This is a genomic window from Streptomyces sp. TOM-9 (assembly GCF_056858595.1).
This window is the reverse complement of the sequence record NZ_JBXEQB010000001.1, coordinates 5,472,306-5,582,139: the sequence shown is the minus strand read 5'-3', so window position 1 is coordinate 5,582,139 and position 109,834 is coordinate 5,472,306. Positions and strand designations below refer to the sequence as shown.

Sequence of the window (109,834 nt, the reverse complement as noted above, 5' to 3'; positions counted from 1 at the left end):
GCCGAGCAGGCCGCCGAGGAGGCACTCCCCGGCTCGAAGATCAACTCACTGCCGCTGCTCGCGGCCGTCGAGTACGAGATCGTCTCGGGCGGACCCGCCGCCGACGACGCTTCCGGCGCGGACGCCGTCGAGCCCGCCCGCATCGCCGCCGCCGTGGACCGCGCCCTGGAGCTGTCCGGCTGGTACGACCCCGGCGACCCGGAGGCTGCGGGGTTCCGCAACCACCTGGCGCTGATGCTGATGCGCGCGGGCCGCTGGGAGGAGGCGCTGCGCGTCTTCCGCGACATCGGCGTGCACGCCACCAGCTTCCCCTGGGCCCACCTGGGCGCGGACCCCCGCCAGGAGTTCCTGGACTTCCGCACCGGGGTGCGGATGCAGGTCGCCACCCGCACGCCGTTCTTCGGCACCCCGCCCGCGGTCCCCGTACCGGCCGGCACCCCCGACTGGGCGCCGCGTGCCCTGGCGGTGGCCTCCGCACCGCTCACCGCCGTCGCGCAGGCGGCACTGCTGTGCCGGACCGGGCTGCGGCTGGCCCCGGCGGGAGCGGGCTTCACCCATGTCGAGCTGACCGGGCAAGGCAGTCTGGCGGGCGCGGTCGACCTGTTCACGGCGGGCGAGAAGTGGCCCGCGGTCGTCCTGCAGCGCTCGGGCGACCGGTACGGGATCACGCTGTACGCCAGGGGCAGGAAGGTCGCCGCGCACGAGTGGGCACCGGGGGCGCCCGTACCCTCCCTGGACGCCGCCGGCGCCACGGCCGCCGCCTTCGCCGCGGCCTACGGCGTCCACGACGCACGGCCCCTCACGGCGCTGCTGCGCGCCATGGACGCCCCGGGGCGGCGGCTCGCGGACACGGTGGCGGCACTGGGACTGCCGGTGCTGCCGGAGGGCTTCGGGGAGCGTCCGGCCGCGCTCGACGGGGTGCCCGGCGCCCGGGTGCTCGCCCCGCGCGGTTTCCTCTCCGGGGTCAGGGACACCCTCACCACCGAGACGGGCGCGATGCCGCTCCCCCCGCGGGGCACGCCGGTGCGCCTCCCCGCCCGCTGGTGGGCGATGCGCGCGCTCTACCTGCTGCTGCTCGTCCCGGCCGCCTGCTTCTCCTGGTGGGGCGCCTTCCACGACCGCCTCCGCCCGGTCCCGCTGGTGCTGACGTCCCTGGGCTCGGGCTACGTCCTCACTCAGGTGGTCGCGGCACTGCGGCGCCGCAGATGAACGCACCGGCCGGCGGCGGCCCGGTGCGCGGCGGCGCCGCCCCTCAGGCGCGCGGCAGCGGCAGGGTACGCATGTTGCGGGCCTCGCGGCTGCGCGCGGCCAGCAGCTCGTCCGCCGGGTAGCCGACCTCCTCCAGGGTCAGCCCGTGCGGCCGCACCACGTTGACCGCGGAGTGCCGGACCCGTCCCGCCAGGACCTCCCCGGGGAAACCGGCCGGCCGGTGGCCGTCGCCGACCAGCAGCATCGACCCGACCAGGGCGCGCACCATGTTGTGGCAGAAGGCGTCCGCCCGTACGGTCGCCACTGCCAGCCCGGAGGCCTCCCGCTCCCAGTGCAGTTCCAGGAGGGTGCGGATGGTCGTCGCGCCCTCCCGCTTCTTGCAGTAGGCCGCGAAGTCGTGCTCGCCGAGGAGCTTGCGCGCCGCCTCGTTCATCAGGTCGACGTCCACCGGCCGGTCGTGCCACAGCACGTGCCCCCGCAGCAGGGGGTCGACCCCGCCCTGGTGGTCGCCGACCCGGTAGGCGTAGCGGCGCCAGATCGCGGAGAAGCGCGCGTTGAAGCCGGCCGGGGCCTGCGAGACCTTCCACACCCGTACGTCCCAGGGCAGCCGTCCCGCCAGCCGGCGCAGCAGCTTGCCGCCCTCCGCCGCCCAGACGTCCTCCGGCAGGTCGACGTGCGCGACCTGCCCACGGGCGTGCACACCCGCGTCCGTACGCCCGGCGACGGTCAGCTCGACCGGCTCGGGCAGCCGCAGCACCGTCCGCAGGGCCGACTCCAGCTCCCCCTGCACGGTCCGCCGGTTGCGCTGCTTCGCCCAGCCGGAGAACTCGGCCCCGTCGTACGCCAGGTCCAGCCGCACCCGGACGTACCCGGGCTCCACCTCATCGCTCGCCACACTCACCCGCAGATCCTCTCAAACACGCGGACGGGCCCGCCCCCAGAGATCTGGGTGCGGGCCCGTCCGGTCAGGACGTCAGGCGTCCTTGGACTCCTCGGCCGGAGCCTCGGTGGCCTCGGCCTTGTCCTCGACCTCGGCCGGAGCCTCGGTCTTGGCCTCGGCCTCCTTGACCGCGCGCTTGGTCGCGGCCTCCGCCTCACCCGTGGCCTGCTGGGCCACGGTCAGCGCCTCCACCAGCTCGATGACGGCCATCGGCGCGTTGTCGCCGCGGCGGTTACCGATCTTGGTGATGCGGGTGTAACCACCCGGGCGGTTCTCGTACCGCGGGGCGATCTCGGTGAAGAGCGTGTGGACGATGCCCTTGTCCGTGATCGTCTGCAGTACCAGGCGACGGTTGTGGATGTCGCCCTTCTTCGCCTTGGTGATCAGGCGCTCCGCGACCGGACGCAGACGGCGCGCCTTGGCCTCGGTGGTGGTGATGCGACCGTGCTCGAACAGCGACTTCGCGAGGTTCGCGAGAAGCAGACGCTCGTGCGCGGCGCTGCCGCCCAGACGGGCACCCTTGGCGGGCTTCGGCATGGTGTTTCTCCTCAATCTCTGCACCGGCCGTGTCAGGTACCGGTGTCAGGCCCCCCAGGCGGACGCCTGGGGGCAGTCAGATCAGTACTGCTCGGTCTCCACGAAACCGGCGTCGACGTCGTCGTCCGCACCGAAGGTGTCGGCGGCGGAGGTCGGGTCGAATCCGGGCGGGCTGTCCTTCAGGGCCAGGCCCATGCCGGCCAGCTTCGCCTTGACCTCGTCGATCGACTTCGCACCGAAGTTGCGGATGTCGAGCAGGTCGGCCTCGGAGCGCGCCACGAGTTCACCCACGGAGTGGATGCCCTCACGCTTGAGGCAGTTGTAGGAACGGACGGTGAGCTCGAGCTCCTCGATCGGCAGCGCGAGGTCCGCCGCCAGGGCGGCGTCCGTGGGGGACGGGCCCATGTCGATGCCCTCGGCGTCGACGTTGAGCTCGCGGGCGAGCCCGAACAGCTCGACCAGGGTCTTGCCGGCCGAGGCCATCGCGTCGCGGGGACGCATGGCCTGCTTGGTCTCGACGTCGACGATCAGCTTGTCGAAGTCGGTGCGCTGCTCGACACGGGTCGCCTCGACCTTGTAGGTGACCTTGAGCACCGGGCTGTAGATGGAGTCGACCGGGATGCGGCCGATCTCCTGGCCCTGCTGCTTGTTCTGGACGGCCGAGACGTAGCCGCGACCGCGCTCGACGGTCAGCTCCATCTCCAGCTTGCCCTTGCCGTTCAGGCTGGCCAGGACGAGGTCGGGGTTGTGCACCTCGACACCGGCCGGGGGCGCGATGTCGGCGGCGGTGACCACACCCGGGCCCTGCTTGCGCAGGTACATCACGACGGGCTCGTCGTGCTCCGAGGAGACGACGAGCTGCTTGATGTTGAGGATGAGGTCGGTGACGTCCTCCTTGACACCCGGCACGGTGGTGAACTCGTGCAGGACGCCGTCGACCCGGATCGAGGTGACGGCGGCACCCGGGATCGAGGAGAGGAGCGTACGGCGGAGCGAGTTGCCGAGGGTGTAGCCGAAGCCCGGCTCCAGCGGCTCGATCACGAACCGGGAACGGAACTCGTCGACGACCTCTTCGGCCAACGAAGGGCGCTGAGCGATCAGCATGGGGTGATGCCTCCAGTCTTCGGCACCCACTATTTGATGCCGAGGCTTCAAGGGTACGGGCGGCGCGGCGCCAGGAGCACCGCACCGCCCGGGACCGTGAGCGCTGCTACTTCGAGTAGAGCTCGACGATCAACTGCTCCTGCACCTGGGTGTCGATGACCGGGCGCTCGGGCAGGTTGTGCACGAGGATCCGCAGACGCGAGGGGATCGCCTCCAGCCAGGCCGGGACGGTCCTCTCGCCGGCCTCCCCCTGGGCCACCGCGAAGGGCGTCAGGTTACGGGAGGACTCGCGGACCTCGACGATGTCGTTCGCGACGACACGGGCCGACGGGATGTCGGTCTTGACGCCGTTCACGAGGAAGTGGCCGTGACGGACCAGCTGCCGCGCATGATCACGCGACTTGGCGAAGCCCGCCCGGTAGACCACGTTGTCCAGCCGGGACTCCAGGATGCGGAGCAGGTTCTCACCGGTCTTGCCGGACCTGCGGTTCGCCTCCACGTAGTACCCGCGGAACTGCTTCTCAAGGACACCGTAGATGCGCGCGCACTTCTGCTTCTCGCGCATCTGCAACAGGTACTCGCTGTCCTTGGTGCGCCCGCGTCCATGCTCACCCGGGGGGTAAGGACGGATCTCGATCGGGCACTTCGCGCTCTCGCACTTGCTCCCCTTGAGGAAGAGCTTCTGCTTCTCCCGACGGCAACGCTTGCAGTCGGCCCCGGTGTAACGCGCCATTCCTGTTTGTCTCCTACCTGCTCAGCGGATTGCTGATCAGACGCGCCGGCGCTTCGGCGGGCGGCATCCGTTGTGCGGGGTCGGAGTGACGTCCTGGATCGAGCCGACCTCGAGGCCGGTGGCCTGGAGGGAGCGGATCGCGGTCTCACGGCCGGAGCCGGGGCCCTTGACGAACACATCGACCTTGCGCATGCCGTGCTCCTGCGCGCGACGCGCGGCCGACTCGGCGGCCATCTGCGCGGCGAACGGGGTCGACTTGCGCGAGCCCTTGAAGCCGACGTGGCCGGCAGAGGCCCAGGAGATCACGTTGCCGGACGGGTCCGTGATCGAAACGATGGTGTTGTTGAACGTGCTCTTGATGTGGGCGTGCCCATGAGCGACGTTCTTCTTCTCCTTGCGGCGCACCTTCTTGGCGCCGGCCTGACGGCCCTTCGGAGGCATATGTGGTTACTCCCGGTGGAGGTGGTCGGTCCTACAGCGAAGACCGCTGACGAGCGTCCGCTGAGGACTACTTCTTGCCCGGCTTCTTCTTGCCGGCGATGGCGCGACGCGGGCCCTTGCGGGTGCGGGCGTTGGTGTGGGTCCGCTGGCCGTGGACCGGCAGGCCGCGACGGTGGCGCAGGCCCTGGTAGCAGCCGATCTCGACCTTGCGACGGATGTCCGCCTGGATCTCGCGACGGAGGTCACCCTCGGTCTTGATGTTGGCGTCCACGTACTCGCGGATCTTGACCAGGTCCTCTTCGTCCAGGTCGCGGACCCGGGTGTCCGGGTTCACGCCGGTGGCGGCGAGGGTCTCCTTGGCCAGGGTGCGGCCGATGCCGAAGACGTAGGTGAGGGCGACCTCCACACGCTTCTCGCGCGGGATGTCGACACCTGAAACGCGTGCCATTCAATGGCTCCTGTTGGTGTCCGGGGGTCTTCCACAGCGCCGTTCCTGACCGCCGTACCAGGTACGGATCAGGTCTCCGGCCCCCGCCGGAGGTGCCGTCAGCCGGAGCGTTCCGGCCGGACGGGCGCTGCGTATGTACATGTGTTTCGCGTCGCGCGAAGAACTGCGAGGTGCAGGTCGGCGTGCGTCAGCCCTGGCGCTGCTTGTGGCGCAGGTTGTCGCAGATGACCATGACCCGGCCGTGACGGCGGATCACCTTGCACTTGTCGCAGATCTTCTTGACGCTCGGCTTGACCTTCATGGGATGTCAGGTTCTCCGGGTCTTGAGATCTACTTGTAGCGGTAGACGATCCGTCCGCGCGTGAGGTCGTAAGGGGACAACTCCACAACGACCCGGTCATCGGGAAGGATGCGGATGTAGTGCATGCGCATCTTGCCACTGATGTGCGCGAGGACCTTGTGACCGTTCTGCAGCTCCACCTTGAACATAGCGTTCGGCAGAGACTCGATCACGGTGCCCTCGATTTCGATGGCGCCTTGCTTCTTGGCCATGTCCTGCTTTCGGGATCGGCTACCTTGGTCGGCTTTTGGCATGCCTGAAGGCATACGCGGGCCGACGTGACAGTCTACGTCAGCCGATCTGGAAAGACGAATCCGGGGTGTATGCCCGCGAAAGATGATCGGTAAGCGCGGCGGACGGGGCGCTCAGGCGAGCGGGTCCGGCGCGGCCGTGATCCCGTACTCCGCCAGCTTGGCCTTGCCGCCGTCGCGGGCGGTCAGGACCAGCGGGCCCTCCTCGGTGAGCGCGACGGAGTGCTCCCAGTGCGAGGACCAGGTGCCGTCGTCGGTCTTGACCGTCCACTCGTCCTCGAGGACGTGGGTGAGGGGGGTGCCGAGGCTGACCATCGGCTCGATGGCCAGGCACATGCCGGGCACCAGGCGGGGGCCCTTGCCGCGCTTGCGGGACACGTAGTTCAGCAGGTGGGGGTCCATGTGCATCTGCGAACCGATGCCGTGGCCGCCGTACTCCTCGATGATCCCGTACTTGCCGCCGCCGGGCTTCGGCTGCCGGCGGATGTACGTCTCGATGGCACGGGAGATGTCGACCAGCCGGTCGCCCTTGCGGAAGGCGGCGATGCCGGCCCACATGGACTCCTCGGTCACCCGGCTGAGCTCCACCAGTTCCGGAGCGTGGCCGCTGCCCACGAACGCCGTGTAGGCGGCGTCGCCGTGCCAGCCGTCGACGATCGCGCCGCAGTCGATCGAGATGACGTCGCCGTCCTTCAGGACGGTCGCGGTGTCCGGGATGCCGTGGACGACGACGTCGTTCACGGAGGTGCAGATCGTGGCGGGGAAACCGCCGTACCCCAGGAAGTTCGGCTTGGCCCCGTGGTCGGCGAGGACCTTGCGGGCCACGTCGTCCAGGTCCTTGGTGGTGGCCCCCGGGACGGCCGCCTCACGGGTGGCCTCGTGGATCGCGGCGACGACCAGGCCGGCCGCGCGCATCTTCGCGATCTGCTCGGGGCTCTTGATCTCCACCATCGGTCCTGGCCTTCCTTCGTCCCACCGGATACCTCAACGGTACGGCCGCGGGGTCCTGGGGGACACCGCGGCCGTACCGGTCACGCATGTGCTCAGGCGGCGCTGTCGCCCGAGTCCTTCTTGTCGTGCAGCGCGTCCATCGCCCGCTTGGTCACCTCGGCGACCTTGCCCAGGGCCGAGATGGTGCGCACCAGGCCCTGCTGCTTGTAGTAGTCGATGATCGGCTCGGTCTTGCTGTGGTACTCCTCCAGCCGGACCCGCACCTTCTCCTCGGTGTCGTCCGACCGCTGGTACAGCTCGCCGCCGCACTCGTCGCAGACGCCGGCATCGGCCGGAGGGTTGTACACCACGTGGAAGACGTGGCTGCCGTTCTTGCGGCACAGCCGGCGACCGGCGATGCGCTTGACGACCTCCTCCTCGGGGACCTCGAGGTCCAGCACCGCGTCCAGCGCTATCCCGGCCTCGGCGAGGATCTTGTCGAGCGCCTGCGCCTGGCCCACGTTCCGCGGGAAGCCGTCGAGCAGGAAGCCGTTCCCGGCGTCCGGCTGCAGCATGCGGTCCTTGGCCATGCCGATGGTGATCTCGTCGGGTACCAGCCGGCCGGCGTCCATGTACTCCTGGGCCTTGCGGCCCAGCTCCGTGCCCTGGCTGATGTTCGCCCGGAAGAGGTCGCCCGTGGAGATGTGCGGGATCGACAGGTTCCTGGCAAGGTACGCAGCCTGCGTACCCTTGCCGGCCCCGGGGGGCCCGACGAGGACGATGCGCATCAGCGGAGGAACCCTTCGTAGTTACGCTGCTGAAGCTGGCTCTCGATCTGCTTCACGGTCTCCAGGCCGACACCCACGATGATCAGGATGCTCGTCCCGCCGAACGGGAAGTTCTGGTTCGCGTTGAACAGCACCAGCGCCACGGTGGGCACCAAGGCGATCAGACCCAGGTACATCGCGCCCGGCCACGTGATGCGGTTGAGCACGTAGCTGAGGTACTCCGCGGTGGGACGACCAGCCCGGATGCCCGGGATGAACCCACCATACTTCTTCATGTTGTCCGCGACTTCTTCGGGGTTGAACGAGATGGCCACGTAGAAGAAGGCAAAGAAGACAATCAGCAGGAAGTACGCGGTGATGTAGATCGGGTGATCACCCTTGACCAGGTTGTCCCTGACCCAGTTTGCCCAGGTAGACGTGGATCCACTGAACTGGACGACCAGTGACGGGATGTACAGGAGCGATGACGCGAAGATGACGGGAATCACACCCGCCTGGTTCACCTTCAGCGGGATGTAGGTGGACGTTCCTCCGTACGAACGACGGCCGATCATGCGCTTCGCGTACTGCACGGGGATGCGGCGCTGCGCCTGCTCGACGAAGACGACGAGGGCGACCATCGCCAGACCCACCATGATGACCGCGCCGAACTCGACCCAGCCGTCCGCGATCTTCCCGGACTTCTTGATCGCCCAGAGGGCGCCGGGGAAGCCGGCCGCGATCGACAGGAACATCAGGATCGACATGCCGTTGCCGATGCCGCGGTCGGTGATGAGCTCGCCCAGCCACATGATGAGGGCGGTACCCGCGGTCATCGTGATGACCATCGTGATCGTGGTGAAGATCGACTGGTCGGGGACGATGTTGAAGCGGTCGGGGCACTGCTGGAAGAGGCTGCCGGAGCGGGCGGTGGCCACCAGGCCGGTGCCCTGCAGGATCGCCAGCGCCACGGTGAGGTAGCGCGTGTACTGGGTGATCTTGGTCTGGCCGGCCTGGCCCTCCTTCTTGAGGGCTTCCAGGCGCGGGATGACCACGGTGAGCAGCTGCAGGATGATGCTCGCGGTGATGTACGGCATGATGCCGAGCGCGAAGATCGTGAGTTGCAGAAGCGCGCCGCCGCTGAAGAGGTTCACCAGGCCGAAGAGGCCCTGGTTCCCGCCGACCGCCTTGATGCAGGAGTTGACCACCTGGTAGTCGACCCCAGGGATCGGGATGTGCGCTCCCAGCCGGAACAGCATCATGATGCCCAGCGTGAACAGCAGCTTCTTGCGCAGGTCGGGCGTCCTGAACGCCCGGGCGAACGCGGTGAGCACGGTGCCTCCTGCGCCCCCCGCTTCTTCGGCGGGAGGTGACGGTGTTGAAAGCTACGAATGGTCGAACTGCAAAACGTTGGGGGTTGCCTGACCCGCGTCAGCGCACAGGCTCCGCAAGACTAGCCCGGCCCACCTTACCGGCGAGCGTCCGTCCCCGGAATGACCAACCGGGGATGCCCCGCACGAAAGTGCGGAACATCCCCGGCTGGATGTGGCATCACTCTCAGACGAGCTCGGTGACCGAGCCGCCCGCAGCGGTGATCTTCTCCTTGGCGGAGCCGGAGACCGCGTCGACGGTCACCTGCAGCGCCACGGAGATCTCGCCGGTGCCCAGCACCTTGACGAGCTGGTTCTTCCGCACGGCACCCTTGGCGACCAGGTCGGCCACCGTGACCTCGCCACCCTCGGGGTAGAGCGCGGTCAGCTTGTCCAGGTTCACGACCTGGAACTCGGTGCGGAACGGGTTCTTGAAGCCCTTGAGCTTCGGCAGACGCATGTGGAGGGGCATCTGCCCACCCTCGAAGCGTGCCGGAACCTGGTAGCGGGCCTTCGTGCCCTTGGTGCCACGACCCGCCGTCTTGCCCTTGGACGCCTCACCACGACCCACACGGGTCTTGGCGGTCTTGGCACCGGGGGCCGGACGGAGGTTGTGGACCTTCAGCGGGTTCGACGTGTTGTCGGTGCCCATGTCAGTCAACCTCCTCGACCGTGACGAGGTGGCGGACGGTCTGGACCATGCCGCGGATCTCCGGGCGGTCCTCCTTGACCACAACGTCGTTCAGCCGCTTCAGGCCGAGCGAACGCAGGGTGTCACGGTGGTTCTGCTTGCTGCCGATGTACGACTTGACCTGCGTGACCTTGAGGCGAGCCATTACGCACCCACCCCAGCACGCGCCCGGAGCAGAGCCGCGGGAGCCACGTCCTCGAGGGGCAGGCCACGACGGGCGGCGATCTCCTCGGGGCGCTGCAGGCCCTGAAGAGCGGCCACCGTGGCGTGCACGATGTTGATCGCGTTGTCGGAGCCGAGCGACTTCGACAGGACGTCGTGGATGCCGGCGCACTCCAGAACGGCGCGCACCGGACCACCGGCGATCACACCCGTACCGGGGGAAGCAGGCTTGAGCAGGACGACGCCCGCGGCCTTCTCGCCCTGGATGGGGTGGGGGATGGTGCCCTGGATACGGGGGACCTTGAAGAAGTGCTTCTTGGCCTCCTCAACACCCTTGGCGATGGCGGCCGGCACCTCCTTGGCCTTGCCGTAACCGACACCCACGGTGCCGTCACCGTCGCCCACCACGACCAGCGCGGTGAAGCTGAAGCGACGACCACCCTTCACAACCTTGGCGACGCGGTTGATCGCGACAACGCGCTCAACGTACGCGGTCTTCTCGGCGGCAGCTGCGCCGCCGTCACGGCCCTTCCGGTCCCGCCGCTCGCCGCCACCGGCACCGCCACCGCGGCGCTGGGGTCCAGCCATTGGATTACCTCTCTCTGTTTCCGCTAGCTACGGAACCGGCTCAGAAACCGAGCCCGGCTTCGCGGGCGGCGTCGGCAAGGGCGGCAATGCGCCCGGCGTACCGGTTGCCACCACGGTCGAACACGACGGTCTCGACACCGGCCGCCTTGGCGCGCTCGGCGACCAGCTGGCCGACCTTCTTGGCCTGCTCGGTCTTGTCACCCTCGACGCCTCGGATGGAGGTGTCCAGGTGCGACGCCGAGGCCACGGTGTGGCCCTTGAGGTCGTCGATGACCTGTGCCGTGATACCGCGGTTGGAGCGGGTCACGACCAGGCGCGGACGCGCCTCGGTGCCCGAGATCCGCTTGCGGACGCGGATGTGGCGGCGCTTCTTGGCGGCGCCCTTGTAAGCATCGCCCTTGGCGATCTTCACACCGTATGCCATGGCTTACTTACCAGCCTTTCCGACCTTGCGGCGGATGACTTCGCCCTCGTACTTGACGCCCTTGGCCTTGTACGGGTCGGGCTTCCGCAGCTTGCGGATGTTCGCGGCGACCTCGCCGACCTTCTGCTTGTCGATGCCCTCGACCGAGAACTTGGTGGGGTTCTCGACCTTGAAGGAGATGCCCTCGGGGGCCTCGACGACGATCGGGTGGCTGTAGCCCAGGGCGAACTCCAGGCTGGAGCCCTTCGCCTGGACGCGGTAACCGACACCGCTGATCTCGAGCTTCTTCACGTAGCCCGCGGTCACGCCGGTGATCATGTTCGCCACCAGCGTGCGCGACAGGCCGTGCAGGGCCTTGTTCAGACGCTCGTCGTTCGGACGCGACACCTGCAGGGTGCCGTCCTCGCCCTTGACGATCTCGATCGGCGCGGCAACGGTGTGGGTCAGGGAACCCTTGGGGCCCTTCACCGAGACCGTCCGGCCATCGATGGTGACGTCCACGCCGGCGGGAACCGGGATGGGCAGCCGTCCAATACGCGACATGGCTATACCTCCGTTTCCCGACTACCAGACGTAGGCGAGGACTTCCCCACCCACGCCCTTCTTGTTTGCCTGCTTGTCGGTGAGGAGCCCGTGGGAGGTGGAGATGATCGCCACGCCCAGGCCGCCGAGCACCTTCGGCAGGTTGGTGGACTTTGCGTAGACCCGCAGACCGGGCTTGCTGATGCGCTTGATGCCGGCGATCGAGCGCTCGCGGTTCGGACCGAACTTCAGCTCGAGAACGAGGTTCTTGCCGACCTCGGCGTCCTCGACCTTCCAGCCGGTGATGTAACCCTCCTGCTGGAGGATCTCCGCGATGTGCGACTTGATCTTGCTGAACGGCATGGTGACCTCGTCGTGGTACGCGGAGTTCGCGTTCCGCAGACGCGTCAGCATGTCTGCGATCGGGTCAGTCATGGTCATGTGATGGCCTTAGGCCTCTCTCGCCGGGGTTTCCTATATGCGCCATCCCTCTCCCCCATCAGACTGGGGACGGGTGCGGCGCGGGGACCTACGGCGTAGTAAGACGGTCATGGGCGGCGGGCGCCCAACCCTTCTACCTTACGGTATGCAGGGCTGGGCTCCCGCCACTCATCTGCTTACCGAGAGCCCCTGGTGGTTACCAGGAGCTCTTGGTCACGCCCGGCAGCTCACCGCGGTGCGCCATCTCACGAAGGCACACGCGGCACAGGCCGAACTTGCGGTACACGGAGTGCGGACGGCCACAACGCTGGCAGCGCGTGTAGCCACGCACGCCGAACTTGGGCTTGCGGGCGGCCTTCGCGATAAGAGCCTTCTTCGCCACGGCTCACGCCTCCTTGAACGGGAAGCCGAGGTGACGGAGGAGCGCGCGGCCCTCAGCGTCGTTGGTCGCCGTGGTCACCACGGTGATGTCCATACCCCGGGTGCGGTCGATCTTGTCCTGGTCGATCTCGTGGAACATGACCTGCTCCGTGAGACCGAAGGTGTAGTTGCCTCGGCCGTCGAACTGCTTCGGCGACAGACCGCGGAAGTCGCGGATGCGCGGGAGCGCGAGCGACAGCAGACGGTCCAGGAACTCCCACATGCGGTCACCGCGGAGGGTGACGTGGGCGCCGATGGGCTGACCCTCACGCAGCTTGAACTGCGCGATGGACTTCCGGGCCTTGGTGACGGCCGGCTTCTGGCCGGTGATCGTGGTGAGGTCGCGGATCGCGCCCTCGATCAGCTTGGAGTCGCGGGCGGCGTCGCCCACACCCATGTTGACCACGATCTTGGTGAGACCGGGGATCTGCATGACGTTCTCGTACTGGAACTCGTCACGCATCTTGCCCGCGATCTCCTCGCGGTAGCGCGCCTTCAGACGAGGCGAAGTGGTGGCAGTCATCAGATGTCCTCACCCGTCCGCTTGGCAACGCGGATCTTGTTGCCCTCGTCGTCGAAGCGGTAGCCGACGCGGGTCACGACCTTCTTGCCGTCCTTCTCCACGACCAGCTGGACGTTGGAGACGTGGACGGGGGCCTCCGTCGTGATGATGCCGCCGGTCTTCGAACCACGGGCGGTCTGGCCGGCCTTGGTGTGCTTCTTGACCCGGTTGACACCCTCGACCAGGACGCGGTCCTCAGCCGGGTAGGCCGCGATGACCTTGCCCTGCTTGCCCTTGTCCTTACCGGTGATGACCTGGACCAGGTCGCCCTTCTTGATCTTCATCGGTTACAGCACCTCCGGCGCGAGCGAGATGATCTTCATGAACTTCTTCTCGCGCAGCTCCCGGCCCACGGGGCCGAAGATACGGGTGCCGCGGGGGTCACCGTCGTTCTTGAGGATGACGGCCGCGTTCTCGTCGAAGCGGATGTACGAACCGTCGGGACGGCGGCGCTCCTTGACGGTGCGCACGACGACCGCCTTGACGACGTCGCCCTTCTTCACGTTGCCACCGGGGATCGCGTCCTTGACGGTGGCGACGATGACGTCACCGATTCCTGCGTAGCGGCGACCGGAGCCACCGAGGACACGGATGCAAAGGATCTCCTTCGCGCCCGTGTTGTCGGCGACACGCAGTCGCGACTCCTGCTGGATCACGTCTTTCTCCTGATCGTCTGCCGGTTCCCTCCGGGGCGGGCCCGGAGAGCCTGGCGGAACCGTCCTGCGGGGAACCCCCCGCAGGAATTACGTGCCGGCCGGCCGAGCGGTACTACTTGGCCTTCTCGAGGATCTCGACGACGCGCCAGCGCTTGCTCGCGGACAGCGGCCGGGTCTCCATGAGGAGGACACGGTCGCCGACGCCCGCGGCGTTCTGCTCGTCGTGCGCCTTGAGCTTGTTGGTACGGCGGATGACCTTGCCGTACAGGGCGTGCTTCACACGGTCCTCGACGGCGACCACGACGGTCTTGTCCATCTTGTCGCTGACCACGAGACCCTCACGGGTCTTGCGGTCACCGCGCTGCTCGCTGCTCTCAGTCACATTCTTCTCGCTCATCAGGCGTTCTCCACCGTCTCGATGCCGAGCTCACGCTCACGCATGAGGGTGTAGATCCGGGCGATGTCCTTGCGGACGACCTTCAGCCGGGAGTTGTTCTCGAGCTGTCCGGTGGCCGCCTGGAAGCGGAGGTTGAACAGCTCCTCCTTGGCCTCACGCAGCTTGCCGACGAGCTCCTCGTCGCCCAGCTGACGCAGCTCGGTCGCCTTGGTACCGGCCGCCATTACAGCTCACCTGCCTCGCGCCGGACGATCCGGCACTTCATCGGAAGCTTGTGGGCGGCTCGGGTGAGCGCCTCACGCGCAACCTTCTCGTTCGGGAAGGACAGCTCGAACATCACCCGACCGGGCTTGACGTTCGCGATCCACCACTCCGGGGAACCCTTACCGGAACCCATGCGGGTTTCGGCCGGCTTCTTCGTGAGCGGACGGTCCGGGTAGATGTTGATCCAGACCTTGCCACCACGGCGGATGTGACGGGTGATGGCGATACGAGCGGACTCGATCTGCCGGTTCGTCACGTACGCGGGGGTGACGGCCTGGATGCCGTACTCACCGAACGCCAGCTCGGTGCCACCCTTGGCCATGCCATCACGCTTCGGGTGGTGCTGCTTACGGTGCTTGACCCGACGGGGGATCAGCATGGGGGTCAGGCCTCCGTTCCGGTGGTCTCCGCAGCCGGAGCCTCAGCGGTGGTCGCCTCGGCCTTGGGGGCCTGGGCGTCACCCTGGGGACGACGGCCACGGCCGCCGCGCTCGCCACCGCGGCGCTGCGGACGGTCGTTGCCACCGCCACGGGCCGGGCGGTTGCCGGCGCGGGCGGCAGCGTTCTCTGCGCGGACCTCGGCGATGTTCTTGACGTCGCCCTTGTAGATCCACACCTTCACACCGATGCGGCCGAAGGTCGTACGGGCCTCGAAGAAGCCGTAGTCGACGTTGGCGCGCAGCGTGTGCAGCGGAACGCGGCCCTCGCGGTAGAACTCCGAGCGGGACATCTCGGCGCCGCCGAGACGGCCACCGCACTGGATCTTGATGCCCTTGGCGCCGGCCTTCATCGTGCTCTGCATGCTCTTGCGCATGGCACGACGGAAGGAGACGCGGGAGGACAGCTGCTCGGCGACGGCCTGGGCCACCAGCTGAGCGTCCGTCTCCGGGTTCTTGACCTCGAGGATGTTCAGCTGGACCTGCTTGCCGGTCAGCTTCTCCAGGTCGCCGCGGATGCGGTCGGCCTCCGCGCCGCGACGGCCGATGACGATGCCCGGCCGGGCGGTGTGGATGTCGACGCGGACGCGGTCACGGGTGCGCTCGATCTCCACCTTGGAGATGCCGGCCCGCTCCATGCCCTGCGTCATCATCCGGCGGATGGCGACGTCTTCCTTGACGTAGTCCTTGTACAGCTTGTCGGCGTACCACCGGGACTTGAAGTCCGTGGTGATGCCGAGCCGGAACCCGTGCGGGTTAACCTTCTGGCCCATTACCGGGTTCCTTCCTTGCTGCTGACGACCACGGTGATGTGGCTGGTCCGCTTGCGGATCCGGTAGGCACGACCCTGGGCACGCGGACGGAACCGCTTCAGGGTCGGGCCCTCGTCGACGTACGCCTCGCTGATGTACAGCGACTCGGCGTCGGTGTGGTCGTAGTTGTGCGCGGCGTTGGCAATGGCGCTGTCGAGCACCTTGCCCACCGGCACGCTCGCGGCCTGCGGGGCGAAACGCAGGACCGCCTGAGCCTCCGTGGCGCTCATGCCACGGATGAGGTCCACCACGCGGCGGGCCTTCATGGGCGTGACGCGGATGTACCGCGCCTGGGCCCTGGCTTCCATGGTTGTCCCTTCGGTGTCTGTCATGGTCTTCGCTCTCCGCAGATCAGCGACGACGCGACTTGCGGTCGTCCTTCTCGTGGCCGCGGAAGGTGCGGGTCGGCGCGAACTCGCCGAGCTTGTGGCCGACCATCGACTCGGTGACAAACACCGGGACGTGCTTACGGCCGTCGTGCACCGCGATCGTGTGGCCCAGCATCGCCGGGATGATCATCGAGCGGCGGGACCAGGTCTTGATGACGTTGTGGGTACCGGCCTCGTTCTGAACGTCCACCTTCTTGATCAGGTGGTCGTCGACGAAGGGCCCCTTCTTGAGACTGCGCGGCATCTAAACCCGCTCCTAGCGCTTCTTGTTCGTCTTGCGGCGGCGGACGATGTACTTGCTGCTGGCCTTCTTCGGCGAGCGAGTACGACCCTCCTTCTGACCCCACGGGCTGACCGGGTGGCGACCACCGGAGGTCTTGCCCTCACCACCACCGTGCGGGTGGTCGACGGGGTTCATGGCCACACCGCGGACGGTCGGGCGGACGCCCTTCCAGCGCATACGGCCGGCCTTGCCCCAGTTGATGTTCGACTGCTCGGCGTTGCCGACCTCGCCGATGGTGGCGCGGCAGCGGGCGTCGACCAGGCGGACTTCACCGGACGGCATGCGGAGGGTGGCCATGGAGCCCTCCCTCGCCAGCAACTGGACGGAGGCACCGGCGCTGCGCGCCAGCTTCGCGCCGCCGCCGGGCCGGAGCTCGATGGCGTGGATGGTCGTACCCACCGGGATGTGACGCAGCGGGAGGTTGTTGCCGGGCTTGATGTCGGCGCCGGCGCCGTTCTCGATGCGGTCACCCTGGTTCAGCTTGGCCGGGGCCAGGATGTAGCGCTTCTCGCCGTCCGCGTAGTGCAGCAGCGCGATGCGCGCGGTGCGGTTGGGGTCGTACTCGATGTGCGCGACCTTGGCCGGCACGCCGTCCTTGTCGTGACGACGGAAGTCGATCACGCGGTAGGCGCGCTTGTGGCCACCACCCTGGTGGCGAACGGTCACACGACCGGTGTTGTTACGGCCGCCCTTGCTGTGCAGGGGGCGGACCAGCGACTTCTCCGGCGTGGACCGCGTGATCTCGACGAAGTCGGCGACGCTGGAGCCACGACGGCCCGGGGTCGTCGGCTTGTACTTGCGGATACCCATTTCTCAGTCCTCGGAAGATTCCGGACTTCTGAACGTTCCGGTCCCCGTTAGGAGACCGGGCCGCCGAAGATGTCGATGCGGTCGCCCTCAGCGAGGGTCACGATGGCGCGCTTGGTGTCCTTGCGCTTGCCGAAACCGGTCTTGGTGCGCTTGCGCTTGCCCTGACGGTTGATCGTGTTGACCCCGGTGACCTTGACCTGGAAGACCGCCTCGACGGCCTGCTTGATCTGGGTCTTGTTGGCACGCGGGTCGACGACGAACGTGTACTTGTTCTCGTCCAGCAGCGCGTAGCTCTTCTCGGAGACCACCGGCTTGACCAGGATGTCACGGTGGTCCGTGAAGGTCCGGCTGGTGATCGCGGTCTGCTCGGCCATCAGGCGTCGCTCCCTTCGGTCTCGGCGGCGCCGTTACCGATGAAGCGGTCGAAGGCGGCCTTGGTGAAGACCACGTCGTCGGAGACGAGCACGTCGTACGTGTTCAGCTGGCCGGCCTCCAGGATGTGCACCTGGGGCAGGTTGCGGGCGGACAGCCACGCGGCCTCTTCGGCGCGGTCGGCGACGAGCAGCACGTTCTTGCGGTCGCTGATCTTGCCCAGCAGCGTCTTGGCGGCCTTCGTCGACGGGGACTCGCCCTCGATGACGCCGGTCACGACGTGGATGCGGTTGTGACGCGCCCGGTCGGTGAGGGCACCGCGCAGGGCGGCGGCCTTCATCTTCTTCGGGGTCCGCTGCGAGTAGTCACGCGGCACGGGACCGTGCACGACGCCACCACCGGCGAACTGCGGGGCGCGGGTCGAACCCTGACGGGCGCGGCCGGTGCCCTTCTGGCGGTACGGCTTCTTGCCGCCACCGCGGACCTCGCCACGCGTCTTGACCTTGTGCGTGCCCTGACGGGCGGCGGCCAGCTGCGCCACGACGACCTGGTGGATCAGCGGGATGCTGACCTTCGCGTCGAAGATCTCGCCCGGGAGCTCAACGGTCCCGGCCTTGTCGCCCGCGGGCGACAGAATGTCAATGGTGCTCATATCCTCAGGCCCCCTTGGCCGCGGTGCGGACCAGGACGAGGCCGCCGTTCGGGCCGGGAACCGCGCCCTTGATGAGCAGCAGGCCCTTCTCCGCGTCAACGGCGTGGACGGTCAGGTTCTGGGTGGTGACCCGCTCGTTGCCCATGCGGCCCGCCATGCGCAGACCCTTGAACACACGGCCCGGGGTGGCGCAGCCACCGATGGAGCCGGGAGAGCGGTGCTTGCGCTGGGTGCCGTGTCCGGCGCCGAGGCCCTTGAAGTTGTGACGCTTCATGACACCGGCGAAGCCCTTGCCCTTGCTCTTGCCGGTGACGTCCACCTTCACGCCCGCCTCGAAGACCTCCGCGGTGATCTCCTGGCCGAGGGTGTACTCGGCCGCGTCGGAGGTACGGAGCTCCACCAGGTGGCGGCGGGGGGTCACGTCGGCCTTGGCGAAGTGGCCCTTGAGGGGCTTGTTCACCTTGCGCGGGTCGATCTCGCCGAAGGCGATCTGGACCGACTCGTAACCGTCGACGTCGTTCGTACGGACCTGGGTCACGACGTTCGGGCCGGCCTTGACCACGGTCACCGGGACGACACGGTTGTTCTCGTCCCAGACCTGGGTCATGCCGAGCTTCTCGCCCAGGATGCCCTTGATCTGCTTAGCCATCTGTTCCGCGCCTCTCAGAGCTTGATCTCGATGTCGACGCCGGCCGGAAGGTCCAGGCGCATCAACGAGTCAACGGTCTTGGGCGTCGGGTCGAGGATGTCGATCAGGCGCTTGTGCGTGCGCATCTCGAAGTGCTCGCGCGAGTCCTTGTACTTGTGCGGCGACTTGATGACGCAGTACACGTTCTTCTCAGTGGGCAGCGGCACCGGGCCCGCGACCTGCGCACCAGTACGCGTCACCGTCTCGACGATCTTCTTCGCCGAGGAGTCGATGACCTCGTGGTCGTAGGCCTTGAGCCGGATGCGGATCTTCTGTCCCGCCATGGCTACTTCGTAGTCCTGTCTGCTAGTCAGCGCTCTGGAACTCGGTGGTTCGACCGTCTTCTCCGACCCACGCGGTCGGGCGTGTCGCTTCCCTTCCCTTAAATCACCGCATGGCGGAGACCCTCAGGGAGGGGATACGTGGGAGAAGACACCCACCGAGTACCTGGTGAGCACCCCGCTGACGCTTCCCGGAAGATTCCCGTACGTCCGCCACCCCGCCTGGGGCGGAGAGTGACGACGAGTACTGTGGGACTCGCTTCCGGTCCTCCCGACGGGAGGCGCGCAGCATCGGCACTCGACCGAGCAACCCGGCTAGTCTGCCATACCGGACGCCTCGGACGCCAATCGGGGCGCAGTACCTTACCCCCCGCCGCCGCTCCCCCAAACCCGGGTCACAGTCCGGATGTGTACACCAGCAGCCGCGGGGTGCCGGCCGGGGCGTCGACGGGCACGCCGGGGGTGGCGTTGGCCAGCAGCCAGGAGGCGAGGAAGGACGTGGAGACGTCCCCGTACGTGTCCTTGTAGAGCGCCGCCACCCCCGTGACGTGCGGTGCGGCCATCGAGGTGCCGCTCATGCGGACCAGGCCGCCGCCCATGGCCGCGGAGGTGATCCCCGTCCCCGGGGCACTGATGTCCACACAGCCACCCCAGTTGCTGAAGGACGCCCTGCGGTCCGACTCGTCGATCGCGGCGACGGTGAACGCGCCGGGCGCCGCGGCCGGGGAGACCTGGCAGGCGTCCCCGTCGGAGTTGCCGGCGGCGACGACCGGGAAGACCCCCGCGGCCGCCAGGCCCTCCACCGCACGGTCGGCCGTCTCGCTGCGGGCGCCACCGGTCGACAGGTTGGCGACCGCGGGCTTCACCGCGTGGGCGGCCACCCAGTTCATCCCGGCGACCACCGTGGCCACCGAGCCACGGCCGTCGCAGCCCAGCACCCGTACCGAGACCAGCTTCGTCGCCCGGGCGACGCCGGTGGTGGCACCGCCGACCGTCCCGGCGACGTGCGTGCCGTGGCCGTTGCAGTCGGTGCCGTCCCGGCCGTCCCCCACCGCGTCGAAGCCGGGCACCGCCCGTCCCCCGAACTCGGCGTGCCCGAAGTCGATGCCGGTGTCGATGATGTACGAGGTGACCTCGGCTCCGGTCGCCCGCACGCTGAAGGCGCCGCCGTCGTGGGCCCGGTTGCCGATCCGCGCCAGGCCCCAGGACGCCTCGGCGGCGGCCGAGGCCACCTGCGTCGCCGGCTTCGGTGCCGCGACCTCGGCGTCCTGCTCCACGGCCTCCACCCCGGGCACCGCGCGCAGCAGGGAGACCTGGCCGTCGGTCAGCCGGGCGGCGAAGCCCACCAGCGCGCTGGTGAACGTGAACATCGGCTGCGCCTCGACGCTGCGCAGCACCGAGCCCGGGTCCGTACCCGGCCGCAGCATCACCAGGTACTGCCCGGTGATGCCGCCCTGCGCGGCCATCCGCAGCGGGGCCCCGGGCGGCTCCGGCGTCGCGGCGGCCCCGCCGAGGGCGGGCAGGACGGCCGTCAGGACGGCGGCGACGACCACTGCCCGGCGCTGGGACAGGCGCATGGCGGGGCTCCTCGTGGGACTCGTACGGGTGTGCACCGAACGTCACAAGTCGTAACACCGAGTGGTCACCCGCTGCTCGCGCAGCGTGCCAATCGGGCGATCGGGTGAGCGGGCGCCCTGATGACGTACACGCGTCGCCCGAGTGGCGCACGCCGCGGCGGTGCCCGGCAACCTCCCGGGCGGAACGGCCCTCTAGCGTGGCGTGAAGATCGCCCCCACCCGCCGCCGCTTCCTCGCCGCGTTCGGCTCCGGCTCCGCGGCCCTCGCCCTGGGCGGCTGCTCCCGGTCCGGGGGCCCGGCCACCGGTCCGGCGCCCGCCCCCCTGGCGTTCCGCGCCCCGGCGGGCGGGGCGCGGCTGTTCCAGGTGCTGGCGCACCCCGACGACGAGCTGTACTTCATGAACCCCGACACCGTGCAGGCCGTCGAGGCGGGCGTCCCCGTGGTGTCGGTGTACGTCACCGCGGGCGAGGCGCACGGGGTCAACCACCCACCGGGACAGCCGCGTCCGGCCCCCGACAAGGCCGCCTACTCCGCCGCCCGTCACCAGGGCCTGCGGCAGGCGTACGCGGCGATGCTGGGCGCCGACATCTTCACGCCCTGGCGGCGCGGCACCACGCGGCTGGCCCATGGCATGACCGCCGAGGTCGACACGCTGCGCGTGGGCGACCGGGAGGCGGTGCTGGTCTTCCTCAACCTCGCCATGCACGGCACGACCGACAGGGTCGGGCTGCCGCAACTGTGGCAGCTGCCCGGCATGACCCTGCCGACCTTCACCTCGGCGGGCTCACCGAACGCCGCCAGGGACACCTACACCCACGAGGTCCTGGTGGACGTGCTCGCCGGACTGCTGCGGCACCACCGGCCGACCCTCGTCCACACCCTCGACCCCGACCCGGACATGGAGGCCAACGCGGCCACCCGGCGACGGGACGTCGAGCAACTCGGCTACAGCGACCACTGGGACCACACCGCGACCGCGCTGTTCGCCTGGAAGGCGATCGCCCGCTACGCCGAGGGCGTCGCCCGCAGCGAAGGCATCGCGCCCGCCTTCCTGACCACGGCCTACCGCGGCTACTACAACCACCACTGGCCCTACAACCTCCCGCCCGCGCTGCTGCGCCGGAAGGCCGGCTACCTCGCCCCGTACGGAGGCGCCCCCGACTGGCCCTGCGGCGACCCCTCCGGCTGCGGCGACTACCAGGTCGGCATGGGCAGACCGCTCGCCAACCGCAAGGGCTGGGTGCGCAGCACCCACTACCGCCACCCCGGCGCCCGCCTCGTACCGGGGACCGACGCGCAGGGGCGGCTGGTCGCCCACGGCGTGCTCGGCACACGCGCGGTGCGCTGGCGGGAGACCGCCCCCGGCAGCGGGCGCTGGGGGCCGCCGCGGGACCTGGGCGGCGGACCGCTCGCCCCTGCGCTGAGCGTCGTCACCGACCCGGCCGGCGGCGGACCCCTGCTGTTCGCGCTGCGGTTCGCCGCCCTGGACAGCGACCGGGCGGCCAACACCCGTGACGTCGTGGTGCTCGCGGAGGGCCGTGACTGGGAGGGGCTGGGCTCGCCCGAGGACGACCCGGACCGGGGGCGCAGGATCGGCGTACCCGTCGCGGTGGCCGCGCCGGACCGGCGGGTGCACCTGTTCGTGCGCAACGCGGCCAAGGGCCTGAGCACCCGCGTACGGGAGCCTGACGGCACGTGGACCGGCTGGCAGGACCTGGGCGGCGGCCCGGTGCAGGACGGGCTGAGCGCGGTCGTGGACCGCGACGGGAGGGTGCACGTGTTCGCCGCCGGGCGGACCGCCGTGCACCACTGGTCCCAGGACGCGCCGGGCGGGCCGCTCCTCTGCCGTGCGCTGACCGCGCTGCCGGGCCCCGCCGATCCCCCGGCGGCCGCGGCGGAGCCCGACGGCTCCCTGTCCCTGGTCTACCGCCTGCCCGCGAGCGACGGACTCCTCGTCCACCGGCTCGGCGTGGTCCGGGCGGCGCTCGGGCCCGGCCGGCCGCGGCTCTTCGACGGTTACGGCCCCCTCGCCCAGGCCCACGGGCTGCTTGCCGGACGCGCCGCCGACGGCGCGGTCCACGTCGCCGGCCTCGCGCACCCGGTCGGCGCGCTGCGCCGGGGCGCCCCCGGGTACGGCTTCCCGGCCCTGCACACCCGCCCCGGGGCCCGGCCCGCCGTCGTGGGGTTCGGGACGGACGCCACGCCCTGGATCTGGCGGCCGGAGCTGCGCACCCCGGTCTAGCCCGCCGGCCCCCGGGTCCCGGGCCCCGGGTCCCGGGCCCCCGAACCCGGAAACGCCGAGGGCCCCGGCCCACCGCGTGAACGGTGGGCCGGGGCCCTCGTACAGCTCGCCTACGGCAAGCGGCAGATCGCCGGGATCCTTACTTCAGGATCTTGGTGACCTGGCCGGCGCCGACGGTCCGGCCACCCTCGCGGATGGCGAACTTCAGGCCCTCCTCCATGGCGATCGGCTGGATCAGCGCGACCGTCATGGCGGTGTTGTCGCCCGGCATGACCATCTCGGTGCCCTCGGGGAGGGTCACGACGCCGGTCACGTCCGTGGTACGGAAGTAGAACTGCGGGCGGTAGTTGTTGAAGAACGGGGTGTGACGACCACCCTCGTCCTTCGACAGGATGTAGGCCTGGGCCTCGAAGTCGGTGTGCGGCGTGACCGTACCCGGCTTGATGATGACCTGGCCGCGCTCGACGTCCTCGCGCTTGATGCCGCGGAGCAGCAGACCGACGTTCTCACCGGCCTGGCCCTCGTCGAGCAGCTTGCGGAACATCTCGATGCCGGTGACCGTGGTGGTGGTCTTCTCGGTCTTGATGCCGATGATGTCGACGGTCTCGTTGACCTTGAGGATGCCGCGCTCGATACGACCGGTGACGACGGTGCCACGACCGGTGATCGTGAAGACGTCCTCGATCGGCATCAGGAACGGCTTGTCGACGTCGCGCTCGGGGGTGGGGACGGCCTCGTCCACGGCCTTCATCAGGCCGAGGAGCTTCTCGCCCCACTCCTTGTCGCCCTCCAGCGCCTTCAGCGCGGAGACGCGGACGACCGGCAGGTCGTCGCCCGGGAACTCGTACTCGGAGAGCAGCTCACGGACCTCGAGCTCGACGAGCTCCAGGATCTCCTCGTCGTCCACCATGTCGGCCTTGTTCAGGGCGACGACGATGTACGGAACGCCGACCTGGCGGGCCAGGAGCACGTGCTCCTTGGTCTGCGGCATCGGACCGTCGGTGGCGGCGACCACGAGGATGGCGCCGTCCATCTGCGCGGCACCGGTGATCATGTTCTTGATGTAGTCCGCGTGACCCGGGCAGTCGACGTGCGCGTAGTGACGCGCGTCCGTCTGGTACTCGACGTGCGCGATGGAGATGGTGATACCGCGCTGCCGCTCCTCCGGCGCCTTGTCGATCTGGTCGAACGGCGTGAAGGGGTTCAGGTCCGGGTACGCGTCGTGCAGCACCTTGGTGATCGCAGCGGTAAGAGTGGTCTTACCGTGGTCGATGTGACCGATGGTGCCGATGTTGACGTGCGGCTTAGTCCGCTCGAACTTCGCCTTCGCCACTGGGGTCCTCCTGTGGAGTTGCTGTACGCCTTACTTCATCGGCGCCAGGGTGATCTTTGCTGGGTTACGGGCGGCCGGGGCATCCGACGCTCCCCTTGCGGTTCGCGGCGGAATGCCCCCAAGCCTCCCGGTCAAGCCTAGTGCGGGAACAACTGCTGGGTTACTCGCCCTTGGCCTTCGCGATGATCTCCTCGGCGACGTTCTTGGGAACCTCGGCGTAGGAGTCGAACTGCATCGAGTAGCTCGCGCGACCCGACGTCTTGCTGCGGAGGTCGCCGACGTAGCCGAACATCTCCGACAGCGGTACCAGGCCCTTGACGACCCGGGCACCACTGCGCTCCTCCATGGCCTGGATCTGGCCACGGCGGGAGTTGAGGTCGCCGATGACGTCGCCCATGGACTCCTCGGGCGTGGTGACCTCGACGGCCATCATCGGCTCGAGGAGGACGGGGCTCGCCTTGCGGGCGCCCTCCTTGAAGGCCTGCGAACCGGCGATCTTGAACGCCAGCTCGGAGGAGTCGACCTCGTGGTAGCCACCGTCGAGAAGGGTGACGCGGACGCCGACCATCTCGTAGCCGGCCAGGATGCCGAACTTCATGGCCTCCTGGGCACCGGAGTCCACCGACGGGATGTACTCGCGGGGGATGCGGCCACCGGTGACCTTGTTGACGAACTCGTAGGAGGCGTCTCCGCCCTCCAGCGGCTCCAGCGAGATCTGCACCTTCGCGAACTGGCCGGTACCGCCGGTCTGCTTCTTGTGCGTGTAGTCGATCCGCTCGACCGCCTTGCGGATGGTCTCGCGGTAGGCGACCTGGGGCTTGCCCACGTTCGCCTCGACCTTGAACTCGCGCTTCATGCGGTCGACCAGCACCTCGAGGTGCAGTTCGCCCATGCCGCCGATGATCGTCTGGCCGGTCTCCTCGTCCGAGTGGACCTGGAAGGAGGGGTCCTCCTCCGAGAGACGCTGGATGGCGACACCCAGCTTCTCCTGGTCGCCCTTGGACTTGGGCTCGATCGCGACCTGGATGACCGGAGCCGGGAAGTCCATGGACTCCAGGATCACCGGGTTCTTGTCGTCGGACAGCGTCTCACCGGTGGTGGTCTGCTTCAGGCCCATGACGGCGACGATGTCGCCGGCGCCCACCGAGTCGATCTCCTCACGCTTGTTCGCGTGCATGCGGTAGATCTTGCCGATGCGCTCCTTCTTGCCCTTGACGGAGTTCAGCACGGAACTGCCGGACTCCAGGCGGCCCGAGTACACCCGGACGAAGGTGAGCTTGCCGAGGTGCGGGTCGCTCATGATCTTGAACGCGAGACCGGAGAAGGGCTCGTCGTCCGAGGGCTTGCGCTTGATGATCTGCTCGGCGTCGCCGACGGCGTGGCCCTCGATGGCCTCGACGTCCAGCGGCGACGGCAGGTAACGCACGACCGCGTCGAGCAGGGGCTGGACGCCCTTGTTCTTGAACGCGGTTCCACAGAACACCGGGGTGACGGTGACGGAGCCCGCGCCGCCCTTGGAGGCGAGGGTGATGCGGCGGATGGCCGCCATCAGCTGCTCCTGGCTGGGCTCGGTGCCCTCCAGGTACAGCTCCATCATCTCTTCGTCGTTCTCGGCGACGGCCTCGAGCAGCTTGCCGCGCCACTCGTCGGCGGCCTCGGTGTGGGTGTCCGGGATGTCGACGACGTCGTACATCTCGCCCTTGGTGGCCTCGGCGGACCACACGAGGGCCTTCATCTGGACGAGGTCGACCACGCCCTTGAAGTCGGCCTCGGCACCGATCGGCAGCTGCATGACCAGCGGAACCGCACCGAGGCGGTCCACGATCATGTCGACGCAGCGGTGGAACTCGGCGCCGGTGCGGTCGAGCTTGTTGACGAAGCAGATACGCGGCACACCGTAGCGGTCCGCCTGACGCCAGACGGTCTCGGACTGCGGCTCGACACCGGCGACACCGTCGAACACCGTCACGGCACCGTCGAGCACGCGCAGCGAGCGCTCCACCTCGACGGTGAAGTCGACGTGACCCGGGGTGTCGATGATGTTGATGGTGTGGTCGACGTTCTCCAGCGGCCAGTGGCAGGTCGTCGCGGCCGACGTGATCGTGATGCCGCGCTCCTGCTCCTGCTCCATCCAGTCCATGGTGGCAGCGCCGTCGTGGACTTCGCCGATCTTGTACGAGACACCGGTGTAGAACAGGATCCGCTCGGTGGTCGTCGTCTTGCCCGCGTCGATGTGGGCCATGATCCCGATGTTGCGGACCCTGGCCAGGTCAAGTGAAGTGGTAGCCATAAGGCTTCAGTCTTCTCTCGGTTCTCTCGATGGGGGCGCGGACTACCAGCGGTAGTGCGCGAAGGCCTTGTTGGACTCGGCCATCTTGTGGGTGTCCTCGCGACGCTTCACCGCGGCGCCCAGACCGTTGCTGGCGTCCATCAGCTCGTTCATCAGACGCTCGGTCATGGTCTTCTCGCGGCGGGCGCGGGAGTAACCCACCAGCCAGCGCAGCGCCAGGGTGTTGGCGCGGCCGGGGCGGACCTCGATCGGCACCTGGTAGGTCGCGCCACCGACACGGCGGGACTTGACCTCGAGGGAGGGCTTGACGTTCTCCAGGGCGCGCTTGAGCGTGATGACCGGGTCCTGCCCGGTCTTCTCGCGCAGGCCCTCGAGGGCGCCGTACACGATGCGCTCGGCGGTGGAGCGCTTGCCGTGCAGCAGGATCTTGTTGACGAGCGACGTCACCAGAGGAGAACCGTAGACCGGGTCGATGATGACCGGGCGCTTCGGGGCGGGGCCCTTACGAGGCATTCTTACTTCTCCTTCTTGGCGCCGTAGCGGCTGCGGGCCTGCTTGCGGTTCTTGACACCCTGGGTGTCGAGCGAGCCGCGGATGATCTTGTAGCGAACACCCGGCAGGTCCTTCACACGGCCACCACGCACGAGCACGATGGAGTGCTCCTGCAGGTTGTGACCCTCACCCGGGATGTAAGCGGTGACCTCGATGCCGCTGGTCAGTCGCACACGCGCGACCTTGCGCAGGGCAGAGTTCGGCTTCTTCGGGGTGGTCGTGTAGACGCGCGTGCAGACGCCGCGGCGCTGAGGGGAACCCTTCAGTGCGGGCGTCTTGTTCTTCTCGACCTTGTCCTGCCGGCCCTTTCGGACCAGCTGCTGGATCGTAGGCACCGTTTCTCCGGTTTCTGTGTGCCGACTCGATACTTCTAACCTGGGGCTTCAGCGGCTCACGCCGACCCACGCGGTCGGGTGTGTCGCGCACCTCATACGATTTCCGTCGAAGCGAAACTGCGTATTTGTCGGTGTATCGGCCTCGGTGTCCCGTACGGACAAGTGCACGCACGAGAACCCGGGCACACCCCAGGCACAAGGTCAGAGCGTACCCAGCGCCCAGCCTTCGGTCAAAACATATGGTCTCGGCCGATGCCGCACCCTCCCGCCGGGCCCCCGCGGGGGGCTCGCGAGAACGCACTCAGCCGTGACTGACCGCCACTACCACCATAACGACGATCGCCGTGATCGCGACCGTGAACGCGGTCAGAAGGTATCCCATCACCAGTCCGCACACCGCGAGCGCGTCGCCCCGCTCGCCCGTGCGCCGGATCTCCCGGCGCGCCATGTGCCCCAGCACCACGGCCGGTATCCCGGGGATCACCAGTCCGAACATGCCCACCGCACCGCAGACCAGTGAGGCGACCGCCTTGGCGTTGACCGGCGGCGGGGGCGCGGGGAGCCGGCGTGGACGCGGGATGTCCGCGGTGAGCCCGTACAGCTCCTGGTACGTCACCGCCTGGTAGGCCAGCCCGACCCGGTCCTCGAACTCCGGCTGGGTCAACCGCCCTTCGGTGAACGCAACCTTGAGCACGTCCACCGTACGCTCGCGATCATCGTTCGCAGCCCGCATCGCTCCATTATGCCCGGAAAACCACGTTCCCAGGGCGCCCCGTCACACGGTCGGCCGGTCCGTGCCGCCCCTCCCCCCGCCCGTACCGCCCCGGAAGGCCCCACAGGGCCCTCCAAGGCGGCACAAAGCCGCTGGGCGGCCACCCCCAGGGGATGGCCGCCCAGCGGCTTCGAGCGGACGACTCAGCCGTTGTACGGGCCGTAGTCGTAGTCCTCCAGCGGGACGGCCTGGCCGGAGCCGGTGCCGAACGGGCTGTAGTCGATGTCGTCGTAGCCGACGGCCGAGTACATCGCGGCCTTGGCCTCCTCGGTCGGCTCGACCCGGATGTTGCGGTAGCGGGACAGACCCGTACCGGCCGGGATGAGCTTACCGATGATGACGTTCTCCTTGAGGCCCAGCAGCGAGTCGGACTTGGCGTGGATCGCCGCGTCGGTGAGGACTCGGGTCGTCTCCTGGAAGGAGGCGGCCGACAGCCAGGACTCGGTGGCCAGCGAGGCCTTGGTGATACCCATCAGCTGCGGACGGCCGGAGGCCGGGTGGCCACCCTCCGCCACGACCCGACGGTTCTCGGTCTCGAAGCGGCCGCGCTCGACCAGCTCGCCCGGCAGCAGCTCCGCGTCGCCGGACTCGATGATCGTCACCCGGCGGAGCATCTGCCGGATGATGATCTCGATGTGCTTGTCGTGGATCGACACACCCTGCGAGTTGTAGACCTTCTGGACTTCCCCGACCAGGTGGACCTGGACGGCCCGCTGACCCAGGATGCGCAGCACGTCGTGCGGGTTGGTGGCACCCACGGTCAGCTTCTCGCCGACCTCGACGTGGTCGCCCTCGCCCACCAGCAGCCGGGCACGCTTGGAGATCGGGTAGGCGATCTCCTCGGCACCGTCGTCCGGGGTGATGACGATCTTCTTGGTCTTCTCGGTCTCCTCGATCCGGATGCGGCCCGCCGCCTCCGAGATCGGGGCGACACCCTTGGGGGTACGCGCCTCGAAGAGCTCGACGACACGCGGCAGACCCTGCGTGATGTCGTCACCGGCCACACCACCGGTGTGGAAGGTACGCATCGTCAGCTGGGTGCCGGGCTCGCCGATGGACTGGGCGGCGATGATGCCGACCGCCTCACCGATGTCCACCAGCTTGCCGGTCGCGAGCGAACGGCCGTAGCACATCGCGCAGGTGCCCACCGCGGACTCGCAGGTCAGGACCGAGCGGGTCTTGACCTCCTCGACGCCGTTGTGGATGAGCTGCTCGATGAGCACGTCGCCCAGGTCGGTGCCGGCGGTGGCCAGCACCTTGCCGTCCACCACGACGTCCTCGGCGAGGCAGCGCGCGTACACGCTGGTCTCGACGTCGTCCGTCTTGCGCAGCGAACCGTCCTCGGAGCGCTCGGCGATCGCCAGCTTGAGGCCGCGCTCGGTGCCGCAGTCCTCCTCGCGGATGATGACGTCCTGGGAGACGTCGACCAGACGACGGGTCAGGTAACCGGAGTCGGCGGTACGCAGAGCGGTGTCCGCGAGACCCTTACGGGCACCGTGGGTGGAGATGAAGTACTCCAGCACGGTGAGACCCTCGCGGAACGACGCCTTGATCGGCCGCGGGATGGTCTCGTTCTTCGCGTTGGACACCAGGCCACGCATACCCGCGATCTGACGCATCTGCATCATGTTTCCGCGGGCACCCGAGTCGACCATCATGAAGATCGGGTTGGTCTTCGGGAAGTTCGCGTTCATCGCCTCGGCGACCTCGTTGGTCGCCTTGGTCCAGATCGCGATGAGCTCCTGCGTGCGCTCGTCCTTGGTGATCAGACCGCGCTCGTACTGCTTCTGGACCTTCTCGTCCTGAGCCTCGTAGCCCGCGATGATGGCCTTCTTGGCCTCGGGCACGACGACGTCGGAGATGGCCACGGTGACACCGGAACGGGTCGCCCAGTGGAAACCGGACGCCTTCAGGTTGTCGAGCGTCGCCGCCACGATGACCTTCGGGTAGCGCTCGGCGAGGTCGTTGACGATCTCGGAGAGCTGCTTCTTGCCCACCGGGTAGTCCACGAACGGGTAGTCCTCGGGCAGCAGCTCGTTGAAGAGCGCACGGCCCAGGGTCGTGTTCAGCCGGAAGGAGTCGCCCAGCTGCCAGGGCTCCTCGCCCTCGACGTCCGCCGGCGGGGTCCAGCCACGCGGCGGGACGGTGCCGATCGGGAACCGGATGTCGATCCGCGACTGGAGCGAGAGCTCGCGCGCGTCGAAGGCCATGATCGCCTCGGCGGTCGAGCCGAACGCCCGGCCCTCACCCCGGAGCTCGCGCTCCTCCGCGTCCGTGGTGAGGAAGAACAGACCCAGGACCATGTCCTGCGTCGGCATCGTCACCGGACGGCCGTCGGCGGGCTTGAGGATGTTGTTCGAGGACAGCATCAGGATGCGGGCCTCGGCCTGCGCCTCCGCGGACAGCGGCAGGTGCACGGCCATCTGGTCGCCGTCGAAGTCCGCGTTGAACGCGGTGCAGACGAGCGGGTGGATCTGGATGGCCTTGCCCTCGACCAGCTGCGGCTCGAAGGCCTGGATGCCGAGGCGGTGCAGGGTCGGCGCACGGTTCAGCAGCACCGGGTGCTCGGCGATGACCTCTTCGAGCACGTCGTACACGACCGTGCGGCCGCGCTCGACCATGCGCTTGGCCGACTTGATGTTCTGCGCGTGGTTCAGGTCCACCAGGCGCTTCATCACGAACGGCTTGAAGAGCTCCAGCGCCATGGCCTTGGGCAGACCGCACTGGTGCAGCTTGAGCTGCGGGCCGACGACGATGACCGAACGGGCCGAGTAGTCGACGCGCTTGCCGAGCAGGTTCTGACGGAACCGGCCCTGCTTGCCCTTGAGCATGTCGGACAGCGACTTCAGCGGACGGTTGCCGGGGCCCGTGACCGGGCGACCACGACGGCCGTTGTCGAAGAGCGCGTCGACGGCCTCCTGGAGCATGCGCTTCTCGTTGTTCACGATGATCTCGGGGGCACCGAGGTCGAGGAGGCGCTTGAGGCGGTTGTTGCGGTTGATGACGCGGCGGTACAGGTCGTTCAGGTCGGAGGTCGCGAAGCGGCCACCGTCCAGCTGCACCATCGGACGCAGGTCCGGCGGGATCACCGGGACGCAGTCCAGCACCATGCCCTGGGGCTTGTTGGTGGTCTGCAGGAAGGCGGAGACGACCTTGAGGCGCTTGAGCGCACGGGTCTTCTTCTGGCCCTTGCCGGTACGGATGATCTCGCGGAGCTTGGCGGCCTCCTCGTCCAGGTCGAAGGACTCCAGGCGCTTCTGCAGCGCCGCGGCACCCATCGAACCCTGGAAGTAGGTGCCGAAGCGCTCCCGCAGCTCGCGGTAGAGCAGCTCGTCACCCTCCAGGTCCTGGACCTTGAGGTTCTTGAAGCGGGACCACACCTCGTCGAGCCGGTCCAGCTCGCGCTGGGCACGGTCGCGCAGCTGCTTCATCTCCCGCTCGGCGCCCTCGCGCACCTTGCGGCGCACGTCGGACTTGGCGCCCTCGGCCTCCAGCTCGCCGAGGTCGGCCTCGAGCTTCTTCTGCCGGGACTCGATGTCGGAGTCACGGCGCTGCTCGATCTGCTGACGCTCGACGGAGACCTGGGCCTCCAGCGAGGGCAGGTCGCGGGTACGACGCTCGTCGTCCACCCACGTGATCATGTAGGCGGCGAAGTAGATGACCTTCTCGAGGTCCTTCGGGGCGAGGTCGAGCAGGTAGCCCAGCCGCGACGGAACGCCCTTGAAGTACCAGATGTGGGTCACGGGGGCGGCCAGCTCGATGTGGCCCATCCGCTCACGACGCACCTTGGCGCGAGTGACCTCGACGCCGCAGCGCTCACAGATGATGCCCTTGAAGCGGACACGCTTGTACTTGCCGCAGTAGCACTCCCAGTCCCGGGTGGGGCCGAAGATCTTCTCGCAGAAGAGTCCGTCCTTCTCGGGCTTCAGGGTGCGGTAGTTGATGGTCTCAGGCTTCTTGACCTCGCCATGGGACCACTGTCGGATGTCGTCCGCGGTCGCAAGGCCGATCCGCAGCTCGTCGAAGAAGTTGACGTCGAGCACTTTGTCGTCAATCCCTCTTTCGGGGTCGAAAGTCAAACATGTCTGAACGGTCCGGGGGAGGCGGGGAGCTGCTCACGGCAGCTCCCCGGCCGGCCCGTCAGACCTCTTCGACGCTGCTCGGCTCGCGCCGGGACAGGTCGATACCGAGCTCCTCCGCCGCGCGGAAGACGTCCTCGTCCGTGTCGCGCATCTCGATGGACATGCCGTCCGAGGACAGCACCTCCACGTTGAGGCAGAGCGACTGCATTTCCTTGATGAGCACCTTGAAGGACTCGGGAATGCCCGGCTCGGGGATGTTCTCGCCCTTGACGATCGCCTCGTAGACCTTCACGCGGCCCAGGACGTCGTCGGACTTGATGGTGAGGAGTTCCTGCAGCGCGTAGGCCGCGCCGTACGCCTCAAGGGCCCACACCTCCATCTCACCGAAGCGCTGACCACCGAACTGCGCCTTACCACCCAGCGGCTGCTGGGTGATCATCGAGTACGGACCGGTGGAACGGGCGTGCAGCTTGTCGTCCACCAGGTGGTGCAGCTTGAGGATGTACATGTAGCCGACCGAGATCGGGTCCGGGAACGGCTCGCCGGAGCGACCGTCGTAGAGCCGGGCCTTGCCGGAGGGCAGCACCAGGCGCTGGCCGTCGCGGTTCGGGATCGTGGCCTCGAAGAGACCTGCGATCTCGTCCTCGCGGGCACCGTCGAACACCGGGGTGGCGACGTTGGTGCCGGCCTCCACCTGGTCGGCGCCGATCGCCGTGAGGCGCTGCGCCCACTCGTCGCCGATGCCGGAGACGTCCCAGCCCTGGGCGGCGAGCCAGCCGAGGTGGATCTCCAGGACCTGTCCCGGGTTCATCCGGGACGGGACACCCAGAGGGTTGAGGATGATGTCGACCGCGGTGCCGTCCTCCAGGAACGGCATGTCCTCGATCGGCAGGATCTTGGAGATGACGCCCTTGTTGCCGTGGCGGCCGGCGAGCTTGTCACCGTCGGTGATCTTGCGCTTCTGTGCCACGTAGACGCGGACCAGCTGGTTCACGCCGGGCGGCAGCTCGTCGCCCTCCTCGCGGTCGAAGACGCGCACGCCGATGACCTTGCCGGTCTCGCCGTGCGGCACCTTCAGCGAGGTGTCACGGACCTCACGGGCCTTCTCGCCGAAGATCGCGCGCAGCAGGCGCTCCTCCGGGGTCAGCTCGGTCTCGCCCTTCGGGGTGACCTTGCCGACCAGGATGTCGCCGGCGACGACCTCGGCACCGATGCGGATGATGCCGCGCTCGTCGAGGTCGGCCAGGACCTCCTCGGAGACGTTCGGGATGTCCCGGGTGATCTCCTCGGGGCCGAGCTTGGTGTCACGGGCGTCGACCTCGTGCTCCTCGATGTGGATCGAGGAGAGGACGTCGTCCTGCACCAGACGCTGGCTGAGGATGATCGCGTCCTCGTAGTTGTGGCCCTCCCACGGCATGAACGCCACCAGGAGGTTCTTGCCCAGCGCCATCTCACCGCGCTCGGTGGACGGGCCGTCGGCGAGCACCTGGCCGGCGATCACGCGGGCGCCCTCGTCCACGACGACCTTCTGGTTGAAGGACGTGCCCTGGTTCGAGCGGGAGAACTTGGCGACCCGGTAGGTGTTGTAGGTGCCGTCGTCGTTGGCGACGGTGACGTAGTCCGCGGAGACCTCCTGGACCACACCGTCCTTGTCGGCCTTGATGACGTCACCGGCGTCGACCGCACAGCGGTACTCCATGCCGGTGCCGACCAGCGGGGCCTGCGCCTTGAGCAGCGGCACGGCCTGGCGCATCATGTTCGATCCCATGAGCGCGCGGTTGGCGTCATCGTGCTCGAGGAACGGGATCATGGCGGTCGCGACCGACACCATCTGGCGCGGCGAGACGTCCATGTAGTCCACGTCCTCACCGGGGACGTAGTCGATCTCGCCACCACGGCGGCGCACCAGGACGCGCGACTCCGCGAAGCGGTTGTCGTCGGTCAGCGGGGCGTTCGCCTGGGCGATGACGAAGCGGTCCTCCTCGTCGGCCGTGAGGAAGTTGACCTCGTCGGTGACGACACCGTTCTCGTCGACCTTGCGGTACGGGGTCTCCACGAAACCGAACGCGTTGACCCGGCCGTAGGAGGCCAGCGAGCCGATCAGACCGATGTTCGGGCCTTCGGGGGTCTCGATCGGGCACATGCGTCCGTAGTGGGACGGGTGCACGTCACGGACCTCGAAGCCGGCCCGCTCACGGGACAGACCACCGGGGCCCAGCGCGGACAGACGGCGCTTGTGGGTCAGGCCCGACAGCGGGTTCGTCTGGTCCATGAACTGGGACAGCTGGCTGGTGCCGAAGAACTCCTTGATGGAGGCGACGACCGGCCGGATGTTGATCAGGGTCTGCGGCGTGATCGCCTCGACGTCCTGGGTGGTCATCCGCTCGCGGACGACGCGCTCCATACGGGCCAGACCCGTGCGGACCTGGTTCTGGATGAGCTCGCCGACGTTGCGCAGACGACGGTTGCCGAAGTGGTCGATGTCGTCGACCTCGACGACCACGGAGGAACCGTTGTCGCCGGTGGTCTCGGTCTCGCCCGCGTGCAGCTTGACCAGGTACTTGATCGCCGAGATGACGTCCTCGACGGTCAGCACGCCGGCGTCGAGCGGCGCGTCGGCACCCAGCTTCTTGTTGATCTTGTAGCGGCCGACCTTGGCCAGGTCGTAGCGCTTGGGGTTGAAGTAGAGGTTCTCCAGCAGCGTCTGCGCGGCCTCACGGGTCGGCGGCTCGCCCGGACGCAGCTTGCGGTAGATGTCCAGCAGCGCGTCGTCCTGGCCCTGGGTGTGGTCCTTCTCCAGGGTGGCGCGCATGGACTCGTACTCGCCGAACTCCTCGAGGATCTGCTCGGTGGTCCAGCCGAGCGCCTTCAGGAGGACGGTCACGGACTGCTTGCGCTTGCGGTCGATGCGGACACCGACCATGTCGCGCTTGTCGATCTCCATCTCCAGCCAGGCACCACGGGAGGGGATGACCTTGGCGGAGTAGATGTCCTTGTCGGACGTCTTGTCGATCTGGCTGTCGAAGTAGACACCCGGCGAGCGCACCAGCTGGGACACCACGACACGCTCGGTGCCGTTGATGACGAAGGTGCCCTTGTTGGTCATGAGCGGGAAGTCGCCCATGAAGACCGTCTGGGACTTGATCTCGCCGGTCTCGTTGTTGGTGAACTCGGCCGTGACGAAGAGCGGGGCAGCGTACGTGAAGTCGCGCTCCTTGCACTCGTCGATCGAGTTCTTCGGAGGCTCGAAACGGTGGTCGCGGAAGGTCAGCGACATCGACCCGGAGAAGTCCTCGATCGGCGAGATCTCCTCGAAGATCTCCTCCAGACCGGACTTGGTGGGGACGTCCTGGCCACTGTCCAGGGCCGCCTCGACGCGAGCCTTCCAGGCGGCGTTGCCGAGGAGCCAGTCAAAGCTCTCGGTCTGCAGCGCGAGGAGGTTCGGGACCTCGAGGGGCTCCTTGATCTTCGCGAAAGAGATGCGCAGCGGGGCGGTGCTTGCGCCGTTGTTCGAATTGGCAGTCGAGGCGTTGCGCGAGGCGGCCAAGAGGGGGTCCTTCCGAGGGCTCGGACTCACTACGCGCGTACCGGCTTCCGCCCCCGGGCGCAGACAAGGAGGCCCTGGTCAGGACGGTTCCTCATGTGTGCTCAGGCTTGGGCTTGCCCCTGGTGACGGGCCAGGCGGCAGCTAACAGGCAGCGCAAAGGGTCAGTGTAGCCACTTGGCACACTGATGTCCAGTGCAGAGTTTCGGAGACCGGTACTGCACCAATCTCGTCCTCCGGAGGGGTCGGTAGGAGCCCCTTGTTGTGAGCCGTCATGCCCTCTTTCACGCTTGCCACGCTAGGCATTCCCGCATCGCCTTCGTTCCATGCCTCGGTCCATGGCCGATGTGACGACGCGTCCTGAGAATCGCGCGCTGCGTGCGGTTCGTCAAGGCCTCCGCCCCGCGGAGATCGTCACAGCTCGAGGAAGCCGACGGTCCCGGAACAGTGATGATCACCCTACCCGGGTCGGTCGCCGGACCGGGTGACGCACCACGCAAACGACCGAGGGCGGCCACCCGAAAGGGTGGCCGCCCCGCGGCTGATCAGCCCCCCGGAAGGGGCAGGGATCACTTGACCTCGACGGACGCGCCCGCGGCCTTGAGGGACTCGGCGGCCTTCTCGGCGGCCTCCTTGTTGACCTTCTCGAGGACCGGCTTCGGGGTGCCGTCGACGAGGTCCTTGGCCTCCTTCAGACCCAGGGAGGTCAGCTCGCGCACGACCTTGATGACCTGGATCTTCTTCTCGCCGGCGCCGGTGAGGATGACGTCGAACTCGTCCTTCTCCTCGACGGCCTCGGCGGGGGCACCGGGGACACCGGCGGCCACGGCGGCGACCGGGGCGGCGGCGGTGACGTCGAACTTGTCCTCGAAGGCCTTCACGAACTCGGAGAGCTCGATGAGGGTCATCTCCTCGAACTGCGCGAGCAGGTCGTCCTGGCTGAGCTTCGCCATGATGGCGGTCCTTCCACTAATTCGGCAGGTGCCGGATGTACATGTCGGCGGGCGTACGGGCCCGCTAGAGCACGGGAGTGACTACTCCGCGTCCTCGGCGGGAGCCGGCGTACCGGCACCGCCCTGCTCGACCTTCTCGCGCAGCGCTTCCACGGTGCGGACGAGCTTCGAAGGCAGGGCCTGGAAGACAGCAGCGGCCTGGCCCTGCTTTGCCTTCATGGCACCCGCCAGCTTGGCGAGCAGCACCTCGCGGGACTCGAGGTCCGCGAGCTTCTTGATCTCATCGGCGGACAGCGGCTTGCCGTCAAGCACACCGCCCTTGATGATGAGGTTCGGGTTCTCCTTGGCGAAGTCACGGAGACCCTTCGCCGACTCCACCGGGTCACCGGTGACGAAGGCGACCGCCGTCGGACCCGCGAACAGGTCGTCCAGAGCGGTGATCCCGGCCTCGTTGGCCGCGATCTTGGTCAGCGTGTTCTTCACCACGGCGTACTGGGCGTTCTCACCGAGCGAACGGCGCAGCGTCTTGAGCTGCGCCACGGTGAGACCGCGGTACTCGGTCAGCACGGCGGCGTTGGAGCTGCGGAACTTGTCCGTCAGCTCGGCAACCGAACCGGCCTTGTCGGGCCTCGCCATAGAGCCTCGGCCTCCTTCCGGGTGATTCGGACCGCACGGGAAGGGGCCGGGCAAAACAAACGCCCCGGCGCAGGCGCACGGGGCGTGACTCGACCGGAATCGCGAGGAGCGTTCCCGGGAGTGCATCCACTGTCACCTGCGCGGGCCGTCCGCATCAGCGGATCCTTCGGCTGCCGCACCCTCACGGGCACGCCAGCAACCAGCGGTCTTTGGCTTCCCGTGAAGGGTACGCGAATGGATCCGTGCCAGGCAAATCCGGTGTCGGGGCAGGTCAGCCTGTGAGGCCGGAGCCTCCGGTCAGGCCGGAGGCCTTCATGTCCCCGAGCATCCCGAAGAGGTCGACGGTGTCCTTCGCCGGCGGCGCCTGGACGCCCACCGCGGTGCCGTAGTCGGAGTAGGAGGCGTTCATGCGGAGCGTGCCCTCGGGCGTCCTCACGCCCACGACCATCTTCACCGGGTAGTGGTCCTGGTTGACCCAGATCTCGGTGTCGTAGCCCTTGATGCCCGCCTTCTCGGCGTTGGCGACCAGGGCCTTGCGCTCCTTCTCGGACAGGACGCCGGTGGCCTTGTTGGCGTCCACCATCTCCGCGAAGGTCAGCGTGCCCTTGTAGTGGTCCGCCTGGACGCCGCCGACCTTCTCCGCGCCGACGTGCTTCAGGCTGGGCGACTGGAGCAGCAGGGCGAGCTGCTCGGCCGGGTCCTGGTTCATGTTGTCCAGGCCGCCGGTCATCTGCTTCTGCAGCTCTTCGCTGCCGCTCACCTCGGCCGCGGCCTTCAGGTCCAGCTTCATCCAGCGCTTGCCGTCCATCTCGGCGGCCTGCTTCGCCCCCATGTCCATGTACATGGCCTGGTCCAGCATGATCATGCGGATCCGGGAGGGGGCGTCCGGGTCGGCGGCGGTGAAGGCCGAGCCCTCCATGGTGACGTCCATGACCGCCGGGTCCCACCCCTGCACTCCGGCGATCCGCATCGTGCCGCCGCCCTGCGCGCCGGCCGGCAGGGTGAGCGTCATGCGCACCTTGGCGGACTTCGCCTCCGAGGTCTTCTCGAAGGCGGCCTGGATGGCCTTGGCGATCTCGCCCTGCCCCTGGACCGCCCCGTGGGGCGCTTCGGCCTTCTTGCGCTTCTTGCCGCCCCCGTCGCCGTCGTCGCAGCCCGCGAGCCCGACCACGACGGCCACGGCCGCCAGACCGACGCCCAGACGCTTCGCTGCCGACAAGCTCATGAAATCCCCACCCCATACCGTCCGTCGTCCCCGGGTCCCCGTGGAACCGCTTGCCACGGTAACGCACGGCGCCGACACGGTCGTACGGAAAAACCGGCCCCGCACCTCCGGAGAGGCGCGGGGCCGGTTCACAACTGCACGGGCCCAGGGGCCCGACCCGGTCAGACGGAGGCCGGGTCCTCCTCGACGAGGAGGTTACGGGTGCGGTTCGGGTCGACCGGGATGCCGGGGCCCACCGAGGTGCTGATGGCGGCCTTCTTGATGTAGCGACCCTTGGCGGCGGACGGCTTCAGACGGAGGATCTCGTCCAGGGCCGCGCCGTAGTTCTCGACCAGCTGCTGCTCACCGAACGAGGTCTTGCCGATGATGAAGTGCAGGTTCGAGTGCTTGTCGACGCGGAACTCGATCTTGCCGCCCTTGATCTCGGTGACGGCCTTGGCCACGTCGGGGGTGACGGTGCCGGTCTTCGGGTTCGGCATCAGACCACGGGGGCCGAGGACGCGGCCGAGGCGGCCGACCTTGCCCATGAGGTCCGGGGTGGCGACGACGGCGTCGAAGTCCAGGCGGCCCTTGGCGACCTCGTCGATGAGCTCGTCGGCGCCGACGATGTCGGCGCCCGCGGCACGCGCGGCCTCGGCACGGTCACCGGTCGCGAAGACCAGGACCCGGGCGGTCTTACCGGTGCCGTGCGGAAGGTTCACGGTGCCACGGACCATCTGGTCGGCCTTGCGCGGGTCGACGCCCAGACGGAAGGCCACCTCGACGGTGCCGTCGTACTTGCTGGTGGAGGTGTCCTTGGCGAGACGGACGGCCTCGAGGGGCGCGTACAGACGCTCCCGGTCGATCTTGGCGTCCGCAGCGCGGAGAGACTTGCTGCGCTTGCTCACTACTGCTCCTGTGTGTCCTGAGGAGTCGTGGTGCGGGCCGAGCAGGCCCTGCCACGGAACTGCTGGTGGTGTGGTCAGCCCTCGACCGTGATGCCCATGGAACGCGCGGTGCCGGCGATGATCTTCTCGGCGGCGTCCAGGTCGTTCGCGTTGAGGTCGGGCAGCTTGGTCGTGGCGATCTCGCGGACCTGGTCACGCGTAAGCTTCGCGACCTTGGTCTTGTGCGGCTCGCCGGAGCCCTTCTCCACACCCGCGGCCTTGAGGATCATGCGGGAAGCCGGCGGGGTCTTGGTGATGAAGGTGAAGGAACGGTCCTCGTAGACCGTGATCTCCACCGGGATCACCCAGCCACGCTGCGACTCGGTGGCCGCGTTGTAGGCCTTGCAGAACTCCATGATGTTGACGCCGTGCTGACCCAGCGCCGGGCCCACCGGCGGGGCCGGGTTGGCCGCGCCGGCGTTGATCTGGAGCTTGATAAGCCCCGTGACCTTCTTCTTCTTGGGAGGCATGTGCTCTCTCCGGGTCCTAGTGAGAGTTTTCCTGCCTGCGAGCAGGCATACCGCACCACGATAGCGGGTATCGTGCCGAGCCCTGAAACCGAGCAGGTCAGAGACGACCCGGCGGCACCCCCGAGGACCCCGGAAACCGCCTGGAGCGGCCGTCTGCGCGACGCTCCCCCGCCACCATGGTCGACCGCCCCCGCCGTACGCGGAAGAGCCCCCGCCCGGCGGGTGACCGCGGGCGGGGGCTCTTCCGGTGTTACGGGCTGCTAGTTCTTCTGGATCTGGTCGAAGCTGAGCTCGACCGGGGTCTCGCGGCCGAAGATCTCGACGAGGCCCTTGACCTTCTTCGAGTCCGGGTTGATCTCGTTGATCGTGGCCTGCAGCGTCGCGAACGGGCCGTCGGTGACCGTGACCGAGTCGCCGACCTCGAAGTCCAGCACCTGGACCTCGACCTTGCGCTTCGTAACGGCACCGCCCTCGCCGCCCTCCGCGGCAGCGGCCTGCTCCTCGGCCTCCGGGGCCAGCATCTTGGTGACCTCGTCCAGCGTCAGCGGGTACGGGTCGTAGGCGTTGCCGACGAAGCCGGTGACGCCGGGGGTGTTGCGGACGACGCCCCAGGACTCGTTCGTCAGGTCCATGCGCACCAGCACGTAGCCGGGCAGCTTGTTCTGGCGGACGGTGCGGCGGTCGCCGTTCTTGATCTGGACGACCTCTTCCTGGGGCACCTCGGCCTGGTAGATGTAGTCCTCGACGTTCAGCGAGACGGCGCGCTGCTCCAGGTTGGACTTCACGCGGTTCTCGTAGCCGGCGTAGGTGTGGATGACGTACCACTCGCCGGGGAGGGCGCGCAGCTCCTCGCGGAACGAGGCGGCCGGGTCCACCGGGGCCTGCTCCTCCGCGGCTTCCTCTTCCGTGGCCTCGTCCTCGTCGACGACCTGGACGGCAGCCTGCTCGGCGGGCTCGCCGGCGGCCTCGTCTGCAGCCTCCGCCTGGTCGATGTCGCCGTCGGCGGCCTCGACGATGTCAAGCGCGGTGTCGTCGCCCTCGACGGTCTCGTCGGCGTCGTACAGGTTCGGGTCAGACACGGTCGCTGCTTCTTCCTTCACGATGTGGAACAGGCGGTCGGGCGCCGCGGGCGCCCTCCGCGGGAGGAATCACCCGAAGACGTACGAGACGCCCTTGTTGAATCCCCAGTCAATCACGGTAACGAGCGCGATGATGACCACAACGAAGACAATCACCACGCTGGTGTAGGTGATGAGCTCGCTGCGCGTGGGCCAGACGACCTTGCGGAGCTCCGCGACGATCTGGCGGTAGAAGAGCGCGAGGCGCGCGAGGGGCCCCTTCTTGCCGCGCTTGCCGCCGCGGCGGGGCTTCTTGGAGCCGGCGTCCGTGGATTCACCGTCGGGACGACCACTTTCAGGCGTCGCGGTGGAGCCCAGGGCTTCCGTCACTCGTCCTCACCTGAATCCGGGTCGTTTGCCGAAACAATCCTCAAAGCGTCTGCCTGCTTGTAGCAGGGCCGGAGGGACTCGAACCCCCAACCGCTGGTTTTGGAGACCAGTGCTCTACCAATTGAGCTACGACCCTTTGAGTGCCCCCCAACGTACCGCATCCGAGCGGCTGCACGATGTGTGCAGCCAAGATCAGCTCGCGGGGGCCATCGACGGATGAGTGTACGTGTTCGCGGGCCGGGCGTCGAATGCGTCGCGTGTCCGGGCGCGGTTCGGCGCGGTTGCGCGCGGTTCCGACCGGAACGTGAACTCGTGTGCTCCGGTACCCCCGGGTCTGCGACGATGCAGGCATGACCGCTGCAACTGAACGACGCGTGTCGGCCCGCATCGGGTCGATCTCCGAGTCCGCGACGCTCGCCGTGGACGCGAAGGCCAAGGCCCTCAAGGCCGCCGGGCGACCGGTCATCGGCTTCGGAGCCGGCGAGCCCGACTTCCCGACGCCCGACTACATCGTCGAGGCGGCCGTGGAGGCGTGCCGCAATCCGAAGTACCACCGCTACACCCCGGCCGGCGGCCTGCCGGAGCTGAAGGCCGCGATCGCCGCCAAGACGCTGCGCGACTCCGGCTACGAGGTCGACCCCTCCCAGATCCTGGTCACCAACGGCGGCAAGCAGGCCATCTACGAGGCCTTCGCCGCGATCCTCGACCCGGGTGACGAGGTCATCGTCCCGGCGCCGTACTGGACGACCTACCCCGAGTCGATCCGGCTGGCCGGCGGTGTCCCGGTGGAGGTGGTCGCCGACGAGACGACCGGCTACCGGGTTTCCGTCGAGCAGTTGGAGGCCGCCCGCACGGAGAAGACCAAGGTCGTGCTCTTCGTGTCGCCGTCCAACCCGACCGGCGCCGTCTACACCGAGGCCGAGACCGAGGCGATCGGCCGCTGGGCCGTCGAGCACGGCCTGTGGGTGCTGACCGACGAGATCTACGAGCACCTGGTCTACGGGGGCGCCTCCGCGGTCTCGCTGCCCGCGCTCTTCCCCGAGCTGCGCGACAAGTGCGTCGTCGTCAACGGCGTGGCCAAGACCTACGCCATGACCGGCTGGCGCGTGGGGTGGATCATCGGCCCCACGGACGTCGTCAAGGCCGCCACCAACCTGCAGTCGCACGCCACCTCGAACGTGAGCAACGTCGCGCAGGTCGCCGCCCTGGCCGCCGTCTCCGGTGACCTGGTGGCCGTGGGCGAGATGCGCAAGGCCTTCGACCGCCGCCGCCAGACCATCGTGCGGATGCTCAACGAGATCCCCGGTGTCGTCTGCCCCGAGCCGGAGGGCGCGTTCTACGCGTACCCGTCGGTCAAGGCGCTGCTCGGCAAGGAGATCCGCGGCAGGCGGCCGCAGAGCTCGGTGGAGCTGTCCGAGCTGATCCTGGAGGAGGCCGAGGTCGCCGTGGTCCCGGGCGAGGCCTTCGGCACCCCCGGCTACCTGCGCCTGTCGTACGCGCTCGGTGACGAGGACCTCGTCGAGGGCGTCTCCCGGCTGCAGAAGCTGCTGGGCGAGGCCAAGGCCTGAGCGAACCGCCCCTTGGGCCCCCGGACCGGCCGGTCCGGGGGCCCGCGTGTGTGTGCGGGCAAGCGCTCGTTCGGGGAAAGCGGCCGAAAGAGGTACCGGCACCCCCCGCCGGTACGGCAGGATCTGTGGATGGCACGCGATGTATCCCTCCTCCCCAAGGCGCACCTCCACCTGCACTTCACCGGCTCGATGCGGCCCGCGACCCTGCTGGAGCTCGCCGACAAGTACGGGGTGCACCTGCCCGAGGCGCTGACCTCGGGCGAGCCGCCCAGTCTGCGCGCGACCGACGAGCGCGGGTGGTTCCGCTTCCAGCGCCTGTACGACATCGCGCGTTCCGTGCTCCGCTCCCCCGACGACATCCGCCGTCTGGTGCGCGAGGCCGCCGAGGAGGACGCCCGCGACGGATCGGGGTGGCTGGAGATACAGGTCGACCCCACCTCGTACGCGCCGCGCCTGGGCGGGCTGATCCCGGCCCTGGAGATCATCCTGGACGCCGTGGAGACCGCCTCCCGGGACACGGGCGTGGGCATGGCCGTCCTCGTCGCCGCCAACCGCACCAAGCACCCGCTGGACGCCCGCACGCTGGCCCGGCTCGCGGTGCGCTACACGGACCGCGGGGTCGTCGGCTTCGGGCTCTCCAACGACGAGCGCCGGGGTCTGGCCAGGGACTTCGACCGCGCCTTCGCCATCGCCAGGGAGGGCGGCCTGCTGGCGGCCCCGCACGGCGGCGAGCTGGCGGGCGCGGGCAGCGTCCGCGACTGCCTGGACGACCTGCACGCCAGCCGCATCGGGCACGGCGTGCGGGCGGCGGAGGACCCGCGGCTGATGGCGAAGCTCGCCGAACGCGGCGTGACCTGCGAGGTCTGCCCCGCGTCCAATGTCGCGCTGGGGGTCTACGAGCAGCCCGAGCAGGTGCCGCTGCGCACCCTCTTCGACGCCGGGGTGCCGATGGCACTGGGCGCCGACGACCCGCTGCTGTTCGGCTCCCGGCTCGCCGCGCAGTACGAACTGGCCCGGGACGCACACGGCTTCACCGACGAGGAGCTGGCCGAACTGGCCCGCCAGTCGGTGCGCGGTTCCGCGGCGCCGGAGGGCGTGCGGACCAAGCTCCTGGCGGGGATCGACGACTGGCTCAGCGACTGATCCCGGCCAGGACGGTGCGAGCGACGGCGACCGCGAAGTCGTCCAGCGGCTGCTCGTCCACGGGTTCGCCCAGGTAGCGGTTGAGGAAGCCGCGCTGGAAGCACGCGCCGAGCAGCAGCGCGGCGGCCGCCTCGGGGTCGGCGTCGGCCCGGATGCGCCCGCTGTCGCGCTCCGCGCGCAGGTAGCGGGCGAGCTCCCGCAGCGGCACGTGCGGCCCGGAGCCCATGGGGCGCAGTGCGTCACGGTGCCGTGCCAGCAGCGCGGGCTCGGCGAAGAGCGAGGCGGCGATCGGCACGCTGGACTCGTAGAAGAGGACCGCGGTGCGCGCGATGTCGGTGAGGCAGCTCTCGACGCTGCGGTCGCCCGGGTCGGCGGTGAGCTCGGCCATGAGCGGCCCGAGCCGTGGCGCCCGCTCCTTGAGCACCTGGACGAACAGCTCCTCCTTGCTGCTGAAGTGCTTGTAGAGCGCGGCCTCCGAGCAGCCGGCCGCCTTCGCGATCTCCTTGGTGGTCGTGCGGGCGAGGCCGATGGTGCGCATCAGGCGCTCGGCGGCGTCCAGGATCCGCGTCCGGGTGGGTGTTGACTCGGGGGTGAGCATGCACTCACCCTAAAGGTGAGTGAGTACTCACCCACCAGGGAGGGAACGATGGACGTCACGGTGTTCGGCGCGACCGGGGGCATCGGCCGGCAGATCGTGCGCCAGGCGCTGGCCGCGGGGCACCGCGTCACCGCGGTGGTGCGCGACCCGACAAGGCTGCCCGTGACCGGATCCGGTCTGGAGGTCGTCACGGCGTCGCTGACCGACCCGGAGCCGCTGCGCGCGGCCGTCGCCGGGCGGGACGCGGTGCTCTCCGGTCTCGGGCCGCGCCGGCGCAAGGACGCGGGGATCGCCACCGAGGTCACCCGCCCGGTCCTGCGGGCCATGGAGGCGGAGGGCGTGCGCCGGTTCGTGGCGGTCAGCGCGGCCCCGCTGGGCCCGGTGCCGCAGGACGAGACGCTGCTCGGCCGGATCATCGCACCCGTCGTCTCGGGGCTGTTGCGGCCCGTCTACGACGACCTGCGGGCGATGGAGGAGGAGATGCGCCGCAGCGCCACCGACTGGACCGCCGTACGGCCTCCGAAGCTCAGCGACAAGCCACTGACCGGGGTCTACCGGACCGCGCTCAACGCCAATCTGCGCGGCGGCCTCACCATCGGCCGCGCCGACGTGGCGCACGCGATGCTCGCGGTGGTCGACGACGCGGCGACGCTGAAGCAGGCGGTCGGGGTGGCGTACTAGTACCAGGGGCGCCCCGCGGCGTGCTACAGGCTGACGCCGACCGTCACCGGCTCGTTGACCAGGGTGATCCCGAAGGCCGTGTGGACGCCCTCGACGACCTCGCGGGCCAGCGCGAGCAGGTCGGCGGTCGTGGCCCCGCCCCGGTTGGTGAGGGCGAGGGTGTGCTTGGTGGAGATCCGCGCGGGGCCGGTGCCGTAGCCCTTGGCGAAGCCCGCCCTGTCGATCAGCCAGGCGGCGGAGGTCTTGATGCGGCCGTCGCCCGCGGGGTAGGCGGGGGGCGTGACGTCCGGGCCGAGGCGGTCGTGGACACGGGCCAGGAAGTCCGTGTGACCGGCCTCGGTGAGGACCGGGTTGGTGAAGAAGGAGCCCGCCGACCAGGTGTCGTGGTCCTCCGGGTCCAGCACCATGCCCTTGCCCGAGCGCAGCTTCAGCACCGTCTCGCGGGCGGTGGCCAGGGGCACCCGGTCGCCCGTCCCGACGCCGAGGGCGCGGGCCGTCTCCGCGTACTTCAGCGGGCCGGACATGCCGCCTGCGTCCTCCAGGGCGAAGCGCACGCGCAGCACGACGTGGCGCGCGGGGTCCGCCTTGAAACGGCTGTGCCGGTAGGAGAAGGCGCACGCGGCGTTGTCCAGGACGACCGTCTCACCTGTGGTGCGGTCGTACGCGACCACCTCGGTGATCGTGCTGGCGACCTCCTGACCGTACGCGCCCACGTTCTGGATGGGCGTGGCCCCGGCGGAGCCCGGGATGCCGGCCAGGCACTCGACGCCCGCCAGGCCCGCCTCCACGGTGCGGGCGACGGCGTCCGTCCAGACCTCGCCCGCCGCGAGCTCCAGTTCGGTGCCGCTGAGTTCGAAGCCGCTGGTGGCGATGCGCAGCGCGGTGCCCGCGAAGCCCTCGTCGCCGATCACCAGGTTGCTGCCGCCGCCGATGACCAGCAGCGGCGTCCCGGCCGCGTCCGCCTCCCGGACGACCTCGACGACCTCGGCGTCCGTGGTCGCCGTCACCAGGCGGGTCGCGGGGCCACCGAGGCGGAAGGTGGTCAGGGGCGCGAGCGGGGCGTCGTTGAGTACGTGCACGGCATTCAGGTTACGGGGCGGGCGGCTCCGCCAGGGATGCCGCCCGCCCCGTACGGATCAGAGCGCCTCGAGGACCGTCGCGTTGGCGAGGCCGCCCGCCTCGCACATGGTCTGCAGCGCGTAGCGCGCGCCACGGGCCCGCATGGCGTGGACGAGGGTGGTCATCAGCCGGGTGCCGCTGGCGCCGAGCGGGTGGCCCAGCGCGATGGCGCCACCGTTGACGTTGACCTTGGCCGGATCGGCGCCGGTCTCCTGCAGCCAGGCGAGGACGACGCTGGCGAAGGCCTCGTTGACCTCGAACAGGTCGACGTCCGCCAGGTCCAGCCCGGCGCGGCGCAGCACCCGCTCGGTGGCCGGGATGACCCCGGTCAGCATCAGCAGGGGGTCGGAGCCGGTGACCGCGAAGCTGTGCAGCCGGGCGAGCGGGCGCAGTCCCAGGCGCTCCGCGGTCTCGCTGCTGGTGATCAGCACGGCGGAGGCCCCGTCGTTGACCGGGCTGCTGTTGCCGGCCGTGACCGACCAGTCGATCTGCGGGAAGCGCTCGGCGTAGCCGGGGTCGGCGAAGGCGGGACGCAGCCCGGCGAGGATCTCCGGGGTGGTCGCGGGACGGACGGACTCGTCCGTGGTGAGTCCGGCCAGCGGCGCGACCTCGGCGTCGAAGGCGCCGGCCGACCAGGCGGCGGCGGCCTTGCGGTGCGACTCGGCGGCGAAGGCGTCCATCGCCTCCCGGCCCAGCGACCACTTGGCGGCGATCAGCTCCGCGCTGACGCCCTGCGGCACGAGTCCGCCCGGGAACCGCTCGGCGACGCCGGGGCCGAACGGGTCCGCACCGGGCGGCACGTTGGACCACATGGGCACCCGGCTCATCGACTCCACGCCGCAGGCCACGACGACGTCGTAGGCGCCGGCGATGACGCCCTGCGCGGCGAAGTGCACGGCCTGCTGGGAGGAGCCGCACTGCCGGTCGACCGTGGTGGCCGGGACGGAGTCGGGGAAGCCCGCCGACAGCCAGGCCCAGCGGGTGGTGTTCATGGCCTGCTCGCCGACCTGGTCCACGGTGCCGCCGATGACGTCGTCGACCAGCACCGGGTCGATCCCGCTGCGGCCGACGAGCTCCTTGAGGGTGTGGGCGAGCAGTTCCACCGGGTGCGTCCCGGCGAGCGCCCCGCCCGGCTTGCCCTTGCCGATGGGGGTGCGGACGGCTTCGACGATGACGGCGTCGCGCATGACGTTCTCGCCTCCTGAGGGTGCGGTGCGTAGTTAGTTTGATTTTCCAACGATCGCGTGAGGACGAGGGTAGGACGAGAGGGTTTGACATCACAACCTTCCGTGTGAGACTGGCCCGGTGAGCCCGACCACACCTGTGCCCCCACTGCCGGGGCGCCCCTGCTCGGCAGCCGCGGCGTTGTACGTCGTCGGCGAGAAGTGGGCGCTGCTCGCGGTCCGCGAGATCCTCTACGGCAACCGGCGCTTCGACGCCATCGCCCGCAACACGGGCGCTCCGCGCGACCGCCTCACCGCGCGGCTGCGCGCCCTGGAGGAGGCCGGCATCGTCGAGCGGCGCGCCTACAGCGAGCGGCCGCCCCGGTACGAGTACCACCTGACGGAGGCGGGGCGTGACCTCGCGCCGGTCATCCGGTCCCTGGTGGCGTGGGGCGACAAGTGGGCGGTGGACGAGCCGCCGGTCGTGCTCCGGCACCGGGACGACCATCCGGTGGACCCTGTCGAGTACTGCCGCGCGTGCGGCGAGGAGGTCCACGACCGCGACCTGGCGCTCGACATCCGCAGCGAGGGGTGGACGCCCGCGGGGCGGACGGGGTCCGGGTAGACCGGAGCGCGCGTCACCACCGGGCCGGCCGGTGGTGACGCGCGCCGGACGGGGCGTCAGGGCGTCGCGTCGACCAGGGACTTGGGCGGGGCGGGGACCGGCTCGGGGGCCTTAGCGGCGCGTCGGCCCGGGATGAGGAGGGCCGCGAGCGCTCCGACCGCGACGGCGGCCGCGCCCACCCAGAGGGCGGGGGTGAGGCCGTCGACGAACCGCGCCGCAGACTCGTAGCCGCCCTGGGCGGAGAAGACCGCCGCGAGGGTGGCGACGCCGAGGGCCCCGCCGACCTCGCGGAGGGCGTTGTTGGCGCCCGAGGCGATGCCCTGCTCCTCGGGCCGGACGCTGCCCATGACGATGTTGGCGCTCGGGGCGAAGTACATCGCCATCCCGATGCCGCTCACGATCAGCGCCGGCACCTGCGCCGCGTACGACACGCCCGGCTCGATCACCACGGCGAACCAGCCGAGGCCCACCGCCTGCAGGGCGAGTCCGGCGGCGACGACCGGGCGGCCGCCGATGCGGTCGGAGAGGAAGCCCGCGATGGGCGCGACGATCATCGGCATGCCCGTCCAGGGCAGCATGCGCAGCCCCGCCTCGGTCGGGGAGTAGCCCGCGACGCCCTGGAGGAACTGGCTGAGCAGGAAGATCGAGCCGAACATGCCGAGGAACATCAGCAGGCTGGCCGTGTTGACGGCGGCGAAGGCGCGGCTGCGGAAGAGCCGCATCGGCAGGATCGGGTTGCGGGCGCGGATGCCGTGCCGGACGAAGAGGGCCATCAGCACACCGCCGCCGACGAGTCCGCCGAGGACCGGGCCGCTGGTCCAGCCGTCGGCGTTGCCGCGGACGAGGGCGTAGACGATGCCGAACAGACCCGCGCTGGCGAGCACCGTGCCGGTCACGTCGAGCCGGGGGTCGGGACCACGGCTCTCGGCGAGCCGCAGCCGGGCGAGGGGCAGGAGGAGCACGCCGATCGGGACGTTCAGCCAGAAGATCCACTGCCAGGAGATGTGTTCGGTGAGCGAGCCGCCGATGAGCGGTCCGGCGGCGACCGCGAGACCGTTCACCGCGCCCCAGACGCCGAACACCATGCCGCGCCGCTCGGGCGGCACGGTGGCCGAGAGCAGGGTGAGGGTCAGCGGCATGAGGATCGCGGCGCCGACGCCCTGGACGGCGCGGGCGGCGATGAGTTCGCCCATGCCGGGGGCGAGGGCCGCTGCGGCGGAGGCCGCGGAGAAGACGCCGAGGCCCACCAGGAACATGCGCCGGCGGCCGAAGCGGTCGCCCAGGGCGGCGCCGAACATCAGGAGGACGGCGAAGGTGAGCGTGTAGGCGCTCACCGTCCACTCCAGGTCCTCCAGGGCGCCGCCCAGGTCCGCGCGGATGGAGGGCAGCGCCGTGGTGACGACCAGGTTGTCGAGCGCCGCCATGAATCCGGCGACGCTGGTGATGACGAGTGCCCAGACGACGCTGCCGCGCCGGCCCTCCGTCGGTTGCTGTGCCATGAACTCCCCCAGCTGATTAGTAATCGATCAATAACTTTCATGGACATGGGTGGGCCCCACGGCAGGCCGACGCGACCCGTCAGCCCTTCCCCGGGAAGCGGTCGGCGTAGAGGTCCTCGATCCCCGCCCAGCCGCGCTCGTGCTGTGGGACACCGAGCGCCACCAGTACGTTCACGAGCATCCCCGTGCCGAAGAACTCCGCCGCTTCGCGGTCGCCCACCCCCGTACGTGCCCTGACGAAGTCCCACAGGCCCAGCCAGCCGCGCCGGCAGGCCTCGCGGATCTCCTCGTCGTCGACGGCGGCCACGTACATCTGCAACTGCATCCGCAGGACGTCGCCGTCCCCGATGAGCTCCTGGTACGAGCCGCACATCGCCTCGAACGCCTCCTCCCCCTCCAGCCCCTCGGCCGCCTTCTCGAAGTGCGCCTCGATCGTCTCGACGCACCGCGCCGCGACGGCCATGAACAGCGCCTTCTTGTTCGGGAAGAGCCGGAAGAGGTACGGCTGCGACACACCCATGCGCTTGGCGATGACGCCGGTCGAGGTGCCGTTGTAGCCACCCGTGCCGAACTCCGTCATCGCCGCGCGGATCGCCGCCTCGCGGCGCTCCTCCGCGCTCATCCGCATGCCGTCGCCTGCCATGCCAAGTAAGTTATCAGTCAATAACAAGCGTGGGCAAGAGGAAGGCGGCGGGACGCCCCGCCGCCTTCTCCTCACGGCTACGCCAGCCGGACCACCGCGCGCGACATGCCCAGCACCTTCTGCCCGGCGCTGAGGGCCGTCACGTCCACCCGGACCGTGCGCTCGTCGTCGTCCAGCTTGGCCGCGACCTTGGCGCTGACCTCGATCAGCGCGCCCGTGCCGTCGTTCGGCACCACGACCGGCTTGGTGAAGCGGACCCCATACTCCACGACCGCGCCCGGGTCGCCCGCCCAGTCCGTCACCACGCGGATCGCCGAGGCCATGGTGAACATGCCGTGCGCGATGACGTCCGGCAGTCCGACCTCCGTGGCGAACTTCTCGTTCCAGTGGATCGGGTTGAAGTCACCGGAGGCGCCCGCGTACTGCACGAGTGTGGCGCGGTTCACGGGGAAGGACCGCGCCGGCAGCTCGGTGCCGACCTCGACCTCGTCGTAGGAGATCTTCGCCGTCATCGGTTCACTCACCCTCCGGCGCGCGCGCCACCAGTTTCATGAGCGCCGTCACCACGTGCTCGCCGCTCTCGTCGTGGACCTCGCCGCGGACGTCGATGACGTCGTTGCCCGCGAGCGACTTGATGGCCTCGATGGTGACCGTCACCGACAGGCGGTCACCGGCCCGCACGGGGCGGGTGTAGCTGAACTTCTGGTCGCCGTGCACCACCCGGCCGTAGTCCAGTCCCAGCTCCGGGTCGAGGACGACCTGCCCCGAGGCCTTGTACGTGATCACGAACGGGAAGGTCGGCGGCGCGATCACGTCCGGGTGGCCCAGGGCCTTGGCCGCGTCGGGGTCGGTGTAGACCGGGTTCGGGTCGCCGACGGCCTCGGCGAACTCGCGGATCTTCTCCCGGCCCACCTCGTAGGGAGCGGTGGGCGGATACGTCCGCCCCACGAAGGACTGGTCCAGCGCCATCGGCACCTCCTGGAGCTGTGGTCTGCGCGTCGGCGGGTCCGCCAACGCCAAGAGGCCGCCCCCGTGACAGGGGCGGCCTCTTCGGTCTTACGGCCTGGGTCAGCGCGTCTCGCGGTGCGCGGTGTGCGCGTTGCAGCGCGGGCAGTGCTTCTTCATCTCAAGACGGTCCGGGTCGTTGCGCCGGTTCTTCTTGGTGATGTAGTTCCGCTCCTTGCACTCCACGCAGGCCAGCGTGATCTTCGGGCGGACGTCGGTGGCGGCCACGTGAGTGCTCCTTGACGAACGGCAATAAGGTTTGAACACGGAAAGAGTAGCCGATTGAAGGACCGATCCCACAATCGGCTACGCGGGGTAGCGGCGACCGGACTTGAACCGGTGACACAGCGATTATGAGCCGCTTGCTCTACCGACTGAGCTACGCCGCTTCGATGAAAAGATCACCCGCCGGGTGGCGGGTCATCCGATCACCAGAGCCCCAATACGGAATCGAACCGTAGACCTTCTCCTTACCATGGAGACGCTCTGCCGACTGAGCTATTGGGGCGAGCGAGGAAGACATTACACGGTCCGCCGCCGAAGGTGAAATCCGTATCTTGCGGGCAGTCGCCGGACCACCTCCCACCTCCGCCGCCCCAGCCGCTCGGCCCCATACGTCACTTGACGTCACCAGTACGACTATTCGCTCTTCCCGGACGGACCGGGCACCGCGCCCTAGGCTCGGAACCGCGTGATCTTGCCTCCGGCCCCGAGGAGCGCGATGACCGACAGCCAGCCGCAGCAGCCCACCGACCCGCCGCTGGGCGAAACCGCCCCAGCCCCCGCCCTCCTGCTCTGCGGTGCCCGCCTCGCCGACGGCCGCACCGTCGACGTGCGCCTGGCCGGAGCGCGCATCGAGGCCGTCGGCACCGCCGGCAGCCTCCACGAGGGCACCCGTGTCGACCTCGGCGGCTACCTCCTGCTGCCCGCCCCCGCCGAACCGCACGCCCACCTCGACACCGCCCTGACCGCCGGCTCCGCCGGACCGCCCTCGTACGACGCCGAGGACGTGCAGCGGCGGGTCACCGAGGGCGCCCTCCACCAGCTCGGCCACGGCGCGACCGCGGTCCGCACGCACATCCGCATCGGCGACGTACAGGGGCTGCGCGCCCTGGAGGCGGCGCTGCAGGCCCGGCGCGCCCTGCGCGGCCTGGTCGACGTGCGGACCGTGGCCGTGCCCCGGGTGCTCACCGGGCCCGCCGGCGCGGACGGCCTCGCGGTGCTCCGCGACGCCCTCAAGATGGGCGCCGACGTGGTGGGCGGCTGCCCCGACCTCGACCCCGACCCGGGCGGGTACGCGGAGGCCGTGCTCGCCGTGGCCGCCGAGTTCGGCCTCCCCGTCGACCTGCACACCGACGCCGCCGACCCGGCCCGGCTCTCCCGGCTCGCCGCGATGGCGGGAGGACTGCGCCCCGGCGTCGCCCTCGGCCCCTGCGGCGGCCTGGCCCGGCTCCCGTACGACACGACCGTCCGCCTGGCGGGGCAGCTCGCCGCCGCCGGGGTCTCGCTGACCGCCCTCCCGCAGGGCGGCTGCGGTGCCCTCGAGTCGCTGCGCCGCGGCGGCACCGCGCCGGTGCGGACCCTGCGGGCGGCCGGCGTCCGGATCGCCGCGGGCAGCGGCGCGCTGCGCGACCTGACCAACCCCGTCGGCCGCGGCGACCCCCTGGAGGCCGCCTTCCTGCTCGCCTCCCACGGCGAGTGCGCCCCCGGGGAGGCCTACGAGGCGGTGAGCCGGGACGCCCGCGCCGTCATGGGGCTGCCCGAGGTGCGGGTGGAGGCGGGCTTCCCCGCCGAGCTGCTCGCGGTACGGGCCGACCGGCTGGAGAGCGCGCTCTCGCTCGCGTACAGCCGGATCGTCATCCACCGGGGGCGGGTCGTCTCCCGGACCAGCGCGGTACGCGAGTACACCGACACCCTGGCGCTCGACCTGCCGCGTCAGTCGAGGAGCCGACGTGACCCGGCATGAACGGCGCGCCGGGCGTAGCGTCGGTGGCATGCGCACTGTGATCGCTGGTGGACATGGACAGATCGCGCTGCGGCTGGAGCGGCTGCTCGCCGCGCGCGAGGACGAGGTGGCGGGCATCATCCGCACGCCGGAACAGGCCGATGACCTGCGCGAGGCCGGCGCCGAGCCGATCGTGCTCGACCTGGAGTCGGCATCGGTGGACGAGGTGGCCCAGGCGCTGGCCGGGGCCGGCGCGGTCGTCTTCGCGGCGGGCGCGGGGCCGGGCAGCGGCGCCGCCCGCAAGGAGACCGTCGACCGGGACGCCGCCGTGCTGCTGGCCGACGCGGCGGAACGCGCGGGCGTACGCCGTTATCTGATGGTCTCCGCCATGGGGGCCGACGCCGGGTCCCGCCCCGGCACCGACGAGGTCTTCACCGCCTACCTGCGCGCCAAGGGCGCCGCCGACACCGAGGTGCGCCGTCGCGCCGCCCTGGACTGGACGATCGTCCGCCCCGGCCATCTGACCGACGACCCGGGCACGGGGCGGGTCCGGCTCGCCGCTTCCACCGGGCGCGGTTCGGTGACCCGTGACGACGTCGCGGCGGTTCTGGCGGAGTTGCTCGACACGCCCTCGACGGCGGGGCTCACCCTGGAACTGATCGAGGGTCACACCCCGGTGTCGGTCGCGGTGAAGGACGTCGCCGGCAACTGAACCGCACCCCGGGCGGCCTGGTGGGCCTTGGCGCCGGGCTCCGGGCTCCGGGCTCCGGACTCCGGACTCCGGGCGCATCCGCGGGATGCCGATGCGCCGTTGGGCGAGGGGCTTGGTGAAGCCCTCGTACGGGAAGGCCTCGTCGAAGCCGATCTCCCGGGTGGCCTTGAGGTCACAGCAGTACCCCGGGCCGCGAATTCCACGGGGCGCGGGATGCGGGCGCGGGCGGGGGGGTAGAGGGGGGACGGCCGAGATGCGATCAGTCCGGCTCTGGGCTGCACTTGATCGTATCGGGACGGCCAGCACCATCCCCTGACGTCACGGAGAGACCATGCCGATGAAGCCCCCGGCACCCCCGTTCACCCGCGAGACCGCGATCGAGAAGGTCCGCCTCGCGGAGGATGCCTGGAACAGCCGCGACCCCGAGAAGGTGTCCCTCGCCTACACACCTGACAGCCGGTGGCGCAACCGCGGCGAGTTCGTCAACGGGCGGGAGGAGATCGTCGCGTTCCTCACCCGCAAGTGGACCAGGGAGCAGGAGTACCGGCTCATCAAGGAGCTCTGGGCCTTCGACGGCAACCGCATCGCGGTCCGCTTCGCCTACGAGTGCCACGACGACTCCGGCAACTGGTACCGCTCGTACGGCAACGAGAACTGGGAGTTCGACGACGAGGGCCTGATGCGCGTACGGCTGGCCAGCATCAACGACACCCCGATCGCCGAGTCGGAGCGCGCGTACCACTGGCCGCTCGGACGGCGCCCCGACGATCATCCCGGTCTGTCCGACCTCGGGTTCTGAGCGGCCCGCGCCTGCCGCCGCAGCTCCACGCGGGCCGCGGGCAACCGGCCGGGGCCGGTGCGCCAGTACGGGTGCCAGAACAGCCGGCAGGAGAGCCAGAGCAGGCGTCGTCGCAGGACCGCCGCATGGGCGGGCTCCGCGGCGAGTTGCGCGTAGGTGCGGTGCCATTCGCGCTGCGCCTGCACCAGGTCGGGCGGGAACACGGTGTTGGCCATGCACAGGATTCAATCATGTGTTCGATTTTCTGCGCACGCCTCACACGTCACTCGTAGGGGTGAGCTTGCCGCGGCGCCCGCGCCGGACGTCCGGTGACCCCGGGGCTCCCTTGCGCTCCGGGGCCACCGGGCAGGTGCACCCCCGGTACGGGGGCCCGGCCTACAGGTGCAGGACGACCAGCGCCCCCACGCCGCCCAGGGCCAGCGCGACGGCGGCATCGGCCCAGCCGCCCCTCCCCCAGCGGAAGTACCGGTCCAGCGCGAGCCGCCCGGGGCCGATGGCGGCGATGCCGAGGGCGACGACGGTGATGGCCAGGTTGTACTCGATGCCGCCCTGCTCGTCCCACAGCCCGCGGGCGCCGGTCACCGTGACCATGGCGTTGATCATCACGCCGATCAGCGCCGCCGCGGCGAGCGGGGTGAACAGCCCCAGCGCCAGGCCCACGCCGCCCAGGAACTCCGAGGCCCCGCCGATGGCGGCGAAGACCTTCCCCGGCGAGTAGCCCATCATCTCGAAGCTCTTGCCGGTGCTGGTGAGCCCCTGGCCGCCGAACCATCCGAAGAGCTTCTGGAGCCCGTGCCCCGCCATCAGGACACCGAAGGTGAGCCGGATCAGCAGCAGGCCGCAGTCACCGGCGGTCACCCGCGGCGGCGCCTGTACGGCGTCCTCGGCCTGCGGCTGGACGCGCAATCGCTCGGCTATGTGATGCATGGGGAAACCTCTTGTCAGTGCAGTCACTGCGGATCACACAGGCATCCCTCCTCCCTCAGGAGGTACGCGACAGCTGTGTGCCACGTTCAACCACTTTCCCCTCTTTCGTACATCTCATCCCGAAATACCGGAAGTGCCGGGTGGTACCGATGCCCACCGGTGGCCGGCGGTGGCCTCGCGTCGTTCAGAGCCGCAGGCGCGGCGCCTCGTCGTCCGGGGTGTCCGGACTCGCGAAGTGGAAGGGGACCGAGAGGACGGAGGCCAGGGCCCGGCCCGCCCGGTCGGCGGCGACCGCCGAGGGGTGACGCAGGCCCGGGCCCCTCTCCTCGCCCAGGTACCGCACCGCGGTGCCCCGGTAGATCGTGGCCAGGTGGTGCTCGCCCGCGGGATCGGCGGTGAGCGCCAGCAGCTCCACGAACCAGTCGTGCACGGTGTCGCCGTCCCACACCGCCTCGATCGCGGCGACGCGGCCGGGGAAGCCGGCGGCGCGGGCGTGCAGGGATTCCGTGTCGAGGGGGCTGTCGGGGGTGCGCGCGATCCGGTCGCCGTGGTGGTCGTAGCGTTCGCCCACCACGATCTGGGCCTCGTGGAGCCCGAGGCCACGGGCCCGGCCGGCCTCGAAGACGACGCGTACCGCGCGGATCAGGCTGTCCTGCAGGACGTACCCGTCCACCTGTTCCCGGACCCCGGCCGGCAGCGTCTCCCACCATTCGGACGCGGTCGTGCCTGCCATTCCCGGCTCCCCTCTCCCCTGCGGCCCGCGTGACGGGGCCGGCCGGACGCCACCGTACGGTGCGGTCGCAACCGGCCGCGCCCCGAGCGAAGTTGCGCGGCCGTGCAACCCTCCGCGCGCATTCGGGAGTACCTACGAATGGACGTCCAAGCGGCGGCCACCGCATCCGGTGGCCACGCAGGCCGGCGCGCGGGCCCACCGCGCCGGCCGTCAAGGACCGCCCGGCGCGGTGCCGGGTGGCGGCTTCGAAGGAGAAATGCTCCGTGGCTCTCAGTTTTGCCAGGAAGGCAGGCGTGGCGGCCGCCACGGCGGTCGCGATCGGCGCGATGTCGCTCGGCGCCTCCGCCATGGCGGCGCCATCGGCCCCGTCGGCCCCGTCCGTCCCGGCCACGCACCGCGCCGGCGCTCCCGCCGCCGTGGCCGCCAAGGCGGTCGCCGCGCCCGTGAAGCAGGCGCCCAAGGTCGTCACGCAGCTGATCGGCAAGGGCCGGGTGGACGGCAAGCGCTGGTCGGTGGCCCTGGAGTTCCACCGGACGCTGCCGGAGGGCTACGACCTTCCGACGTCCCCCGACGGCACCACCGCCCCCGGCACGGCGCTGCTGTGCCAGCGCATGTACATCGACGGGGTCCGCATCGACCACCAGGGCGGCCCCTGGTCCGACTGCCAGCCCGTCACCGGCGCCCACGACCCCGCCGGCAGCGGCGGCATGGGCCTGTGGGGCTTCCAGGACAAGGGCACCAGCGGCTCCCGCCTCATGGTCGCCAACCCCGAGGCCGCCATCGCGTACGGCGTCGTCGTCCTCACCGACGGCACCCGTCTGAAGGCTCCCACGGTCACCGTCCCCGGCACCGACTACCGTGCCTGGGCCGTCGCCATACCCGACGGCAGGACGATCGCCGCCGTCGACCAGTACGACAGCCACCACCACCGCCTCAGCCACGACACCTACTGGCGCTGATCCCAGGAAGAAGGACGGGCACCTCCTGCCGTGCAGCCACGTGACCACCGAGCCGAGGGCAGCGGACCGGACGCGGAGTTCACCCGGTTCGTCGCCGCCCGCTGGCGCGCCCTGACGCACACCGCGTACCTGCTCACCGGGGACTTCCACGAAGCGGAAGACCTGGTGCAGTCGACGCTGGCCAAGGTGTACCCGCACTGGGGGCGGTTGCGGCCCGAGCACGCGGAGCACTACGTGCGGCGGGCGCTGGTCAACACCAACCGCAGCCGGCACCGCCGCCGCAGGATCGCCCACCTCCTCCTCCCGTCGCTGCCCGACACCCGCCCCGCCCCCGAGGACGGGGCGGGTGTCGGGGGCGTGGACGGGTACGACGCCCTGGCCCGCCTGCTCGCCGGACTGCCCGAGCGGCAGCGGGCGGTCGTCGTGCTGCGCTACTGCGAGGACCTGTCGGCGGAGGAAGTGGCGGACGTCCTCGGGTGCTCGGTCGGCACCGTGAAGAGCCAGGCCTCCCGGGCCCTGGACAAACTGCGCAACCGGGCGACCCTCGCCCGTCTTCACCCGTCCAGCCGCCCCGCAGAGGCACGATGACTCCCGACCACGACCGCCGCCCCGCCCAAGAGGACTGGCTGCGCGACGCCTTCGCCCGGTCGCGCGACGCCTACCCCGCCTCCCAGGCCCCCGTCGACCGGATCCTCGCCACCGCGCGGGCGCGCAGGAAGCGCCACCGCGCGGCGGTCGCCGTCGGCGCCGTGGCCGGTGCCGCCTGCGTCCTCGCCGTCGCCGTGGCGGTCTCGATCCAGGGGGCCCGCCCCTCCGCCGGCCCCGCGGACCGTTCCTCCCCGGCGGCGAGCCCGACCGCCACCGCGACGTCCGGCCCCGTCACCGTCCGGGTGGCCGGCGGCACGACCGGCGGCGCCCCCTGGTCGGTCGCGCTGGAGTTCCACCGGACGCTGCCGGAGGGCTACCGCCTCCCCACCCTCCCCGACGGCACCACCGCCCCCGGCACGGCGCTGCTGTGCCAGCGCATGTACATCGGCGGCATCCGCATCGACCACCAGGGCGGCCCCTGGTCCGACTGCCAGCCCGTCACCGGCGCCCACGACCCCGCCGGCAGCGGCGGCACCGGCCTGTGGGGCCTGCACGACAAGGGCACCACCGGCTCCCGCCTCATGGTCGCCAACCCCGAGGCCGCCATCGCGTACGGCATCGTCAACCTCACCGACGGCACCCGCCTCAAGGCCACCACCGTCACCGTCCCCGGCACCGACTACCGCGCCTGGGCCGTCGCCATCCCCGACGGCAGGACCATCGCCACCGTCGACCAGTACGACACCCACCACCACCGCCTCAGCCGCGACACCGACTGGCGCTGACCCCTGGAAAAGGGGCCCGTCGCACGGCCGGTGTCACATACCGCCCCGCCGCCCTGTCGTCATGGACGAAGAGCACACCGACCACGGAAGGTGGGGGTTCCTCGTCATGGGTGTCGAGCGGTCGCAGCAGGCCGAAGGCCACGTCCGTACCGACCAGCCGGCCCGGTACCCGGCACGACGGCGCACGAAGCTCGGCGTCGCAGCCGTCGTCGTGCTGGTCGTCGGCGCCCACCTGGGCCTGGGCGGGCTGCTGCTGACGTCCGGCCCCTGGAAGCACTGGGCCGTCGGCGCCCTCGTGGCCGTCGTCCTGGCCAAGACCGTCTTCCTGCTCCTACGCCGCGGTAGAAACCGTGGACACCGAGGTCCAGGGCGTACAACCAAGCGCGTTCCTCATCGGTCCTGATCGTCGGCGGTGCCGCCATGCCGCCGAGGACCGGAAGCGAAGGAACGCATGAACCGACCCAGAAGCGCCACGGTCGCCACGGCCGCCACCGTCGTGCTCGCCACAGCGGGCGGCCTGCTCACCGCGGCCACGCCCGCTTCCGCCGCCGTGACCTGCACCTCGCCGGTCTTCAAGCGGACGTTCTACGCGAACACCACGTTCTCCGGGACCCCCAGGCACACGGACTGCGACTCGGCGATCGACCAGAACTGGGGCACCGGCGCGCCCTACAAGGGCCTGCCCGTCAACAACTTCGGCGTCCGCTGGTCCACCACGCGCGACTTCGGTTCGGGTGGGCCGTTCACGTTCACCGCTTCCTCCCGCGACGGCATCCGCGTCTACCTCGACGGCGTCCGCAAGGTCGACCTGTGGAAGAACGTGTCGTCCACCGTGCGCAGGACCGCCAACGTCACCGTCCCCTCCGGCAAGCACACCCTGCGCGTCGACTTCGTCAACTGGACGGGCGCGGCCAACGTCACCTTCGGCTACACCCCCCGCACGTCGGCGACGGTCGACAAGGTCAAGCCCCTCGTCCCGGCCGGGACCACCGTCGCCTACAGCGCGACCACCGCGTCCACGAAGGTCGGCTGGGCCAAGAACAAGGAGATGGACCTCGCCGGGTACCGCGTGTACCGCCGGTTGAAGGGCGCCTCCTACCCCTCGAAGCCGATCGCCACGACGACCTCCACCTCGTACACCGACACGACCGTCCCGAAGGACGGCAACGTCTACTACTACGAGGTCCGCGCCTACGACAGGGCCGGGAACACCTCGTCGGGCACCGCCGACCTCGGCATCACGACCGTCGACAGGGCCGCCCCCGCCGCCCCGAAGGGCGTCGAGGAGAACTGGGCCATGGGCTACCCCAGCACGATCACCCTGTACTGGGACAGCAACTCCGAGCCCGACCTGGCCGGCTACCGCGTCTACCGCTCGACGTCCCTGCCGGTCGCCCTCACCCCGGAGAACCGGGTGACCGGCGACGCCTTGTCGCATGGCGGCTACACGGGGCCGCTGCCGCAGACCGGCGACATCCACTACTACGTGGTCACCGCCGTCGACACGCACGGCAACGAGTCGGCGGCCTCCCGATCGGCGATGTACTACACCCGCGACCTGACGGGTCCGGTCGACACCGCACTCAACGCGCGCGGCCGGGAGGACGAGGCAGGCGTCACGCTGACCTGGGACCCCTCCGAGCGGACCAGCGACGACTTCGCGGGCTACACGATCATCCGGTACGCCCAGCCGCGCGGTACCGGGGGCCCGCGGGAGGTCGTCGGCACGGGGGTCCGGGGCACCACGTTCACCGACGCGGCGCCGCCGCCCGGCGCCACCTACTACTACGGGGTGGTCGCGGTCGACCACGCGGGCAACGGAGGCACCGCGTCCCAGGAGGTCGTCGTCACCGTCTCCGGGAACACGACGGCTCCCGCCCCGGTCACCGGCCTGACCGCCGACCCCAAGGAGAACGGCGTCACCCTCACCTGGGACGCCGACACCGCACCGGGCCTCGACCACTACCGCGTGCTGCGCGGCACGTTCGCCGACGGGCGGTGGACGTACGCCCCGCTGATCGACCCCTGGACCCTGCGGCCGCGGGAGATCAAGGCGACGACCTTCCACGACCGGGCGGCGGCCGACGGCCAACGGATCGGCTACGCGGTCGTCTCCGTCGACCAATACGGCAACCAGCTCACCCCCGACACCGGCGCGACCGTCACCGAGGTCACCGAACTCGACCTCCGCCCCACCGCCCCACCGGCGACCGGCGCCCCGATCCACCTGAACAGCACCGAGACCGGCTCCCTCCACTGGTTCCTCACCGACGGAAAGAACGCCAACGGCAGCCCGGTGACCGCCTTCACCGTGAGCCGATGGAACCGCGAGAGCGGGACCTTCGACGCGCTCGCCACGGAGCCCAAGGGCAACTCGACCGACTGGTACTGGTCCGACCGCGCCCAGCCCGCCGCCACCACGATCTACTACCGCGTCACGGTCCTCTACGCGGACGGCACGGAATCGGGCGCGTCCGAGATCGCCGCCCTGAGCTACTGACCCGGCCCGCGCCGGCGGCGACAGCCGGCAAGGGGACCGGAAGGTGAGTTTCCGGTCCCCTTCCACCGAGTCGTCGTCCGCCGGTGCGGGAGCCCGCGCTGCGAAAATCCGGCGTCGGCGAGCTCACCTCGTGCCACGGCCCACGAGCGGCTCCAGGCGCCAGCCGAAGCCCACCCCGGCCATCGGCGATTCGGTGCGGCACGTCACCGCTACCTCCAGCGGGAAGCGGGGGCGGGGTCCGACCAGGGGCTCAACCCCGGGCCGGACTTCCACGACTGGTACATGCAGTGGCTGATGAACCCCGGCGGCACAGTGGGCTCTTGAGCCCTGCGCTACGGCTCGATGTCAAAGGGGCCGGTAGCCCAGGTACCCATGATGATCTCCTCGCACGGCTACGCCGGGAGCTTCGCACTGGCCACTGACAATGCGACCACGACGGCGAACCAGGCTCCCGCAGCATGCCCCACAGCCGCAGGTCGGCCCCGGACTCCCGCCTGCGCCCCGTCCGCAAAACGCTGGCAGAGGGTGCGCGCGAACGGGACGGAGGGGGATCGTGGCCCGCATCCGCCGGCGCAAACAAAACAGCCCCCGCGCTGCGTTTCCGCAGCTCAGGGGCTGTGTTTCCACTGTGGCGGCGCCAGGATTCGAACCTGGGTAGGCTAAGCCGACGGATTTACAGACTCCCGGCGATCGGGCACCGAAACGGGCCCTGACCTGCGGCTTGGCTCGTTGCACTGCCGTGCATCGTGGTCCCCGTCCATGCGTCGTCCAGATCTTCGCCCCGGAGACCAAAGAACGACCAACGACCTTACCCGCCGACCCCTTCGTCCCGAAGCACCGCGAGGACCCGCAGTACCTGCGCTTGATTGCTCTCTGAACTGCGTGGACTGTCCAGGAACGCTCATGGGCGCCCATCTGAGTACGCGGCCGTTGTGGCGCAGATAGACACTCAGTAGTTCCGCGCACTATGGAAGATTCACAGTCCGGGCGCAGCCGGGGCCGACGGTGTAGTACTGATCCGTCAGCCCCAGCCCGCCAAACTAGGAGCTGACCCGATCGATGGTCTCGACTCGTGCGGCGCGGATACGGAGAACCACTACGGATTCGCCCGCGTCGCCGATTCCGAAGAAGTCGATGAAGTCTCCGACCGTGCGGTACTCCGCAGCCTCGACTTCGCGGCGTGAGCTGGAGAACTCAGCGTTGATCACGTATTTGTTCATGGAGATCATCCCCTCGAACGCCTCGGGTCGTTAGCGGGCGCGACGGTGTTCTGGTTGCGCACCTGCCCGTTCGCACCGCGAACGCGCAGCTCGCCGCCGCCGTCGTTGGCAAGGATCTCCTTAGCCCGCGCTACTGCTTCGGCCTGAGTGGGCAAGACTGCGCTTGCCCTCTCGCTGCCGGGCTTCGTCACCGCCCAGGCGTCCCCGTGCTTCGACACGTCCCGGATGTTGGGCTCTCCTGACATGACACATCCACTTCCGAAGCCGAGACGCCCAGGCAGCCATCTTGGAGGTTCCAAGAGTTGGCGATAGGGTCCGAGGGCGCGACCAACGCACAAGGCCCCATGCCGTACGTCCAACTTCAAGTTGGGCCCCGGCTGGGGCCTGCTTGTTTCTGGCAGACAACAGTGAAGCACTTCAGACAGTCCGTCAGCAACATTGGGCCACAACATCTGCCTTGCCGGGCCAGTCCCACCACTACATCTTGTGTGTGGGGCACGGCGACAACAGGATACCGGCCACCACGGACACCGCTGCAGGCCTTCTAACCAGACAGGGAGTCAACCTGCCGTAGCCGTGGCGCCCTCACCTTGCGGAGAGTTGAGCAAACGAGCAGGTCACCAGCGCCGGCCACTCGGTAGCTCGTGGCCGTCGCGGGGAGCAACGCGCCGAGTCAGATGCGACCCACGCTGGTCTGGCCGCACCCACCCGACTCCTTGGACGTTGCTCGGGCCCCTGCCGGCACTTTGCCAGCGTTGGTGCGGGTGGGGACTACAGGCGCGACTCGGACAATCGCGTGGGTGCACTTGCGGATCAAGTCGTTCCGCGTATCCGAGGGGCCGGGTTACCCCAGAATGTGCGAGTGCACACCTTCCCCAGAGCAGAGCCGGATGAAAGTCCAGACCGTCCACGTGCCACCCCCTGGGAGTCCTACCGGTCCTGGCTCCTTCCGGAATGGCAATCTCTCCTTGCTTCGAATTGCAATGAACGCAAAATGCAAGAATTCCTCGAACTGCACCCATGCCTACTTCCGGGAGCGGCGGAAGGGATCGGTCGCGGCGGCCATCACGGGCCGTCGTTCTGCTCCGTAATCCGACAACCTCCTCTACGGGGATTGGGTCCGCAACGCGTGCCTGACTTCATGTGGGTCAGACGGGATACGGGCGCTATTCGGCCGATCTGTGTAGAGATCGAGAGTCCGCATAAATCCTGGTTTAACAAGGAGTCGAGGACGCCAACAGCCGAATTGACCCAAGCGATAGACCAGTTGACCGAATGGAAGGTTTGGTTCAGCTCTCCCGAAAACCGGATAATCTTCGGCAAGACTTATGCGCCACAGTATTCTCACCGCCCGATTGAACCGCAATTTGTTCTAGTTTACGGGCGTAACGATGAGTTTCGCGCACAAACTTCGAAACATGTCGCGCCAGAATACCTACGCTTGAAGCGGGATCATATGCCCCGCAAGGACGAGCATTTTTTCACCTACGACCAGCTGACGCCGGCGCCCGGTGCGGAGGACTACGCAACAATCACGCACAAGGCCTACGAATGGGTCTTGAATTCAGTTCCGCCGACATTTAGCACGGGCCATCACATGTCCGAGCTGAGTGGGATAATCGGCGACCCATCGAACGCGATCAACAACGCTGCCTTAGTGTCCCCCGAACGTAAATCTTACTTGCTTGAACGCTGGAAGTACTGGCGAAGTGTGGAACTGTCCAAGGAGGCACACATGTACAGGCTCGGACGAGAGTAGGTCACATCAATTCCGCACCGGGTGGGGACTCGGCCCTGAGGAGTGTACTTACACGTCAAATTCTGGATATGCAGCCCTCACGGCACTGTCGAACTCGATTATATAGTTGCGGCAAATTTTCGCTGCGATTTCCGTGACCGCTTGATCCAAGAGCACCTTGCGACCGTTTGTCTGCAAACGCAGGACGCGATGGAAGCCATCTCGCAACTTTATGAGTTGGGGAATCTTTGATGTCTGCAGTGATGTGAGGCTTCCGCCACCGTGGACGATACTGTTGCGCAGTTCCACCAGTAGCTTGAAATCTTGGGCGAACTTCGATCCGGACACACCGATCCCGAATGTTTGGCTCATCCACTTGTACCTTGAGTCCCACGAACGGTAGATAGAGTCCTGGACCTCTTTGTACAAAGTTTTACTGACTTCATTATTTAGAGATCCGGAGAGGTCGAATAGCTTTTTGATCGTTCTGTCAACGTGAGCCTCAGCCAGGGTGACGAAGGCTACTACGCGATTCCCGTCCTCAGGATCAGCCGAGACAGGGGCAGATACCAATGAAGCAATCCGAAGGATCGCTTCTTCCCCGGACGTTGAGAGCAGCCACGTATTCAAAATCGCTCCCCCCATTCATAAGCCTCCCGCAAGAGTGAGTTCTCCGACACGACGGATTTGACAACTGACTCACTGAGGCCGCCCATGCGACCTTCAGAGGCTAGTACCCCGGCTTTTCTTCCCATGGCGGCTGCGATGCCGGATTGTGAAACCGGAGTGGCATATCGGAGCAGTTCGAGAACGTGTTCCTCTTTCAGGTCGCGGAAGGTTGCAGCAGCCCAAGCGGCCTGCGCGCGTACGGCCTCATGGCGATCGTTAAGTTGTCGCTGGACCCATCGTTGGACATGACGAAATGCCGATGTGTCAACTTCTGTCAATTCGCTCACGGTATGTAGTAGCCATAGGCGAGCCCACGGACTCAACCTACCTGATTCCGTGAGGGACTTGACTAGTCCCCAATTCTCGCTCTCCTCTCCCGGCCTCTGCGACCTTGCCAAGATGTATTTGCAGACGCGTTCGAGGCGCACCGGCTCTCGAAAAACCAGACTGGTGAATACCTTGTTGGGAATTCTCTTCTCGTCATCCTGAAGTACTGAAATCGCCAACGGCAGCATGCGGCGCAAAGACGATTCAACCAGCATTTCAATATCCGGATTAGCCTCCGCCTGCCTAGTCTCTCCCAGCCAGTTAGAGATAACTCGGCGCATCGAAGCCTTAAGTGTTTCGGCATCGCTTGGAAGTATCTCTACCAGTGAGACGTCACCGTACCTGTCTCCACCGACGACATGAAAAAAGGTCATGCGCTCTCGCTCGCTGTCAAAGTACCTCTTTTGCAGCTCCCTCTGCGATTCTGCCTTCTGTTTAAAAGTGGAAGAGCGTACCGCACGGGTTTTTTCGTAGGAGAGGATTAGGCCGAGGTTTCTCGCGAACTCCGCTGCGTATTCGATGGTCTCGTTAGCTCTCTCCCAGCTTTCCACGCGAATAAAGAAATCGTCCGCATACCTAGATACTTGCAGGCTTTGACGCATGAGTTGCCGCTGGACGATGCTCAGATATAGATCCGCGAGAGTGTCGCTAGCTGACGTCAGCTGCGGGAGTCCTCTGTTGTTCGGTGAACACTCGCCCAGGAATTCCTTAATACTCTGGGCGACTTCGACGTTTAGCGTTCGTGCTACGAGTTCCTGACGCAGTCTCTCGTGGTCAATAAATTCGTAGCAGGCGGCAATGTCGACCTCGACAATGTAGTCAGTGGGAGACTCTTCGGCGAATGATTCGTGCTTGACCCAGGCGTCGCCGCCCCGGCTACTCGGCTCCATGTCGCCTTCGACGCCGGCGACGAGTGCGTGATAGATGACCCGAGATGGGAGGGAGGTGAGGATTATCGGACGCTGGCCGAATTTACTCTTCGGCATTGTCATGATTTCCTTCGGGATGTGCATCCCTCCGGTGAAATTTGCCTGAACCCACTTGATGACAGGGCCTTTAGCATCTGCCAGGCACCGATCTGAGATCAGGGCGGGCAGTCTGTCGAGTGGGGTTGTTAGGCAGAAATCAGTGGCCGACCCTAGGTCAAGTGACTGCATGATCTTCGACGGAACCAGCACTATGCCCCTCCCTGGGTTTAACAAGATCTCGTTGACATTGTGCCTGCCCCAATGAGCTGATGGCGGTGCTTTGTGTCTCTGGAGCCGGTCGGGTACCTAGCCCGGGAATCGACAGCCTCACCGTTTCGGAAGCTGAAACAGAGGGGGCGAGACAGCGAGGACTGGTACGAGACAGCCCATCCTTGCTGTTTCTACAGGTCAAAGCACTTGCGGGACAGAGTGACGTTCCTGATGCAGTGCAGACGTGACGTCCCTACGAAGGCAGGAAACCAGGCTTCGCGCGGCCCAGGTCTTGTAGGAGCGTCAGGTACTCCTGGGCGGCTGGCTCGGTGCTGTAGCGGTTGCGGACGACGGCAGCGAGTTCGCGGCTGACCATGATGAGGGACGGGACGGATTGGCGCTCGCCCTTCAGGGCTGCCTCACCATAGGTGACTGCCTGCTCGAGGTCGCCCTCCCGTGCGGCCGCGACTCCGAGGGTCACTTTGGCCTCGGCGTTGCGCATCGGGGAGCGCTCCGTGCCGTCGAAGTCCGTGCCAGTGCGGATCACCTCGGTGGCGAGGGTGCGGGCCAACTTGTCCTCGCCCACCAGGCGGTAGCAATCCATGGCGTAGAAGTCGAACTTGTACGGGTCCACCACGAAGTGGTGGTCCAGGTTGTCCGGGTGCGGGAGCCCTTCGAGCAGGCGGCGCCCGCGGTCAAGGGCGACCTCGGTCTGCCGGCGGTCCCCGAGCCGGGCCCATGCCTTGGCCTCCTGGGCGGCGAGCTGCACTGCTACGCCGTGGCTCCCCGCCGCCTCTGTTCCAGCCCGGGCAGATGCGATGACCCCGTGGTAGTCGCCGGTCGTCAGCGCAAACCACGCCTTCATCTCGTGGGCCCAACCGCCGATCTCGGCATGGTCGGCTTCCTGAGCGATCTGGAGCGCGGCCCGCCGCGTGGCTTCGGCGCCGTGCCGGTTGCCGCTGTCGTACTCGACGCAGCCCACGAGCAGGGCGAGCCAACCGGAAAGGGCCAGCACCTCGCGGTGCTGGGCGAGGGTGAGGTTCTGCCGGGTCAGGTCCACCACGCGGCGGAGCCACTGCCTGCCCTCGATGAGCAGCTGCTCGCTCGGCATGAACGGGTACTCCGAGCACAGGCGGTCGGCCGTGATCCGCAAAGCGTCAAGGGTCGCGTTGTCCACGTCGGACTTGGCCAGCCTGCCGACGATCTCCAATGTCTCCATGCCGCTCGCCGCCGCGATCTCCGCGTTCCCGTCCCGCCGCGCCGGCGCGGGGAAGATGGCGTGGGTCACCGTGCCAAAGGTGGCCGCGATGATCGGCTGGTAGAAGTCGTCCGGCATGCCCTGGCCGGACTCCCAGCGCTTCCACTGCCGCACCATACTGTCGTCGCTCGGCAGCTCCGACGGCGCGTGGGCCCGCATCGCCCGCACGACGTCCCGCTGTGACCAGTCACGCGCCGCCCGCTCGGCAGCGATGCGCCGAGCCCACGAAGGCTTCTCGTCAGTCATTCGCCCTCCCTCGGGTACCTACGGAGAGTCTGTCGGGATCCGCCCAGGGACAGGCAAGAGGACACCGAGGTGACAACCGGGCGGCCTCTCTGTCCCCCTGGTGACCTCCCCCTTGTCACTCTTACGAACCACTCCGCCGCGGGCATGGTGTGGGCCAGATCAGCCGCTGGCCGATCCCGCCCGCTTCTCCAGCGCCGCCACCCGTGCGGCCAACGCCCGAATCTCGGAGTGGATTCCCTTGATCTCTTCCCGAAGGTCGTTCTTAGCCGACCGCTCCTCCTCGGTGGCCACGAAGTACCCGATGTTCCCCGCCGAGAAGATCAGTCCCTCGGCGGCGAGGATGCCGAGCCCGTTGCGGAGCGTCTGGCCGGCCACGCCGAACTCGGCCGCCAACTCCCTTGTCCCGGGCAGCTGCTCGCCCGGCTTGTACTTGCCTTCCGGCCCGATCTGCTCGCGGAGCGCGTTCGCGACCCGCACTGGCTTGGACCTGGGGTCGTTCGCGGGAAGGGTCATGCTCCCGAGGGTAGCGGTGCCCAACCTCCGTCCACGAAAGTCGTCATGGACCTTGCGCACTAGCGCGCGCTAGTGCACGCTGAGTCTGCGCGGTCGTCTCCCGGCCAACGAATGCCGACCGCTGCTCATCGCTCCATGCCCTTCTACCGACCAGGAGTGGCGATGCGAACCTTCATCGCAGATCAGGAAGCCTTAACGGCAATCGAGTTCACGGAACTGGCCCTCGGCTTCGACCGGGAGCTGTTCGTCGGTGTCCCGGGTGAGACGCCGGAAGAGCGCGCGGCCCGCGAGGCGGTCGCCCACGAAGCGCTCAACGAGATGCGCGAGCGCGGCGAGCACGACGAGGTGGCCGCGTGGGACGCCCTTTACGCCGAAGCGCTCATGAGCACGTTGCCCCTCCTCCGGACCGCGGACCGCGTTCACCGCGCCTTCCGGAAGGGAGACGCGGCATGACCACCGCCACGGAGGCCGGACGTCCGACTGTCCCGCCACTGAGCCGCCCCGAGAGGGCACTGCTCGCCGCTGTCGCCGTGCTGGGCGTGGGAGTCGGCGGGCTGGGACTGGCGTCGTCGTTCGACACGGTGTCGGCGGCCGCCGCGCGCTGGGGCTTCGCCACCCCGCAGATCCTTCCCATCGGCATCGACATCGCGATCCCGGTCTTCACCGCCGTGAACCTGCTGCTCATCCGGATGGACATGCCGCTGGGCTGGGTTCGCTTCGTGCCTTGGGGCCTCACCGCCGTGACCTGCTGGCTCAACATCACGGCCGGGCACTCCCTGTCGGCCAAGGTCGCCCACGGCACGATGCCGCTCCTGTGGGTCGTCCTGTCCGAGGTCGCCGCGCACGTCTACGCCTCTCGCATCGGCGCGGTGACCGGCCGCCGCATGGAGAAGATCCGCCGCTCCCGCTGGCTGCTCGCCCCGCTGTCGACTTTCGCCCTGTGGCGTCGGATGACGCTGTGGGAGGTCACCTCGTACGGGGACGCCCTGGCCCGCGAGCGCGACCGGCAGCTGGCCCGCGCGGACCTGCGTCAGCGGCACGGCCGCCGGTGGCGGAGCAAGACCCCGCGCCGCGAGCGCGTCCTGCTCAGGCTCGGGGAGCTCGCCCCCGCCAGCGAGAACGTGCCGCCGGTGCTTCCCGCTAAGCCCAAGGACGCACCCGCGCCGAGGCCGCGCAAGCGGACAACGGGGAAGCCGGGCAAAGCGCACAGGCCGGTCCGTACGGCGGCCGACCTGCTCGCCGAGGCACGGCAGCTCACCGCCGACTGGACGGACGACGCCATCAACGCCGAGGCGATCCGGACGGCGCTCCACTGCTCGGCAGCCAACTCCCGAATCTTGCGGGACTCACTGCTGGACGAGCGCGCCGCCGGAACGGCCGCACCTCTGCACCTGGTGAACAGCGTTGCGAGCGCGGGAGGTCGAGCCTGATGCGGGCGCCGATCGTCGGGGCCGAGCTGTTCGTCATGGTGATGGACGCAGCCGGGTGGATATGCCAGTGCGCCGGCGAGTGCGGCAACGACCACAAGCGGACCGGGGGCGAGTGCCGGATGCCGGACAAGGCCCGGGGCCGACTGCTCGCCGCCCCCGAACACCCCATGCCCGACCGCGAGGCGGTCACCGCGACCGCGGAGCAACTGCGCGCGTGGTGCCAGGGCTGCTGGCGCAACCTCACCACGGCCGCCGCCCGGACCCGGGCGCACGCGGCGGCTGAAGCTCAGGACTCGCTCTTCTGAACATGCCTGGCGGGGCCCGGTCCCACCGACCAAAGCAGAGGCCGGACCCCGCCGTAGGCCCTCCCGATGGAAGGAAGATCAGTGAAGCACGAAGAGACCCGTGAATCGGGGCGTCGTACGGGGGTGACTCCGGACCTGTCCGGCCCTGTACCGGGCGCCGGTGGCGAGGTAGTCGAGTTGGACAAGGCGCGAGCCGCACGGGGGGAGTCGGGCGACTCCGGGCCGATTCCGTCGGCCGACCAGTCGGGCGACTCCGCCCCGCCGCAGTCGGCCGACTCCGGCGCCGACGAATCGGGCGACTGGCGACGCGCGTTAGTGGACCACCCCGACCCCTCCGGCCCCGGACTGCTGGAGCGCATGCAGGGTGCGAGGCGCCTCCCGGTACTGCCGTCGTGGCTCCGGTCGGCCCCGGCGTTCGCGGAGGCGGCGCGGTGGGTCATCGGGCACGTCTTCCACACAGTCGCCTTCCACGCTGTCCGAGCGCCGCTCTACGGGGCCCGCCTCGCCCTCCGGGCGCCGCGTGGGGTCGTCAACGCGCTGGCCGCGACCGGACGCTGGGCGGCGGATCTCGAAGGCGAGCCGCTGCGACAGGCGGCCGCCCGCCGTGAGAACGCCGAGGAGTACCTGAAGCTCTCCCGTCAGCGGGACCGCCGGGTGCGGCTGCGCGCCGTCCTCACTCTGCTGGGTGCCCTGGGCTGCCTCATCCTCGCTCTCTACCTGGCTCTCGGGGCCTCCCAGAGTGTGCAGTTGGCCGCCGCCGTACTGGCCGTCTGGGGCTTCGGCATCCTCGGGGCGCCGGCCGACAAGCCGCTCTCCTCCCGGGCCGTCATCAAGACCGAGGTCCAGAAGCTCACCGGAGACATCGTGGTCATGGCCATGGCGTCCATCGGCATCGGCCAGATCGCCACCGCCGTGGCCAAGGGGCTGGACGGCATCAAGTTCGTGGCACCGATCACCCGCGAGGGACCCGGCTGGCGAGCGGACATCGACCTTCCGCTGGGCGTGACCGTCGCCGACGTGGTGGACCGCCGCTCGCGCCTCGCGTCCGGCCTGCGGCGACCGCTCGGGTGTGTCTGGCCCGACGCCGACCCCAACGAGCACGAGGGACGCCTCGTCCTGTGGGTAGGCGACCGCGACCTGTCGAAGACGGGCATCGTGCCGTGGCCGCTGACCAAGGGCGGGCAGCACGACATCTTCCGCGCCATCCCCTTCGGCCAGGACCCGCGCGGGCGGAGCAAGGCCGTCCCGATGATCCAGCACAACGTCCTGGTCGGCTCCCTGCCCGGCCAGGGCAAGACCAGCGCCGTTCGCGTGCTGGCCTGCGGCGCCGCCCTGGACCCGACGGTGGAACTGTGGATCCACGAGAACAAGGGCACCGGCGACCTGGACTCCCTCGAATGCGTCTCGCACCGGTTCGTCTCCGGCATCGATGACGAGTCGATCCGCTACGCCGCCGACTCGCTGAAGCTACTCCGTGCCGAGGTTATGCGGCGTGCCGCCGCCATCAAGAAGCTCCCCCGCGACCTGTGCCCGGATAAGCGCGTCACCCGGCAGATCGCCGACAAGCGCTCACTCAAGCTGTGGCCTCTCCTCGGGATCTTCGATGAGTGCCAGAACCTGTTCGCCCACCCCAAGTACGGCAAGCAGGCCGGCGAGGACGCCGAGTTCATCATCAAGCTCGGCCGCGCCTTGGGCGTGATCCTCATCCTGGCCACACAGCGGCCGGACAAGGACTCGCTCCCCACCGGGATCAGCGGAAACGTCTCCATCCGGTTCTGCCTCAAGGTCGCCGGACAGGTCGAGAACGACATGATCCTCGGCACCTCGGCCTACAAGAACGGCATCCGGGCCACCATCTTCCGCCCCGAGATCGACGCCGGTAACGGCTACCTCGCCGGCGCCGGACCCACGCCGACCGTCGTCCGCGTGGCCTACCTGGACGACCCCGCGGCCACCCGCATCGGCGAGCGCGCCCGCAAGCTCCGCGAGGCACTGGGCACCCTGTCCGGGCACGCCCTCGGGGAGGAGGCCGAGGCGGCCAAGGGCCCGTCCTACGACCTGCTCGCCGACATCCTCGCCGTCGTCCCCGAGAGCGAAGAGCGCGTGTGGAACGAGCGCGTCGCCGCCCGCCTCGCCGAACTGCGCCCCGAGGTCTACAGCGGCTGGAAGGGCGAGAACGTCACCACCGCGCTCAAGCCGCACGGGGTCGCCACACGCGACGTGGCCGGGACGACGGACGACGGAACACGCACCACCCGGCGCGGCATCGTCCGCGACCACGTCCGCACGGCACTCACGGAACGTAATGAAAACACGGGCGCCGCTTGACCGTCGGCGCCCGCTACCGGTAGCGGGGTCACCTGCTACCGGTAGCACCACCGCTAGCGACCCGCACCCACGCTCACCAGGGATCTAGCGCGTAGCGAACGGCCTGCGCAAACACCGGAAACCGGCTCTGAGAGGCCCCGATGACCCTCATACCCGCTGCTATCGCCTGCCTGCTGCTCATCACTCTTGGTTACGGCTTTACCTGTGCCGCGTCGCCGTTCGGCCGCTGCCGGAAGTGCCAAGGGTTCGGCTTCGAGATGAGCCGCGACCGCAAGGGACGGCTCAAGCGCGGCAAGGACTGCCGCCGCTGCAAGGGCACCGGCCACCGCATCCGCACCGGCCGCTGGCTCTACAACCGAGCCGCCCGCCTCTACCGCGAGGGTCAGCGCTGACCCTCGCCCGATCTCAGGAAGGAGTGCCGCCATGGCCGTGACGATCTCCCTCGCCCTGCTCTTCGGGACCCTGCTCGCCGTCCTGCTGCGCACGGGCGCCATCAAGGCCGGATCCGGCTTCGTCGCCGTGATGTTCGGCTTCTACCTCGCGTCCACCGGCGCGTCCGGACCCGTCAACGAGCTGTCCGCCGCAGCCGTCCACGCCCTCAACGGCCTCTTCTGAGGCCGGAACGGAGCACGCCACCATGACCGAGTACCCGACCACCGAACCGCCGCCGCGCGCCGCGCTCGCCGAGGCCGCGCGCAAGGCCGCTCCCGCCGTCGCCACCTCCACCGTGCTCATCCTGGCCCGGATCTGGAACGCCAACGGAGCCGAGCACAGCACCGGCAACGCCGCACTCATGGTCGTCCTGGCAGTCGGCGCCGCCGCTGCCGGATGCTTCACCGCCGCCGGACGCAACGGCGACCCCACCGCCACGGCAATGGCGTTCACCGCGGCCGGCGCCCTCGGCTTCGCCGGGGTCTCCGCCTACGCGGACGGCCTCGCGCTGCCTCTGCTGCTGTGGGCCGTCGCCACCGTGCTGGCCTACGTCCTGGCCGCCCGCCACTGGCGCACCGACCGGCGCGAGCAGGTGGCCCACGAGCGGGACATGACCGCGCGCCGCGAGGACCACCGGCACACCGAGGCCGTGGAGGTCATCCGCGCCCGTGCGCAGGTGGAAACGGCGCGCGTCCAGATCGAGGTCGCCCGCGAGGCCACCGCCTACGCCGCCGCCCTGGCCGAGGCCGTCACCGCCCGCGCGGCACTCCCCGGCTTCGACCCCTCCGCCCTGGCCTACGTGCCGCAGCTCCCGGTCACCGCGCAGCCGAGGAAGGACTGACCGATGAGCCTGACGTTCACCGATCTCTTCTGCGGCGCCGGGGGTTCGTCCACGGGTCTGGTGGCCGCCGGATACACACTGCGCCTGGCCGCGAACCACTCGCGGGTGGCCGTGGAGAGCCACGCCGCCAATCACCCGGACGCCGAGCACCTGTGCGTGGACATCAACCACTACGACATGCGGCGCCTGCCGCGCGGCTGCGACGTGCTGTGGGCCTCGCCGATCTGCCAGGAGTCCAGCCCCGCCGGCGGGCGCAAGCGCGGCGCCAAGGGGCAGATGGCCCTGGAGCTGGAGGAGTTCGGGCCGGTCGAGAGCGGAACGTGGGAACGCACCCGGGCGACCGCGTACGACGTCATCCGTGCCACCGAGATCCACCGCTATGCGGCTGTCCTGTGCGAGAACGTCGTGGAGTTCGCCGTGGACTGGGAGCTGTTCGACTGGTGGCGCACCGGCATGCACCACCTCGGCTACCGCTCCCAGGTGATCTCGGTATCCTCCGCCCACATCGGTGGGCCGGACAACGCGCACGCGCCCCAGTGGCGGGACCGCATCTACATCGTCTTCACCCGCACCGGCATCCCCGCCCCGGACCTCACCCCGCGCCCGGCCGCGTGCTGCACCGAGTGCGGCGAGCAGGTCGCCGCGGTGCAGTCATGGCGCAACGGCCGTCGCATCGGCAAGTACAAGCAGCAGTACGACTACCGGTGCCCCAACAGCCGGTGCCGTCATGCCCTGGTGGAGCCCTACGTCCGTCCCGCTGCCGAGGCGATCGACTGGAGCGACCCGGGCACGCGCATCGGCGACCGCCGCCGTCCGCTGGCCGCGTCCACTATGGCCCGCATCCGCGCAGGACTCGCCGCCTACCCCGCACACCGCACCATCCTGACCGTCAACCACAGCGGCCACGACGGACGGGCGTTCCCCGCCGACGGCGCGCCGCTTCCCACCCGCACCATCAAGATCGGCGATGGGCTCTTGGTCCCGGCTGGCGGGACGTGGAACCAGGACGCGACGGCGACCACGGAGCCGATGCTGACCCGTATGGCCAACCCCAAGGGCTACGAGGCCCTGGTGACCACGCCGCTGATCTACGAGTACCGCAACCACTCCACGATGGAGCCGGTCACCCGGCCCCTGGCGACCGTCACCGCACAGGGCAACCACCACGCCCTGGTGATCCCCTATCGCAACGGGAACCTCCCCAAGCCGACCGCCGAGCCGCTGCACACCGTCAGCACACACGACTCGGCCGCCCTGGTCGGGCCCGCGCTGGCGGTTGAGGACTGCTGGTTCCGCATGCTCCAGCCCCGGGAGCAGCTGCTCGCGCAGCGCTTCCCCGCTGACTACATCGTCCACGGCACGAAGGGCGAACAGACCATGCAGGCGGGCAACGCCGTCTCCTGCAACGTCGCCCAGTGGATCGGCGAACGCCTCGCCGTTGCCATGGACCGCACCGCGGCCCACGCCGCCTAGCTTCGCCCCGGGGTGGGCGTCTCCCGGCCAAGGAATGCCGCCCACCCCGGGTCTCCAGCCCGTTCGAGACAGAACAGGAGACCACAAGCATGACGTATCCGACCCCTGCCGCGCTGCTGGCCGCCGCCCTGGCGGCAGCGGAACGCGGGTGGCACGTCTTCCCTCTCGCGCCCGGCGCCAAGCAGCCGGCCATCCGCGCGTGGGAGGAACGCGCGACCACCGACCCCGGGCGCATCGCCCGCTGCTGGGCCACCGGCCCCTACAACCTCGGGATCGCCACCGGACCGGCCCGGCTGCTCGTCGTGGACCTCGACATCCCCAAGTGCGACGGCGACACCCCGCCGCCGTCCTGGAACCTGCCGGGCGTCAACGACGGTGCGGACGTGCTCGCCGACCTCTGCGAGCGACACGGCAAGCCGTTCCCGTTCGACACCCGCACCGTCCGAACCGCAAGCGGGGGAACCCACCTGTACTTCGCGGCCCCCGAGGCACCGGAGCTGCGTAACAGCGCCGGGAAGCTGGGCTGGAAGGTGGACACACGCGCGGCCGGCGGATACGTCGTCGGGCCCGGCAGCGTCGTCAACGGGCAGGACTACGCCGTGATCCACGAGGCGGCCGCCGCCCCGCTGCCCGGCTGGCTCGCCCAGCTACTCGCGCCCGCCCCGCTGCCGCCACAGACCCCGGTCACGGTCCCGCTCGCCACCGACCGGCGCGGGGCCTACCTCCGTTCCGCCGTGACCACCGAACTGGACAAGGTGACCGGCGCGGCACCTGGCACCCGCAACACCGCGCTCTACCGGGCCGCCGTCGCGCTCGGGCAGTTGGTGGCGGGGGGAGAGCTGCCCTCGGAGCAGGTGGCCGCGTGGCTCTCGGAGGCCGCCGCCCGAGCGGGACAGACCGAGAAGGAGGCGCGGAACACCATTGCGTCCGGTCTGCGGGCCGGCGCCAACCGTCCCCGGACGGTGGCGGCATGAGCACCGAACCGACTCCGATCACTCCGCCGCACCTGTACTCGGTACGACGCGATCCCGCTCCGGAGCTGCCGCCCCCGCCCGCCAAGCCGCGCACCGCGTGGACGGCCGATCAGCTCATGGCCGCGGAATTCCCCGAGCCCAAATGGGCCGTGCCCGGGATCCTCTCCGAGGGCGTGAACCTGCTCGCCGGACCGCCCAAGGTCGGCAAGTCCTGGCTCTCCCTCGGGCTGGCCCTCTCTGTGGCAGCAGGCGGCAAGGCATTCGACAGCGTGCCCGTGGACGGCGGACCGGTGCTCTACCTCGCCCTGGAGGACACCCCGCGCCGTCTCCAGACCCGCATGGGCAAGCTGCTCGGTGGGCAGCCCGCACCGGCCGCTCTGACCCTGGTGACCGAGTGCCCGCCGCTGCCGCAGGGCGGCGCCGCCGCCATCGCCGCATGGCTGGACAGGAACACGCACGCGCGGATGGTCGTCATCGACGTGTTCGCCAAGATGCGCGGTGCCTCCCCGATCGGAGCCTCCGCGTACGACGCCGATTACGCCGCCGTCGGCCACGCGAAACGCCTCGCGGACCACTACGGGGTCGCCGTCGTCCTGGTCCACCACGTCCGCAAGGCCAGCTCGGACGACTTCCTCACCGAGGTATCCGGCACCAACGGCCTCGCCGGCGCCGCCGACGCCACGCTGGTGCTGAAGCGGGCCCGTGGCCAGGCCGACGGCATCCTGCACGTGACCGGCCGCGACGTGGAGGAAGCCGAATACGCCCTCGCCTTCCACCAGGGCTCCGGCGCCTGGCAACTGCTCGACGGCCCGGCGACCGACCACCTCATCGGAGATACCCGCGCCACGGTCCTCCGCTACGTGCGGGCACATCCTGGCACGCGACCGAAGGAACTGTCCGAGGCCACGGGCATCGACATCGGCCTGGCCCGGAAGACCTGCGCCCGCATGGTGGACGACTCCCAGCTGACACGCGACGCCAGCGGCGCCTACTTCGCTCCGGGTGCCTCCAGAACAGGGGAGGGCCAGGCATGAGGCGTCCCGCCCGTCCTTCTGTCCCGGGCGCCGAGCCCACCAGCACAAACCGCCGGGACTGGGCGTCGGCCGCCCTGTCCTGCTCGTCCTGCCTCGCACACGACCGGGAGGGAGTCCGATGACCTCGCCGACCCGTCGCCGTCGTCCGGCTGACGAACTGCTGCCGCTGACCGTGGTGCTGGAGGAGATCGGCATCACCCGGGCCACTTGGTACCGCTGGCGCAACCGCGGCTACGGCCCCGAGGTGCGGCGCCTGCCCAACGGGCACCTACGCGTACGCCGCAGCGCTCTGGACGCCTTCCTGGAAGAGCTGGAGGTCGCATGACCGAGTGGAGCTACACCGTGCGGATCTGGAGCATCCGCAAGCGTCCGTACCGCAAGCCGTTCCAGCTCCGCTGGCAGGTGGGGACACGTCCGCACTCCGAATCCTTCCTGACCGCCGGACTGGCGGAGAGCCGGCGGGCACAGCTCATCACCGCAAGCCGTGCGGGCGAGCCGTTCGACGTGGACAGTGGTCTGCCCAAGTCGATGGTCCAGAAGGAGCGGGACGTTTCCTGGTATCAGCACGCCAGGAACTACGTCGAGATGAAGTGGGACCACTCCCCCGCGAGCACGCGCCGGAACCTCGCCGAAGCGATGGCGACCCTCACGCTCACTCTCGTGAAGGACACGAAAGGCATGCCGGACCACAGGACCATCCGTCGCGTGCTCTACACCTGGGCTTTCAACGTGAAGCGCTGGCAGGAAGAGCCACCCGCCGAAGTGAAGGCAGCGCTGGCGTGGGTGGAGCGCAAATCCGTCCCAACCTCCGCCCTGTCGGACCGGATGCTCGTGCGCCAGGCCCTGGACGCCTGCGCGCGGCGGCTGGACGGCAAGCCCGCCTCCGGTTCGGTGATCGCGCGAAAGCGAGCCATTTTCCACCAAGCCCTCGGCCTGGCTGTCGACGCCGAGTTGCTCGCGGAGAACCCCCTTCATGCGGTCCGTTGGAAGGCCCCGGAGAGGGTGGAGGAAGAGATCGATCCCGAGTGCGTCCCCGACCCCCGCCAGGCTGCGGAACTCCTGGCCGCAGTGAGGAAACAGGGCGCCCGTGGACGCCACCTGGAAGCGTTCTTCGGGTGCATTTACTACGCCGCTTCGCGGCCCGGCGAGACGGTCGGGCTCCGACTCGGCGACTGCGACCTGCCGCGCCGGGGCTGGGGCATGGTCCGCCTCCGGGAGAGCCGCGCCCGCTCCGGTACGGCCTGGACGGATTCCGGGGAGGCTCACGACCAGCGAGGGCTCAAGCACCGGTCCCGGAAAGCCGTGCGCTACGTGCCGATCCCTCCGGAGCTGGTGGCACTGCTGCGCTGGCACGTGACGGCGCACGGCGCGGGGCCGGACGGTCGGCTCTTCCGTACAGCACGCGGCGGCATGGTGCAGGAGAGCGGCTACGGCGAGGTCTGGGCGCGCGCCCGCGCGGAAGCCCTGTCCCCTACCGAGCAGGAGACGAAGCTTGCCAAACGCCCCTACGACCTCCGCCACGCCGCTGTTTCCACCTGGCTCAGCTCGGGCGTAGAGCCGCAGCTGGTGGCGGAGCGCGCCGGCCACAGCGTCGCCGTGCTCTTCCGGGTGTACGCGAAGTTCCTGAAGGGCGGGGACGAAGCCGCGAACGCGAAGATCTCCGCTCGTCTGGCGCAACGTAGGCAGGGACATGCTCTCTGAACCTCTGCACAGGCCCCCACCATGGCGATTCGACTCGCCCTCATAGGCGCCCCGAACGAATCAAGCTAGCAGTTCGCATCATGACATCGGATCTCGCATAGAAATCGGCTGGGCCGCAGCGATGGATTCGCTACGTCCCAGCCGATTGCGTCGACACAAGCCTTTTGCGGCGTTACAGCTGGTCCAACAGTCGGGAAATTACGGCGCGGGCAGTGCCAGCGATGAGGCCACCCAAGACAATACGGATCAGGTTCAGGCGCTCATGGTTGAGTCGCTTGCGAGGCATCGTTCCTCCAATGGATGCGATCGGCGGGTGTGGCAGCCGGTTCGCTCTCCACGTTCGAGCGGGAACGCGGTCCAACTCTCGGTCGCGACGAGTTCGTCGCGAGCACAGCCATCACAGCTGTTCAGGCCCGTTCGCCGGACGGGGTGCGGGAGGATAGTGCGATGAGTCGCGACAACGGGGACGGCCCGATCAGACGCCCGCGGCCACTCCAACGGGCCCAAGTGGGGTCCGGACCGCTGCGGGATCTGAAGGATCTGCTGTACGAGGCCTACCTAGCGGCCGGCGCACCAACACTCGACGAGATCGCCGCCGACGTGGCTGCAGATGACCGACTGGCAGGGGCGCCGAGCCGCGACACTGTCCGACGTTGCTTGAGCGCGCCGGAGGTGCCAGCCCACCAGGCGGACGTCGTTGCCGTAGCAGCAGTACTAGCGCGCAGGGCCTCATGGAATGAAGAAGACCTAACCTCCCGCGCAAGAGCTTTTTGGGTGCAGGCCCGAATGGCCGATCCGCTCGGTCAGCCGATCAGCGGGTTGGTCGATCCCCTTGCCTTGGAGGTACACCGGGCGATCGACATCAGCCTCAGCGATTCGAGGCTGACGAGACGAGAGGGATCCGATCAGAGGCTTCCGCTGCTACCTGCCTACGTAGAGCGGGAGCACGACAGGCAGCTGCGTCGGAAGGTCGCCCAGGCTGCGGCTGGCGTCAGCGGGATGGCAGTGTTGGTGGGAGGGTCCTCAACCGGGAAGACCCGCGCTTGCTGGGAAGCCGTGCGGACCTTGCCAGAGCACTGGCGACTGTGGCATCCGATTGCCCCGGGTCGGGCCGAAGCGGCTCTCACAGAAATTGAGGGGGTCGGGCCGCGAACGGTAATTTGGCTGAACGAAACTCAGCACTACCTACTAACCCCCGCAACCGCTCTGGGCGAGCGCGTCGCGGCCCATCTGCGCGCGTTATTGCAAGACCCCACCCGCACGCCTGTCCTGATATTGGGAACGATTTGGCCCGAGTACTGGGCTATTCTCACCACCCAAACAGCACCCACACCGGATGGCGTCGACCCTCATGCGCAGGCCAGAGCCCTGTTGACCGGCACGAATATCGTAGTGCCGAACAAATTCAGCAGTCACGAAATAATGGAGCTGCACCTCAAAGCTGATGATGACCCTCGACTGGCGTACGCAGCCGAGCATGCCGAAGAGGGTCAAATCACTCAATACCTCGCAGGGGCACCCGCGCTTCTCGATCGGTACCGCACCGCTCCCGCCGGAGCCCGAGCCGTCATCGAAGCCGCGATGGACGCCCGCTCATGCGGCCACAGCCTCGCGCTCCACCACGCTCTACTGGAGGCCGCAGCGGAGGGTTACCTGACCGACGCTGAATGGGACAGCCAGACAGAGGACTGGTTCGAGCAGGCCTTGGCCTACTGCGCCACCCCGGTACACGGCGCACGCGGCCCTCTTACGCGGATCCGCCCTCGGCGCGGCGCCTCTGGACAAAGTCCGCCTAGCTACCGTCTGGCTGACTACCTGGAGCAGCACGGGCGCAAGAACCGCAGCATCGCTAAGGCACCCCCCGCCCTCTGGGAGGCGCTGGTCGAGCACGCCACTCGATCCGACCTAATCGACATCGCTCAAACCGCGGGCGAGGGGGGGCTGATACCGCCAGCGCTTCGGCTATACACCGCTGCCTTCGAATCCGGGCAGCATGACGGCCTAAGGTCGGCGGGCACCATGCTTCGCAACGCAAGCCGTATTGAGGAAGCGATCACCTGGTATCAGCGCGCCAGCGAGACGGGGGACACCAGCGCACTGGGCCTTGCAGTCACTCTGTTTCACGACATGGGCAGGACAGAGGAAGCGTTGGCCTGGCTTCACACACGCATCCATGCTGGCGACCCCGCAGCACCAGGCTGGCTTGCCCAAATGCTGCGCACTGCCGGCCGCACCGATGAAGCGCTCGCCTGGTACCGGCGAGCCGCAGAGGCTGGCGACACAAGCGCTCGCGCCCTGGCAACACTCATGCTCCGTGACCTCGGCCGATCTTCGGAGGCCGCCCGATGGGAAAACAGCGGCTGGAGACAATCCACATAACGGGATGCGTGATCGCGCGTGACGAGTCTTCGGCGCGCAGCGGGACCACCAGCAATCCACGGTCCCAGCTGGCGCGGACGGCCTCTTGGCTCACGGCAGGGATTCAGGGCTCCTGTCGTCGAGACCGACGCCCAGTTCGTGCTCCACATCACGGTACGTGCCCCCACACATGCCTGACAGCTCCGACCCGGCCCGAGTCCCGTCCACGCCTCGTCCACACGCGCTGGTAAAGAGCGTGTGGGAGCGGGACGGAGCGAGACAGCAGCCCGCCGCCACCGGAGCCAACAAAACAGCCCCTGCTCTGCGTTTCCGCAGCTCAGGGGCTGTTTTTCCACTGTGGCGGCGCCAGGATTCGAACCTGGGTAGGCTAAGCCGACGGATTTACAGTCCGCTCCCATTGGCCACTCGGGCACACCGCCTGGGAAGTGTCTCCGCGGGCCGCTTGTGTGCGGTCCCCGTGGCGACGTCGTAAACAATACCCGATGCGCGGGGGTGCTTCGCCACCCTATTGATCAGCGCTTCGGGCGGGTCCGGTGGCTAGGCTTGCGGGGGCGGCCCGGAGGCGGGTCGCGGACCTGACGGATCAGAGCCAAGGAGCCAACAGAAGATGGCCGACTCCAGTTTCGACATCGTCTCGAAGGTCGAGCGGCAGGAGGTCGACAACGCCCTCAACCAGGCCGCCAAGGAGATCTCGCAGCGCTACGACTTCAAGAACGTCGGCGCGTCGATCTCGTGGTCCGGGGACAAGATCCTGATGCAGGCCAACTCCGAGGAGCGGGTCAAGGCCATCCTGGACGTCTTCGAGACCAAGCTGGTCAAACGGGGGATCTCGCTGAAGTCGCTGGACGCGGGCGAGCCCCAGCTGTCCGGCAAGGAGTACAAGATCTTCGCGACCATCGAGGAAGGCATCTCGCAGGAGAACGCCAAGAAGGTCGCCAAGATCATCCGCGATGAGGGGCCCAAGGGCATCAAGGCGCAGGTCCAGGGCGAGGAGCTGCGCGTGACGTCCAAGAGCCGGGACGACCTGCAGGCCGTCATCGCGCTGCTGAAGGGCAAGGACCTCGACTTCGCGCTGCAGTTCGTGAACTACCGCTGAGCGAGGTCTTGCCGGGGCCCCGGCCGGGAGGAGGCGGCCGGGGCCTTTGCCACGCGCACGACGGGGCGCATTCGGAGGGTGCCGCCCGGGAAGCCGCCGCAGGTGCGTAATGTCTTCCTGTTAGGTCTCCCCGGGACCGCCCCGCCCGTCGACGGCGGACCCGGGGCAGCGTCTCGAGGATGGAGCCGGGCATGCAAAGCCGCACCGCTTTGGTCGAGGACCTGATGAGCCGCTTCCCGCACGTCCCCCGTGAGGCGGTCATCAAGGAGGACCTACTGCGCGGCGGGATCGCGTTCGACGAGTCCGCGCTCAGCGGCAACGAGGACGGCGACGTCAAGCCGAAGTCGTACTTCATCTTCTCCTTCGACCACCGCACCCTCCCCGAGCTGGGCGCCGCCGCGCTGAAGCGGCCGCCGGAGGAGATCGTGCTCACCGGCGGGCCGTACGACCTGCGCCGCACGGTGGTGTCGGTGCGGGTGAACCCGGCCTCGCCGTACCGCGTGCGGGCGGGCGGGCGCGGTGTGCTCGGCCTCTACCTCGACGGGGTGCGCATCGCGGACGTCGGCCTGCCGCCGATGCCGGCGTACTACCGGCACACCCTGGAGAACGGCAAGTCGGTGATGGAGGTCGCGCCGACGATCCAGTGGGGCTACCTGATCTACCTGACGGTCTTCCGCGTGTGCCAGTACTTCGGCGCCAAGGAGGAGTGCCAGTACTGCGACATCAACCACAACTGGCGCCAGCACAAGGCGGCCGGACGCCCCTACACGGGCGTGAAGCCGGTCGAGGAGGTGCTGGAGGCGCTGGAGATCATCGACAAGTACGACGAGACGAAGTCCTCCACCGCTTACACCCTCACCGGCGGGGCGATCACCTCCAAGGTCGCCGGGCGCGACGAGGCGGACTTCTACGGCCACTACGCGAAGGCCATCGAGGAGCGCTTCCCCGGCCGCTGGATCGGCAAGGTCGTCGCGCAGGCGCTGCCCAAGGAGGACGTGCAGCGCTTCAAGGACTACGGCGTGCAGATCTACCACCCCAACTACGAGGTGTGGGACCGCCGTCTGTTCGAGCTGTACTGCCCGGGCAAGGAGCGTTACGTCGGCCGGGACGAGTGGCACCGCCGCATCCTGGACTCGGCGGAGATCTTCGGCCCGCGCAACGTGATCCCCAACTTCGTCGCGGGCGTGGAGATGGCCGAGCCGTTCGGCTTCGGCAGCGTCGGCGAGGCGATCGACTCCACGGCGGAGGGCCTGCGCTTCTTCATGTCGCGGGGCATCACGCCGCGCTTCACCACCTGGTGCCCGGAGCCGACGACCCCGCTGGGCAAGGCGAACCCGGAGGGCGCGCCGCTGGAGTACCACATCCGCCTGCTGGACGTGTACCGCGCGACGCTGGAGGAGTACGGGCTGAGCTCGCCGCCCGGGTACGGCCCGGCCGGCCCCGGCAACGCGGTGTTCTCGGTGAGCTCGTTCATGGACAGCCTGCCGGCGTCGGCGCCGGTCGGAGTGAGCTGAGTGCCGACCCTGCTGATCGTGCATCACACGCCGTCGCCGAACCTGCAGGCGATGTTCGAGGCGGTGGTCGCCGGCGCGACCACCGACGAGATCGAGGGCGTGGACGTCGTGCGGCGGGCCGCCCTCGCGGCGACCGCCTCCGACGTGCTCGCGGCGGACGGCTACCTGCTGGGCACGACGGCGAACCTCGGCTACATGTCGGGGGCGCTCAAGCACTTCTTCGACCAGGTCTACTACCCGTGCCTGGACGGCACGCGCGGCCGCCCGTTCGGCTACTACGTACACGGCGGCAACGACGTGACGGGGACGGTGCGGGGGATCCGGTCGATCACCACGGGCCTGGGCTGGGAGCAGGCGGCGGCCGAGGTGACGGTCACCGGGGAGCCGTCCAAGGCCGATCTGCAGGCCTGCTGGGAGCTGGGCGCGACCCTGGCCGCCGGGTTGGCGGACTGACCGCGCGGGCCCGGCGCCGACGTGCCGGGCCCATGCCCCCGTCCTACCGTGGAGGTGGAGAGAGGGGGCAGCACCGATGGCACCCCGGGTCCCGGACGACGCGACCCTGACCGCCCTGCGCTCCGGCTTCGCGGGCGAGGTCGTCGCACCGGGCGACCCGTCGTACGACGAGAGCCGCACGCTCTTCAACGCGATGATCGACCGCAGGCCGTCCGTGATCGCCCTGTGCGAGACGGTGGAGGACGTCGCCGCGGCGATCCGCTTCGGACGGGAGCGCGGGCTGGAGGTCGCCGTCCGCGGCGGCGGGCACAGTGTCGCCGGGAACGCCCTGACGGACGGTGGCATCGTCGTCGACCTGCGGCGCATGCACGCGGTCGTGGTCGATCCGGGGGCGCGCACGGCGCGGGTCGGCGGGGGCGCCACGATGAGCCACCTGGACCGGGCGACGCAGCCGTACGACCTGGTCACCACCGGGGGCCGGGTGTCCACCACGGGCGTGGGCGGCTTCACCCTCGGGGGCGGATCGGGGTGGCTGGAGCGCGCGTTCGGGCTGGCCTGCGACAACCTGGTGGAAGTCGAGCTGATGACGGCGGACGGCACCATGGTGCGGGCCGCCGAGGACGAGAACCCGGAGTTGTTCTGGGCGCTGCACGGGGGCGGCGGCAACTTCGGCGTCGCCACCTCGCTCACGCTGCGGCTGCACCCGCTGCCCGCGGTCACCATGGCCCTGTTGCTGTGGCCGCCGGACGCCGGCCCCGAGGTGCTGCGCGCCTACCGCACCCTGCTGGCGTCGGCACCGGACGAGATGGGCGGGGGCCTGCTCTTCCTGACCGGGCCTGCGGAGGAGTTCGTGCCGGAGCACCTGGTGGGCGCGCTCACCTGCGCCGTCCTGGTGACGTACGCGGGCACCGGGGACGCGGCGCGCGAGGTGCTGGAGCCGCTGCTCGCGCTCGGCCCGCAGGGCCGGCTGGTGAGGGAGCTGCCGTACGCGGACCTGCAGTCCATGTTCGACGACCCGCCGGGCTACCGGAACTACTGGTCGGCGGAGTACCTGGACGACTTCCCCGACGAGGCCGTGGACCGCTTCTGCGCCCGGGCCCGGGACATGGTGGTCCCCTCCCCCTCCCCCAGCACGTGCTGTTCCCCGTGGGCGGCGCCGTGGCGCGTCCTCCGGCCGACTACCCGCTGCCCTGGCGCCGGGCGCCGTGGGTCGTGCACCCGTTCGGCCTGTGGGCGGACCCGGCGGACGACGAGCGGGCCCGGCGGTGGGCGCACGGCATCCGCGCCGACGTGCGGCAGTGGTCCTGCGGGGCGGTCTACCTCAACTTCATCGGCGACGAGGGCGAGGGCCGCGTGATCGCCGGGTTCGGCGCACACAACCTGGGGCGGCTGGCCCGGGTGAAGAGGGAGTACGACCCGCAGAACGTCTTCCGGCTCAACCACAACATCGAGCCGGACTGACCCCGGCGGCGGGGGGGGGGGGGGGGGGGGGGGGGGGGCGGGGGGCGGCGGCTCAGCGTGTGGCGTACGGGGCGTCGACGGGGACGATCTCGCGGCCGAGCGGCAGCAGGGAGATCGGCACCATCTTGAAGTTCGCGATGCCGAACGGGATGCCGATGATCGTCAGGCAGAAGCCGATGCCCGCGAGCACGTGGCCGATGGCGAGCCAGATCCCCGCGAAGATCAGCCAGATGATGTTCCCGAGCAGTGACCCGACGCCCGCGTCGCGGCGTTCCACCGTGGTGCGGCCGAAGGGCCACAGCACGTAGTTGGCGATCCTCAGGGACGCGATCCCCCAGGGGATGGTGATGATGAAGATGAACATCAGCAGGCCCAGCAGGGCGTAGCCGATGGCCATCCACAGGCCCCAGATGATCAGCCACACGACGTTCAGGACGATGTTGACCGCCTTCATTGCCCAAGCCTCCCATGCGTCCGGGGGCCCCGCCCGTCAGGAGGACGGGAGCCGCCGCTCCGTCAGCCGTCCTCCCCCACAGGGCCCGTACCCGCGGGCGGGCCGGACCGCACGTGGGCGTCAGCGGCGGTGGCCGGCCATCTCCTCGAGGCGGGCGATGCGCTCGCCCATCGGGGGGTGGGTCGAGAAGAGCTTGGACACGTCGCCGGGGCGGAACGGGTTGGCGATCATGAGGTGGCTGGTGGTCTCCAGCCGGGGTTCGGGCGGCAGCGGGGCGCGCTTGGTGCCCGTCTCCAGCTTGCGCAACGCCGAGGCGAGGGCGAGCGGGTCGCCGGTGAGGCGGGCGCCGGAGGCGTCGGCCTCGTACTCGCGGGAGCGGCTGACGGCGAGCTGGATGAGGGAGGCGGCGACCGGCCCGAGGATCATCATCAGGAGCAGGCCGAGCAGGCCCGGGCCCTCGTCGTCGTCGGAGCGGCCGATGGGGATCAGCCAGGCGAAGTTGACGAGGAACATCACCACCGAGGCCAGGGCACCGGCGACGGACGAGATGAGGATGTCGCGGTTGTACACGTGGCTCAGCTCGTGGCCGATGACGCCGCGCAGCTCGCGCTCGTCGAGGAGGCGCAGGATGCCCTCGGTGCAGCACACGGCGGCGTTGCGCGGGTTGCGGCCGGTGGCGAAGGCGTTGGGGGCCTCGGTCGGGGAGATGTAGAGCCGCGGCATGGGCTGCCGGGCGGAGGTGGAGAGTTCACGCACCATGCGGTACAGCGCCGGTGCCTCGAACTCGCTGACCGGGCGGGCGCGCATGGAGCGCAAGGCGATCTTGTCGCTGTTCCAGTAGGCGTAGGCGTTGGTCCCGAGGGCTACGACGAGTGCGACGATCAGTCCCGTACGGCCGAAGAAGCTGCCGATGACCAGGATGAGAGCCGACATTCCGCCCAGGAGCGCGGCGGTCTTCAGGCCGTTGTGCCGGCGGTGCACGGTACACCCTCCAAGGTGTGCATCGGGAGGACCTTCTCTCCTCGTCCAAGGAGAACCTCCCGTAGGGGCCAACGCCACCGGAGGGGCGTTAGTTCCCTTGTGCACCTTCTTCCGGGTGCTCAGAGCAGGGTGTCGGAGGCGAAGCGGAGGATGAGCTGGGGAGCGCCGGACAGCACGATCCCTACGACGGCGGTGAGCGCGATGGCGGCGCCGAGCGGGCGCGGCGTGCCGGCCGGGCGGGCGGTGACGGCCGGTTCCGTCCCGGGCTTCGCGAAGAGCAGCACCGTCCACCGAAGGTAGTAGACGAGTGCGATGACGACGTTGACGGCCATGACGGCGGCCAGCCAGCCGAGGTCCGCGTCGACGGCCGAGGAGAAGACGGCGACCTTGGCGAACAGGCCGATGACACCGGGCGGCAGGCCGGCCAGGCAGAGCAGGAAGAAGGCCATGGCCAGTGCGGCGAGCGGGTGGCTGCCGTGGAGGCCGCGGTAGTCGGTGAGGCGGTTGCGCGGCGCGGTGCGGGCGACGAGCGCGGCCACGCCGAAGGCGCCGAGGTTCACCGCGCCGTACATCAGCGCGTACGCGAGGGTGGTGCCGACCTGGCGGTCGGGGTCGGTGTACGCCGCGGCGGCGATCGGGACCAGCAGGTAGCCCGCCTGGCCGATCGACGACCAGGCCAGCAGGCGGACCGCGCTGCGCGGGCGGTCGGGGCGCTGCACCAGGGCGGCGACGTTGCCGACGGTCATGGTGAGGGCGGCCAGGACGGCGACGGCGGGGCCCCAGACGTGCGCGTACGGCCGGAAGGCGACGACGGTGACGAGGATGAGGCCGGCGAACCCGGCGGCCTTGCCGACGACCGACAGGTAGCCGGCGACCGGGAGCGGGGCGCCGGTGTAGGTGTCGGGCACCCAGAAGTGGAAGGGCGCGACGGCGAGCTTGAAGGCGAAGCCGACGACGGTGAGGGCGGCGCCGGCGGCGGCGAGGGTGTCCAGGCGGGGGTCGACGCCCTGCAGTCCCTTGGCCATGGCCTCCAGGTGGAGGGTGCCGGTGGCGGCGTAGACGAAGCTGACGCCCAGCAGGGTGACGGCGGTCGCGGCGACCGAGGACAGGAAGAACTTCAGGGCCGCCTCGCTCGAGAGCCGGTCGCCGCGGCGCAGTCCGACCAGGGCGAACGACGGGAGGGTGGTGACCTCCAGGGCGATCACGAGGGTCGCCAGGTCGCGGGAGGCGGGCAGCAGCGCGGCCCCGGAGGCCGAGGAGAGCAGCAGGAACCAGAACTCGCCGGCCGGCAGCTCGTCGAGGGTGTGCACCGACAGGAGGGCCGCGACGAGCGCTCCCGCCAGGACCAGCAACTGCACCACGAGGGTGAAGTGGTCGGCGACGTAGGAGCAGTCGGCCGGGCTGCCGACGAGGCAGAAGGTGGTGCGGTCGCCGTCGAGCAGCGGCAGGAGGCTCAGTCCGGCCAGCACGAGGCCGGCGAGGGTGATCCCCACCAGCGGCTGCTTGCGGCCGTCGGGCAGGAAGAGGTCGGCGACCAGCACGATGAGCGCGGCCGCCGCCACGATGGCGGGCGGGGCGATCGCGGCCCAGTCGACCGACTGGACGACGGAGGTGGCGAGGGTGCTCATCAGCTGCCTCCGAGCAGGGTGCGCACGGCCGGGTCGGTGAGGCCGAGCAGGGCGGCGGGCCAGAGGCCCGCGAGGACGGTCAGGACGACCAGCGGGGTCCAGGCCGCGAACTCGTAGCCCCGGACGTCGGCGAGGGCCGGCGCGGCGTGGACGGTGTCGCGTTCGCCCATGCAGACGCGGCGCACGACGAGGAGGAGGTACGCGGCGGTGAGCAGGGTGCCGAAGGCCGCGACCGCGGTGAAGACGAGGTAGGCGCCGCGGTCCAGGCCCGGGGCGGGCTTGAAGGAGCCGAACATCGCGAGCATCTCGCCCCAGAAGCCGGCCAGGCCCGGCAGGCCGAGGGAGGCGACGGCGGCGAAGGCCAGCAGGCCGCCCATGCGGGGGGCCTTGCCGTACAGCGCGGCGCCGGTCTGCCCGGCGAGGCCGTCGAGGTCGGTGGTGCCGTAGCGGTCCTTGAGGGCGCCGACCAGGAAGAAGAGCAGGCCGGTGATGAGTCCGTGCGCGATGTTGGCGAAGAGCGCGCCGTTGACGCCGGTGGTGGTCAGGCTGGCGATGCCGAGCAGCACGAAGCCCATGTGGCCGACGGAGCTGTACGCGATGAGGCGCTTGAGGTCGCCGCCGGCGCCGCGGCGGGCCAGGGCCAGGCAGGCCAGCGACCCGTAGACGATGCCGACGACCCCGAAGGCGGCCAGGTAGGGCGCGAAGGTCTGCATGCCCTCGGGGGCGATGGGCAGCAGGATCCGCACGAAGCCGTACGTGCCCATCTTGAGCAGGACGCCGGCCAGGAGCACCGAGCCGACCGTGGGGGCGGCGGTGTGGGCGTCGGGGAGCCAGCTGTGCAGCGGCCACATCGGGGTCTTGACGGCGAGGCCGAGTCCGATGGCGAGGACGGCGACCAGTTGCGTGGAGTGACTGAGAGCCGCTCCGGGGCCACTGTCGGTGGCGAGTGCCACCATGTCGAATGTGCCCGCCTTCAGCCCGATGAGGAGCAGGCCGAGCAGCATGATCACGGAGCCGAGCAGTGTGTAGAGGATGAAGCGCAGGGCGGACTTCTCCCGGTTCTCGCCGCCCCAGCGGGCGATGAGGAAGTACATCGGGATGAGGACCGTCTCGAAGGCGAGGAAGAAGAGCAGCAGGTCGAGCACGGCGAAGGTGGCGAGCGTGCCCGTCTCCAGGAGGAGCAGGAGCGCCACGAAGGCCTTCGGGGAAGGGCCCGCGGGCATCTTGAAGTAGCTGTAGAGCGCGCAGAGGAAGGTCAGCAGCGCGCTCAGGACGAAGAGGGGGAGGCTGATGCCGTCGATGCCGAGGTGGATGCGGATGCCGAGGGCCGGGATCCAGCTGATGTCGGTGCTCGCCTGCATCGTCGCGGGGTGGTCGTGGTCGAAGCCCACGACGAGGACGATGCTCAGGGCGAGGACGAGACCGGTGACGGTGACGCCGTGGCGCAGCACGGCCTGGTCGGGGTCCTTCCCCCGCAGACCGGGCGGGGGCGGCAGCAGGGCCGCCGCGGCACCGAGCAGCGGCAGGACGACGGCGGCCGCGAGGACGTACTGGAGGACGGTGTCGTTCACGGCTCACGCTCCGACGGCGACGAGGACGGCGAGGATCACGGAGCCGGCCAGCAGCACGCTGATATAGGTCTGCACGTTGCCCGTCTGGGTGCGGCGCACGAGCGCGCCGAGCAGCCGGGGCAGTCCGCCCGCGCCGCGGACGTACGTCTCGACGACCTCGCGGTCGAGGAAGCGGACGAGGCCGGAGGCGGCGAGCACGGGGCGGACGAAGAGCGCCGCGTACAGGGCGTCGAGGCGGAAGCCGTGCGAGGCGGGCTCGAAGAGCGGGCCGAGCAGCAGGCGTCCGGGGTCGCCGGGGTCCCGGGCGGCGGCGACGTCGCCGTAGACCTGTTCGTGGGTCTGCGAGGCGGCGGCCTCGGTGAGCGCCGGCTCCTCGTCGGCCGCCGCGGGGACCAGGGCCCCCATGGGCGCGCCGCGGCGGGTCGCGGTGGCCTGCCAGGCGCCGTAGGTCGCCAGGATGCCGACGACGGCGAGGCCGACGCCGAGGATCGAGGTGACCAGGGTCGGGGCGAGCTCGTTGCCGTCGAGCCAGGCGGGGAGGTCGAAGAACGTCGGCACGAGGGAGACGGCACCGAAGGCGAGGGTGGGAATCGCCAGCACCCACAGCACGGCGGTCATGACGGCCGGTTCCTTGCCGTGGGCCTGGGGGGCCGCGGCGCCCTGGCCGCGGAAGGCGAGGAGGAACAGGCGCGTGGCGTAGCCCGCGGTGAGCACGGCGGTGACCAGCCCGGCGACCAGGACGAGCCAGCCGATTGCCGACGGGACGCCCTCGGCGTGGCCGGAGGCGGCGTGCTCGGCCGCCCGCAGCACCGACTCCTTGGAGAAGAAGCCGGAGAAGGGCGGGATCGCGGCCAGGGCGGCCAGCGCGATGCCCATGGTCCACATGGCGTCGGGGACGCGCTTGCCGAGGTCGCCCATGCGGGACATCGCGGCCAGCGAGTTGGTGCCGGCGGCGTGGATGACGACGCCGGCGGCGAGGAAGAGGAGGGCCTTGAAGGCACCGTGCGAGACCAGGTGGAACACGGCGGCGCTGCGGTCGCCGACGGCGAGGGCGGCGGCCATGTAGCCGAGCTGGCCGATCGTCGAGTAGGCGAGCACGCGTTTGATGTCGTCCTGGGCGAGCGCGGCCAGACCGGAGCCGATCATGGTGACGGCGGCCAGCACGCCGAGCACCGCGAGGGTGACGGTGGAGGCCTCGAAGACCGGCAGCAGCCGGGCGACGAGGTAGATGCCGGCCGCGACCATCGTGGCGGCGTGGATCAGCGCGGACACCGGGGTGGGGCCGGCCATCGCGTCGGGCAGCCAGGTGTGCAGCGGGAACTGCGCCGACTTGCCTGCGACGCCGGCGAGCAGCAGCAGGCCGACGACGGTCGGGTGCGTGATCCCGCCGTGGGTGGCCGCCGTGAGGATGCCGTTGATCCGGAACGTCCCGGCGTCGGCGGCGAGCGCGAAGACGCCGATCAGGAAGGGGACGTCGCCGAGCTTGGTGACCAGGAAGGCCTTGAGCGAGGCGGCCCGGGCGACCTCGGTCTCCCAGTAGTGGCCGACCAGGAAGTACGAGCAGATGCCCATGACCTCCCAGCCGACCAGCAGCACCATCAGGTCGCCGGTGTAGACGACCAGGAACATGGCGGCGGTGAAGAGGGAGACCAGGGCGGAGTAGGAGGCGTAGCGCGGGTCGTGGCGCAGGTAGGCCGTGGAGTACAGCTGCACGCAGGTGGCGACCAGGCCGACGAGGACGGCGATGAGGACCGCGAAGCCGTCGAGGTGCAGGGCGAGGTCGACGGGTACCGAGCCGGTCGGCGTGAGCCGGGTCGCGGCGTCGGTGGCCGGGCCGCTGCCCTGCCGTACGGCGACGACGACCGCCAGCACGAAGGCGGTCGCGGTGGGCAGCACGGCCAGCGGCCGGACGAAGCCGGGGGCGGTGCGGCCCAGCAGCAGACCGCCGACGGCGCCGAGGAAGGGGAGGAGGGGGACGAGGACGGCGAGGGTCGTCAGGGTCACGCTGCGGCCTCGGCCTTCTCTTCGGGTGCGGAGGGCCCGTCCCCTTCGCCCTGCGGGTCGTGCGGGTCGTGCTCGGCGAGGTCGGTGAGGCGGTCGACGTCCGAGCTGCCCCGGTTGCGGTACACCAGCAGGACGATGGCGAGGCCGATGCCGATCTCGGCGGCGGCGATGACGATGACGAACAGCGTCAGCGCCTGCCCGGCGTGGAGGGTGTCGCGGAGCCAGACGTCGAAGGCGACCAGGTTGAGGTTGACCGCGTTCAGCATCAGCTCGACCGACATCAGGACGAGGATCGCGTTGCGCCGGGCGAGGACGCCGTACAGGCCGACGGAGAACAGGAGGACGGCGAGGACGGCGGGATAGGCGAGATGCATCAGCGCTCCCCCGGCTGCTGACGGGACTGCTTGCGGGACAGGACGATCGCACCGACGAGCGCGGCGAGCAGGAGCACGGACAGCGCCTCGAACGGCAGCACCCAGTGCCGGAAGAGGATCTGGCCGGTGACCTTGGTGGAGCCCTGCGCGGCGCCGTCCACGTCGATCCAGGTGGCCCGGAAGGCGTCCACCACGACCCACACCAGCGTGCCCGCGGCGGCGACGGCCACGGCCAGCGCCGCGATCCGGTTGCCCGAATCGGCGTCCGGGGAGCGGCCGATGGGCGCCTTGGTGAGCATCAGCCCGAACAGGACGAGCACCACGACCGACCCGACGTAGATCAGCACCTGCACCCAGGCGATGAACTCGGCGGTGAGCAGGAGGTATTCGACGGCGACGCCGCCGAGTGCGACGACCAGCCACAGCGCGGCGTGCACCAGCTGCTTGGTGGTGACGCTGACGACGGCGGCGGCGAGGGTCGCGACGCCCACGAGGACGAAGACGATCTCGACCCCGGTCGGGGACAGGAAACCGGGGTGGGCTGCGGAGAGGTTCACGCGTCTCCCCCCGGCTGCTCGGTCTCGGGCCCGGCCTCGGCGGCGGCGACCGCGGCGGCGGCCTTCTCCGCGGCCTTGCGGGCGGCACCGAGCTCCTTGGGCTCCTCGGCGGCCGGGTCGAGCGGCGGCGGGGCCGGCACCGTCCACATCCACTCGCGCAGCTTGTCGCGCTCGTGGGTGAGGTCGAGGATGTCGGTCTCGGCGTACTCGAACTCCGGCGACCAGAACAGGGCGTCGAAGGGGCACACCTCGATGCAGATGCCGCAGTACATGCAGAGCGAGAAGTCGATGGCGAAGCGGTCCAGCACGTTGCGGCTGCGCTCGCGGCCGCCGGGGGTGACGGCGGGCACCGTCTCCTTGTGGGAGTCGATGTAGATGCACCAGTCGGGGCACTCGCGGGCGCACAGCATGCAGACCGTGCAGTTCTCCTCGAACAGCGCGATCACGCCGCGGCTGCGGGGCGGCAGCTCGGGCTGCACCTCGGGGTACTGCGCGGTGTGCGAGCGCCGGGTCATCGTGCGCAAGGTGACGGCGAGGCCCTTGGCCAGGCCGGAACCGGGGATGCCCATCAGGAGATCACCACCTTCACCACGCCGGTGAGCGCGATCTGGGCCAGGGCGAGCGGGATGAGGACGGTCCAGGCGAACCTCTGCAGCTGGTCCTCGCGCAGGCGCGGGTACGTGACCCGGAGCCAGATGACGACGAAGGCCAGGGCCGCGGTCTTGAGCAGCGTCCACAGCCAGCCGAGGCTGCCGGACCAGGGGCCGTGCCAGCCGCCGAGGAACAGGACGGTGGTCAGGCCGCACAGCACGACGATGCCGGCGTACTCGGCGAGCAGGAACAGGGCGAAGCGCATGCCCGTGTACTCGGTGTAGGCACCGAAGATGATCTCGGAGTCCGCGACGGGCATGTCGAAGGGCGGCCGCTGGAGTTCGGCGAGGCCGGCGGTGAAGAACACGAAGGCGCCGATCAGCTGCCACGGCGTCCACCACCAGGCGTACGCGTCGACGATGCCGGGCAGCGAGAGCGTCCCGGCCGCCATGGCGACGGACGCGGCGGCGAGCAGCATCGGCAGCTCGTACGACATCAGCTGCGCGGCGGTGCGCAGACCGCCCAGGAGGGAGAACTTGTTGGCGGAGGCCCAGCCGGCCATGAGGGAGCCGAGCACGCCGACGCCCATGACGGCGAGCACGAAGAACAGGCCCGCGTCGATGTCCTGGCCGACGAGTCCGTCGGGACCGACCGGGATCGCGACGATGACCAGGAGGTAGGGCAGCAACGCGACGGCGGGCGCGAGTTGGAAGATCTTCCGGTCCGCGTCGGCCGGGACCACGTCCTCCTTCTGCGCGAACTTCACGCCGTCGGCGACGAGCTGGGCCCAGCCGTGGAAGCCGCCGGCGTACATGGGTCCGAGGCGGCCCTGCATGTGGGCCATGACCTTGTGCTCGGTCTGGCCGACGACGAGGGGCAGGACGAGGAAGGCGACGAGCACGGCGAGCAGCCGGAGGATCACTTCGAGGGCGTCGCTCACGGTGTGCTGCCTCCTTCTGCGTCGTCGTTGCCCGGGGTGTCCGGGGTGTCCGGGGTGGTGCCGGGGGTGTCGCCGTCCGCGGTGGGCCGCGCGGGTTCGCCGTCCCGGACCTCGTCCGGTGCGGCCGCGGGTTTCGCCGCGTCGGGCTGCGCTTCCGCTGCCGGGGCGGCGGCCGGTTCGGGGTCGCGGGGGACGTCCCAGGGGGCGTCCGGGGTGCGCTTGCGGGGCGTCGCGGGCTCCACCGCAGCCGCCGGGGTCTCGGCGGTGCCGGCCTGGCTGACGGAGCCGTCGCTCGCCGAGCGGGTGCGGCGCGGGGTGGCGGCGGGGGCCGCGGCAGGGGCCTGGCTCGCGGAACCCTCGGTGACGCTGCGGGTGCGCCGGGCGGGACGCTCCGCGGCGCCCGCCGCACCGGCGGCTCCGGCGGCACCGGCCGCGCGTGGGGTACGGGCGGGCCTCGCCGGGGCGGGCGGCAACTGCCCCTTCAGCGGACCCCACTCGTTGGGGTCGGGCACGCCCGGCGGCAGCATCTGGCGGCGCTTGGGGCCGCCGTGCTCGGATTCGCCCGGCTCCTTCGCGCCCGGCCACGCCTTGGCGACGCGCGCCGCCAGCACGAAGTCCTTGCGCAGCGGATGCCCCTCGAAGCCCTCGGGCAGCAGCAGCGGCACCAGGTGCGGGTGGCCGGTGAAGTCGACGCCGAACATCTCGTGCGTCTCGCGCTCGTGCCAGGCGGCGCCCGCGTAGACGCCGACGGCGGTCGGCAGGGCCGGGGCCTCGTGCGGGACGGTCGTACGGATCATCAGGCGCCGCACGGAGCCGACCGCGGGGGCCACAAGGTGGGCGCAGACCCGGAACCCGGTGCCGCCTTCGTCGACGGCGCTGAGCCAGTCGAAGAAGGTGCAGCCGAGGGTGTCCCGGGCGGCCCGCAGGGCATCGGTCCAGGAGGCGGCGGGGACGTCGACGGTCAGCAGGCCGTACGCCTCCTCCGCCGTGGCCTCGGCGCCGAAGACCTCGGCGACGGCGTCCGGCTCGGGGAGCCGGTCGAAGGGCGTGGTCACTTCGCGGCCTCCCCGGGCGGCGGCGGGGCCTGGACCAGGCCGCTGCGCAGCGCGGCGGTGGACGCGGGCGGGGTGCCCCCGTCGCCGTAGCGCTCGCCGAGCGACTCGCGGGCGATCTTCTCCTGGAGCTTGAGGATGCCCTGCAGCAGCGCCTCGGGCCGCGGCGGGCAGCCGGGCACGTAGACGTCGACGGGGATGATCTGGTCGACGCCCTTGGTCACCGAGTACGAGTCCCAGTAGGGGCCGCCGCAGTTGGAGCAGGCGCCGAAGGAGATGACGTACTTCGGCTCGGGCATCTGCTCGTACAGGCGCTTCACGGCCGGGGCCATCTTGTCGGTGACGGTGCCCGAGACGATCATGAGGTCGGCCTGGCGCGGGCCGGGCGCGAAGGGGATCACGCCGAGCCGGATGAAGTCGTGCCGGGCCATGGAGGCGGCGATGAACTCGATGGCGCAGCAGGCGAGCCCGAAGTTGAAGACCCACAGGCTGTAGCGGCGGCCCCAGTTCAGGACCACCTTCATCGGCTCGGGTGCCAGCCGCGCGAGCGTACCGAGGCGGCGCGGCTCCGGCAGGTACTCGGGAGTGCTCACATCGGTCACATCGGTCACGTCCATTCCAGGACGCCCTTCTTCCAGGCGTAGAGCAGACCGACGGCGAGGAAGCCGAGGAAGACGAACATCTCGACCAGCGTGGTGCCGCCGTACCCCTCGGCGGCGAACACCGTCGCCCAGGGGAAGAGGAAGATCGCGTCGACCGCGAAGACGACGTACAGGAAGGAGTAGACGTAGTAGCGGATCTGGGTGTGCGCCCAGCCCTCGCCGACGGGGTCGACGCCGCACTCGTACGTGAGCATCTTCTCCTGCGTCGGCACGACGGGCCGCAGCAGGCGACCGGCCCCGAAGGCCACGGTCACGAAGAGCACCCCGAGCAGCGCGACCAGCCCGACGACCGAGTAGCCGTGGAAGTAGTCCACGTCCGTCCGCCCCTCGTTTCTCGTCGTAAGCGCGTTGTCCAGCGATCCCGGTGGATCTTTAGACGATCTGTACGAACGGAGTCTAGGCCCTGCCTCCCGGAGCGGAACCACCCGTCCTGACCGGTGGTACGGATAACCCCACCTTGTCCTGGCAGGCGCACCCCATGGCGGTGGCCGCCCGGTCCCCGGCAGGCTTGGCGTCATGACCATCAACTCCCAGCGCGGGGAAGCCGCCCCGCTGCCGCCGGCGCGCTTCGCCTTCGACGCCGTGACGTGGAAGGAGATCGCGTATCTCCTGGCGAACCTGCCCGTGGACCTCGTGGGCTTCGTCTACGTCGCCGTCGTGCTCTACCTCGGCATCGGGCTGTCGGTGACCGTGGTCGGCCTGCCCCTGCTGGCGCTGGGGCTGGCGGGGTGCCGGTTGCTGGGGCGACTGGAGCGGATACGGGCGCGCGGCATGCTCGGGGTGGCCGTGGACGAGCCCCGGTCGCTGCGTCCCGGGCGGATGGGGTTCTTCCCCTGGCTGTGGACCTCGCTGAAGGACCCGGTGGGGTGGCGGCACGCGCTGTACTTCTTCATCCGGCTGCCATGGGGGATCGCGACCTTCACCGTCGCCTTGACCTCGCTCTTCGTGGCGTGGCCCGTGCTGCCGTTCATCGCCCGGGGGCTGGCCAACGCGGACCGCGCGATGGTCCGCGGCCTGCTGTCGCCCTCCGACGAGCTGGAGCGGCGGATCGCCGAGCTGGAGTCGGACCGCGGCACGGTGGTGGACACCGCCGCCGCAGACCTGCGCCGCATCGAGCGCGACCTGCACGACGGGGCCCAGGCCCGGCTCGTGGCGCTCGCCATGGACCTGGGCCTGGCCAAGGAGAAGCTGCAGGAGGACCCGGAGGCGGCGGCGAGGATGGTCGGCGACGCCCACGGCGAGGTGAAGCTGGCCCTCCAGGAGCTGCGCGACCTGGCCCGCGGCATCCACCCCGCCGTCCTCACCGACCGCGGCCTGGACGCCGCCCTGTCCTCGGTGGCCGCCCGGTGCACGGTGCCGGTGCAGGTCCAGGTGGACCTGGCGGGCCGGCCGGCGCCGGCGATCGAGGGCATCGCGTACTTCACCGTCTCCGAGCTGCTGCAGAACATCAGCAAGCACAGCGGGGCGCGCCGGGCCGTCGTCGAGCTGTGGCGCTCGGACGGCCGGCTGATGATCCAGGTCCGCGACGACGGGCGGGGCGGGGCGAGCGCGTCGGACGGCGGCGGGCTGGGCGGGCTGGCCGAACGGCTGGACGCGGTGGACGGCCTGCTGGTGATCGACTCCCCGGCCGGCGGCCCGACGACGGTGACGGCCGAGCTGCCCTGGCGCGACCGCGGCTGAGCCGCGTGTGGGAAGGCCGGTGCCCTCAGGCGAGGGCACCGGCCTGCCGTGCTTGCGTCAGGCGGCGAGTTCCGCCTCCTGCGCCGGGGTGGCGGAGGGCTCGGGCCTGCTGTCGCGCATGACCAGGGCGGCCAGCAGGGCGGCGGCGAGGACGCCGATCGCGCTGATGGTGAAGGTGGCCGACATCGAGGCGGTGAACGCCTCCCGGGCCGCGCGGACCATCCCGCTGTCGCCCTGGGCGACGGCCAGCGCGCCGGCGATGGAGTGCCTCGCCTCCTCGGGGGTGCCGGCGGGCATCTCGCGGGCGAAGCCGCTCGCCAGCAGCGAGCCGAGGATCGCGATGCCGAGCGCGGTACCGGCCTGCTGGATGGTGTCGTTCAGGGCGGAGCCGACGCCCGCCTTCTCCGCGGGGATGGTCGCCATGAGGGCGCCGACGGCGGCCGGCATCGCCAGGCCCGCGCCGAGGCCGAGCAGGCCGAGGGCGGCCGCCGGGACGGCGAAGCCCGTACCGGCCGAGACGGTGGTCAGCAGCGCGAAGGAGGAGGCCATGACGAGCATGCCGCCGAGGATCAGCAGGCGGTTGCCGATCCGCGCGGCGAACGTGGTGCCCAGGACGTTGCCGGCCAGCGCGGCGACGGCCAGCGGCACGAAGGCGACACCCGCCTTCACCGGCGAATAGCCCAGCACGAACTGCAGGTACTGGGTGAGCACCAGCAGCAGGCCGCCGTTGCCGATCTGGACCAGGGTCAGCGAGAGCGAGCCGCCGCTGAAGTTGCGGTGCCGGAACAGGACCAGCGGGACCATCGGCGCCGAGGTGACGTTCTCCCAGACCACGAAGGCGCCGAGGGCGAGGACGGCGACGGTCAGGGTGATCCCGGAGCGGCCGCCGAAGGCCCCATGCTGCGGGAGCTCGATGATCCACCAGACCAGGGCGGTCATGCCGGCCGCCGACAGCACCGCGCCGAGCGGGTCGGGCTTACTCCACGGGCCCTTGGACTCCGGCATGAGGGTGAGGCCGGCGGCGACGGCGAGCGCGACGACCGGGACGTTGATCAGGAAGATCGCGTGCCAGGAGAAGTGGTCGATCAGCACGCCGCCGAGCACCGGGCTGCCGACCAGGCCGAGCATCGACACCGAGCTCCACGCCGCCATGGCCCTGCCGCGCTCCTCCTCGTCGAAGACGGTGATGAGGATCGACAGCGTCGAGGGCATGATCAGCGCGCCGCCGACGCCCATCGCGACCCGTACGGCGATGACCTCACCGGGGCTGGTGCAGAAGGTGGCCGCCAGGGAGGCCGCCCCGAAGAGCAGCAGCCCGACGAGCATCACCTTCCGGCGCCCGAACCGGTCCCCGAGGCTTCCCGAGGTCAGCAGCAGACCGGCGAAGACCAGGATGTAGGAGTCGAGGATCCACTGCGTGTCCTGGGCGCTCGCGCCGATGTCCCCGGTCATCGCGGGCACCGCCACGGTCAGCGCCATGCTGTCGACCACCAGGACCAGCGAGCTGAGGCACAGCACGATCAGGATCCACCAGCGGCGGGGGTTGCGGGTCTCCATGGGGCGTCCTTTCGGGCATCGGCTCGTGCGTACACCGTTCCTTTGATGCGAACACTGTACGCATGGCGGAACGATGTGCGCAACACCCGCTCCTGTACGCTGATTGCGAACGCCGTACGCAGCAATCCGCCCGCCCACCGGTCCCCCAAGGAGCGCCATGGCCGCCAGGACGAAGCCGAGCCCGATCCCGTCCGTGTGGGCGCGGCAGCAGCGCGAGGCCGACCAGCCCGCGCTCAGCCGCGGCGCGATCGTCCGCGAGGCGATCGCCATGCTGGACGCCGAGGGCGTCGAGGCCCTCAGCATGCGCAAACTGGGGGCCCGGCTGAACGCCGGCGCGACCTCCCTCTACCGGCACGTCGCGACCAAGGACGAGCTGATGGAGCTGGCCGTCGACGAGGTCGCCGCCGAGATCGCCGTCCCCGCCGCCGGTGGCGCGGACTGGCGCGCCGCGGTCACCGAGGCCGCCGGGTCCTTCCGCGCGACGGCGCTGCGCCACCCGTGGCTGTCCTCGGTCCTGGGCCAGGCGGGCCTCGCCTACCTCGGCCCCAACCTCATGTCGTACTCCGATCGGCTGGCCGCCCTGTTCGCCGCCGCCGGCTTCCCCGAGCCGGGCCGGGCGATCGACACCCTCCTGAGCTACGTGATCGGCATGAGCACCACGGAGGCCGCCTGGCTCACCACGGTCGCCCGCTCCGGCGAGACCGAGGCCGGCTTCATCGCCCGTCTCATGCCCGCCGCCCAGGCCGCCGCGGCCCCCCACGACCACCTGTCCGGCTCCTACGCCGACCCCACGGCCGCCCTGGAGGACCCGGCCGCGCTGCGCGAGGCCAAGTTCGCCTACGGCCTGGACGTCGTCCTCGACGGGCTGGCGCTGCGGCTCCCCCGCTGACACCGCCCCGGTCCCGGCCGCCGCACCGCGGGGGTGGGGTTTTCCCCAGGTCCAAGACGCCGATCCGCACCATGGGCGCGAGGGCCCCGCAGGACGAGGCTGGAGGCATCACCAGCGGACGCAGAGGTACGACGAAGAGGACGGACGTGACCATGGCATACGGTTTCCCGGAGCCGCGCGAGCACCGGCTGCCCGCGGCGCTGCGCGCGCCGATCGAGGCCCGCACCTGGCGCGAGTTCCTGTATCTCCTGCTGAACCTGCCGATGGGCATCATCGGCTTCGTCTTCACGGTGACGATGCTGTCGCTGGGCGCGGGCCTGCTGGTCACCTTCCTCGGGCTGCCCGTCCTCGCCGTGATGCTGGCCGGGTGCCGGGGGCTCGGCGTCGTGGAGCGCGAGCGGGCCCGCCAGTGCCTGCGCATCGACGTGGCCGCGCCGGAACCGCTGCGCCGGAGGCCGGGCCAGGGCTTCATGTCGTGGCTCGGCGGCCAGCTGACCAGCGGCGCCTCCTGGCGGCACATCCTGTACTTCTTCGTGCACTTCCCGTGGGGCGTGTTCACCTTCTCCGTGGCCATCTCCTTCTTCACCTACGGCTGGGGGCTCCTCACGTACCCGCTGTGGCAGTGGGTGTTCCCGGCCTACACCGACCAGCCCGGGCTCCAGCTGTACGGGGACGGCAACGGCAACGGCTGGTGGCTGGACTCGCCGTTCGAGGTGGCCATGACCTCCGTGCTGGGGCTGCTGCTGGTCCTGGCCACCCCCTGGCTGATCCGGGGCATGGCGTACGTCGACCGGGGCCTGGTCGCCGGGCTGCTGGGACCCTCGCGGCTGGCCAGCCGCGTCACGGAACTGGAGTCGGACCGCGGCACGGTGGTGGACACCGCCGCCGCCGACCTGCGCCGCATCGAGCGCGACCTGCACGACGGCGCCCAGGCCCGGCTCGTCGCGCTCGCCATGGACCTGGGCCTGGCCAAGGAGAAGCTGCAGGAGGACCCGAAGGCGGCGGCCACCATGGTCGAGGAGGCGCACGGCGAGGTGAAGCTGGCGCTGCAGGAGCTGCGCGACCTGGCCCGCGGCATCCACCCCGCCGTCCTCACCGACCGCGGCCTGGACGCCGCCCTGTCCTCCCTCGCGGCGCGCTGCACCGTGCCGGTGCAGGTGAGCGTGGACCTGCCGGGGCGGCCGGTGCCGGCGATCGAGGGCATCGCGTACTTCACCGTCTCCGAGCTGCTGCAGAACATCAGCAAGCACAGCGGCGCCTCGCGCGCCACGGTCGACCTGTGGCGGTCCGGGGACCGGCTGATGATCCACGTCGTCGACAACGGGCGCGGCGGCGCCTCCACGGCGCGCGGCTCCGGCCTGGCCGGGCTCGCCGAGCGGCTGGGGGCGGTGGACGGCGTCCTCGCGGTGGACTCCCCCGCCGGCGGCCCGACCACCGTCGCGGCCGAGCTGCCTTGGCGGACCTGACCCCGCGGGGGACCGCCCGGCAGCTCGGCCGCAGGAGCCGGAAGCGCTGGAAGCGCTGGAAGAACCAGAAGAACCGCAAGGACCAGTAGGACCGGGAAGACCGGAAGAACCGAGAGGACGCTGACCGCGCCCCCCTGCGTCCCTCCCCCGCACTCCGCCCCGGCGGCAAGGCCGTGTGCCCGCCGCCGGAAGCTGGAATGCTGGGGAGGGACAGCACGTCGACGTCGACACGGGGGAGCCGGTAGCGGTGGAGGACAGGGTGCGGGTGGTCATCGCCGAGGATTCGGTGCTGCTGAGGGAGGGACTGACCCGCCTGCTGACCGACCGCGGGCACGAGGTCGTCGCCGGGGTCGGCGACGCCGAGGCCCTGCTGAAGGTGATCGGCGAGCTCGCCGCCGAGGGCGCGGTGCCCGACGTGGTCGTGGCCGACGTGCGGATGCCGCCGACCCACACCGACGAGGGCGTGCGCGCCGCGGTGCGGCTGCGCCGCGACCACCCGCGGCTGGGCGTGCTCGTGCTGTCGCAGTATGTGGAGGAGCGGTACGCCACCGAGCTGCTGGCCGCCAGTTCCCGCGGGGTCGGGTATCTGCTCAAGGACCGGGTAGCCGATGTCCGGGAGTTCGTCGACGCGGTCGTACGGGTGGCCGGCGGCGGTACCGCCCTGGACCCGGAGGTGGTCGCGCAGCTGCTGGGACGCAGCCGCAAGCAGGACGTGCTGGCCGGCCTCACCCCGCGGGAGCGCGAGGTGCTGGGACTGATGGCGGAGGGACGGACGAACTCCGCGATCGCCAAGCAGCTGGTGGTGAGCGACGGGGCGGTGGAGAAGCACGTCAGCAACATCTTCCTCAAACTGGGGCTGGCCCCCAGCGAGGGCGACCACCGGCGTGTCCTGGCCGTGCTCACGTACCTCAATTCCTGATCGCCTGACGTATCGTCAGAGGACCCCGCGGAGGCGTAGAACCGGAGCGGCGCCGGAAGGCGTCCCATATGGAGGAAGCAGGCAGAACGGGCTCCGGGGGGCGGTGACCGTGACCCATCAGGGCACAAAGGGAGCCCAGCGCGGCGTTCACGATGCGGGAAGACCCGGGAAGGCGACCCTTACCCACGTACGATGGCGCGTGGGACACAAGGTCACGGCCCCGGTCGTGAGCCGCCGCCTCGAAGGAGGTCCGATTCAGTGACCAGCCAGGTCAGCAGCCCGACAACCCCCGATCATCCCGTTCTGGGAGAGCAGCGGAAACCGGCCAAGGAGACCAGGAAGCTCGATCGGGTGGTGATCCGTTTCGCCGGGGACTCCGGCGACGGCATGCAGCTCACGGGAGATCGGTTCACCTCGGAAACGGCGTCGTTCGGCAACGATCTGTCCACCCTGCCGAACTTCCCGGCCGAGATCCGGGCTCCGGCAGGCACCCTGCCGGGCGTGTCGAGCTTCCAGCTGCACTTCGCCGACCACGACATCCTCACCCCGGGTGACGCCCCGAACGTCCTGGTCGCGATGAACCCGGCGGCACTGAAGGCGAACATCGGGGACCTGCCGCGCGGCGCGGAGGTCATCGTCAACACGGACGAGTTCACCACCCGCGCGATGGCCAAGGTCGGCTACGCGGCCTCGCCGCTGGAGGACGGCTCGCTGTCGGCCTACGCGGTGCACCCGGTGCCGCTGACCACCCTGACGGTCGAGGCGCTCAAGGACTTCCCGCTGACCCGCAAGGAGGCCGAGCGCAGCAAGAACATGTTCGCGCTCGGGCTGCTGTCGTGGATGTACCACCGGCCCACCGAGGGCACCGAGGACTTCCTGCGCAAGAAGTTCGCGAAGAAGCCCGAGCTGGCCGAGGCGAACGTCGCGGCCTTCCGCGCGGGCTGGAACTTCGGCGAGACGACCGAGGACTTCGCGGTCAGCTACGAGGTGGCCCCGGCCGAGGCGGCCTTCCCCGCGGGCACCTACCGCAACATCTCGGGGAACCTGGCCCTGTCGTACGGCCTGGTCACCGCGAGCCGGCAGGCGGACCTGCCGCTCTTCCTGGGCTCGTACCCGATCACCCCGGCCTCGGACATCCTGCACGAGCTGAGCAAGCACAAGAACTTCGGCGTGCGCACCTTCCAGGCCGAGGACGAGATCGCCGGCATCGGCGCCGCTCTCGGCGCGGCCTTCGGCGGCTCGCTGGCCGTCACGACCACCTCCGGCCCGGGTGTCGCGCTGAAGTCGGAGACCATCGGCCTCGCGGTCTCGCTCGAGCTGCCGCTGCTGGTCGTCGACATCCAGCGCGGCGGGCCCTCGACGGGTCTGCCGACCAAGACCGAGCAGGCCGACCTGCTGCAGGCGATGTACGGGCGCAACGGCGAGGCGCCGGTCCCGATCGTGGCGCCGAGCACCCCCGGCGACTGCTTCGGCGCGGCGCTGGAGGCGGCCCGCATCGCGCTGACCTACCGCACCCCGGTCCTCCTGCTCTCCGACGGCTACCTGGCCAACGGCTCCGAGCCGTGGCGGGTGCCCGAGCTGGACGAGCTGCCCGACTTGCGGGTGCAGTTCGCGACGACGCCCAACCACGTGGCGGAGGACGGTACCGAGGAGTTCTGGCCGTACCTGCGCGACCCCGAGACCCTCGCGCGCCCCTGGGCGGTGCCGGGCACCCCCGGTCTGGAGCACCGGATCGGCGGCATCGAAAAGCAGGACGGCACGGGGCACATCTCGTACGACCCGGCCAACCACGACCTGATGGTGCGCACCCGGCAGGCCAAGATCGACGGCATCGAGGTGCCCGACGTCGTCGTCGACGACCCGGACGGCCAGGCTCGGACGCTGGTGATCGGCTGGGGCTCGACGTACGGGCCGATCACGGCGGCCGTACGGCGCATCAGGGGCGCAGGGGGCGCGGTCGCGCAGGCCCATCTGCGCCATCTGAACCCCTTCCCGAGGAATCTCGGGGAGGTCCTCGGGCGTTACCAGAAGGTAGTGGTCCCGGAGATGAACCTCGGCCAGCTCGCCCATCTGCTGCGGGCGAAGTACCTGGTCGACGCCCGCTCGCACACCCAGGTCACCGGCCTGCCCTTCAAGGCCGAGCAACTCGCTGCCGCCATCCAGGAGGAGAGCGCAGATGTCTGAGGCGCCTGCCGTCGAACACCGCACGCCGGGGCTGCCGGCGCTGTCCCTGGTCCCCAAGGCCGAAGCCAAACAGTCCATGAAGGACTTCAAGTCGGACCAGGAAGTGCGCTGGTGCCCCGGCTGCGGTGACTACGCGATCCTCGCCGCGGTGCAGGGCTTCATGCCCGAACTGGGTCTGGCCCGGGAGAACATCGTCTTCGTCTCCGGGATCGGCTGCTCCTCCCGCTTCCCGTACTACATGAACACCTACGGGATGCACTCCATCCACGGCCGCGCCCCGGCCATCGCGACCGGGCTCGCCGCCTCGCGGCGCGACCTGTCGGTGTGGGTCGTCACAGGTGACGGCGACGCGCTGTCCATCGGCGGGAACCACCTGATCCACGCGCTGCGGCGCAACGTGAACCTCAAGATCCTGCTCTTCAACAACCGGATCTACGGCCTGACGAAGGGGCAGTACAGCCCGACCTCCGAACTCGGCAAGATCACCAAGTCGACGCCGATGGGCTCGCTGGACGCGCCCTTCAACCCGGTCTCGCTGGCGCTGGGCGCCGAGGCCTCCTTCGTGGCGCGCACCGTCGACTCCGACCGCAAGCACCTGACGGGCGTGCTCCGGGCGGCCGCCGCGCACCCGGGCACGGCCTTCGTGGAGATCTACCAGAACTGCAACATCTTCAACGACAACGCCTTCGAGGTGCTGAAGGACCGGGCCTCCGCCGAGAACGCGGTGATCCGGCTGGAGCACGGGGAGCAGATCCGCTTCGGCGCGGACAACACCAAGGGGGTCGTACGCGACCGGGCCACCGGCGACCTGAAGGTCGTCGAGGTCGACGCCTCCAACGAGGACGAGGTCCTGGTGCACGACGCGCACGCCGCGTCGCCCACGACGGCCTTCGCCCTGTCCAGACTCGCCGACCCCGACACGCTGCACCACACGCCGATCGGCGTGTTCCGCAGCGTCGAACGGCCGGTCTACGACGTGCTGATGTCCGAGCAGCTGGAGCAGGCCGTCGAGCAGCACGGCAAGGGCGACATCGCCGCGCTGCTGGCCGGCAACGACACGTGGACGGTCGTGGGCTGACCCACCGCGTCCCTCACACCGACCGCACCGACCGCACCCGCCGCGGCGGCCGTACGGGGCCCGGGCCTGACGATCAGGTCCGGGCCTCGTCGTATGCCCGGCGGGCCGCCATCACCTGCTCCGTGCGGCCCTCGGTCCAGCGGGCCAGGGCCCAGACCTGGTCCGCGGCCTCCTTGCCGAGCGGGGTGAGGGAGTACTCCACGCGCGGCGGGATGACGGGGTGCGCCTCGCGGTGCACGAAGCCGTCGCGCTCCAGGGTCTGCAGGGTCTGGGCGAGCATCTTCTCGCTGACCCCGCCGACCGTGCGGCGCAGCTCGCTGAAGCGCAGGGTGCCGTCGGTCAGTGCGGCGAGCACCAGCACGCCCCAGCGGCTGGTGACGTGTTCGAGGATCACCCGCGAGGGGCAGTTGCGCGCGTTCACGTCCGGGGGCGCCTGCAGCACGGCGGTGAGCTCTTCCCTTACGTCCATACCACTAGCTTACTTTGAAGTGGGTACTTTCTGGAAGTTAGTACCGGCCCTAGGGTTAGTCCCGTCATCACGCACAAGGACACCAGGGACTGGAGTGAACCCGTCATGAGCATCGTCGTCACCGGAGCCACCGGACAGCTGGGCCGGCTGGTCGTGGAGCGGCTGCTGGCCGACCTCCCGGCCGGGCAGGTCGTGGCCGTCGTACGGGACGCGGACAAGGCCGCGGACCTCGCCGCCCGGGGCGTGGAGCTCCGGGTGGCCGACTACGACGCGCCCGGGACCCTCAAGGACGCCTTCCGGGCGGGCGACGTGGTGCTGCTGATCTCGGGCAGCGAGGTCGGGCAGCGCGTGGCGCAGCACACCGCCGTGATCGAGGCCGCCAAGGAGGCGGGGGTCGCCCGGCTCGCGTACACCAGCGTCCTCGGCGGGCCGGCCGCCGACTTCCGGCTCGCCGCCGAGCACCAGGCCACCGAGCAGGCCCTGCTGGACTCCGGGCTGACCTACACGCTGCTGCGCAACGGCTGGTACACCGAGAACTACACCGCGCAGATCGCCGTCCAGCTGGAGCACGGGGTCGCGGGCAGCGCGGGCGAGGGCCGCATCGGCTCCGCCACCCGCGAGGACTACGCGGCGGCCGCGGCCGCCGTGCTGACCGGCGAGGGGCACGAGGACGCGGTGTACGAGCTCAGCGGGGACGAAGCCTGGACGCTGGCCGAGTACGCCGCCGAGCTGGCCCGGCAGTCCGGCCGCCCGGTCGCCTACACCGACCTGCCCGCCGACGCCTTCCTGGCGGTCCTGACCGGCGCCGGGCTGCCCGAGGCGGTGGCCGGGATCTACGTCGACGTCGACGTCGCCGGCGTCTCCCGCGGCCTCCTCCAGGGCGGCAGCGGCGACCTCGCCCGGCTGATCGGACGTCCCACCACCCCGCTCGCGGACACGATCGCGGCGGCGCTCAAGGGCTGACCCCGGCCGCCCGCCCCGCCTCCGCCCGGTCCCGGTGCGCTCCCGGCCCGCTGCGGGGGTGTCATGACCGTCATGCGATACGCAGATGACGGGAGAACGCCCCGCGCGCTACCTTCGAGCGGTCGGCCAGCACCCCGGGAGGAACGAGTGAACGAGCAGCGTGCCGGACTGCTGTACGGATTCGCCGCCTACGGGCTCTGGGGGCTCTTCCCCCTCTACTGGCCGCTCCTCGAACCGTCCGGCGCGGGCGAGATCCTCGCCCACCGCATGGTCTGGTCGCTGGTCGTCGTCTCCCTCGTGCTGCTGGTGATGCGCCGCTGGGCGTGGGTCCCCGAACTCCTGCGCCAGCCGCGGCGGCTGGCGCTGCTGGCCGTGGCGGCGGCCGTCATATCCGTGAACTGGGGCCTGTACATCTGGGGCGTCAACAGCGGCCACGTCGTCGAGACCTCGCTGGGCTACTTCATCAACCCGCTCGTCACCATCGGCCTCGGCGTCCTCGTCCTGCACGAGCGGCTGCGCCCCGCGCAGTGGGCCGCCGTGGGCGTCGGCGCCGCCGCCGTCCTGGTGCTGACCCTGGGCTACGGGCGGCTGCCGTGGATCGCGCTGACCCTGGCCTGCTCCTTCGCCACCTACGGCTTCATCAAGAAGAAGGTCGGCATGGGCGGCCTGGAGTCGCTGGCGGCCGAGACGGCCCTCCAGTTCCTGCCGGCGCTCGGCTACCTGGCCTTCCTCGGCAGCCGCGGCGACACCACCTTCGCCTCGCACGGGGCCGGCCACGCCGCCCTGCTCGCCGCGTGCGGCGTCGTCACCGCCGTGCCGCTGATCTGCTTCGGCGCGGCGGCCATCCGCATCCCGCTGAGCATGCTGGGGCTGCTGCAGTACCTCGCGCCGGTCTTCCAGTTCGGGCTCGGACTGCTCTGGTTCCACGAGGAGATGCCGGCCGAGCGCTGGGCCGGCTTCGCCCTCGTCTGGCTCGCCCTGGCCCTGCTGACCTGGGACGCGCTGCGCGCCGCGCGGCGCGGCCGGATCGCGGTGCGCGACGCCGCGGTGGTGCCCGACGAGGCGGCGCCGCGCGGGGCCGTCACCGGCTGAGCGGCGGCGTCCACACGCACGGGCGCACGGGTGCACGGGTGTACGCACGGCACTAACCTCCCGGCGCCTCGTACGCCTGCCTGCGGGAGCGGTGGGCACGGACCTTGTGGCGGTTGCCGCAGTGCTCCATGGAGCACCAGCGACGCCGGCCGGGGCGTGAGGTGTCCACGAAGACCAGTCGGCAGTCGTGGGCGGAGCATTCACGGACACGGTCGGTGTGGGGGCCGGAGAAGAGCTCCACCGCGTCCCGGGCGACGGCCGCCAGCACCTGAGTGCCGGTGACCGGGGTACGCCAGGAGCGGCCCCCGTCGGGAGCGAGACGCAGGGCGGGGGGACGCCAGGCGGCGGCCTCGTTGAGGACGACGAGGTCCGGGGCGGGGAGGGGTTCCCCGTGGACACGGGCGACGGCGATGTGCCAGAGCGCGTCGCGCAGGTAGCGGGCCGCGGCGACGTCCTCCGGGGAGACGGCGAGGCTACCCGGGTCGGGGCACAGCCGGGACGCCACCGCCCAGCGGACCAGGTCGGCGGGCTCGTGGAGGACCTCGTGGCGCGCGTAGGCGCCGGGGCCGCCCGTGGGCAGCAACTCAAGGGCGAGCGCGCCCGGATCGAAGCGGTAGGCGACTCCTTCGGATGAATGGAGGACCAGACCGATTGCGGGCTCCGTCATGTAACCAATATAACTGGTTACAGACCGGCCGAGGGCCGGAGGAGACGCGAACGAGGGGGCTCGGCATGGCAGTTCACTGGAAGCTCGTGGTCGACGCGGCGGATCCGCACCGGCAGGCCGCCTTCTGGGCGGAGGCCCTGGAGTACACGCTCGAGGACCACAGCGTGCTGATCGAGAAGTTGCTGGGGT

Annotated in this window: 119 protein-coding genes, 4 tRNA genes and 1 pseudogene (2 of these 124 only partly in view); 41 read left to right on the top strand and 83 right to left on the bottom strand. The window is 69.8% G+C overall.

The window, feature by feature from the left end; all coding sequences use genetic code 11:
- Positions 1 to 1,209, top strand: the 3' portion of a protein-coding gene (locus AC1VWI_RS26160) for a hypothetical protein (RefSeq protein ID WP_499513438.1). It extends 642 nt beyond the left edge of the window; only the last 1,209 of its 1,851 coding nucleotides appear in the window; the start codon falls outside the window, past its left edge; its stop codon occupies positions 1,207 to 1,209.
- Between the two features lie 43 nt (positions 1,210 to 1,252).
- Here the strand turns inward: AC1VWI_RS26160 and truA are convergent, their stop codons facing one another.
- The 33 genes from truA to AC1VWI_RS25995 all read right to left on the bottom strand — a co-directional run bounded on the left by truA (position 1,253) and on the right by AC1VWI_RS25995 (position 20,497).
- Positions 1,253 to 2,110 carry a tRNA pseudouridine(38-40) synthase TruA gene (truA, locus tag AC1VWI_RS26155; protein ID WP_499513437.1) on the bottom strand — a complete coding sequence of 286 codons (858 nt, stop codon included), beginning with the start codon at positions 2,108 to 2,110 and terminating at the stop codon, positions 1,253 to 1,255.
- 72 nt (positions 2,111 to 2,182) lie between these two features.
- Positions 2,183 to 2,686, bottom strand: coding sequence for a 50S ribosomal protein L17 (rplQ, locus tag AC1VWI_RS26150; RefSeq protein ID WP_499513436.1), 504 nt, complete (start codon positions 2,684 to 2,686; stop codon positions 2,183 to 2,185).
- An 81-nt stretch (positions 2,687 to 2,767) separates the two neighbouring features.
- Positions 2,768 to 3,790 carry a DNA-directed RNA polymerase subunit alpha gene (locus tag AC1VWI_RS26145; RefSeq protein WP_499513435.1) on the bottom strand — a complete coding sequence of 341 codons (1,023 nt, stop codon included), beginning with the start codon at positions 3,788 to 3,790 and terminating at the stop codon, positions 2,768 to 2,770.
- 106 nt (positions 3,791 to 3,896) lie between these two features.
- Positions 3,897 to 4,523: a 30S ribosomal protein S4 gene (gene rpsD, locus AC1VWI_RS26140; protein WP_499513434.1), complete on the bottom strand. Its 627-nt coding sequence runs from the start codon at positions 4,521 to 4,523 to the stop codon at positions 3,897 to 3,899.
- Between the two features lie 36 nt (positions 4,524 to 4,559).
- Complete coding sequence (rpsK, locus tag AC1VWI_RS26135) at positions 4,560 to 4,964, bottom strand: 30S ribosomal protein S11 (RefSeq protein ID WP_018558890.1); 405 nt, start codon at positions 4,962 to 4,964, stop codon at positions 4,560 to 4,562.
- A gap of 67 nt (positions 4,965 to 5,031) precedes the next feature.
- Entirely contained in the window at positions 5,032 to 5,412 is a 381-nt protein-coding gene (gene rpsM, locus AC1VWI_RS26130) for a 30S ribosomal protein S13 (protein WP_499513433.1), read from the bottom strand.
- Between the two features lie 187 nt (positions 5,413 to 5,599).
- Positions 5,600 to 5,713: a 50S ribosomal protein L36 gene (rpmJ, locus tag AC1VWI_RS26125; protein ID WP_003956441.1), complete on the bottom strand. Its 114-nt coding sequence runs from the start codon at positions 5,711 to 5,713 to the stop codon at positions 5,600 to 5,602.
- A 29-nt stretch (positions 5,714 to 5,742) separates the two neighbouring features.
- Complete coding sequence (infA, locus tag AC1VWI_RS26120; protein ID WP_003956442.1) at positions 5,743 to 5,964, bottom strand: translation initiation factor IF-1; 222 nt, start codon at positions 5,962 to 5,964, stop codon at positions 5,743 to 5,745.
- Positions 5,965 to 6,117: 153 nt separating this feature from the next.
- Positions 6,118 to 6,954 (bottom strand): type I methionyl aminopeptidase, encoded by an 837-nt coding sequence (gene map, locus AC1VWI_RS26115; RefSeq protein ID WP_499513432.1) that lies wholly within the window; start codon positions 6,952 to 6,954, stop codon positions 6,118 to 6,120.
- 92 nt (positions 6,955 to 7,046) lie between these two features.
- A complete protein-coding gene (locus tag AC1VWI_RS26110; protein ID WP_499513431.1) occupies positions 7,047 to 7,721 on the bottom strand; it encodes an adenylate kinase in 675 nt (224 codons plus the stop codon).
- Positions 7,721 to 9,034, bottom strand: coding sequence for a preprotein translocase subunit SecY (gene secY, locus AC1VWI_RS26105; protein WP_499513430.1), 1,314 nt, complete (start codon positions 9,032 to 9,034; stop codon positions 7,721 to 7,723). Before secY ends, AC1VWI_RS26110 begins: the two co-directional genes overlap by 1 nt.
- 223 nt (positions 9,035 to 9,257) lie before the next feature.
- Positions 9,258 to 9,722, bottom strand: coding sequence for a 50S ribosomal protein L15 (gene rplO / locus AC1VWI_RS26100; protein WP_499513429.1), 465 nt, complete (start codon positions 9,720 to 9,722; stop codon positions 9,258 to 9,260).
- A gap of 1 nt (position 9,723) precedes the next feature.
- On the bottom strand, positions 9,724 to 9,906 hold the full coding sequence (rpmD, locus tag AC1VWI_RS26095; protein ID WP_087927574.1) for a 50S ribosomal protein L30: 183 nt from the start codon (positions 9,904 to 9,906) through the stop codon (positions 9,724 to 9,726).
- The gene (gene rpsE / locus AC1VWI_RS26090) at positions 9,906 to 10,511 is read right to left on the bottom strand and encodes a 30S ribosomal protein S5 (RefSeq protein ID WP_319658494.1); all 606 of its coding nucleotides are present in this window, start codon (positions 10,509 to 10,511) and stop codon (positions 9,906 to 9,908) included. The genes rpmD and rpsE overlap by 1 nt, the downstream gene beginning before the upstream one ends.
- 40 nt (positions 10,512 to 10,551) lie before the next feature.
- Positions 10,552 to 10,935, bottom strand: coding sequence for a 50S ribosomal protein L18 (gene rplR / locus AC1VWI_RS26085; protein ID WP_499513428.1), 384 nt, complete (start codon positions 10,933 to 10,935; stop codon positions 10,552 to 10,554).
- 3 nt (positions 10,936 to 10,938) lie between these two features.
- Positions 10,939 to 11,478 (bottom strand): 50S ribosomal protein L6, encoded by a 540-nt coding sequence (gene rplF / locus AC1VWI_RS26080; RefSeq protein WP_499513427.1) that lies wholly within the window; start codon positions 11,476 to 11,478, stop codon positions 10,939 to 10,941.
- 21 nt (positions 11,479 to 11,499) lie between these two features.
- Complete coding sequence (gene rpsH, locus AC1VWI_RS26075; protein ID WP_326572868.1) at positions 11,500 to 11,898, bottom strand: 30S ribosomal protein S8; 399 nt, start codon at positions 11,896 to 11,898, stop codon at positions 11,500 to 11,502.
- Positions 11,899 to 12,094: 196 nt separating this feature from the next.
- Positions 12,095 to 12,280, bottom strand: coding sequence for a type Z 30S ribosomal protein S14 (locus tag AC1VWI_RS26070; protein ID WP_003948630.1), 186 nt, complete (start codon positions 12,278 to 12,280; stop codon positions 12,095 to 12,097).
- Between the two features lie 3 nt (positions 12,281 to 12,283).
- Complete coding sequence (gene rplE / locus AC1VWI_RS26065; RefSeq protein WP_018558880.1) at positions 12,284 to 12,841, bottom strand: 50S ribosomal protein L5; 558 nt, start codon at positions 12,839 to 12,841, stop codon at positions 12,284 to 12,286.
- Complete coding sequence (gene rplX, locus AC1VWI_RS26060; RefSeq protein WP_431944472.1) at positions 12,841 to 13,164, bottom strand: 50S ribosomal protein L24; 324 nt, start codon at positions 13,162 to 13,164, stop codon at positions 12,841 to 12,843. The genes rplE and rplX overlap by 1 nt, the downstream gene beginning before the upstream one ends.
- A gap of 3 nt (positions 13,165 to 13,167) precedes the next feature.
- Positions 13,168 to 13,536 carry a 50S ribosomal protein L14 gene (rplN, locus tag AC1VWI_RS26055; protein ID WP_055718836.1) on the bottom strand — a complete coding sequence of 123 codons (369 nt, stop codon included), beginning with the start codon at positions 13,534 to 13,536 and terminating at the stop codon, positions 13,168 to 13,170.
- Positions 13,537 to 13,648: 112 nt separating this feature from the next.
- Positions 13,649 to 13,933 (bottom strand): 30S ribosomal protein S17, encoded by a 285-nt coding sequence (gene rpsQ, locus AC1VWI_RS26050; RefSeq protein WP_018558878.1) that lies wholly within the window; start codon positions 13,931 to 13,933, stop codon positions 13,649 to 13,651.
- Complete coding sequence (gene rpmC / locus AC1VWI_RS26045; RefSeq protein WP_319139014.1) at positions 13,933 to 14,157, bottom strand: 50S ribosomal protein L29; 225 nt, start codon at positions 14,155 to 14,157, stop codon at positions 13,933 to 13,935. The genes rpsQ and rpmC overlap by 1 nt, the downstream gene beginning before the upstream one ends.
- Positions 14,157 to 14,576 carry a 50S ribosomal protein L16 gene (gene rplP, locus AC1VWI_RS26040; protein WP_499513426.1) on the bottom strand — a complete coding sequence of 140 codons (420 nt, stop codon included), beginning with the start codon at positions 14,574 to 14,576 and terminating at the stop codon, positions 14,157 to 14,159. The genes rpmC and rplP overlap by 1 nt, the downstream gene beginning before the upstream one ends.
- 5 nt (positions 14,577 to 14,581) lie before the next feature.
- Positions 14,582 to 15,406 (bottom strand): 30S ribosomal protein S3, encoded by an 825-nt coding sequence (gene rpsC, locus AC1VWI_RS26035; protein WP_361800646.1) that lies wholly within the window; start codon positions 15,404 to 15,406, stop codon positions 14,582 to 14,584.
- A complete protein-coding gene (gene rplV, locus AC1VWI_RS26030; protein ID WP_361800744.1) occupies positions 15,406 to 15,753 on the bottom strand; it encodes a 50S ribosomal protein L22 in 348 nt (115 codons plus the stop codon). Before rplV ends, rpsC begins: the two co-directional genes overlap by 1 nt.
- A gap of 43 nt (positions 15,754 to 15,796) precedes the next feature.
- Positions 15,797 to 16,078 carry a 30S ribosomal protein S19 gene (gene rpsS / locus AC1VWI_RS26025; RefSeq protein ID WP_018558873.1) on the bottom strand — a complete coding sequence of 94 codons (282 nt, stop codon included), beginning with the start codon at positions 16,076 to 16,078 and terminating at the stop codon, positions 15,797 to 15,799.
- A 12-nt stretch (positions 16,079 to 16,090) separates the two neighbouring features.
- Entirely contained in the window at positions 16,091 to 16,927 is an 837-nt protein-coding gene (gene rplB / locus AC1VWI_RS26020) for a 50S ribosomal protein L2 (RefSeq protein WP_499513425.1), read from the bottom strand.
- Between the two features lie 47 nt (positions 16,928 to 16,974).
- Complete coding sequence (gene rplW / locus AC1VWI_RS26015) at positions 16,975 to 17,301, bottom strand: 50S ribosomal protein L23 (protein ID WP_499513424.1); 327 nt, start codon at positions 17,299 to 17,301, stop codon at positions 16,975 to 16,977.
- Positions 17,301 to 17,951, bottom strand: coding sequence for a 50S ribosomal protein L4 (gene rplD / locus AC1VWI_RS26010; RefSeq protein WP_499513423.1), 651 nt, complete (start codon positions 17,949 to 17,951; stop codon positions 17,301 to 17,303). The genes rplW and rplD overlap by 1 nt, the downstream gene beginning before the upstream one ends.
- Before the next feature lie 4 nt (positions 17,952 to 17,955).
- On the bottom strand, positions 17,956 to 18,600 hold the full coding sequence (rplC, locus tag AC1VWI_RS26005) for a 50S ribosomal protein L3 (protein ID WP_431944486.1): 645 nt from the start codon (positions 18,598 to 18,600) through the stop codon (positions 17,956 to 17,958).
- 14 nt (positions 18,601 to 18,614) lie between these two features.
- Entirely contained in the window at positions 18,615 to 18,923 is a 309-nt protein-coding gene (rpsJ, locus tag AC1VWI_RS26000; protein ID WP_014144312.1) for a 30S ribosomal protein S10, read from the bottom strand.
- 392 nt (positions 18,924 to 19,315) lie between these two features.
- On the bottom strand, positions 19,316 to 20,497 hold the full coding sequence (locus AC1VWI_RS25995; protein WP_499513422.1) for a S8 family peptidase: 1,182 nt from the start codon (positions 20,495 to 20,497) through the stop codon (positions 19,316 to 19,318).
- Between the two features lie 202 nt (positions 20,498 to 20,699).
- Between AC1VWI_RS25995 and AC1VWI_RS25990 the strand changes: the two genes are divergently transcribed.
- Positions 20,700 to 22,739 carry a PIG-L family deacetylase gene (locus AC1VWI_RS25990; RefSeq protein ID WP_499513421.1) on the top strand — a complete coding sequence of 680 codons (2,040 nt, stop codon included), beginning with the start codon at positions 20,700 to 20,702 and terminating at the stop codon, positions 22,737 to 22,739.
- Positions 22,740 to 22,878: 139 nt separating this feature from the next.
- Here the strand turns inward: AC1VWI_RS25990 and tuf are convergent, their stop codons facing one another.
- The 15 genes from tuf to AC1VWI_RS25915 form a co-directional block, all read right to left on the bottom strand.
- A complete protein-coding gene (gene tuf / locus AC1VWI_RS25985) occupies positions 22,879 to 24,072 on the bottom strand; it encodes an elongation factor Tu (protein ID WP_089226439.1) in 1,194 nt (397 codons plus the stop codon).
- 160 nt (positions 24,073 to 24,232) lie between these two features.
- Positions 24,233 to 26,362, bottom strand: a complete 2,130-nt coding sequence (gene fusA, locus AC1VWI_RS25980; protein WP_499513420.1) for an elongation factor G — start codon at positions 26,360 to 26,362, stop codon at positions 24,233 to 24,235.
- A 42-nt stretch (positions 26,363 to 26,404) separates the two neighbouring features.
- A complete protein-coding gene (rpsG, locus tag AC1VWI_RS25975; protein WP_018558864.1) occupies positions 26,405 to 26,875 on the bottom strand; it encodes a 30S ribosomal protein S7 in 471 nt (156 codons plus the stop codon).
- Positions 26,876 to 26,877: 2 nt separating this feature from the next.
- A complete protein-coding gene (gene rpsL, locus AC1VWI_RS25970) occupies positions 26,878 to 27,249 on the bottom strand; it encodes a 30S ribosomal protein S12 (protein ID WP_014144289.1) in 372 nt (123 codons plus the stop codon).
- A gap of 301 nt (positions 27,250 to 27,550) precedes the next feature.
- Positions 27,551 to 27,982 (bottom strand): DUF1707 and DUF4190 domain-containing protein, encoded by a 432-nt coding sequence (locus tag AC1VWI_RS25965; protein WP_499513419.1) that lies wholly within the window; start codon positions 27,980 to 27,982, stop codon positions 27,551 to 27,553.
- Positions 27,983 to 28,164: 182 nt separating this feature from the next.
- Positions 28,165 to 32,064 carry a DNA-directed RNA polymerase subunit beta' gene (locus AC1VWI_RS25960; RefSeq protein WP_499513418.1) on the bottom strand — a complete coding sequence of 1,300 codons (3,900 nt, stop codon included), beginning with the start codon at positions 32,062 to 32,064 and terminating at the stop codon, positions 28,165 to 28,167.
- A gap of 97 nt (positions 32,065 to 32,161) precedes the next feature.
- Positions 32,162 to 35,650, bottom strand: a complete 3,489-nt coding sequence (rpoB, locus tag AC1VWI_RS25955) for a DNA-directed RNA polymerase subunit beta (RefSeq protein WP_499513417.1) — start codon at positions 35,648 to 35,650, stop codon at positions 32,162 to 32,164.
- Between the two features lie 566 nt (positions 35,651 to 36,216).
- Positions 36,217 to 36,600 carry a 50S ribosomal protein L7/L12 gene (gene rplL, locus AC1VWI_RS25950; RefSeq protein WP_499513416.1) on the bottom strand — a complete coding sequence of 128 codons (384 nt, stop codon included), beginning with the start codon at positions 36,598 to 36,600 and terminating at the stop codon, positions 36,217 to 36,219.
- 81 nt (positions 36,601 to 36,681) lie between these two features.
- Positions 36,682 to 37,236: a 50S ribosomal protein L10 gene (gene rplJ, locus AC1VWI_RS25945; RefSeq protein ID WP_319135235.1), complete on the bottom strand. Its 555-nt coding sequence runs from the start codon at positions 37,234 to 37,236 to the stop codon at positions 36,682 to 36,684.
- Positions 37,237 to 37,507: 271 nt separating this feature from the next.
- A complete protein-coding gene (locus tag AC1VWI_RS25940; RefSeq protein WP_499513415.1) occupies positions 37,508 to 38,461 on the bottom strand; it encodes an SCO4651 family lipoprotein in 954 nt (317 codons plus the stop codon).
- 161 nt (positions 38,462 to 38,622) lie between these two features.
- On the bottom strand, positions 38,623 to 39,348 hold the full coding sequence (rplA, locus tag AC1VWI_RS25935) for a 50S ribosomal protein L1 (RefSeq protein WP_499513414.1): 726 nt from the start codon (positions 39,346 to 39,348) through the stop codon (positions 38,623 to 38,625).
- 74 nt (positions 39,349 to 39,422) lie between these two features.
- Positions 39,423 to 39,857: a 50S ribosomal protein L11 gene (gene rplK, locus AC1VWI_RS25930; RefSeq protein WP_319135229.1), complete on the bottom strand. Its 435-nt coding sequence runs from the start codon at positions 39,855 to 39,857 to the stop codon at positions 39,423 to 39,425.
- A 260-nt stretch (positions 39,858 to 40,117) separates the two neighbouring features.
- Positions 40,118 to 40,936 (bottom strand): transcription termination/antitermination protein NusG, encoded by an 819-nt coding sequence (gene nusG / locus AC1VWI_RS25925; protein ID WP_499513413.1) that lies wholly within the window; start codon positions 40,934 to 40,936, stop codon positions 40,118 to 40,120.
- Positions 40,937 to 41,005: 69 nt separating this feature from the next.
- Positions 41,006 to 41,305, bottom strand: a complete 300-nt coding sequence (gene secE, locus AC1VWI_RS25920; protein ID WP_499513412.1) for a preprotein translocase subunit SecE — start codon at positions 41,303 to 41,305, stop codon at positions 41,006 to 41,008.
- Between the two features lie 63 nt (positions 41,306 to 41,368).
- Positions 41,369 to 41,441 (bottom strand) — tRNA-Trp (locus AC1VWI_RS25915).
- Between the two features lie 214 nt (positions 41,442 to 41,655).
- On the opposite strand from AC1VWI_RS25915, the gene AC1VWI_RS25910 reads away from it, so the two are divergent.
- Together AC1VWI_RS25910 and AC1VWI_RS25905 are read left to right on the top strand one after the other, a co-directional pair.
- Entirely contained in the window at positions 41,656 to 42,873 is a 1,218-nt protein-coding gene (locus tag AC1VWI_RS25910) for a pyridoxal phosphate-dependent aminotransferase (protein ID WP_499513411.1), read from the top strand.
- A gap of 129 nt (positions 42,874 to 43,002) precedes the next feature.
- The gene (locus tag AC1VWI_RS25905; RefSeq protein ID WP_499513410.1) at positions 43,003 to 44,016 is read left to right on the top strand and encodes an adenosine deaminase; all 1,014 of its coding nucleotides are present in this window, start codon (positions 43,003 to 43,005) and stop codon (positions 44,014 to 44,016) included.
- Here the strand turns inward: AC1VWI_RS25905 and AC1VWI_RS25900 are convergent.
- The gene (locus tag AC1VWI_RS25900) at positions 44,006 to 44,614 is read right to left on the bottom strand and encodes a TetR/AcrR family transcriptional regulator (RefSeq protein WP_499513409.1); all 609 of its coding nucleotides are present in this window, start codon (positions 44,612 to 44,614) and stop codon (positions 44,006 to 44,008) included. The two genes, AC1VWI_RS25905 and AC1VWI_RS25900, sit on opposite strands and share 11 nt — an antisense overlap.
- A gap of 48 nt (positions 44,615 to 44,662) precedes the next feature.
- On the opposite strand from AC1VWI_RS25900, the gene AC1VWI_RS25895 reads away from it, so the two are divergent.
- On the top strand, positions 44,663 to 45,295 hold the full coding sequence (locus AC1VWI_RS25895) for an NAD(P)-dependent oxidoreductase (RefSeq protein ID WP_499513408.1): 633 nt from the start codon (positions 44,663 to 44,665) through the stop codon (positions 45,293 to 45,295).
- Between the two features lie 23 nt (positions 45,296 to 45,318).
- Here AC1VWI_RS25895 and AC1VWI_RS25890 read toward each other — a convergent pair whose 3' ends face one another.
- Positions 45,319 to 46,374: a UDP-N-acetylmuramate dehydrogenase gene (locus AC1VWI_RS25890; protein ID WP_499513407.1), complete on the bottom strand. Its 1,056-nt coding sequence runs from the start codon at positions 46,372 to 46,374 to the stop codon at positions 45,319 to 45,321.
- Positions 46,375 to 46,431: 57 nt separating this feature from the next.
- Positions 46,432 to 47,601: a thiolase family protein gene (locus AC1VWI_RS25885; RefSeq protein ID WP_499513406.1), complete on the bottom strand. Its 1,170-nt coding sequence runs from the start codon at positions 47,599 to 47,601 to the stop codon at positions 46,432 to 46,434.
- A 118-nt stretch (positions 47,602 to 47,719) separates the two neighbouring features.
- Between AC1VWI_RS25885 and AC1VWI_RS25880 the strand changes: the two genes are divergently transcribed.
- Complete coding sequence (locus AC1VWI_RS25880) at positions 47,720 to 48,202, top strand: winged helix-turn-helix transcriptional regulator (protein ID WP_499513405.1); 483 nt, start codon at positions 47,720 to 47,722, stop codon at positions 48,200 to 48,202.
- Between the two features lie 56 nt (positions 48,203 to 48,258).
- Here the strand turns inward: AC1VWI_RS25880 and AC1VWI_RS25875 are convergent, their stop codons facing one another.
- The 7 genes from AC1VWI_RS25875 to AC1VWI_RS25845 form a co-directional block, all read right to left on the bottom strand.
- Positions 48,259 to 49,701, bottom strand: coding sequence for a DHA2 family efflux MFS transporter permease subunit (locus tag AC1VWI_RS25875; RefSeq protein WP_499513404.1), 1,443 nt, complete (start codon positions 49,699 to 49,701; stop codon positions 48,259 to 48,261).
- Positions 49,702 to 49,780: 79 nt separating this feature from the next.
- The gene (locus tag AC1VWI_RS25870; protein ID WP_499513403.1) at positions 49,781 to 50,344 is read right to left on the bottom strand and encodes a TetR/AcrR family transcriptional regulator; all 564 of its coding nucleotides are present in this window, start codon (positions 50,342 to 50,344) and stop codon (positions 49,781 to 49,783) included.
- Positions 50,345 to 50,421: 77 nt separating this feature from the next.
- On the bottom strand, positions 50,422 to 50,856 hold the full coding sequence (locus tag AC1VWI_RS25865; RefSeq protein WP_499513402.1) for a MaoC family dehydratase: 435 nt from the start codon (positions 50,854 to 50,856) through the stop codon (positions 50,422 to 50,424).
- A 4-nt stretch (positions 50,857 to 50,860) separates the two neighbouring features.
- Positions 50,861 to 51,313, bottom strand: coding sequence for an FAS1-like dehydratase domain-containing protein (locus AC1VWI_RS25860; RefSeq protein ID WP_499513401.1), 453 nt, complete (start codon positions 51,311 to 51,313; stop codon positions 50,861 to 50,863).
- Between the two features lie 99 nt (positions 51,314 to 51,412).
- Positions 51,413 to 51,577: a 50S ribosomal protein L33 gene (gene rpmG, locus AC1VWI_RS25855; RefSeq protein WP_004571794.1), complete on the bottom strand. Its 165-nt coding sequence runs from the start codon at positions 51,575 to 51,577 to the stop codon at positions 51,413 to 51,415.
- Positions 51,578 to 51,665: 88 nt separating this feature from the next.
- Positions 51,666 to 51,738 (bottom strand) — tRNA-Met (locus AC1VWI_RS25850).
- A gap of 46 nt (positions 51,739 to 51,784) precedes the next feature.
- Positions 51,785 to 51,857, bottom strand: a tRNA-Thr gene (locus AC1VWI_RS25845).
- A 213-nt stretch (positions 51,858 to 52,070) separates the two neighbouring features.
- Between AC1VWI_RS25845 and AC1VWI_RS25840 the strand changes: the two genes are divergently transcribed.
- From AC1VWI_RS25840 to AC1VWI_RS25830, 3 genes are all read left to right on the top strand, one after another.
- Positions 52,071 to 53,315, top strand: a complete 1,245-nt coding sequence (locus tag AC1VWI_RS25840; RefSeq protein WP_499513400.1) for an amidohydrolase family protein — start codon at positions 52,071 to 52,073, stop codon at positions 53,313 to 53,315.
- A gap of 28 nt (positions 53,316 to 53,343) precedes the next feature.
- Positions 53,344 to 54,006 (top strand): NAD(P)H-binding protein, encoded by a 663-nt coding sequence (locus AC1VWI_RS25835; protein ID WP_499513399.1) that lies wholly within the window; start codon positions 53,344 to 53,346, stop codon positions 54,004 to 54,006.
- A gap of 331 nt (positions 54,007 to 54,337) precedes the next feature.
- Positions 54,338 to 54,805, top strand: a complete 468-nt coding sequence (locus AC1VWI_RS25830; RefSeq protein ID WP_499513398.1) for a nuclear transport factor 2 family protein — start codon at positions 54,338 to 54,340, stop codon at positions 54,803 to 54,805.
- Here AC1VWI_RS25830 and AC1VWI_RS25825 read toward each other — a convergent pair.
- From AC1VWI_RS25825 to AC1VWI_RS25815, 3 genes are all read right to left on the bottom strand, one after another.
- Positions 54,775 to 55,020, bottom strand: a complete 246-nt coding sequence (locus tag AC1VWI_RS25825; RefSeq protein WP_499513397.1) for a DUF8825 domain-containing protein — start codon at positions 55,018 to 55,020, stop codon at positions 54,775 to 54,777. The genes AC1VWI_RS25830 and AC1VWI_RS25825 overlap by 31 nt on opposite strands.
- 160 nt (positions 55,021 to 55,180) lie before the next feature.
- Positions 55,181 to 55,732: a DoxX family protein gene (locus AC1VWI_RS25820; protein WP_499513396.1), complete on the bottom strand. Its 552-nt coding sequence runs from the start codon at positions 55,730 to 55,732 to the stop codon at positions 55,181 to 55,183.
- Between the two features lie 184 nt (positions 55,733 to 55,916).
- On the bottom strand, positions 55,917 to 56,465 hold the full coding sequence (locus tag AC1VWI_RS25815) for a hypothetical protein (RefSeq protein WP_499513395.1): 549 nt from the start codon (positions 56,463 to 56,465) through the stop codon (positions 55,917 to 55,919).
- 263 nt (positions 56,466 to 56,728) lie between these two features.
- On the opposite strand from AC1VWI_RS25815, the gene AC1VWI_RS25810 reads away from it, so the two are divergent.
- The 5 genes from AC1VWI_RS25810 (at position 56,729) to AC1VWI_RS25790 (ending at position 61,297) form a co-directional block, all read left to right on the top strand.
- On the top strand, positions 56,729 to 57,424 hold the full coding sequence (locus tag AC1VWI_RS25810; RefSeq protein WP_499513394.1) for a hypothetical protein: 696 nt from the start codon (positions 56,729 to 56,731) through the stop codon (positions 57,422 to 57,424).
- Positions 57,425 to 57,454: 30 nt separating this feature from the next.
- A complete protein-coding gene (locus tag AC1VWI_RS25805; protein WP_499513393.1) occupies positions 57,455 to 58,012 on the top strand; it encodes a SigE family RNA polymerase sigma factor in 558 nt (185 codons plus the stop codon).
- Positions 58,009 to 58,797, top strand: a complete 789-nt coding sequence (locus tag AC1VWI_RS25800; RefSeq protein WP_499513392.1) for a hypothetical protein — start codon at positions 58,009 to 58,011, stop codon at positions 58,795 to 58,797. Before AC1VWI_RS25805 ends, AC1VWI_RS25800 begins: the two co-directional genes overlap by 4 nt.
- Positions 58,798 to 58,858: 61 nt before the next feature.
- Complete coding sequence (locus AC1VWI_RS25795; RefSeq protein ID WP_499513391.1) at positions 58,859 to 59,200, top strand: hypothetical protein; 342 nt, start codon at positions 58,859 to 58,861, stop codon at positions 59,198 to 59,200.
- 48 nt (positions 59,201 to 59,248) lie between these two features.
- Entirely contained in the window at positions 59,249 to 61,297 is a 2,049-nt protein-coding gene (locus AC1VWI_RS25790) for a PA14 domain-containing protein (protein ID WP_499513390.1), read from the top strand.
- Positions 61,298 to 62,337: 1,040 nt separating this feature from the next.
- Here the strand turns inward: AC1VWI_RS25790 and AC1VWI_RS25785 are convergent.
- Both AC1VWI_RS25785 and AC1VWI_RS25780 read right to left on the bottom strand, forming a co-directional pair.
- Positions 62,338 to 62,517, bottom strand: coding sequence for a hypothetical protein (locus tag AC1VWI_RS25785; RefSeq protein ID WP_499513389.1), 180 nt, complete (start codon positions 62,515 to 62,517; stop codon positions 62,338 to 62,340).
- A 5-nt stretch (positions 62,518 to 62,522) separates the two neighbouring features.
- Positions 62,523 to 62,762: a DUF2188 domain-containing protein gene (locus AC1VWI_RS25780; RefSeq protein WP_499513388.1), complete on the bottom strand. Its 240-nt coding sequence runs from the start codon at positions 62,760 to 62,762 to the stop codon at positions 62,523 to 62,525.
- Between the two features lie 749 nt (positions 62,763 to 63,511).
- On the opposite strand from AC1VWI_RS25780, the gene AC1VWI_RS25775 reads away from it, so the two are divergent.
- Positions 63,512 to 64,276, top strand: a complete 765-nt coding sequence (locus AC1VWI_RS25775; protein ID WP_499513387.1) for a Shedu anti-phage system protein SduA domain-containing protein — start codon at positions 63,512 to 63,514, stop codon at positions 64,274 to 64,276.
- A gap of 48 nt (positions 64,277 to 64,324) precedes the next feature.
- Here AC1VWI_RS25775 and AC1VWI_RS25770 read toward each other — a convergent pair whose 3' ends face one another.
- The 4 genes from AC1VWI_RS25770 to AC1VWI_RS25755 all read right to left on the bottom strand — a co-directional run bounded on the left by AC1VWI_RS25770 (position 64,325) and on the right by AC1VWI_RS25755 (position 68,446).
- A complete protein-coding gene (locus AC1VWI_RS25770) occupies positions 64,325 to 64,900 on the bottom strand; it encodes a hypothetical protein (RefSeq protein WP_499513386.1) in 576 nt (191 codons plus the stop codon).
- Positions 64,882 to 66,429 carry a reverse transcriptase domain-containing protein gene (locus AC1VWI_RS25765; RefSeq protein WP_499513385.1) on the bottom strand — a complete coding sequence of 516 codons (1,548 nt, stop codon included), beginning with the start codon at positions 66,427 to 66,429 and terminating at the stop codon, positions 64,882 to 64,884. Before AC1VWI_RS25765 ends, AC1VWI_RS25770 begins: the two co-directional genes overlap by 19 nt.
- A 253-nt stretch (positions 66,430 to 66,682) precedes the next feature.
- Entirely contained in the window at positions 66,683 to 67,933 is a 1,251-nt protein-coding gene (locus AC1VWI_RS25760) for an NsdA family TPR-like regulatory protein (protein ID WP_499513384.1), read from the bottom strand.
- Between the two features lie 159 nt (positions 67,934 to 68,092).
- Positions 68,093 to 68,446, bottom strand: coding sequence for a winged helix-turn-helix domain-containing protein (locus tag AC1VWI_RS25755; RefSeq protein WP_499513383.1), 354 nt, complete (start codon positions 68,444 to 68,446; stop codon positions 68,093 to 68,095).
- 162 nt (positions 68,447 to 68,608) lie between these two features.
- On the opposite strand from AC1VWI_RS25755, the gene AC1VWI_RS25750 reads away from it, so the two are divergent.
- From AC1VWI_RS25750 to AC1VWI_RS25690, 13 genes are all read left to right on the top strand, one after another.
- Positions 68,609 to 68,899 carry a hypothetical protein gene (locus AC1VWI_RS25750; protein WP_396347265.1) on the top strand — a complete coding sequence of 97 codons (291 nt, stop codon included), beginning with the start codon at positions 68,609 to 68,611 and terminating at the stop codon, positions 68,897 to 68,899.
- Positions 68,896 to 69,876 (top strand): DUF2637 domain-containing protein, encoded by a 981-nt coding sequence (locus tag AC1VWI_RS25745; RefSeq protein ID WP_499513382.1) that lies wholly within the window; start codon positions 68,896 to 68,898, stop codon positions 69,874 to 69,876. Before AC1VWI_RS25750 ends, AC1VWI_RS25745 begins: the two co-directional genes overlap by 4 nt.
- Positions 69,876 to 70,181 (top strand): hypothetical protein, encoded by a 306-nt coding sequence (locus AC1VWI_RS25740; protein WP_499513381.1) that lies wholly within the window; start codon positions 69,876 to 69,878, stop codon positions 70,179 to 70,181. The genes AC1VWI_RS25745 and AC1VWI_RS25740 overlap by 1 nt, the downstream gene beginning before the upstream one ends.
- A gap of 177 nt (positions 70,182 to 70,358) precedes the next feature.
- The gene (locus AC1VWI_RS25735) at positions 70,359 to 72,509 is read left to right on the top strand and encodes a P-loop NTPase family protein (RefSeq protein ID WP_499513380.1); all 2,151 of its coding nucleotides are present in this window, start codon (positions 70,359 to 70,361) and stop codon (positions 72,507 to 72,509) included.
- Positions 72,510 to 72,649: 140 nt separating this feature from the next.
- Positions 72,650 to 72,901, top strand: coding sequence for a hypothetical protein (locus tag AC1VWI_RS25730; RefSeq protein ID WP_499513379.1), 252 nt, complete (start codon positions 72,650 to 72,652; stop codon positions 72,899 to 72,901).
- 31 nt (positions 72,902 to 72,932) lie between these two features.
- Positions 72,933 to 73,124 (top strand): hypothetical protein, encoded by a 192-nt coding sequence (locus tag AC1VWI_RS25725; protein ID WP_396347260.1) that lies wholly within the window; start codon positions 72,933 to 72,935, stop codon positions 73,122 to 73,124.
- Between the two features lie 22 nt (positions 73,125 to 73,146).
- The gene (locus AC1VWI_RS25720; RefSeq protein ID WP_499513378.1) at positions 73,147 to 73,782 is read left to right on the top strand and encodes a hypothetical protein; all 636 of its coding nucleotides are present in this window, start codon (positions 73,147 to 73,149) and stop codon (positions 73,780 to 73,782) included.
- Between the two features lie 3 nt (positions 73,783 to 73,785).
- Entirely contained in the window at positions 73,786 to 75,255 is a 1,470-nt protein-coding gene (locus AC1VWI_RS25715; RefSeq protein ID WP_499513377.1) for a DNA cytosine methyltransferase, read from the top strand.
- A gap of 89 nt (positions 75,256 to 75,344) precedes the next feature.
- Positions 75,345 to 76,229, top strand: coding sequence for a bifunctional DNA primase/polymerase (locus AC1VWI_RS25710; RefSeq protein ID WP_499513376.1), 885 nt, complete (start codon positions 75,345 to 75,347; stop codon positions 76,227 to 76,229).
- Complete coding sequence (locus AC1VWI_RS25705; protein WP_499513375.1) at positions 76,226 to 77,263, top strand: AAA family ATPase; 1,038 nt, start codon at positions 76,226 to 76,228, stop codon at positions 77,261 to 77,263. The genes AC1VWI_RS25710 and AC1VWI_RS25705 overlap by 4 nt, the downstream gene beginning before the upstream one ends.
- 118 nt (positions 77,264 to 77,381) lie before the next feature.
- A complete protein-coding gene (locus AC1VWI_RS25700) occupies positions 77,382 to 77,588 on the top strand; it encodes a helix-turn-helix transcriptional regulator (protein ID WP_396347255.1) in 207 nt (68 codons plus the stop codon).
- The gene (locus tag AC1VWI_RS25695; RefSeq protein ID WP_499513374.1) at positions 77,585 to 78,964 is read left to right on the top strand and encodes a tyrosine-type recombinase/integrase; all 1,380 of its coding nucleotides are present in this window, start codon (positions 77,585 to 77,587) and stop codon (positions 78,962 to 78,964) included. The genes AC1VWI_RS25700 and AC1VWI_RS25695 overlap by 4 nt, the downstream gene beginning before the upstream one ends.
- A gap of 786 nt (positions 78,965 to 79,750) precedes the next feature.
- Positions 79,751 to 81,343, top strand: coding sequence for a tetratricopeptide repeat protein (locus AC1VWI_RS25690; protein ID WP_499513373.1), 1,593 nt, complete (start codon positions 79,751 to 79,753; stop codon positions 81,341 to 81,343).
- Positions 81,344 to 81,680: 337 nt separating this feature from the next.
- Here the strand turns inward: AC1VWI_RS25690 and AC1VWI_RS25685 are convergent.
- Positions 81,681 to 81,762 (bottom strand) — tRNA-Tyr (locus tag AC1VWI_RS25685).
- Positions 81,763 to 81,950: 188 nt separating this feature from the next.
- On the opposite strand from AC1VWI_RS25685, the gene AC1VWI_RS25680 reads away from it, so the two are divergent.
- From AC1VWI_RS25680 to AC1VWI_RS25665, 4 genes and pseudogenes are all read left to right on the top strand, one after another.
- A complete protein-coding gene (locus AC1VWI_RS25680) occupies positions 81,951 to 82,439 on the top strand; it encodes a YajQ family cyclic di-GMP-binding protein (protein ID WP_018558836.1) in 489 nt (162 codons plus the stop codon).
- Between the two features lie 191 nt (positions 82,440 to 82,630).
- Positions 82,631 to 83,953, top strand: a complete 1,323-nt coding sequence (locus AC1VWI_RS25675; RefSeq protein WP_499513372.1) for a radical SAM protein — start codon at positions 82,631 to 82,633, stop codon at positions 83,951 to 83,953.
- Positions 83,954 to 84,406, top strand: a complete 453-nt coding sequence (locus tag AC1VWI_RS25670) for a flavodoxin family protein (protein ID WP_499513371.1) — start codon at positions 83,954 to 83,956, stop codon at positions 84,404 to 84,406.
- A gap of 76 nt (positions 84,407 to 84,482) precedes the next feature.
- Positions 84,483 to 85,867 (top strand): annotated as a pseudogene (locus AC1VWI_RS25665) (FAD-binding oxidoreductase).
- A gap of 52 nt (positions 85,868 to 85,919) precedes the next feature.
- On the opposite strand, the gene AC1VWI_RS25660 reads toward AC1VWI_RS25665, so the two are convergent.
- The 12 genes from AC1VWI_RS25660 to AC1VWI_RS25605 form a co-directional block, all read right to left on the bottom strand.
- Positions 85,920 to 86,321: a YccF domain-containing protein gene (locus tag AC1VWI_RS25660; protein ID WP_499513370.1), complete on the bottom strand. Its 402-nt coding sequence runs from the start codon at positions 86,319 to 86,321 to the stop codon at positions 85,920 to 85,922.
- A 120-nt stretch (positions 86,322 to 86,441) separates the two neighbouring features.
- A complete protein-coding gene (gene htpX / locus AC1VWI_RS25655) occupies positions 86,442 to 87,302 on the bottom strand; it encodes a zinc metalloprotease HtpX (RefSeq protein WP_499513369.1) in 861 nt (286 codons plus the stop codon).
- 119 nt (positions 87,303 to 87,421) lie between these two features.
- Positions 87,422 to 88,930, bottom strand: a complete 1,509-nt coding sequence (locus AC1VWI_RS25650; protein ID WP_499513368.1) for an NADH-quinone oxidoreductase subunit N — start codon at positions 88,928 to 88,930, stop codon at positions 87,422 to 87,424.
- Entirely contained in the window at positions 88,930 to 90,501 is a 1,572-nt protein-coding gene (locus AC1VWI_RS25645) for a complex I subunit 4 family protein (RefSeq protein WP_499513367.1), read from the bottom strand. The genes AC1VWI_RS25650 and AC1VWI_RS25645 overlap by 1 nt, the downstream gene beginning before the upstream one ends.
- Before the next feature lie 3 nt (positions 90,502 to 90,504).
- Positions 90,505 to 92,505, bottom strand: coding sequence for an NADH-quinone oxidoreductase subunit 5 family protein (locus AC1VWI_RS25640; RefSeq protein WP_499513366.1), 2,001 nt, complete (start codon positions 92,503 to 92,505; stop codon positions 90,505 to 90,507).
- Positions 92,502 to 92,879, bottom strand: a complete 378-nt coding sequence (gene nuoK, locus AC1VWI_RS25635) for an NADH-quinone oxidoreductase subunit NuoK (RefSeq protein WP_499513365.1) — start codon at positions 92,877 to 92,879, stop codon at positions 92,502 to 92,504. Before nuoK ends, AC1VWI_RS25640 begins: the two co-directional genes overlap by 4 nt.
- Positions 92,879 to 93,436, bottom strand: a complete 558-nt coding sequence (locus AC1VWI_RS25630; protein WP_499513364.1) for an NADH-quinone oxidoreductase subunit J family protein — start codon at positions 93,434 to 93,436, stop codon at positions 92,879 to 92,881. The genes nuoK and AC1VWI_RS25630 overlap by 1 nt, the downstream gene beginning before the upstream one ends.
- The gene (locus AC1VWI_RS25625) at positions 93,433 to 94,005 is read right to left on the bottom strand and encodes a NuoI/complex I 23 kDa subunit family protein (RefSeq protein WP_499513363.1); all 573 of its coding nucleotides are present in this window, start codon (positions 94,003 to 94,005) and stop codon (positions 93,433 to 93,435) included. The genes AC1VWI_RS25630 and AC1VWI_RS25625 overlap by 4 nt, the downstream gene beginning before the upstream one ends.
- The gene (gene nuoH, locus AC1VWI_RS25620; RefSeq protein WP_499513362.1) at positions 94,005 to 94,967 is read right to left on the bottom strand and encodes an NADH-quinone oxidoreductase subunit NuoH; all 963 of its coding nucleotides are present in this window, start codon (positions 94,965 to 94,967) and stop codon (positions 94,005 to 94,007) included. Before nuoH ends, AC1VWI_RS25625 begins: the two co-directional genes overlap by 1 nt.
- Positions 94,964 to 96,022 (bottom strand): NADH-quinone oxidoreductase subunit C, encoded by a 1,059-nt coding sequence (locus AC1VWI_RS25615; RefSeq protein ID WP_499513361.1) that lies wholly within the window; start codon positions 96,020 to 96,022, stop codon positions 94,964 to 94,966. The genes nuoH and AC1VWI_RS25615 overlap by 4 nt, the downstream gene beginning before the upstream one ends.
- Positions 96,019 to 96,636 (bottom strand): NADH-quinone oxidoreductase subunit B, encoded by a 618-nt coding sequence (locus AC1VWI_RS25610; protein ID WP_499513360.1) that lies wholly within the window; start codon positions 96,634 to 96,636, stop codon positions 96,019 to 96,021. Before AC1VWI_RS25610 ends, AC1VWI_RS25615 begins: the two co-directional genes overlap by 4 nt.
- Positions 96,627 to 96,995: an NADH-quinone oxidoreductase subunit A gene (locus AC1VWI_RS25605; RefSeq protein ID WP_499513359.1), complete on the bottom strand. Its 369-nt coding sequence runs from the start codon at positions 96,993 to 96,995 to the stop codon at positions 96,627 to 96,629. Before AC1VWI_RS25605 ends, AC1VWI_RS25610 begins: the two co-directional genes overlap by 10 nt.
- Positions 96,996 to 97,197: 202 nt before the next feature.
- Here AC1VWI_RS25605 and AC1VWI_RS25600 point away from each other — a divergent pair, with 202 nt between their 5' ends.
- Positions 97,198 to 98,361 carry a sensor histidine kinase gene (locus AC1VWI_RS25600; protein WP_499513358.1) on the top strand — a complete coding sequence of 388 codons (1,164 nt, stop codon included), beginning with the start codon at positions 97,198 to 97,200 and terminating at the stop codon, positions 98,359 to 98,361.
- A 57-nt stretch (positions 98,362 to 98,418) separates the two neighbouring features.
- Here the strand turns inward: AC1VWI_RS25600 and AC1VWI_RS25595 are convergent, their stop codons facing one another.
- The gene (locus AC1VWI_RS25595; protein WP_499513357.1) at positions 98,419 to 99,918 is read right to left on the bottom strand and encodes an MFS transporter; all 1,500 of its coding nucleotides are present in this window, start codon (positions 99,916 to 99,918) and stop codon (positions 98,419 to 98,421) included.
- Between the two features lie 157 nt (positions 99,919 to 100,075).
- On the opposite strand from AC1VWI_RS25595, the gene AC1VWI_RS25590 reads away from it, so the two are divergent.
- The 5 genes from AC1VWI_RS25590 (at position 100,076) to AC1VWI_RS25570 (ending at position 106,454) form a co-directional block, all read left to right on the top strand.
- The gene (locus AC1VWI_RS25590) at positions 100,076 to 100,807 is read left to right on the top strand and encodes a TetR/AcrR family transcriptional regulator (protein WP_499513356.1); all 732 of its coding nucleotides are present in this window, start codon (positions 100,076 to 100,078) and stop codon (positions 100,805 to 100,807) included.
- Between the two features lie 152 nt (positions 100,808 to 100,959).
- The gene (locus AC1VWI_RS25585) at positions 100,960 to 102,273 is read left to right on the top strand and encodes a sensor histidine kinase (protein ID WP_499516914.1); all 1,314 of its coding nucleotides are present in this window, start codon (positions 100,960 to 100,962) and stop codon (positions 102,271 to 102,273) included.
- A gap of 259 nt (positions 102,274 to 102,532) precedes the next feature.
- The gene (locus AC1VWI_RS25580) at positions 102,533 to 103,192 is read left to right on the top strand and encodes a LuxR C-terminal-related transcriptional regulator (RefSeq protein ID WP_499516913.1); all 660 of its coding nucleotides are present in this window, start codon (positions 102,533 to 102,535) and stop codon (positions 103,190 to 103,192) included.
- A 258-nt stretch (positions 103,193 to 103,450) separates the two neighbouring features.
- Entirely contained in the window at positions 103,451 to 105,376 is a 1,926-nt protein-coding gene (locus tag AC1VWI_RS25575; RefSeq protein ID WP_499513355.1) for a 2-oxoacid:acceptor oxidoreductase subunit alpha, read from the top strand.
- Positions 105,369 to 106,454, top strand: a complete 1,086-nt coding sequence (locus AC1VWI_RS25570; RefSeq protein WP_499513354.1) for a 2-oxoacid:ferredoxin oxidoreductase subunit beta — start codon at positions 105,369 to 105,371, stop codon at positions 106,452 to 106,454. Before AC1VWI_RS25575 ends, AC1VWI_RS25570 begins: the two co-directional genes overlap by 8 nt.
- Before the next feature lie 73 nt (positions 106,455 to 106,527).
- Here the strand turns inward: AC1VWI_RS25570 and AC1VWI_RS25565 are convergent, their stop codons facing one another.
- Entirely contained in the window at positions 106,528 to 106,923 is a 396-nt protein-coding gene (locus AC1VWI_RS25565; RefSeq protein WP_499513353.1) for a winged helix-turn-helix transcriptional regulator, read from the bottom strand.
- A 105-nt stretch (positions 106,924 to 107,028) separates the two neighbouring features.
- On the opposite strand from AC1VWI_RS25565, the gene AC1VWI_RS25560 reads away from it, so the two are divergent.
- A complete protein-coding gene (locus AC1VWI_RS25560) occupies positions 107,029 to 107,886 on the top strand; it encodes an SDR family oxidoreductase (RefSeq protein ID WP_499513352.1) in 858 nt (285 codons plus the stop codon).
- Positions 107,887 to 108,033: 147 nt separating this feature from the next.
- Complete coding sequence (gene rarD / locus AC1VWI_RS25555) at positions 108,034 to 108,978, top strand: EamA family transporter RarD (RefSeq protein WP_499513351.1); 945 nt, start codon at positions 108,034 to 108,036, stop codon at positions 108,976 to 108,978.
- Between the two features lie 52 nt (positions 108,979 to 109,030).
- Here the strand turns inward: rarD and AC1VWI_RS25550 are convergent, their stop codons facing one another.
- Positions 109,031 to 109,645 carry a CGNR zinc finger domain-containing protein gene (locus AC1VWI_RS25550; RefSeq protein ID WP_499513350.1) on the bottom strand — a complete coding sequence of 205 codons (615 nt, stop codon included), beginning with the start codon at positions 109,643 to 109,645 and terminating at the stop codon, positions 109,031 to 109,033.
- 65 nt (positions 109,646 to 109,710) lie between these two features.
- Between AC1VWI_RS25550 and AC1VWI_RS25545 the strand changes: the two genes are divergently transcribed.
- Positions 109,711 to 109,834, top strand: the 5' end (the start) of a protein-coding gene (locus AC1VWI_RS25545) for a VOC family protein (protein WP_499513349.1). The gene runs 326 nt beyond the window's last position; the window shows 124 of its 450 coding nt (coding positions 1-124); its start codon is at positions 109,711 to 109,713; its stop codon lies off the right edge, out of view.

Coding starts and splice junctions, on each gene's coding strand:
- rplQ (WP_499513436.1), bottom strand. CDS start 2,686: ATGCCGAAGCCCGCCAAGGGTGCCCGTCTGGGCGGCAGCGCCGCGCAC.
- AC1VWI_RS26145 (WP_499513435.1), bottom strand. CDS start 3,790: ATGCTGATCGCTCAGCGCCCTTCGTTGGCCGAAGAGGTCGTCGACGAG.
- rpsD (WP_499513434.1), bottom strand. CDS start 4,523: ATGGCGCGTTACACCGGGGCCGACTGCAAGCGTTGCCGTCGGGAGAAG.
- rpsK (WP_018558890.1), bottom strand. CDS start 4,964: ATGCCTCCGAAGGGCCGTCAGGCCGGCGCCAAGAAGGTGCGCCGCAAG.
- rpsM (WP_499513433.1), bottom strand. CDS start 5,412: ATGGCACGCGTTTCAGGTGTCGACATCCCGCGCGAGAAGCGTGTGGAG.
- rpmJ (WP_003956441.1), bottom strand. CDS start 5,713: ATGAAGGTCAAGCCGAGCGTCAAGAAGATCTGCGACAAGTGCAAGGTG.
- infA (WP_003956442.1), bottom strand. CDS start 5,964: ATGGCCAAGAAGCAAGGCGCCATCGAAATCGAGGGCACCGTGATCGAG.
- map (WP_499513432.1), bottom strand. CDS start 6,954: ATGGTGGAGATCAAGAGCCCCGAGCAGATCGCGAAGATGCGCGCGGCC.
- AC1VWI_RS26110 (WP_499513431.1), bottom strand. CDS start 7,721: ATGCGCATCGTCCTCGTCGGGCCCCCCGGGGCCGGCAAGGGTACGCAG.
- rplO (WP_499513429.1), bottom strand. CDS start 9,722: ATGGGCACCGACAACACGTCGAACCCGCTGAAGGTCCACAACCTCCGT.
- rpmD (WP_087927574.1), bottom strand. CDS start 9,906: ATGGCTCGCCTCAAGGTCACGCAGGTCAAGTCGTACATCGGCAGCAAG.
- rpsE (WP_319658494.1), bottom strand. CDS start 10,511: ATGGCTGGACCCCAGCGCCGCGGTGGCGGTGCCGGTGGCGGCGAGCGG.
- rplR (WP_499513428.1), bottom strand. CDS start 10,935: ATGGCATACGGTGTGAAGATCGCCAAGGGCGATGCTTACAAGGGCGCC.
- rplF (WP_499513427.1), bottom strand. CDS start 11,478: ATGTCGCGTATTGGACGGCTGCCCATCCCGGTTCCCGCCGGCGTGGAC.
- rpsH (WP_326572868.1), bottom strand. CDS start 11,898: ATGACCATGACTGACCCGATCGCAGACATGCTGACGCGTCTGCGGAAC.
- rplE (WP_018558880.1), bottom strand. CDS start 12,841: ATGACTGCCACCACTTCGCCTCGTCTGAAGGCGCGCTACCGCGAGGAG.
- rplX (WP_431944472.1), bottom strand. CDS start 13,164: ATGAAGATCAAGAAGGGCGACCTGGTCCAGGTCATCACCGGTAAGGAC.
- rpsQ (WP_018558878.1), bottom strand. CDS start 13,933: ATGAGCGAGAAGAATGTGACTGAGAGCAGCGAGCAGCGCGGTGACCGC.
- rpmC (WP_319139014.1), bottom strand. CDS start 14,157: ATGGCGGCCGGTACCAAGGCGACCGAGCTGCGTCAGCTGGGCGACGAG.
- rplP (WP_499513426.1), bottom strand. CDS start 14,576: ATGCTGATCCCCCGTCGGGTCAAGCACCGTAAGCAGCACCACCCGAAG.
- rpsC (WP_361800646.1), bottom strand. CDS start 15,406: ATGGGCCAGAAGGTTAACCCGCACGGGTTCCGGCTCGGCATCACCACG.
- rplV (WP_361800744.1), bottom strand. CDS start 15,753: ATGGAAGCCAGGGCCCAGGCGCGGTACATCCGCGTCACGCCCATGAAG.
- rpsS (WP_018558873.1), bottom strand. CDS start 16,078: ATGCCGCGCAGTCTCAAGAAGGGGCCCTTCGTCGACGACCACCTGATC.
- rplB (WP_499513425.1), bottom strand. CDS start 16,927: ATGGGTATCCGCAAGTACAAGCCGACGACCCCGGGCCGTCGTGGCTCC.
- rplW (WP_499513424.1), bottom strand. CDS start 17,301: ATGGCCGAGCAGACCGCGATCACCAGCCGGACCTTCACGGACCACCGT.
- rplD (WP_499513423.1), bottom strand. CDS start 17,951: ATGAGCACCATTGACATTCTGTCGCCCGCGGGCGACAAGGCCGGGACC.
- rplC (WP_431944486.1), bottom strand. CDS start 18,600: ATGGCTAAGCAGATCAAGGGCATCCTGGGCGAGAAGCTCGGCATGACC.
- rpsJ (WP_014144312.1), bottom strand. CDS start 18,923: ATGGCGGGACAGAAGATCCGCATCCGGCTCAAGGCCTACGACCACGAG.
- AC1VWI_RS25995 (WP_499513422.1), bottom strand. CDS start 20,497: ATGCGCCTGTCCCAGCGCCGGGCAGTGGTCGTCGCCGCCGTCCTGACG.
- fusA (WP_499513420.1), bottom strand. CDS start 26,362: ATGGCTACCACTTCACTTGACCTGGCCAGGGTCCGCAACATCGGGATC.
- rpsG (WP_018558864.1), bottom strand. CDS start 26,875: ATGCCTCGTAAGGGCCCCGCCCCGAAGCGCCCGGTCATCATCGACCCG.
- AC1VWI_RS25965 (WP_499513419.1), bottom strand. CDS start 27,982: ATGCGGGCTGCGAACGATGATCGCGAGCGTACGGTGGACGTGCTCAAG.
- rplL (WP_499513416.1), bottom strand. CDS start 36,600: ATGGCGAAGCTCAGCCAGGACGACCTGCTCGCGCAGTTCGAGGAGATG.
- rplJ (WP_319135235.1), bottom strand. CDS start 37,236: ATGGCGAGGCCCGACAAGGCCGGTTCGGTTGCCGAGCTGACGGACAAG.
- AC1VWI_RS25940 (WP_499513415.1), bottom strand. CDS start 38,461: ATGAGCTTGTCGGCAGCGAAGCGTCTGGGCGTCGGTCTGGCGGCCGTG.
- rplK (WP_319135229.1), bottom strand. CDS start 39,857: ATGCCTCCCAAGAAGAAGAAGGTCACGGGGCTTATCAAGCTCCAGATC.
- AC1VWI_RS25910 (WP_499513411.1), top strand. CDS start 41,656: ATGACCGCTGCAACTGAACGACGCGTGTCGGCCCGCATCGGGTCGATC.
- AC1VWI_RS25905 (WP_499513410.1), top strand. CDS start 43,003: ATGGCACGCGATGTATCCCTCCTCCCCAAGGCGCACCTCCACCTGCAC.
- AC1VWI_RS25900 (WP_499513409.1), bottom strand. CDS start 44,614: ATGCTCACCCCCGAGTCAACACCCACCCGGACGCGGATCCTGGACGCC.
- AC1VWI_RS25895 (WP_499513408.1), top strand. CDS start 44,663: ATGGACGTCACGGTGTTCGGCGCGACCGGGGGCATCGGCCGGCAGATC.
- AC1VWI_RS25885 (WP_499513406.1), bottom strand. CDS start 47,601: ATGCGCGACGCCGTCATCGTCGAAGCCGTCCGCACCCCCATCGGCAAG.
- AC1VWI_RS25875 (WP_499513404.1), bottom strand. CDS start 49,701: ATGGCACAGCAACCGACGGAGGGCCGGCGCGGCAGCGTCGTCTGGGCA.
- AC1VWI_RS25870 (WP_499513403.1), bottom strand. CDS start 50,344: ATGGCAGGCGACGGCATGCGGATGAGCGCGGAGGAGCGCCGCGAGGCG.
- AC1VWI_RS25865 (WP_499513402.1), bottom strand. CDS start 50,856: ATGACGGCGAAGATCTCCTACGACGAGGTCGAGGTCGGCACCGAGCTG.
- AC1VWI_RS25860 (WP_499513401.1), bottom strand. CDS start 51,313: ATGGCGCTGGACCAGTCCTTCGTGGGGCGGACGTATCCGCCCACCGCT.
- AC1VWI_RS25840 (WP_499513400.1), top strand. CDS start 52,071: ATGACCGACAGCCAGCCGCAGCAGCCCACCGACCCGCCGCTGGGCGAA.
- AC1VWI_RS25835 (WP_499513399.1), top strand. CDS start 53,344: ATGCGCACTGTGATCGCTGGTGGACATGGACAGATCGCGCTGCGGCTG.
- AC1VWI_RS25830 (WP_499513398.1), top strand. CDS start 54,338: ATGCCGATGAAGCCCCCGGCACCCCCGTTCACCCGCGAGACCGCGATC.
- AC1VWI_RS25825 (WP_499513397.1), bottom strand. CDS start 55,020: ATGGCCAACACCGTGTTCCCGCCCGACCTGGTGCAGGCGCAGCGCGAA.
- AC1VWI_RS25820 (WP_499513396.1), bottom strand. CDS start 55,732: ATGCATCACATAGCCGAGCGATTGCGCGTCCAGCCGCAGGCCGAGGAC.
- AC1VWI_RS25815 (WP_499513395.1), bottom strand. CDS start 56,465: ATGGCAGGCACGACCGCGTCCGAATGGTGGGAGACGCTGCCGGCCGGG.
- AC1VWI_RS25800 (WP_499513392.1), top strand. CDS start 58,009: ATGACTCCCGACCACGACCGCCGCCCCGCCCAAGAGGACTGGCTGCGC.
- AC1VWI_RS25795 (WP_499513391.1), top strand. CDS start 58,859: ATGGACGAAGAGCACACCGACCACGGAAGGTGGGGGTTCCTCGTCATG.
- AC1VWI_RS25790 (WP_499513390.1), top strand. CDS start 59,249: ATGAACCGACCCAGAAGCGCCACGGTCGCCACGGCCGCCACCGTCGTG.
- AC1VWI_RS25785 (WP_499513389.1), bottom strand. CDS start 62,517: ATGAACAAATACGTGATCAACGCTGAGTTCTCCAGCTCACGCCGCGAA.
- AC1VWI_RS25780 (WP_499513388.1), bottom strand. CDS start 62,762: ATGTCAGGAGAGCCCAACATCCGGGACGTGTCGAAGCACGGGGACGCC.
- AC1VWI_RS25775 (WP_499513387.1), top strand. CDS start 63,512: ATGCAAGAATTCCTCGAACTGCACCCATGCCTACTTCCGGGAGCGGCG.
- AC1VWI_RS25770 (WP_499513386.1), bottom strand. CDS start 64,900: ATGGGGGGAGCGATTTTGAATACGTGGCTGCTCTCAACGTCCGGGGAA.
- AC1VWI_RS25760 (WP_499513384.1), bottom strand. CDS start 67,933: ATGACTGACGAGAAGCCTTCGTGGGCTCGGCGCATCGCTGCCGAGCGG.
- AC1VWI_RS25755 (WP_499513383.1), bottom strand. CDS start 68,446: ATGACCCTTCCCGCGAACGACCCCAGGTCCAAGCCAGTGCGGGTCGCG.
- AC1VWI_RS25750 (WP_396347265.1), top strand. CDS start 68,609: ATGCGAACCTTCATCGCAGATCAGGAAGCCTTAACGGCAATCGAGTTC.
- AC1VWI_RS25745 (WP_499513382.1), top strand. CDS start 68,896: ATGACCACCGCCACGGAGGCCGGACGTCCGACTGTCCCGCCACTGAGC.
- AC1VWI_RS25740 (WP_499513381.1), top strand. CDS start 69,876: ATGCGGGCGCCGATCGTCGGGGCCGAGCTGTTCGTCATGGTGATGGAC.
- AC1VWI_RS25730 (WP_499513379.1), top strand. CDS start 72,650: ATGACCCTCATACCCGCTGCTATCGCCTGCCTGCTGCTCATCACTCTT.
- AC1VWI_RS25725 (WP_396347260.1), top strand. CDS start 72,933: ATGGCCGTGACGATCTCCCTCGCCCTGCTCTTCGGGACCCTGCTCGCC.
- AC1VWI_RS25720 (WP_499513378.1), top strand. CDS start 73,147: ATGACCGAGTACCCGACCACCGAACCGCCGCCGCGCGCCGCGCTCGCC.
- AC1VWI_RS25715 (WP_499513377.1), top strand. CDS start 73,786: ATGAGCCTGACGTTCACCGATCTCTTCTGCGGCGCCGGGGGTTCGTCC.
- AC1VWI_RS25710 (WP_499513376.1), top strand. CDS start 75,345: ATGACGTATCCGACCCCTGCCGCGCTGCTGGCCGCCGCCCTGGCGGCA.
- AC1VWI_RS25705 (WP_499513375.1), top strand. CDS start 76,226: ATGAGCACCGAACCGACTCCGATCACTCCGCCGCACCTGTACTCGGTA.
- AC1VWI_RS25700 (WP_396347255.1), top strand. CDS start 77,382: ATGACCTCGCCGACCCGTCGCCGTCGTCCGGCTGACGAACTGCTGCCG.
- AC1VWI_RS25695 (WP_499513374.1), top strand. CDS start 77,585: ATGACCGAGTGGAGCTACACCGTGCGGATCTGGAGCATCCGCAAGCGT.
- AC1VWI_RS25690 (WP_499513373.1), top strand. CDS start 79,751: ATGGCCGATCCGCTCGGTCAGCCGATCAGCGGGTTGGTCGATCCCCTT.
- AC1VWI_RS25680 (WP_018558836.1), top strand. CDS start 81,951: ATGGCCGACTCCAGTTTCGACATCGTCTCGAAGGTCGAGCGGCAGGAG.
- AC1VWI_RS25675 (WP_499513372.1), top strand. CDS start 82,631: ATGCAAAGCCGCACCGCTTTGGTCGAGGACCTGATGAGCCGCTTCCCG.
- AC1VWI_RS25660 (WP_499513370.1), bottom strand. CDS start 86,321: ATGAAGGCGGTCAACATCGTCCTGAACGTCGTGTGGCTGATCATCTGG.
- AC1VWI_RS25650 (WP_499513368.1), bottom strand. CDS start 88,930: ATGAGCACCCTCGCCACCTCCGTCGTCCAGTCGGTCGACTGGGCCGCG.
- nuoK (WP_499513365.1), bottom strand. CDS start 92,879: ATGCATCTCGCCTATCCCGCCGTCCTCGCCGTCCTCCTGTTCTCCGTC.
- AC1VWI_RS25625 (WP_499513363.1), bottom strand. CDS start 94,005: ATGGGCATCCCCGGTTCCGGCCTGGCCAAGGGCCTCGCCGTCACCTTG.
- AC1VWI_RS25610 (WP_499513360.1), bottom strand. CDS start 96,636: ATGGACGTGACCGATGTGACCGATGTGAGCACTCCCGAGTACCTGCCG.
- AC1VWI_RS25600 (WP_499513358.1), top strand. CDS start 97,198: ATGACCATCAACTCCCAGCGCGGGGAAGCCGCCCCGCTGCCGCCGGCG.
- AC1VWI_RS25595 (WP_499513357.1), bottom strand. CDS start 99,918: ATGGAGACCCGCAACCCCCGCCGCTGGTGGATCCTGATCGTGCTGTGC.
- AC1VWI_RS25590 (WP_499513356.1), top strand. CDS start 100,076: ATGGCCGCCAGGACGAAGCCGAGCCCGATCCCGTCCGTGTGGGCGCGG.
- AC1VWI_RS25585 (WP_499516914.1), top strand. CDS start 100,960: ATGGCATACGGTTTCCCGGAGCCGCGCGAGCACCGGCTGCCCGCGGCG.
- AC1VWI_RS25570 (WP_499513354.1), top strand. CDS start 105,369: ATGTCTGAGGCGCCTGCCGTCGAACACCGCACGCCGGGGCTGCCGGCG.
- AC1VWI_RS25565 (WP_499513353.1), bottom strand. CDS start 106,923: ATGGACGTAAGGGAAGAGCTCACCGCCGTGCTGCAGGCGCCCCCGGAC.
- AC1VWI_RS25560 (WP_499513352.1), top strand. CDS start 107,029: ATGAGCATCGTCGTCACCGGAGCCACCGGACAGCTGGGCCGGCTGGTC.
- AC1VWI_RS25550 (WP_499513350.1), bottom strand. CDS start 109,645: ATGACGGAGCCCGCAATCGGTCTGGTCCTCCATTCATCCGAAGGAGTC.